This is a genomic window from Bacteroides sp. ET336 (assembly GCF_024733815.1).
Classification (GTDB): Bacteria; Bacteroidota; Bacteroidia; order Bacteroidales; family Bacteroidaceae; genus Phocaeicola; species Phocaeicola cellulolyticus.
Genome location: NZ_JANRHK010000004.1, coordinates 115,343 through 230,685, shown reverse-complemented (window position 1 = coordinate 230,685; position 115,343 = coordinate 115,343). Strand labels below are relative to the sequence as shown.

Here is a 115,343-nt window from a genome sequence, read left to right as displayed (position 1 = left end):
TCATTATCTAGTGTGATAATTAGATGATTGGGGCTGCCTGGGGAGTGATCTTCGGGCAGTCTTCTTTTTGTATGAGATGTATTGCAGAAAAAGCCAAATCGTTTTAAATCAAATGCCAAGGCGTTTTGCGAAGGCTTCTTAATGCCTGAATTCTAGTCCTTAAACTATGTTTTGCAACATATACCTTGCAAATGTGTTACACAAGTATAAATATTTCATTATTACGGATTTTTTTCTCTAATTATTAATTGCATTCAAATAAAATGTTGTATTTTTGTGTCGCCAAAAAGGAAATAAATATATCTAAAATAATAACCAATTTAATTCATTAGAACAATGGCAAATTTAGATCTTACCAAATACGGTATCCAGGGTACCGTAGAAATCTTGCACAATCCTTCATACGAAGTATTGTTTGCTGAAGAAACAAAAGCTGGTTTGGAAGGCTATGAAAAAGGTCAGGTAACTGAACTTGGTGCAGTGAACGTTATGACTGGTATCTACACTGGTCGTTCTCCTAAAGATAAATTCTTGGTAAAAGACGCTACAAGTGAAAACACTGTATGGTGGACTTCAGAAGAATATAAAAACGACAACAAGCCTGTAACTACAGAAGCTTGGAATGTATTGAAAGAACTTGCTGCTAAAGAATTGTCAAACAAGAAACTTTATGTTGTTGATGGTTTCTGCGGTGCTAACGAAGCTACTCGCTTGAAAGTTCGTTTCATCATGGAAGTTGCATGGCAGGCTCACTTCGTAACTAACATGTTCATCCGCCCAACAGCTGAAGAACTTGAATCATTCGAACCTGACTTCATCGTTTACAACGCTTCTAAGGCTAAAGTTGAAAACTACAAAGAACTTGGCTTGAACTCTGAAACAGCAGTTGTATTCAACCTTACTACTAAGGAACAGGTTATCCTTAACACTTGGTATGGTGGTGAAATGAAGAAAGGTATGTTCTCTATGATGAACTACTTCAACCCACTTCGTGGTATCGCTTCTATGCACTGTTCAGCTAACACAGATAAAGAAGGCAAGAGCTCAGCTATCTTCTTCGGTCTGTCTGGTACAGGTAAGACAACTTTGTCAACTGACCCTAAACGTCTGTTGATTGGTGATGACGAACACGGATGGGATAACGAAGGTGTATTCAACTACGAAGGTGGTTGCTACGCTAAGGTTATCAACCTTGATAAGGAATCAGAGCCAGATATCTACAATGCTATCAAACGTGACGCTTTGTTGGAAAACGTAACTGTTGACGCTAACGGTAAGATAGACTTCGCTGATAAGAGCGTAACTGAAAACACTCGTGTTTCTTACCCTATCTATCACATCAACAACATCGTTAAACCGGTTTCTAAAGGTCCTCACGCTAAACAAGTTATCTTCTTGTCAGCTGATGCGTTCGGTGTATTGCCTCCAGTATCAATCTTGAACGAGGAACAGGCTCAGTACTACTTCCTGTCAGGATTTACTGCTAAGTTGGCTGGTACAGAACGTGGTATCACTGAACCAACTCCTACATTCTCTGCTTGTTTCGGTGCTGCATTCTTGTCATTGCACCCAACAAAATATGCTGAAGAATTGGTTAAGAAGATGAAGATGACAGGTGCTAAGGCTTACTTGGTTAACACTGGCTGGAACGGAACTGGCAAACGTATCTCTATCCGTGATACTCGTGGTATCATCGATGCTATCCTTGACGGTTCTATCGAAAAAGCTCCAACTAAGACTATCCCTTACTTCAACTTTGTCGTTCCTACTGAATTGCCGGGTGTTGATCCTAAGATTCTTGACCCACGTGACACTTACGACTGCGCTTGCAAGTGGGAAGAAAAAGCTAAAGACTTGGCTGGACGTTTCATCAAGAACTTCGCTAAGTTCACAGGAAACGAAGCTGGTAAAGCTCTTGTTGCTGCTGGTCCAAAGTTGTAATTTAATACTACAACATATAACAAAAAGCTGTCTCAGAAATGGGGCAGCTTTTTTTGTTTTAAGCGGTATGTAATAAAAAATTTTCAGTTTGTCTTCTTCTGAAAAGTCTTATTCCGGAAAATATTCCTATATTAGCGTCTGGTTATTATATTTTGTAAAACTAGACTTATAACTTAATTTTTAAAGGTTTAACCTCAAAATTCAAAGTATTATGATTAAGAACATAGTGATTTGTGCAGGAGTATTTGCGACTGGTGTGTGTCAAGTTCAAGCCGCTAAAAAAACAGAGAGACCTAATATCATTTTCATCTTATGCGACGATATGGGATATGGCGATTTGGGATGCTATGGCCAGAAATATATCAATACACCTAATATTGACCGTATGGCGCAAGAAGGAATGCGCTTTACACAGGCCTATGCCGGTAGCCCAGTGAGTGCGCCGTCGCGTGCTACGATAATGACAGGACAGCATTCCGGACATACACACGTGCGTGGAAACAAGGAGTATTGGAAGAATGTCCCTATGATGAAGTATGGCGACAACGATGAATATACAGTCGTAGGTCAGGAACCTTATGATCCCGGTCATATAATTCTTCCGGAGATAATGAAAAACAACGGATATACCACGGGAATGTTCGGTAAGTGGGCAGGAGGATACGAAGGCTCGTGTTCTACTCCCGACAAGCGTGGTATAGATGAGTATTATGGATTTATCTGTCAATTCCAGGCACATCTTTATTATCCTAATTTCCTAAACCGTTATAGTAAATCTCTTGGAGATACAGCGACTGTTCGAGTCACTATGGATGAAAATATCAAATATCCTATGTATGGCGACGATTACAAGAAACGTCCACAGTATTCTGCAGATATGATTCATCGTGAGGCTCTTAAGTGGATTGATTCGCAAGACGGAAGTACTCCTTTCTATGGTTTCTTTACATACACATTACCTCATGCAGAGTTGGCTCAGCCAAATGATTCCATTTTGAAGTCATATAAGGAAAAGTTTTTCCACGATAAGACTTGGGGCGGTGAAGAAGGCAGCAGATACAATCCTGCAGTACATACTCATGCTGAGTTTGCCGGAATGATAACTCGTCTGGATGCATATGTGGGTGAGATATTGGCGAAGCTGAAAGAGAAAGGTTTTGATGAAAATACCATAGTAATATTCAGTAGCGATAACGGTCCTCATGAAGAGGGTGGTGCAGACCCGGAATTTTTCGGCCGTGACGGAAAATTGCGAGGCTTGAAACGCCAGTGTTATGAAGGTGGAATAAGAATTCCTTTTATTGTGCGTTGGCCTGGTAAAGTTGAGGCTGGAACAGTGAACGATCATCAGTTGGCTTTCTATGATATTACGCCTACTTTCTGCGAACTGGTTGGCGATAAGAAATTCCCTAAAAAGTATTTGAACAAGAAACTTGAAAGTGACTGTTTCGATGGTATATCGTTTGCTCCTACCTTGATGGGAAATGATGAAATGCAGAAGAAACATGACTATCTGTATTGGGAATTCCATGAAACAGACCAGATGGCAGTACGTATGGGCGACTGGAAGTTGGTCATAAAGAAAGGCAAACCTCATCTATATGATTTATCAACTGATATTCATGAGGATAATGATATTTCTGCAAATCATCCTGATATTGTACAGAAGATGATTGATATAATCAAGAAAGAGCATAAAGACAGTGAATACTTTAAGATAACGCTGCCGTTATAAAGCAATGACGCACTTACTGTTTATCCTATTTTGGCTTAAATATGTTCTTTTCATGATTTTCTTTTGTAATTTTGCATTTGTATTTTACAATATTATATGGAAGATCAGTTTGATATAAGAGATTATAAGCCTACGGGAAAGGAACGCGATTTTGAGAACGCCCTCCGTCCGCTACAATTTGAGGATTTCAGTGGACAGGACAAGGTTGTTGATAATCTGCGTATCTTCGTGAAGGCTGCAAGGCTCAGGGCTGAGGCTCTGGATCATGTGCTGCTTCACGGACCTCCTGGATTGGGAAAGACTACATTGAGTAATATCATAGCAAACGAGCTTGGAGTAGGTTTCAAGGTTACTTCAGGGCCTGTACTTGACAAACCGGGTGATTTGGCCGGAGTGCTGACCAGTCTGGAACCTAATGATGTGTTGTTTATCGACGAGATACACCGTCTGAGTCCGGTAGTAGAGGAGTTCCTGTACTCCGCTATGGAGGACTATCGTATAGACATAATGATAGACAAGGGACCATCGGCACGAAGTATACAGCTTGATTTGAATCCTTTTACTCTTGTGGGTGCTACTACACGCAGTGGATTGCTTACTGCACCGCTCAGAGCCAGATTCGGTATAAATCTTCATCTGGAGTATTACGATGAGAATGTTCTGTCGCGCATAGTTATGCGTTCGGCCGGTATTCTCGGGGTGACATGTGATGTTGAGGCTGCCGGTGAGATTGCGTCAAGAAGCCGTGGAACTCCACGTATAGCAAATGCCTTGCTCCGACGAGTGCGCGATTTTGCTCAGGTGAAAGGTGACGGGCATATTGATTTGAAAATAGCCAAATATGCTCTTGAAGCTCTGAACATCGACCGCTATGGACTCGATGAGATAGACAACAAGATTCTTTGTACTATTATCGACAAATTCAAGGGTGGTCCTGTTGGGCTTACTACCATTGCCACGGCTTTGGGAGAGGACCCGGGTACACTGGAGGAAGTATATGAGCCTTTCCTTATAAAGGAAGGTTTCCTGAAACGCACTCCTCGTGGTCGTGAAGTTACAGAATTGGCATATAAACATCTTGGAAGGAGCATCTGGCAGCAGGAGAAAACGCTTTTTGATTGAATACTAATTTAGTTGACAAGTTAACGAGTTGACGAGTTGACAAGGTTCTCCGTCCGGATGAATTGAAAATCGACGGAGTCAACCAAAGGTCAGCGAAGCCAAAGCCTGGTCAACTCGTAACTGAAGCCTGATCAACTCTTTCTAATTATTAATTATTAATTCTTAATTCCCAACGTGTCACTAGTTAAAGATACAGCAATTTACGGACTGAGCAGTATAGTAGGACGTTTCCTCAACTATCTGCTCGTTCCGCTATATACGGCAGTCCTTTCGGCAGAGTCGGGAGGCTACGGTGTAGTGTCGAATGTTTATGCTTATACGGCACTTATACTTGTGTTCCTTACTTTCGGTATGGAGACAGGCTTTTTTCGTTTTGCAAACAAGTCGGAAGAGGATCCTGTAAAGGTATTCTCCAATACATCCCTTTTCGTGGGAGGACTCTCGTTCCTTTTCGTCATTTTTGGCTTGATATTTCTTGATCCTATATCGCAATTCCTTGAATATCCCGACCATAAGGATTATGTAGGGATGATGATGGTGGTAGTGGCTCTCGATTCGTTTCTTTGTATTCCTTTTGCATGGCTCAGATATAAGAAACGGCCTATAAAGTTTGCATCAATCAAACTTTTCAATATCATTGGCAATATCGTTCTGAACTTATTCTTTCTTCTTCTTTGTCCATGGCTGAACGAACATGCACCGTCATTGGTTTCATGGTTCTATAATCCTGATTATCTTGTGGGCTACATATTCGTGTCGAATTTGATAATGTCGGCGGCACAGATGCTCTTCTTTATTCCGGAGCTGAGACAGCTGACTTTCAAACCTGACTTCGAACTTCAGAAACGTATGTTAAGCTATTCATTCCCGATACTTATATTTGGTGTAGTGGGAATATTGAACCAGACTGTTGACAAGATGATATATCCCTTCCTATATGACGATCGTCAGGAAGGACTTGTACAACTGGGTATATATAGTGCTACAAGTAAGGTCGCAATGATTATGGCTATGTTTACTCAGGCTTTCAGATATGCCTACGAGCCTTTCGTGTTTGGCAACAGTAATAAGAAGGATAGCACGTCATCCTATGCTGGAGCTATGAAGTATTTCTTTATCTTCTCTCTGCTGGCGTTTTTGGCTGTGATGTTTTATATGGACATTCTGAAATATATGGTAGCTCCGGACTATTGGGAAGGCCTTAGTGTGGTTGCCATAGTAATGGGAGCCGAGATACTGAAAGGAATCTATTTCAATCTTTCTTTCTGGTATAAGCTGATTGACGAGACACGCTGGGGAGCATATTTCTCTCTTATAGGATGTGCGGTGATACTTATACTCAATATCTGGCTGGTTCCTAAGTACGGATATCTGGCTTCGGCATGGGCATCGGTGGCAGGCTATGGACTTATCACTGTTCTGTCGTATTTCATAGGTCAGAAGAAATATCCTGTGGCTTATCCTATAAAGGATATGTTCGTCTATTTGGTGTTTGCGGCAGTGCTTTATGTAGCATCAATATACATTTATCCTGAAAATACAGTGTTGCGTATTGCTTTCCGTACATTATTACTTGTGCTGTTTGTTGCATATATCATAAAAAAAGACTTACCTTTGAGAAGTATCCCTGTTATTAACCGATTTATAAAGAAATAATTATGGAACTTAACAACAGAAAGAAGTACCTGATAAGAAAGTTTTACGATGATTATCTGGACTTGAACAAAAGTATGGAGGATGAGCAACTCACGGTAGAAAGCATCCGGAACGGTGTGGAATTCCGTGGAGCAAACCTGTGGATCCTTGTGTTTGCCACTTTTATTGCCTCTCTCGGACTGAATGTCAATTCTACTGCCGTAATCATCGGTGCCATGTTGATTTCTCCGCTTATGGGACCTATCATGGGTGTGGGACTTGCTATCGGTATCAACGATTTCGAACTTATGAAACGCTCTCTTAAGAGTTATTTCATAGCTACTGTTTTCAGTGTAACTACTGCTACAATATATTTTGCATTCACTCCGCTTGACGAAGTGCAATCGGAATTGCTGGCACGTACTTCGCCTACTATATACGACGTGTTCATAGCCCTTGTCGGTGGTCTGGCAGGTATAGTGGCTGTGGCTACAAAGGAGAAAGGTAATGTCATACCTGGTGTGGCTATCGCTACAGCATTGATGCCGCCACTCTGTACTGCCGGATTCGGATTGGCAACCGGCAATCTGCTTTATTTCTTGGGAGCTTTCTATCTCTATTTCATCAACTCCGTGTTCATAAGCCTTGCCACTTTCCTGGGAGTACGGTTTATGAAATTCAAGCACAAGGAGTTTGTGGATAAAAATCGTGAGAAACTGGTTCGTAAATATATTATAACCATAACTTTGGTGACAATGTGTCCTGCGATATATCTTACATACGGTATCGTTAAGGAAACATTCTATCACAGTGCTGCAAACAATTACATATCTGAGGAACTCCAGTTCCCTAATTCACAAATCCTCAGTAGGGAAATATCTTATTCCAAACGTGAGATTAAGGTGGTGATGGTCGGCAATGAGGTGTCCGAAAGCCAGATAGCCGCTGCCGAGCAGAAGCTTGAAAAGTATAACCTCGGAAAAACTAAGCTTGTAGTATTCCAAGGAGTGAATAATGGCGATATGGACATAAGTAATATTAAGTCGATGGTGATGGAGGACTTCTACAAGAAGAGTGAACAGAAGCTTGCTGCACAACAGCATGAAATAGATTCCCTGAAAACACAGTTGGAGCTCTATACCCGTAGCGGACAGGCTGACAGCAGATTGGCAGGAGAGATGAAAGCTTTGTTCGGTGGAGGTATCAAGTCCGTTGCACTGTCGCGCAGTATCCGTTTGGAACTTGACAGTCTCAAGCCTGACACTCTTACATTTGCTATATTGCAATGTGCCAAGAAACCATCTGCTGCTGATAAGAAACGTATGGCAGACTGGCTCAAGACACGTACCAATGCAAAGAAGCTTGAACTTATTGTAATGGAAAAATAAATAAAAAACGAAATGCGCAACTTTCAAGGCTGCGCATTTCGTTTTTTTACTAGTATGTGATTTATTTCTTCTTTTTCTTCTTTCCCATTCCGGCATCATCAAATCCCGGATTTGAAGAGTTATTGTCATGCACGAAGAACTGTTTCCAGTCATCCTTATGCTTTGGTCCGCGAGCTGAAGTATATCCGCGTTCCTCGCGGCTTGGCTTATCCTTCTTTGAAGCCTTCTTTTCTTTTGCAGGAGTTTCCTTTGTGGTTTTCTCTTTTGAAGAACCGGAATTGCGCTTCTTGCCGCTCTTATCACTTTTGCCGTTGTTCTCTCCGGCTATTTCCACTATAATTCTCTTACCTTTTAAAACAACTTTGTTAAGAGCTTTCATAACGATGTCAGCCTGCTGTTCTGCCACTTCGAAGAATGAGAAGTTCTGCATCAGGTCAATGCGTCCTATCTGTATGCGCTCTTTCTTTGTGTTGCGGTTAATCAGTTCTATGACCTGATTTGCATAGAAACCGTCAGTTTTACCCATGTTGAGGAATAGACGTGCATATCCCTTTTCTGCTTTGCGGGCTGTCTTTTCCTTGTCGCTTCCGCGATCCTTACGGGGCTTGTCCGACTTATCTTTCTCGTTTGCCTTAGGCTGTTCTATTTCAGGTGCATTGCGGTAGTATTCCAGGAAGCGGTTGAACTCCATTGATACTACGCGCTTGATAAGGTCTTCCTTGCTCAGCCATTCGAACTTGCGGTAGATGCCAGGGAGGAATGCTTCGATATCTTCCTCGTTTACCTTAACCTTTTCTATATCGTCTATAACCTTGATGAGCTGTTGTTCGCAAATCTCCTTTCCGGCTGGGAGTGTTCCTATCGTGAATTTCTTGTTGATGATACGTTCTATCTCACGCATCTTTCCCTTCTCGCGCATATTGATTATGGCGATAGAGATACCTGTCTTTCCTGCACGTCCTGTACGTCCGCTTCGGTGTGTATAGCTTTCTGTATCGTCAGGCAGGGCATAGTTGATAACGTGAGTAAGGTCGTTCACGTCAAGTCCGCGTGCTGCCACGTCAGTAGCTACAAGAAGCTGCAGATGACGCTGGCGGAATTTCTGCATCACGAGGTCACGTTGGGCCTGACTCAGTTCGCCGTGAAGAGAGTCGGCACTGTATCCGTCCTGTATCAGCTTGTCGGCTATCTCTTGAGTCTCTATTCGTGTACGGCAGAAGATGATACCGTATATCTGAGGATAGTAGTCCACGATACGTTTCAGCGCGAGATACTTGTCCTTTGCGTGTACGATATATGCTATATGGTTTACGTTCTTGCTGCCTTCGTTCTTTGTTCCTATGGTTATTTCTTTTGCGTTATGCAGGTAAGTCTTCGCAATGCGCGAGATTTCAGGACTCATTGTGGCAGAGAACATCAGAGTGTTACGGTCTTCAGGCACTTTTTCCAGTATGGCATTGATACTTTCGGTGAATCCCATGTTGAGCATCTCGTCGGCTTCGTCCATCACTACGTCTCTGATAGTTTCAAGGCGGGCCACTTTGCGCTCCATAAGGTCGATGAGTCGTCCCGGAGTAGCTACTATGATATGCACACCTTTTTTTAGGCTTCTGATTTGGCTTTCTATGGATGAACCTCCATAGACAGGTAATATCTTAAGATCTGAAATATATTTTGAATAGTCAGTAAGGTCACCTGCTATCTGCAGGCACAGTTCTCGTGTAGGGCAGAGCACCAGTGCTTGCGGTACACATTCATCAAGATTAATTTTCTGTATCAGCGGCAGACCAAATGCGGCTGTTTTTCCGGTTCCGGTTTGTGCTAGAGCCACTACGTCATTTCCGTTTCCTAATAAATACGGTATAACTTCTTCCTGTACGGGCATAGGATACTCATATCCCATTTCTTCTATCGCCCTGCGTATTTCTTCGGAAACGCCTAATTCTTCGAATGTCTTCATTTGTTGTTATTAAAATTATTCTATTTTTGATATTATCGTCTTGTCTTTTTCAAGTTGTTCTATCAACTCTTCCATTGAGGCAAACTTTATCTCCTGTCTTATTCTGCTGATAAACTCAATCATTAAAGGATGATGATATATATCACCGCTGAAGTCGATTATATGTACTTCGATGCTTACGTTACTGCCATTGTTCAGGGTAGGGCGGTTGCCTATGTTCAGCATCCCTTTGTAAACTGTATTGTCTATTGGTACTCGTACTGCATAAACTCCGTTCTCCGGTATTAGTTTTTCCGGACATGAAGGAATGATATTTGCAGTAGGGAAGCCGATTTTCCGTCCTATCTTGTGTCCGTCAGTCACTGTACCGTCAATATAGTAGTTATATCCCAGGAAGCGGTTTGCCGTAACCACATCGCCACATTTAAGTAGTTTTCTTATTGCAGACGAACTGATGAAAGTATCTGTGATGTCACATTTCAGAGGCTCGGCCTTTATTACAGACATGCCAAGTTCCTGTCCGTAGCGGCAATAATCCTCGAAAGTCTCTGTGCGGTTGTGTCCGAAACGGTGGTCATAGCCTATAACCAGTGCACGTACATTGTATCTGTTGTGCAGTAGCTCCATGAACTCGCGTGCCGTAAGTTGCGAAAGTTCTTTAGTGAAAGGGAGGACTATGCAGTAATCGGAATCAAGAGAACTGATAAGTGAAGTTTTTTGTGCAGGACACGATAAGAGTTCCGGCATATAGTCTGCCTGCATAACCTGGCGTGGATGTATAGGAAAGGTGATAAGGGCACTTTTCAGACCTTTTTCATCGGCTATGTCGCGAACCTGTTTTACCAGATAGCGGTGTCCGGTGTGTACTCCGTCGAAGCATCCTATTGTTGCCGCGCATGGCTTTATGTCAGTTTTATCGTATTCTTCTATAAACTTCATTTTTATTATTTGAAAATCAGTGAGAGATCATCTCCCGGAATGTAATGTACGGCATTTATACCTACCGATTGTGCTGCGTCGCAGTTCAGTTTTGAGTCGTCTATAAACATGGTTTCTTCTGCCTTGAGTCCTGCTTCTGACAGTGCTTTCAGATAAATTGCAGTGTCCGGTTTGGCAAGGTGCATTTCATGCGAGAGGAATACTTTCTTGAAGAAATCATTAATACCCAATCCTTTGTAGCTGAATACTTTCGGTGCTACATTATCCCAATGAATTGCATTAGTGTTGCTAAGTATATACAGATTGTATTTATCCTTCAGTCTGTAAAGCAGTTCAAGTTTCTCTTCCGGAATACTGTCTATCATGGTGTTCCATATACGGTCGATTTCCTCATCTGATATATCTTTGCCTGCTCTACGGCGCAACTCATTGCGCGCATCGTCATCAGATATATTGCCAAGTTCGTATTCAAGGAAGAATCCTGTCTTGTGAGTGCCGGTTATTTCTTTATCCTCGAAACAGATTCCGGCTGCTTTGCATTCGGCTAGAAATCTGTCCAAGGTGACGTCGATAAGAACGCCACCCCAGTCAAATATTATATTTTTGATTTTTGAATTCATATTTTAAAACCTTGTTAACTTGTCAACTTGTTAACTGAAACCTTCTCAGCTATCCTTTAGAGCTCATTCTCTTGATACCTCTCCAGATTTCGCCAATCCAAAGTACAATAGAAGTTCCGCCTATAATATAAACCCAATCCATCAGCGGAAGAGCCTCGGTACGGAACACTTTGCCACCGAAGGTAACGATAATGAACTGACCTACAAGAATTATCAGTGCCACACTAAGCATACCTAGTGCATGACCTGCATCCTTGAAGATAGAATGGTTTGTCCCGAATACACTGGCATTGAACAGATTCCAAAACTGAAGCATCACGAACACTGTGAAGAATATTGTCAGGTTATGGACATCCATACCAGTGGCAGAATTGTTCATGTATGCCATAAGTCCCATCAGTACGATAAGGAAGCAGATACCTGTACCGAAGATATTCTTCTGCATAGCTTTGCTGATGATGAAATCTGTACGCTTACGAGGCTTTTCGTTCATTACGTCCATACTTGGAGAAATTGAAGCCAAAGCCATGGCGGCGAAAGTATCCATAATCAGGTTCACCCAAAGCATCTGTGTAACGGTTAGCGGTAGGGCAGAACCGAAGAATGCTCCAAGGAGGACACTCAGCAATGCTACTACGTTGATAGTAAGCTGGAACACGATGAAACGCTGTATGTTCTTGTAGAGCGAACGTCCCCACATCACGGCTGTAGCTATACTGTGGAACGAATCGTCGAGCAGAGTGATGTCGCTGGCCTCTTTAGCTACGGATGTACCTGTACCCATTGACAGACCAACCTGGGCATGGTTGAGGGCAGGAGCATCATTTGTACCGTCGCCTGTAACTGCCACTACCGCACCTTTCTGCTGTAGCAACTGTACCAGGCGCTGTTTGTCCATAGGACGCGCACGGCTCATCACCTTTATGTCAAGAACTCTTTCAAGAGCTTCTTCATCGCTTAATGCGGCAAAATCTGTACCTGTGATACGATTACGTTCGGTGTCGTTTTCAGTCCACAAACCAATCTGACGGGCAATTTCGGTAGCTGTTCCCGGAGTATCACCGGTTACAATCTTAACACCGATACCTGCCGACTGGCATTTCTTGACAGCGTCAGGCACGTCAGGACGTATAGGGTCGCTTATTGCGAATATTCCGAGGAATGTCATGCCGCCTTCAGCCACAAGCTCAGCACAATCTTCCGATTTTCCTTCAGGGATGATTCTGTATGCAAGTCCCAGAGTACGCATAGCCTTGTTTTGGTATGCAAGGAGTTGCTCGTTGTATGCCTTGATTTTATCGTCGCTCAATGAACATTTCGACATTACAATTTCAGGAGCACCTTTTATATACAGAACACGTTTGTTCATTACAGGCGAATCAACGAGTGTGGCCATATATTTTCTCTCTGTAGAGAAAGTAAGCTGGTTTACTGTATGGGCATTTTCACGCAGTGAGATATAGTTGGCACCCTTTCCGTTGAGCCACAAGAGCAGGGCAACTTCTGTAGGATTACCCACACCCGACGGCTTTTCTCCTTCGGCCTTCTCTTCAAGGAAAGCGGTAGAGTTTACGGCAATGCTTTCTGCCACAAGTTCAGGATTTGACTCATCTACCTGAGCTTCGTGTACCTGCATCAGATTTTGAGTCAGAGTACCTGTCTTATCTGTACAAATCACAGTGATGGCACCCATAGTTTCGCATGCATGCATTTTGCGCACAAGGTTGTTGGTCTTCAGCATTCGGCGCATATTCAGCGCAAGGCTCAGTGTCACACTCATAGGAAGTCCTTCAGGCACAGCCACAACAATCAGCGTTACAGCCATCATGAAGTATTTCAGTACAATCTGAGCCACTTCAAGCCACTGCTCCCAAGTCTCTACTGTATTGGCTGTGAAATATGCATAAAGGTCCTTACCTGTGAAAATCACGAAAGTAAGTATGGCGATAGTGAAACCTACCTTACCAATCAGGTTGGCAAGTTTCTCCAGCTGTATGTTTAGAGGAGTCTTTTCGTCGCTCTGTTCTGTTGACTGACGAGCAACCTTACCGATTTCTGTAGCGTCACCCACGCGGTCAACCTTCATTGTTCCGTGTCCGTCTGTAACTGTAGTACCGCGCATTACGGCATTCGACGGATAGGTAGCCTCGTCATCAAAATGTTTAGGGTCGGTGGTCTTGTTCACCATAAGCTCACCTGTAAGGTTAGCCTCGTTCACTTGCAGTGAAACAGCTTCCACCAATGTTCCGTCGGCAGGAATCTCGTCACCTGTGTTCAGAATCACGATATCTCCGACTACGATTTCCTTTCTTGGAATCTCTTTTACCTTTCCGTTTCGAATAACGGTAACAGGAGTTTCCTCGCCTACGGCATTCAGAAGGTCGAACTTCTTGTTGGCGTCATATTCAAAATAAAATCCTATACCTGTAGCCAGAAAGATAGCGAAGAAGATGCCTATAGTTTCGGCATATTCATTCTCGATAATTGAAATAATAAGTGAAAAAACGGCAGCCACCAGCAGAACTCTGATGACAGGGTCTTGGAATTTTTCAAGATAAAGTTTCCAGATAGATGGACGTTTTGGAGGAGTAAGCAAGTTTTCCCCATATTTCTGACGGCTGGCAATAACCTCCTGGTCAGTAAGTCCGTTCAGATGATTTTCATTCATTTTCTGTGACATGTCTTTAATTTTTAATCGATTAATCGGTGCAAAAATACAATAATATCTCCGAAGTTACGGTGTCATGGGATGTAAAACTTCTTAATAGAGTATATATGAACTATTTTCATTTATATAAATTACGTATGCTTAGATGGAAATTATTGCTTTTCGCTTTTTTATGCCTTTTAAAAAACATGCACACGTTTAAAAATATTCATATCCTTGTGCCATATTACGCTGTTTTAAGATTATAAAATGACTGTCTAAAATAAAAAGTTCCATTTTTTTTCTTCAAATGTTTGCAGAATAAAAAATAAACACTACCTTTGCATCGCAATCGAAAATAAAACGATTATCGGACTTGTAGCTCAGTTGGTTAGAGCAACAGACTCATAATCTGGAGGTCCCAGGTTCAAGCCCTGGCTGGTCCACAAATAAAAGGCTCATTTCTAACGAAATAGAGCCTTTTTTCGTGTCCAACCTCCAGATTACAAGCTGTTGCTCCTATATATTTTATGGATCAACGTAAAAACCTGAGGAATTCTGAAATTAAGCATAAATTTTCAATAATCTAAACAGAAATCAATAGAATTACACTTCATTTGCAGCATTTGTTTACTATAAATATTATCGTAATATGGGTTTAGAAGTAGCCTATAGTATGCCTTTATTCTTCAAATGGATATGTTTCGTCATAGACTTCACTTAGAAGACGATCGTTGAAAAGCCAGTGTGGCGTCGGCTGTATATGTTTGACTTTGTAGCCTTTTAGCTTAGCAGAAAGTGCACTGATAGAAGTTTCTTCTCCTTGATAACACACTTTGCGCTCTGAAAGAATAGTGACAGAAATTGATGGGTCATCTTTCCAGATGAGAACATCGCCTTTCTGCAATCCCATCTCATAGAAATTGAGCGGTGGACGTTTTGCATGTGCTTTTGTGCTGGCAGCTTTGTCCTCATCTGTGAGGTCGTTCTGTATCTCGTCTGTCACTTCTTCCGTCACATCTTCATGGTGGAAAAGTTCGAGTATGGCTTGCGCTTGTTCCACGTTGATACGGAAGAATTCACGGTTCTGATTGATACGCTGAGGGTCAAAGGCTTTATGAAGGGCTTTTTCAATTTTGAGACAGTCACTTTTCTTAACTTTGCACGCAAATTTACACTCAAACGGTACGGGAACTCCTGTTGTATATAATTCCTTCATACGTTTGTCGATGTCTTCCTGTGTGGTCATACCTATTTTTACAAGTCCTGGCATCACAGGGTTTGTCAGAAGATAAACTATTCCGTATTCCATATCGTTGTGTTTTAGAAATTAGAGATTATTGTACGGTTTGTTGTTTGTAATGAAATTAAGAACTTTTTCAAATTTGTACATCAGTGTTACCGTTCTTGCTGGTGAATATATGTGAACTCATTTTTTACTTCTCCTATATTTTTGATTGCTTGCATTGGGATGCTCGGGATTGGTCATTTCGAGATAGCCAGCCTCGACAAGAGCCATGATGTATGTTTGGATATTCTTGCTATGATATGTCACACCAACCCTTTCAAGAATTTCTTTGCTGCTACGTGGCACACTGCAGAAGTTTACTATATCCCTCTGTTTGTTTGTTATTTTAGGACGTTTAGTGTCAGAGTCAGCATTGAAAGTGTCAGAGTCGGAATCTAAGCCAGTGTCAGAGTATCTATGTTTAGTGTCAGAGTCAGCATTGAAAGTGTCAGAGTTGATGCCTAAGTCGGTGTCAGAGTGTCCAAGTTTAGTATCTAAGTTACCATTGACTTGGCTACCCTCCGGTCTATTTATAGTAATTACAAACTCGTTAGTTCTGTCATTGTTGGTGAATGAAACTTTCATATCCTCAGATAAGGCACGAAGCATACCACTACCGGGAGCAAATGGATGGCATTTGTGAAGAGGAACATATTGCGTGGCATGGATGTACCTGCAACAATATCATCCACGCTAAGCCCATTAGGGAGAATTCCGGGGCTGTGTATCTCCACCCTGTCATCAAAGATGAATATACGGATAGGAGCAGTCGCATTCAGCGAGCGATGTACCAAAGCATTTACGGTGAACTCAACAAGGCTGATGTATGGAATCTCCAATACTCCTTGCGAGTTAAACTCTTTTCCAACTTGTATATGGCGCAAGTTCCGGGTGAAGAAATCCATAATAGTCTCAAACTGATGAAGCAGATTTCCTTCAATGTCGGCATCATTCACCTTATCGCGAAATTGTGTACCTCCAAGATTGTTGCCCACAAAACAAATGCACTTTGCTGTCATTGCAGGAAGCCAACGCTGAGTGTACTTGCCAAACAGCAACATTGCAGCCACTGTGATTTTTCCATCGGGTCGGATGAAACGTAGGTTACGCAGCAGTTTCTCCCCATCGTGCCCACTAGCGATAGCAGAACAGACTGTATCTAAAGAGGTTTCGCGGAATGCATCACCCACCAAACCTTTTCTCACCAATACTTTTTCAAACTTGTTGCTTAAAAAGGCTTTGATGGTATTCTCGTCCAAGTCCTTAATCGTAGCATCTCGAATCCCAGCTTCATCAGGCGAGAAACTGCCGCAGTCGGTCATCATCTCGGCAAGTTCGGCATTATCGAACACCTTGCGCTTGTCGGCACCGTTCTTAACCCACACAATGCCGCGATTGTCATGATAGGGTTTATTCAGTCCTTAATATGTGCCACAACAAGACTTCCACCCTCCACAAGAATTGTTTCCACATTAACAAGGATGGCAGGAACAACATTCTCTGAAGCGATATTGCTAAGTGTATTAGTGGTTTCCTGTACTTCCTGATACGACAAAGGATTGATGCTACCAGTTTTGTCTTTAACGCCAACAACTAGTATACCGCCACGTGCATTGCTGAACGCCACCAGTTCGCAACCAATATCATAGTTATCAAGAAGACGCTCTTTGAACTGCACTTTACTGACCTCTCCAAGTTTTATCTGTTGGATAATATCTATTTCCTTCATTGTTCAAATGTTTTTGGTTAAGCAAACCTGCATCAATATTCAACGCCTCTATTATACTTAGAAGGTTTCTTATATTTGGCTGCATGGTATTCGTCACATATTTGGAAACTGTACCTTTGTCTTTTCATAATTGTTCAGCCAACCGCTTATATGTTTTTGGCTCTTCGGCAAGTATATTCCTTAGCCTATTAATCATCTTTTTTCCCATAAAAAGACATCCCTTTCAATGTAAAAGTACAAATAATATATTAGAGCCACGATAGAATACATTAAAAAAGAGTGTTTTTATAATAAATAATTGATTATATCATCAACATATGACTTCATTTTATGATTTGTATGTAAAACTTTTTAAAGTAACAAAACTTTATTTTTGTCGCAAAACATAAATTATTTGCGACATATGACTTATGTAAAACAATGATCAGTATTTGATATCAACTTTTAGAATGATAATTTTACTATCACAGGATTATGGTCGGAAAGGTGTTTGTCACTTTTTGTACCCTCTTTAGGTATATAGCTGCTTTTAACCTTAATTTGTGGAGTGATGAAAATAAAGTCTATTTTATCTCTGGAGCCTGGATTTAAACGGCCGAAATCGTGGTATGTATAATTTACTCCACTTGTATTTTCAGCTTCTTTGTGTGTATCTTTTAGTACAAAACTGTTTGTTGTTAAAGTCTTGTATGCTTCAGAAAGCTCGTTTACATTGAAATCTCCGGTAAGAATTGCAGGTTTATCGCCTACTATTTCTTTTATTTTTTCAATAATAAGCAGCGCACCTTTGCGACGTGCTTCTGTTCCGACATGGTCAAAATGAGTGTTTACAGCCATGAAAATCTTTCCGTTTTTCTTGTCTTTGATTTTTGCCCATGTGGCTATACGTGTACATGCTCCATCCCATCCTATGAATCCTACACTGTCAGGATATTGTGACAGCCAGAATGTATTATTGTCCAGTATCTCAAATCTGTCTTTTTTGAAGAATATAGGGGCATATTCGCCTTTGGTCTTGCCATCTTCTCGTCCTACACCTACTTCTGCATATTCAGGCAGTCTTGCTTTTAAATCTTCCAATTGATTGTGTAATACTTCCTGCATACCTATAATATCCAAGTCCTGAGCATGTATAAAGCTTGCGACAGTGTCTTTGCGGTATTTCCAGTTGTTCAGACTGTCACCTGAATGGTCAAGTCTGATATTAAATGTAGCATAGGTTATTTCAGATGGATTGTCTTTTACAGACGAACATGAGAACATTGTCAGTGTGAAAAATGCTGCAAATGCATTTAGAACAAATTTTTTTGCTGTTTGTAGATGCCTTGTCATGGTATATTCTTTTTTAAGTTAACTTGTTTCTTATATTTATTTATCTTCCTTATTGGAGTTTATAGATAAAAAAAGGTGATCATTGTGATCACCTTTCTTTAGATTTATTTCTGTTGAGGTTTTCTATCGCGTTTCTTGTTGTTTTCTTCCAAACCTTCAGGCTTTGGTAATAAAACCTTGTGTGAAAGTTTGAATTTACCTGTCTTAGGATCAATTTCAAGAAGTTTTACTTCGATGTCGTCACCTTCTTTCAATCCTGATTCTTCGATAGTCTCAAGGCGTTTCCAGTCGATTTCTGAAATGTGGAGCAGACCGTCCTTTCCTGGAAGGAATTCTACGAATGCACCGTATGGCATTATAGAACGAACTTTACCCGTGTAAACTTCACCTACTTCAGGGATTGCTACTATGCCTTTTATCAGGCGGATAGCATCATCGATAGACTTCTTGTTTGTACCTGAGATTTCGATACGTCCTGCGTTGTCAACTTCTTCGATAGTGATAGTTGCACCTGTTTCTTCCTGCATTCCTTGGATAATCTTACCTCCAGGGCCGATTACAGCACCGATGAATTCTTTAGGAATTGTCATTGTCTCGATACGTGGAGCGTGTGGCTTCAATTCAGCGCGAGGTTCTGCGATACATTCTGTCAGTTTGCCAAGGATATATTCGCGACCTTGTTTTGCCTGAAGAAGCGCTTTCTCAAGGATGTCGTATGTAAGACCGTCACACTTGATATCCATCTGTGTAGCAGTGATACCCTTGCAAGTACCTGTAACCTTGAAGTCCATATCTCCCAAGTGGTCTTCGTCACCAAGAATATCTGAAAGAACAGCATATTTGTCTTCGCCGGCATTTTTGATCAATCCCATTGCAATACCTGATACCGGATTCTTGATAGGTACACCGGCATCCATAAGAGCCAATGTTCCGGCACATACTGTTGCCATTGAAGATGAACCGTTTGATTCAAGTATATCTGAAACTACACGTACGCAGTATGGATAATCTGCTGGTATCTGTCCCTTCAAAGCACGCCATGCCAAGTGGCCGTGACCGATTTCACGACGTCCTACACCGCGCTGTGCCTTAGCCTCACCTGTAGAGAATGGAGGGAAGTTATAATGAAGAAGGAAACGTTCCTTGTGCTGGTCAAGTACGTCGTCAACTACTTTTTCGTCAAGTTTTGTACCGAGAGTTACAGTACTCAAAGACTGAGTTTCACCACGTGTGAAGATTGATGAACCGTGAGGACCAGGCAGTGGGCTAACTTCGCACCAGATAGGACGGATTTCTGTAGTAGTACGTCCGTCAAGACGTTTGCCTTCGTCAAGGATGCAACGGCGCATAGCTTCTTTTTCTACGTCGTGATAGTAACGGTCTATCATTGCACCTTTTTCTTCAAGTTCTTCTTCTGTGAACTGTGCTTTGAATTCTTCACAAACAGCATCGAAAGCATCACCACGTTCGTGCTTGTTTCTGTTGCCTGAAGCTGCTATAGCGTAAGCTTTTTCGTAGCATGCGTCGTGAACTGCTTTACGGAGTTCCTCGTCGTTTTCTTCGTGGCAATATTCACGTTTAACTGTAGTGCCTACTTCTTCCATAAGCTCCATCTGAGCTTTACAGTGAACCTTGATAGCTTCGTGTGCGAATTTCATTGCTTCAAGAAGGTCTTGTTCTGAAACTTCTTCCATTTCACCTTCCACCATCATGATGTTCTCGTAAGTGGCTGCCACCATAAGATCCATATCTGCCTTTTCAAGGGCTTCGAATGTAGGATTGATAACGAATTTACCGTCAATACGTGCTACACGAACTTCTGAAATAGGACCGCCGAAAGGTATGTCTGAAACAGCAAGCGCTGCAGAAGCTGCAAGTCCTGCAAGTGCATCAGGCATGTCAACACCATCAGCTGAATAGAGAATAATGTTTACATATACCTCTGCATGAAAATTATCAGGGAAAAGAGGACGTAATGCGCGGTCAACAAGACGGCAAGTCAAAATTTCATAGTCAGATGCCTTGCCTTCGCGTTTAGTGAAACCGCCAGGGAAACGTCCGAATGCTGAATATTTTTCTTTGTACTCTACCTGTAAAGGCATAAAATCTGTTCCGGGAACTGCATCTTTTGCTGCACAAACAGTAGCTAGCAACATGGTGTTACCCATGCGTAGCATAACAGCACCATCTGCCTGTTTTGCTAGCTTTCCCGTTTCGAGTGTGATGGTTCTGCCATCTCCAAGCTCGATCGTCTTAACAATTGGATTGATCATAAAAATTGATTTAATATAGTTTTTCGTCAAAATATGCGCAAAGATATACATTTTATCGCAGTAAACAGGTGAAAGTGAGGTGAAACTTTCATAAAATACTATTTTTTTGTAGCCTAATACTAAGAAGAAGTAAAAAAACTTTGTCAAATCGTTTAAAACAGTAACTTTGCATCGCAAAAATAAAGATTAAACATTTTTTGAAATAAACAATATGAGCAAAAAAAGCTATATTGCTGCCGTCCTTATTTCTGCAGGATTTGCAGCATGTAATCGTGGTCCCGTTTTTAATGTTGAGGGTGAAATTTCTGGCGCAGAAGGTAAGATGTTGTATATTGAACATTCTTCGATAGAAGGCGTTGTAGGATTGGATTCTACAAAATTAAGCGGCGACGGCCGATACCATTTTTCAGAAGCCAGACCTGAAGCTCCGGATTTCTATCGTTTGAGAGTTGACGACAGAATTATAAATTTTGTTGTAGATTCAACAGAGACGGTAAACATCAGTTCGGACTATAATACTTTCTCTTCCGGATATTCCGTAACCGGTTCCGAAAGTAATGTAAAGATAAAGGAACTTTCATTGCTTCAGGCTGATCTTCAGGCTAAGGTAAATGAACTTAATAAATCCGGAATGCCTGCCGGACTTGCTCAGGACAGTCTGTTCCGTATGATTGAAAGCTACAAGAATGATGTAAAACGTAATTACATCTATAAGGAACCGGACAAGGCTTCGTCATATTTTGCTCTTTTCCAGCAGTTGAATGGATTTATGATATTCAATCCGTTATCAAATAAGGAAGATGTTAAGTGTTTTGCTGCTGTGGCTACAAGCCTGAACCATAACTATCCGCATGCGGACCGTTCCAGAAACCTTTATAATATGGTTATCAAGGGTATGAAAAATACTCGTACTCCTCAGACAAAAACTCTGGAAATATCTGAGGATATGATAAATGAGACATCAATAATAGATATTCCTTTGAAAGATATAAACGGCGAGACAAAACATCTTACAGACTATAAAGGTAAGGTCGTGCTTATAGATTTCACGGCATACGGCACTCCAAGTTCTGGAGCAAGAACTTTGGCGCTTAGAGAATTGTATAATAAATATTCTTCACAAGGTCTGGTGATATATCAGGTTTCGCTTGATACGGACGAGCATTTCTGGAAAACGGCATGCGACAACCTTCCATGGGTATGCGTGCGCGATCCGCAAGGACCTTATTCAACTTATGTCAACATATATGGCGTAACAGCATTGCCTACAGCATTCCTTGTAAATAAAAACAATGAACTGGTGCTTAGGCTGAATGAAAAATCGGATATTGAAGCCGAAATCAAGAAATTACTCTAACATGTTTAATAGCATGTAAAAATAGAATACTTATTTGCTTGACTTATAAGAAAAAAGCTTATCTTTGCACGCAGAATATAAGACAAAGGGTTCCGGCATAGTTGAACATGTCGGAATTCTTTTTTGTTTTATGTCAAATGAGATAATTATTAATAACGAAATATTTTAGGAGGAAAATTATTATGGCTTATATGTCAGAAGAAGGCTATCAGAAACTTTTGGCCGAACTAAAACATCTGGAGGCTGTTGAGCGTCCGAGAATTGTTGCAGCTATCGCTGAAGCACGTGATAAGGGTGACTTGTCGGAAAATGCAGAATATGATGCAGCCAAAGAAGCTCAGGGATTGTTGGAAATGAAAATCAACCAGCTTAAAGCGACTATCGGTGATGCCAAGATTATCGATACATCAAAGATGAAAGCTGATACAGTCCAGATTCTTACACGTGTTGAACTGAAGAATGTCAAGAACAACATGAAGATGGCCTATACAATTGTATCGGAGAGCGAAGCAAACCTTAAAGAAGGAAAGATTTCTGTTACTACACCTATTGCACAGGGTTTGTTGGGCAAGAAAGTTGGTGATATAGCGGAAATTACTATACCTCAGGGTAAAATCAGTCTTGAAATTTTAAGTATATCATTTTAATAGTTAAGGCAGGTCTGTTTTGTGCAGGCTTGCCTTATTTAATATCCAATAATATATGGCAACAATATTCAGTAAAATCATTGCAGGAGAGATTCCAAGTTACAAAGTAGCAGAGAATGAAAAATTTTATGCTTTTCTTGACATCAATCCGTTAGTCAAAGGACATACATTGGTTGTTCCTAAGAGAGAAGTTGATTATATATTCGACCTCGAAGACAGCGAATTGGCTGAAATGCATGTCTTTGCCAAGAAAGTGGCGTTGGCAATACAGAAGGCATTCCCATGCAAGAAGGTTGGAGAAGCAGTTATAGGTTTGGAAGTGCCGCATGCACACATTCACCTTATTCCTATACAAAAGGAATCGGATATGCTTTTCTCAAATCCTAAACTGTCGCTTACTCCAGAAGAGTTTGTGTCTATCGCAAATGCAATCAACAAGGCATGGACTGAAGCTCAGAAATAATTTTCCTAATATATAAGTATTAAAAGCCATCCGAATAGATGGCTTTTTTTGTTTGTTATCATTAGATTTGCAATCTGTTAATGTGAAAAACCTGTTTTTATGAATAAAAGAATCTTCAGTGGAATATTATTGCTGTTTATTGCAGTGGCTGTCATGGCCCAGAACTATCAGATAAAAGGAACGGTAATCAGCAAGACCACTCACGAACCATTGGAATTTGTAAATGTACTTGTAGTAGGTCTTAATATAGGTGCATCGACAGATGTCAACGGAAATTTTACCATTAATTCAGTTCCTCCTGGAATATATCAGCTCAGAGCTTCCACCATCGGTTATAAAACTGTATTTACCGAAGAATATAGAGTCAATCATATTACACCGCACATAAATATAGAGATGGAGGAGGAAAGTACTTCCATATCGGAAGTTACTGTTACGGCCTCACCTTTCAGAAGAGTGGCAGAAAGTCCTGTCAGCCTTAGGGTTATAGGTCTTCAGGAGATAGAAAAGGCTCCAGGAGCAAACCGTGATATATCGCGCGTGGTCCAGAACTATCCGGGAGTGGCATTCTCGCCTATAGGATATAGAAATGACCTCATAGTGCGTGGTGGAGGCCCTTCAGAAAATAGGTTTTATCTGGATGGGGTGGAAATACCTAACATAAACCATTTTAGTACTCAGGGCGCATCCGGCGGTCCTGTAGGACTGATTGATGCCGACCTGATACGTAATGTGAAATTTTATAGCGGCGCTTTCCCTGCACACAGAGGGAACGCGCTTAGTTCTGTGCTCGACTTCAGTCTTCGTGATGGAAGCATGGAGCGCAATTCATTGAAAGCCACTTTGGGAGCTTCTGAAGTTTCTCTCAGTTCGAACGGCCACATAGGCGATAAGACTTCTTATCTTGTATCCGTGCGACAGTCATATCTTCAGATGTTGTTCAAGGTTTTGGGTCTTCCTTTTCTTCCGGCATATACAGATGCTTCGTTCAAGATAAAGACAAGATTTAATGATAAGAACGAGCTTACCGTTCTTGGACTTGGAGGTCTTGACCGCATGAAGCTTAATATGGATATTGACGGCGACTATGCTGAATATCTGTTGAGCTATCTTCCTACCATAGAGCAGGAAACATTCACTCTTGGAGGTGTTTACCGTCATTATGCGGGAAATCATGTACAGTCGGTGACTTTGAGTCACAGCTATCTGCATAACCGTAATTACAAGTATCAGGACAATGATGACAGTAATCCCGATAATCTGAATCTGGATCTGGGCTCGGTGGAGCAGGAAACAAAACTTAGAGTGGAGAATACATCCGAATGGGATTCATGGAAAATGAATGCAGGTTTCGAACTGAATTATACACATTATACTAATGATACATATCAGAAGATCTTTACCGATGTACTGCGTGAGTTCAATTACGATACCCGTCTCAATATGTTGCGATGGGGAATATATGCATCAGCCGATTATTCCTCATTCGACGACAGGTTTACAGCTTCTTTAGGAGTGCGTACCGATGGAAATAACTATAGCGACAAGATGAAGGAACTCTGGAGACAGCTGTCGCCACGTCTTTCCGTATCTTATCGTCTTATAGACGGTCTTTACCTGAGCGGTCACATGGGACTCTATTATCAGCTGCCTGCATATACAGCCTTGGGATATAAGAATAATGAAGACGTATATGTGAATAAGGACCTGGACTATACATCTGTCACTCAGGAAAGTTTGGGATTGACATGGAATCCTACCGAAACAATGGAAGTCTCGGCAGAAGGTTTCTACAAAAAATATAACAACATGCCTCTTTCTGTTGCCGATAATATACCTTTGTCGTGCAAGGGAAACGATTACGGCGTTATCGGTAATGAACCACTTGTGTCTGATGCGGAAGGACGTTCTTATGGTGTCGAAATAATGTTCAAATGGTTGTTGGCAAAGAAACTTAATCTTTCTTCATCATTGACACTTTTCAGAAGTGAGTTCAAATCGGGTGCAGATGATAAATATGTAGCATCGGCATGGGACAACAGGTTTATCTTCAATATGAGCGGTACATACAATTTGCCTAAGAACTGGAGTGTAGGTATGCGTGTATGTGCCATAGGCGGTTCTCCGTTTACTCCATACGATAAGGAAAAATCTTCTCTTATAGAAGCATGGAATGTGCAGGGACGTGCTTACTATGACTACAGCCGTTATAACATGGAGCGTCTTCCGGCTTTCGGTCAGCTTGATGTCAGAGTTGACAAGACATTCTATCTGAAGAAATGTATGCTAGGCTTTTATCTCGACATACAGAACATCACTGCAAGCAAATTACGTCAGCCTGATGCTCTTATGAGTACGGGAGTAGAGGATCCGGAGCGTCCAGGACACTATATAATGAAAAATATCAAGATGGAAAGCGGAACTCTGCTTCCTACCATTGGTATCACGTTTGAATATTGATTTATCCTTCGATGAGGCAACATCAGAAAATGTCTTCCGAATTGACGGAATATTTGAGAAAACTTATGAACTGGTAAACAAAAGTCTATTAGCTTAATTCCGAACTTGGAATGACCGTTTATGTCAGTATTTAAGCATTTTTATTGTCCGAAAAAAATGTGCGCACATTTTACTTGAAACGTGCGCACGTTTTGAATCGAATGGACGCACGCTTTGAATCGAATGTGCGCACGCTTTAGACTGAACGTGTGCGTATCGATTTTCAGCATATTATTGACCTTTTTGAGCAAGTTGTTCGATAAAAACTGGTGAGGTTATTTTTTTGATGATGAAAGCGAGTTATCTGATTATTTGTTTAATATTAGCTACTATTGTCTCGTGCATATATTTCCGTTCTAGAAGAATGGTAAAGATTCTGAATACAATTTACTAGTAAAGATATTCTCTTCAAAGACATAATAGACATTTATTATTACTCAAGTAGTGGAAAAATTGTTCCATGATGTTCTCAAAATCATTTATAACCGGATAATAAGTCAATTTTTGAAACTCTTTAATCAATATTTCCCACATCATATATAAGTGTTAGTGCTACTTTTGCTTCAAACAAGTGGATGAAATGTTAACTTTTTCATTTGGTGATTAACGCAAAAGATGTTTTTACAGAAGAAATTTTATTTGAAGAAAAACATATACCTAACAATCTTAAAATTATGAGTAGTAATTTTTTTGAAAAGAAAGCAGGCTTGTTGTTGATAGCAGGCGCATGTAGCTTTCCTTCTTTCGCTCAAGAGAGTGCAGTTAATGGATCTGTCAGGGATGCATCGGGTGAACCATTAATAGGTGTAAGTGTACAAGTGAAGAATACAGGGCTTGGTACAATTACAGATATTGATGGTAATTTTAGTTTGCCTAATGTAAAAGCAGGTCAGACATTGATTTTTTCGTACGTCGGTTATAAAACAACTGAGGTGGAAGTTAAAGAAAATAATTCTTCTTTGATTGATGTTGTTTTGCATGAAGATACCGAAGTTCTGGATGAAGTCGTGGTAATCGGTTATGGTACTGTTAATAAAAGAGATTTGACCGGAGCTGTAGCTTCTGTAAGTTCAGAGAAGATAGCAGCAGTGCCAGTGTCAAGTGCGGCTGAGGCTTTGACTGGTAAATTGGCTGGTGTAAACATTACGACTACAGAAGGTTCACCTGATGCGGAAATGAAGATTCGTGTTCGTGGTGGAGGATCTTTGTCGCAGGATAACTCTCCGTTGTATATCGTTGACGGATTTCCTGTTTCAAGTATCAGTGATATTGCCCCTTCTGAAATTCAAAGTATTGACGTATTGAAGGATGCGTCATCTACTGCTATTTATGGTGCCAGAGGTGCTAATGGTGTAATAATTGTTACTACAAAAAGTGGAACAGAAGGAAAAACACAGGTAGATTTCAATGCTTCTTACGGTTTCAAGAAAGTTACAAAACTGGTAAAAGTATTAAGCCCGTATGATTATGTGGCTTATCAGCATGAACTCGGTTCTACAGATTATGGAAATTATTCGGATTTGGATATCTGGAGATCTGTAGAAGGTGATGATTTTCAGGATGAGATTTTTGGACGTACAGGTAATCAGACTCAGTATAATGTGAATGTCAGTGGAGGTAGCAAGCAGGTAAAATATAATGTAAGCTATGCTCATAATGACGAAAAGAGTATAATGTTGGGATCTGGTTATAATAAAGATAATATCAACGCTAAGATTAACGCTGAGTTAAGTGATTGGGTTACATTGGATTTCAATGCCCGTATGAGTTACACTATCATTAATGGTCTGAGCGGTGGTGCCGATACCAATGAATCTAATGCAGCCAATTCAATTGTTGCAAATTCGGCACGTTTCCGTCCTGTAGATCCATTGACAACAAATACTGATGACGAGGAAAATAATACAAGTACACAAAAGAATCCTTTGGAACGTTTGTTGGCTACATATAAGAAAAGATCTACACTTAATCAGAACTATAACGTTGGCTTGAACTGGAAACCATTTAAGAATATTACAGTGCGTTCCGAGTTCGGATATAGCTGGAAGTATGATAATACAGATCAGGTATGGACTGCTGATGCTGTTCAGAATTCAAAATTAGGTTATAACGGTCAGCCTCAGACTGTGTTTAACCGCGATGTGACAAGAAACTGGCGTAATGCAAATACTATCACTTATGATAATAAGAAACTGTTCAGTGGTCGTGACCATTTGAATGTTCTTGTGGGACATGAAGTAAGCAGCAGTCAGGAAACTACATTGGAAAACACATCAGTGGCATTCCCTGCATCAATGACTATAGAAGAAGTATTGGCTAATATGGGATCGGGTACAGCACTGCCTAATCAGACTTATATAGGTATTAAAGATAATATGGTTTCATTCTTCGGACGTGCCAATTATACTTTAATGGACAAGTATCTGATGACTGTTACAGTCCGTGCCGATGGTTCAAGTAAATTTGCCAAAGGAAACCAATGGGGTGTATTCCCTTCTGCTGCATTGGCTTGGCGTATTTCTGATGAGGATTTCATGAAAGAAAGCTCAGACTGGTTGTCTAATCTGAAACTTCGTTTAAGCTTTGGTACAGCCGGTAATAACCGTATCAGCTCAGGTTTGATGTATAGTACTTTCTCTTTGTCTGACAATACATCAAAAGCTCCTTTCTTCGATGAAAACAGAGTGTCAATGTTGGAACACGGAACTACCTTGTCTAATCCTGGATTGAAATGGGAGACAACTATTACCCGAAATCTTGGTGTGGACTTCGGCTTTTGGAATAATCGCTTGTCCGGTTCTGTTGATGTATATTGGAATACTACAAAAGACCTGTTGATGCAGACTGAAATACCTTCAAATACAGGTTATACATATCAATATCAGAATTTTGGCAAGACTTCAAATAAGGGTGTTGAATTGTCAATGAATGCGGTTATACTTGATAAAAAGAAAGCAAGCTTGAACTTCAACTTCAATATCTCTTATAATAAGAACCGTATTGATGAACTGAATTCTGATAATCCATGGCAGCAGGTTTATAAATGGGCTGGTAGTACACTTGCAAAATATGAAAACTTCTGTGTTGAAGAAGGTGGACGATTGGGAGAAATCTGGGGATATAAGACAAATGGTTTCTTTACAGCTTATGATCCTGTTTCAAATCCTAATGGAGAACTTGTGTTGAATGGTACTAGCTGGGCTTTGAGAGAAGGTATAACAGATAACAGCAAGTCTATTACTGGAGGTACATTGTATCCTGGAGCCTTGAAACTGGAGTGTGATGAAAATGGTGAACCTCTCAAGCAAAGACTAGGCAATACAATTGCTCCGGTAACAGGTGGTTTTGGTTTCGACGGAACAATCGGTAACTTTGACTTTAATCTGTTCTTTAACTATTCGGTAGGAAACAAGATTATCAATGGTACAAAATTGGCTCTTTCATTCTATTCGGGTTCTGCCAGAGGATATAATATAAATAATGACTTCTCGTTGGCAAACGGTAGATATACGTGGATTGATCCTGCTACAGGTATGAACCTTGGACGTCCTAGTGTAAATACTATCGAAGCTTATGGAGGTGCAGAAAATCTGGTTGCCAGACTTAATGAAATAAATGCAGGCGCAACAATCTATAATCCGGCTGCTGTAACTACATTACAACTTACTGATTATGCAGTAGAGGACGCATCGTTCTTGCGTGTAAATAACATAACTGTAGGTTATACTTTACCAAAATCTTGGGCTAAGAAAGTGTTTGCTCAGAGAATAAGAATTTATGCTACAGGATACAATCTGTACTGCTTGACAAATTATTCAGGAGCTGACCCTGAAGTGGATACAACCAGCAAAAAGAATCCTATGAATCCTGGAGTTGATTATGCTGCATACCCTAAGAGCCGTTCTTTTGTCGGAGGTATTAATGTTACATTCTAAAACCATTTAAAACAGGAAATTATCTTATGAAAAATATAGTAAAAATATTTGTTTTGGCTACTGGAGCGTTGACTGTTTCTGCTTGTTCTGATTTTTTGGAGCAGAACTCTCCTTCGGATTTGACCTCTGAAACTATATCCCAGTCTAGCTATTACACAGGTCTGACTGTAAATAAAATATATGGTGACCTTACAAATGACATAACATATTCACAGGCTATTCCTATAATATGGGGACTTAATTCTGACTGCGAACTTGTTGACGGATTGGGAGATGATGCTGTCAATCCAACCAGCGAGCGTGGTAATATGAATTTCAATGCCAATCCTGCATGGTCTAAACTGAGTGATATGTGGAGCAAAATGTATGGCGCCATCGAAAATGCCAATCTTACAATAGAAATGGTAGAGAGCAGCCCGCTGATTGCTGCAGATAATTCTGAAGCAAAGACTATGTTAAGATATAAGGGTGAGGCGTTGACATTGAGAGCTATGCTTTATTTTGACATGATTCGTTTCTTCGGTGATATACCAATGAAACTCGAACCTACACAGTCTGACTTGAGTAATGCATATCTTGCAAAGACTGACCGTGATGTAATTATGGATACTTTGATGGTTAACCTGAAAGAGGCTATAGAGTATTTGCCATGGGCTGGTGAAGTGTCAAACTATACAACAGAGCGTATAACAAAGGGTTATGCCCACTCATTGTTAGCACAGATTGCTTTGACAAGAGCTGGATGGGCTATACGTGAAAAGGCTAAAGACGGATATGAAACTGCCACATATACAGATCCTACATATCCTACCCAGCGTTGTGATGCAGATACTCGTAAAAAAATGTATGAGTTGGCTCTTGAACATTTGACTGCAGTGATATCTAACGGTACTCATAAATTGAATCCGTCTTTTGAAAATGAATGGTACTTGCTTAATCAGCGTACTCTTGATCAGACTTATAGAGAAAACATCTTTGAGATTCCTATGGGATTGGGTGTAAGCAGTGAATTAGGTTATACAGTTGGAGTGCGTATCAATGGTGCCAGTGCACAATATGGTGCAAAAGGAAACTCTTCCGGTAAGATGAAAGTAACTGCACCATTCTTCTGGTCGTATGACAAGAAAGACCTTCGCCGTGATATAACTTGTGCACAGGTTCAGTTGAAAGAAGAAGATGGCGTATTAAAAGAGAGCTTTGTAGGTAATGCTCCATTCGCAATATATGTTGGAAAATGGGATATCCGTAAGATGAACGAAGAATGGAGACAAGCCGCAATCGCAACAGGTAATGCTAAATGGATGACCGGAATTAATGTAGTCCGTATGCGTTATTCTCAGGTATTGTTGATGTATGCTGAAGTAATGAATGAGCTTGCAGGACCTGATGGAACTTATGCCGGTTATGCCGGTCTTACAGCACGTCAGGCTTTAAAGGAGGTTCATTGTCGTGCATTTGCTGATGCGGATAAGGCTGATGCAGAAGCTTATGTTAATAATATTGCCGCTACTCAGGATGCCATGTTTGATGCTATTGTAGATGAAAATGCCTGGGAACTTGCGGGTGAAGGTGTTCGTAAGTTCGACTTGATCCGTTGGAATATATTGGCTGAGAAAATCAATGAATTCAAAGATGAATATGTCAGCCAGATGCAGGACGAAACAAACGGTTATCCTGAAAAGATTTATTTTAACTATACTGATGAGTCGAAGACAAAAATTGATTTGTCAAGTGTTACTTGGTATGGACTTCCTGATGGAAAAACAGATAAAGATTATGATGATAGCAAAGATTTCTTTGGAAAGGAAAGAGTTGATGCTTCACAGAAGAATCTGTTGATTAATCTTCCGTCAATATCAAGCGGATTGGTCGGTGATAATGTAGAAGTGATAAATCGATATATCCTTCCTATAGGTTCTACTACAATATCTGCTGCTGGAGGTACATTGCATAACTCTTATGGATACTCAGATTGATTTTTTGTAACCTAATAATTAAATAGAAATGAAAGACTTAAAATATTTTGCAATAGCCGGATCGTTTGTGTCTATGCTTGCATTGGGAGTAACCTCGTGTACAGATGCCAATGATTGGGACGTAGATAGCTCATATGATAGAGTGTTTAGTGTACAACAAGATAAAATATCTGTGTCGGAAGAAGCAACTTCTGCCGAGGTTTCATGGACTAAGGTTAAAGGTGCGGAGAATTATATAATAGAGTTGAGTACTGACAGCCTGTATGATGAAATAGAAATTGGACAGAACGGGGCGATGGTTTTTGGATTGGAAGAACTGATTACAGAAAGCCCTTATGTAGTAAACGGACTTGTTCCTGATACAAAATATTTCCTTAGAATAAAAGCTGCTGCTGAAAGTAAAAACGATTCTAAATGGTCTTATCTTTCAGATTATAGTTTTACTACTAAAACTGAGCAGATTTTTGAATCTATTACAGGTAATGACTTGAAAGCAGAAAGTGTTACTCTACATTGGGAAGCAGGAGCTGATGTGGAACGTATAGATATAACTGATAATAATGCAACCTTGGTCGTTTCATATCCTTTGTCAGATAATGAAAAGGCAGAGGGTACAGCTACTATATCTGGTTTGACTCCATTGACATCTTATGTAGCTACTTTATATCTTGGCGAAACAAAACGCGGTGTCCTTGAATTTACAACTACAGCAAAGGTACCTGATGCAGATTTCACTTATAATCTGGCTTCCGGAGACTCTTTGAATAATGCTCTTCTGGTTGATCTTCAGGCACAGGGATATCAGACTGTAAATGTAACATTGGCTTCAGGTGCCGAATATTATAATGAAGGAACATTGACTATTCCTGATGGCTTGTCTGTAACATTCTTCGGTATGCCGGGAGATAATCAGGCTATAGTTGGTGTTAAGAACTTCGAAATTGGAGGTACTCATGCATTCGTAAACTTTGAGAACGTTGAATTGACTGGAGAATATGGTGATTATTTGGTAAATCAGAGTGATGAATCTACTGTTGGAGCATTGAAATTCAATAACTGCTTTATACATGATTTAAAGAACTCTCCTGTCAGACTGCAAGGCTCAAGTGCAAAAACAATTACAAACCTTTCATTTGAAAACTGTATAATATACGGTGCCACAAGCAGAACATATAGTTTGGTTCATGTAGATGCCGGCAGCGGTAAAGGAAAAGTAGAAAATATAAGCTTCAAGAAATCAACAGTTGTTTATACAGGTAAGAGTTTTGTTTACTGTAAAAACACTAACTTTACTTCATTGTTGATTGAGGATTGTACTTTGAGTAAGGTTATGGGAAGCGGTGATTATTTACTTGATTGCGGTAGTGACTCTTATGGCCCATCTGAGGGTGTTACAATAAATAATACTATTTTTGGAAGTACTTCTACTGAATCAACTAAGGGAGTACGTGCTTCAGGTGATGTGAAGGTAGATAATTCATATCAGACAAAAGACGTTTACTTTACAGGTAACAAATTCACTGGTTTGACTGATTATGAAGGAACAGAAACACAGTTGTTTAAAGATCCTGCAAACTTTGATTTCACAATAATTGATAACAGTTTTGCAGGTAAGGATAATTGTGGTGACCCACGTTGGTATATAAAATAATTTAGTTTTATAATTAGCGACAAGGGATATGTCGGTTGACATATCCCTTTTTACTTATAAATAGTTATAGTTATGGCAAAGTTGTCTATTATTATATTTTGTTTTATGTTTGTGGGATTATCTTGTTCTAGTAATAATCCTAAATTGGGTAATGATGGTATAGATATTCCTGCTGATGATAATAACTCAGATGATGGGACCTCTGATTTGCCTGATTATCAAGCTCCAGACAGAACCAAAATAAAATCATTCCCTGGTGCATACGGAGCCGGTGCTTATACGGTTGGTGGTGCCGGTGGAAAAGTGTTGATTGTGAATTCCTTGAAAGATGATGGTTCGCAGGGAACATTGCGCTGGGCTGTCAATCAATCAGGTAGCCGTACCATTGTATTTGCTGTAGGTGGTATTATCGAATTGGAAAGTGAGCTGGCAATCAGAAATGGAAATCTTACTATTGCAGGACAGACAGCCCCCGGTGACGGTATATGTTTAAAAGGACATCCGGTTTCTATAAAGACTGATAATGTGATAATAAGATTTATAAGATGTCGTATGGGGTCTGATAAACTGACAGCCGATGAGGCAGATGGAGCTGATGCAATGTGGGGCAAGGGGCATAGTAATATAATAATCGACCATTGCTCTATGAGCTGGAGTACAGATGAATGTTCGTCATTCTACGATAACTCTGACTTCACTATGCAGTGGTGTATAATAAGCGAAAGCCTTGCACGTTCCTTGCATGATAAAGGAGCTCATGGATATGGAGGCATATGGGGAGGAAATCACGCAACATTCCATCATAACCTGATTGCTCATCATAGCAGCCGTACTCCTAGATTGTGCGGAAGCCGTTTTACTGGAAATCCTGATGATGAAATGGTGGATATAAGGAATAATGTATTCTATAACTGGGGCCCTACTAATGGAGGATATGCAGGCGAAGGTGGCTATTATAATTTTATAAATAACTATTATAAACCGGGACCTTCAACATCAACAAAGAAAGGACTTGTCAACCGGATTTTTCAGCCTAACGGAGATGACGGCACACAGAAAAACAAGAAAGGAGTGTGGGGTAAGTTCTGTCTGAAAGGCAATTTATTTGATGATACATGTCCGTATATGACGGATGATATGAAATCGCTGATTGTTAAGGTAAACTCTGATAATTGGGAAGGATTGCATCCAAGGGTTACAGATGATGTTCCTTTACCTAATAATGATAAGTCTGAGATTCAGTCGGATAAAGAATTTGAAATATCTTCGGATGTTAGTGAAATAACACAATTGGCCAGTGATGCATATAATAGTGTGTTGTCATTGTCGGGGGCCTCTTTAAAACGTGATGCTGTTGATGAAAGAATTGTGGATAATGTTCTTAAAGGCAATTTTACAGCAAATGGCAGCAACGGGAGCACAAACGGTATAATAGATAGTGCGGAAGATGTTGGCGGATGGCCTGTCTATGATGGCGGAACTGCTTTGGAAGATTCTGACAAAGACGGGATGCCTGATTCATGGGAGGATGAACATGGACTTGATAAAAATAAGGACGATAGTTCAAAATATAACTTAAGTAAAGAATATACTAACCTTGAGGTTTATTATAATAGTATTGTTGAAGATTTATATTTAATACAAAAATAAAAAGTTATGATTTGGAAAGGCATTTTTAGAGGTCTGTTTGGTTTGCTTTGTCTTAATGTGATGACAATGTCTGTTTCTATGGCAAATTCTTATCCGACTCCTGACAGAACAAAGGTCCCGGCTTTTCCTGGTGCAGATGGTGCCGGTAAATATACAACAGGTGGTGCAGGTGGAACTGTTTATACTGTAACATCGCTGGATGACGATGGATCGGAAGGAACATTGCGCTGGGCGGTCAACAAGAAGGGGCCGCGTACTATCGTCTTTGCAGTGAGTGGTATAATTGAGTTGAAGAGCCCGCTGAAAATTTCAAACGGTGATGTGACTATAGCAGGCCAGACTGCCCCAGGTGATGGTATATGCTTGAAAAACTATACTTTCGGAATTCAGGCCGACAATGTGATAGTGAGATTTATACGTTCACGTATGGGAGCTGATATCGTTCAGAAAGGCGACGATGCCATGAATGGATTCAAGTATCACAAGAATATAATAATAGACCATTGTTCTGTAAGTTGGAGTACCGATGAGTGTGCTACGTTCTATAATAACAGCAATTTCACTTTGCAGTGGTGTATCATAAGTGAAAGTCTGGCAAACTCAATTCATGAAAAAGGCGCTCACGGCTATGGTGGAATCTGGGGAGGACAAGGAGCTTCTTTCCACCATAATCTTCTAGCCCATCATACTAACCGTACTCCTCGACTTTGCGGTAGCCGCTACACGGGAAAACCTGACGAGGAGAAAGTGGAACTGTTTAATAATGTGATTTATAATTATGGTAGTGACGGAGCGTATGCCGGCGAGGGAGGTTCGTATAATTTTATAAACAATTATTATAAACCGGGGCCATTCACAGCTACAAAACCATCATACAAACGTTTGTTTACGGCGTATGCCGATGATGGAAAGAATAATAATGTGAAAGGTGTTCATGGTGTATTCTTTTTCAAGGGTAATTACATTGACCCTACATGTCCTAAGTTATCCGATAAACAGCGTAAGGATATAAAGCTTGTAAATAAGGATAATTCTTTAGGACTGATAATCAAGAATGATTTTGCTCCTGCAGGTGAGGTATTGGCCATGAGTCCTTTCGTGATTGCAGAACATAGTTCTTTGCAGTCAGCCAGTGACGCTTTTGTTTCTGTCCTAAAATATGCCGGAGCATCTTTACGTCGTGACTCTCATGATGAACGTATAGTAAGGGAAGCTAAAGAGGGTACTTATACGTTTGAAGGTTCTCATGGCAGTACTAACGGAATGATTGACCAACCGTCAGATGTGGGAGGTTGGGGAGAATACAGGCAGACTACAGCTCCTGTAGATTCGGACGGAGACGGTATTCCAGACGAATGGGAGAAAAAGAACGGATTGAATCCTAATGATCCGAAAGATGGGGCTATATACAGTCTTGATTCTTCATATACTAATCTGGAATTATATATTAATGGATTGGTAGAACATTTATTTCCCAGATTATAACTAAAAGTACACATATATTATCAATTAATACACAAAAAAGTGTCGGTTATAGCCTAATTTTGCGATAAACTTAAACTAATTATCAGGAATGAAAACAACGCTTAAAAACCTTTTCGTGTTTGCTATGGCTTTATTGCCTGTCGCATGTGCACAAAAAAACGAAATGCAAAAATTGGAGAGTGTCATTGACGAAGGCGTTTACGAAGGTTTGCCTTTTGAGATGCAACAGGTGGAACAGCCGGTTTTCCCGGAATATTCTGTAAATATTACTGACTTTGGAGCTGTTGCCGATGGTAAGACACTGAATACAGAGGCGATAAACAATGCCATTAAGGACGTTAATTCTAAAGGTGGTGGTAAGGTTGTTATACCTGCCGGTTTATGGTTGACAGGGCCTATCGAGCTGAAGAGTAATGTAAATCTTTATACAGAACAAAATTCGTTGATATTGTTTACTGATGATTTCAATGCTTATCCTATACTTGAAACATCATTCGAAGGATTGGAAACACGTCGTTGTCAGTCGCCTATATCTGCATGGAATGCTGAGAATATAGCTATAACAGGATACGGGGTATTCGATGGCTCCGGCGACAGTTGGCGTCCTGTAAAGAAAGGCAAAATGACTGCATCACAATGGAAATCGTTGCTTGCATCAGGTGGAGTGGTTGAGAATGATGTCTGGTATCCTACTGCAGGTTCTTTGAAAGGTGCAAAGGCATGCAAGGAATTTAATAATCCTGAAGGTATTGAAACAGATGAAGAATGGAATGAAATTCGTCCTTGGCTGCGTCCTGTATTGCTTAACATAGTAAAAAGCAAGAAGGTCCTTCTTGAGGGTGTGACTTTCAAGAATTCTCCAAGCTGGTGTCTGCATCCGCTTTCATGCGAACATATCACTATAAAGGATGTCAAGGTGTTCAATCCGTGGTATTCTCAGAATGGTGATGCTCTCGATCTGGAATCATGTAATTATGCATTGATTATCAACAATGTTTTTGATGCCGGTGATGATGCGATATGTATAAAATCAGGAAAAGACGAGGATGGACGTAAACGTGGCGAACCATGTCAGAATGTTATTGTTAAGAATAATGTTGTTCTTCACGGACATGGTGGTTTCGTAGTGGGAAGTGAAATGTCTGGCGGAGTAAAGAATATATATGTTTCGGACTGTACTTTCCTTGGTACAGATGTCGGTTTACGCTTCAAGAGTACCAGAGGTCGTGGCGGTGTAGTGGAGAATATTCATATCCACAATATCAATATGATAGATATACCTCATGAAGCATTGCTGTTTGATCTGTTCTACGGTGGTAAAGGCGCTGGTGAGGAGACAGAAGAAGAATTGATAGCCCGCATGAAGACAGCAATACCTCCTGTGACAGAAGAAACTCCTGCTTTCCGCGATATCTACATTTCAGGTATAACAGCCAATGGAGTAGGACGTGCAATGTTCTTTAACGGACTTCCTGAAATGCCTATTAGAAATATCGACATAAAGGATGTGCAGATTACTAATGCCAAAGCCGGTATTGTAATCAGCCAGGCTGAGAATGTAACTATAGATAATGCAAACGTAGAGACAGAAGGCGAAGTGTTGAAGGTTAGATTTGCCAAGAATGTCAAGGTTAATGGTGAAGAGTTCCATAATTGAAAATTAATAAACTGTTGTTTGTGTTTTCGGGATATTTATAATAATGTGGTTTTATAATTTGCTCTTTGCGTTCTTATTGCTTAAATTCGGGTGCAAAGAGCAATATTTTTAAATGTCGTATTTATTATGAAAACAAAGTTATGTCTTTTCCTTATGGCATTTTGTAGTGCTTCTCTTATGGGACAATCTGTAAAAACTGTTTCCTTGGAGTTGAAAAACGGATTGGATAAGGATCTGAAGGATGTCCCTGTATGTGTGAAGATTGATGACTTACGTGCGGGTTTCACAGTCCGTTCAGCTAAGGTTATGGATAGTATGAAGGAGATTCCTTCGCAATTGGATGATATGGATACTGATTATGTTCCGGATGAACTGGCGTTTGTGGTAGATATGCCGGCAAACGGAACAAAACGTATAGAAATCGAACTGAATAGCGAAAGGATTGTCAGACAGTATCCTCAACGTGTATTCGCTACGATGCTTGCACGTGATACCAAGAAAGGGAAACATGCCGAAATACGTTCTGTGACAGTTCCGGGTGACGTTAATTTCTATAATATGATTCATGGTCATGGACCGATGTTCGAGTCTGAGCTTGTGGGATATCGTATTTATTTCAATGCGAAACAGACTGTCGATCCGTATGGAAAGTTTGAAAAGGGACTGGAACTTGAAGAAAGCAAGTTCTATCCTAATGATGAACAGCTGGCAAAGGGGTTTGGTGATGATGTCCTAATGGTAGGGAACAGCTGTGGAGTAGGAGCACTGAAAGGATGGAACGGAGAGAAGGCTATTCATATTGAGCCTGTTGCTTTTAGGACTGAGCGAATTCTTGCTAAAGGACCGGTTCGTGTCATTGCAGAAGTAAAAGTGGAAGGATGGGAGTATCAAGGCTCATTGCTGAATATGACAAACAGATATACTTTGTATGCCGGACACAGGGATCTGATAGTTGATACGTATTTCGACAGTCCTTTGCAGAAAGAAATATTTTGTACAGGAGTTCAGAATATAATGGGAACAGAAACAGTCTCTTATTCAGATCATAAAGGGCTGGTTGGCAGTTGGGGGCGACACTGGCCTGTGACTGATACGGTTAAATATGCAAAGGAAACAGTTGGTATTGCTACTTTTATTCCCAGAAAGTATGTAAAGCAGGAGGTGAGCGATAAGGATAACTTCCTTTATACTATATCAGCAGTAGGTGAAACATCTTTCAGATATTATACAATGTTTACTTCCAGAAAGGAAAAATTCGGCTTTGAAAATTCAGATTCATGGTTCGGATATATGAATGAATGGAAAAAGGAACTTGAGAATCCTGTAGAAGTGAAGATAATTTATTAACTTTTTGATATATAGATTTAATACCATGAGCATTTTAAAGACTGTTATCGGCATGGTTGCTTTGTCTGTCATGCCTGTTATTGCACAAAACACTGAATATGTTTCTCAGGTGTGGGTATCTGATTTAGGAAACGGAAAATACAAAAATCCGGTTTTGTATGCCGATTATTCCGATCCTGACGCTTGTAGAGTAGGCGATGATTATTATATGACATCTTCCAGCTTCAATTGTTTGCCTGGACTTCAAATTCTTCATTCCAAGGACCTGGTCAATTGGACTATAATAGGAGCGGCAGTGCCATACGAACTGGCTCCTGTACAGATGCCTGAAAGGCCGGAACATGGTAATCGTGTATGGGCTCCTAGCATACGTCATCATAATGGAGAATTTTATATCTTTTGGGGAGACCCTGATCAGGGAGCTTTTATGGTTAAGGCAAATGATCCGAAAGGACCATGGTCTGAACCTGTATTGGTTAAGGCTGGTAAAGGAATAATTGATACTTGTCCGTTGTGGGATGAAGATGGTAAGGTCTATATGGTGCATGCTTATGCCGGAAGTCGTGCCGGACTGAAAAGTGTGATTGCTGTGTGCGAACTCAACGCTGAGGCTGATAAGGCTATAACTCAGTCACGTATCATATTCGATGGTCATGAAGCACATGAAACTTGTGAGGGACCTAAGTTTTATAAGAAAAACGGATATTATTATATCTTCCATCCGGCAGGAGGAGTTCCAACTGGTTGGCAGGTGGTCCTGCGTTCGAAGAACGTATATGGACCATATGAATGGAGAACAGTGTTGGCTCAAGGAGATACAGAAGTGAACGGACCTCATCAGGGAGCGTGGGTTGATACGCAGACAGGTGAAGACTGGTTCCTTCATTTCCAGGATGTCGGTGCATACGGTCGTCTTGTTCATTTGCAGCCAATGACATGGAAGGATGGTTGGCCTGTTATAGGAACAGATAAGGATGGAGACGGATGTGGTGAGCCTGTTTCTACTTATAAGAAGCCGAATGTAGGAAAAACTTATCCGATATGTACTCCACAGGAAAGTGACGATTTTGACGGATTTACCCTTTCGCCACAATGGCAATGGCATGCGAATATAAACGAAAAGTGGGCTTATTATGCAGGCGACAAGAGTATTGTACGTTTGTATTCTTATCCTGTGGTAGATAATTATAAAAACCTGTGGGATGTAGCAAATCTGTTGCTTCAGAAAACTCCTGCAAAGAATTTTACAGCTACAATGAAAATGACGTTCATTCCTTCTGCTAAATATAAGGGAGAACGTACAGGTTTGGTTGTAATGGGATTTGATTATTCAGGTTTGATTATTGAAAATACTGAAAAAGGACTGGAACTTTCGCAGGTAGAATGTAAGAGAGCCGATAAGGGTACGCCTGAAACTAAAAACGCTACAGTTGCCCTGTCAGACAGTACGGTATATCTTCGTGTTAAATTCAGTTGCGATGATAAGAAGATTGCCAAGAGTGAAGGCGGGCATGATCTTGTCGTGATGTGTGATTTCAGTTATAGCCTGGACGGGAAAAAATATAAGAAACTGGGCAATAGTTTTCAGGCAAAGGAAGGTAAGTGGATAGGTGCCAAAGTCGGCATGTTCTGTACACGTCCTGCTATTGTCACAAATGATGGCGGATGGACTGATGTTGACTGGTTCAAAATTACAAAATAGAAAGGTTGAGTTCCATGTCTTACAGATGGGACTCTGATTAAGATTGGTTTATTTTATGGCAGAGGTGTATTTTTTATAGATACATCTCTGTTTTTTATATACATATATCAGCATTATGGCATATAGTGGCAGAAGAATATGAAAGTAACAAAAATTACATGAGAAATAACGATTATTACACATGATATTAGTGCTATATGGATAATTTTGCGGATATGAATAAACACTATAATAATACAATTTAATATCTTTACATTATGAAAGCATTAAATAAAGAGACAGCCGTCAAGGTTGTTCGTCCTGAACGCATCATTCAGTTTGGTGAAGGAAATTTCCTTAGATGTTTTGTTGATTGGATAATCTCCAATATGAATGAAAAGACAGATTTCAACAGCAGCGTAGTAGTTGTACAGCCTATCGATAAAGGAATGATAGATATGATCAATGCCCAGGATGGTCTTTACCATGTAAACCTCCAGGGACTTGAAAAAGGCGAGGTAATCAATTCATACAGACTCATTGATGTAATCAGCCGCTGCCTTAACCCTTATACAGAATACCAGTCATATCTTTCACTGGCAGAACAGCCGGAGATGAGATTTGTCATTTCCAATACAACAGAAGCCGGTATCGCATTCGATCCTGCATGCCGTCTTGAGGATACTCCTCCAAGCTCATATCCTGCAAAACTTACACAGCTCCTCTATCACCGTTACAAGTTCTTCAACGGTGCTATGGACAAAGGTCTGATAATCTTCCCATGCGAGCTTATATTCCTGAACGGACATAAGTTGAAGGAAACAATCTATCAGTATATCGAACTCTGGAATCTAGGCGAAGAATTCAAGACATGGTTCGAACAGGCTTGCGGCGTTTACGCTACACTTGTTGACCGTATCGTTCCGGGATTTCCAAGAAAGACCATCAACGAAATCAAGGAACACCTCGGTTATGATGACAACCTGGTTGTTCAGGGCGAGGCATTCCACCTTTGGGTAATCGAAGCACCTGAAAGCGTAGCAGCGGAATTCCCTGCAAACAAGGCAGGTCTGAACGTATTGTTCGTACCGTCAGAAAAACCATACCACGAACGTAAGGTGACATTACTTAACGGAACACATACAATCCTTTCTCCTATCACATATCTTTCAGGTATTGATATTGTGCGCGATGCATGCAAGGATGAGGTTATCGGCAAGTATATCCGCAAAGCTATGTATGAAGAGCTCATGCAGACACTAAACCTTCCGGAAGACGAACTCAAGGCATTTGCGGCAAGCGTACTTGAACGCTTCGAGAATCCTTTTGTTGACCACCAGGTTACATCAATCATGCTTAACGCATTCCCTAAGTTCACAGCACGCGATCTTCCTTCGGTTAAGGAATATCTAAGCCGCAAGGGTGAACTTCCATACGGAATCGTTCTCGGTCTTGCTGCGCTTATCGTATATTACAAGGGAGGAAAACGTGCCGACGGTGCTGAAATCGTTCCGAACGACGCTCCTGAAATCGTGGAATATGTCAAGAACGCATGGACTCTGTCCGACCTTCATGCAGTAGCAGAAAAGGTATTGGCGGCAGACTTTGTATGGGAAGAAAACCTTAACAATATCCCTGGCCTGACAGATATGGTAGCAGATATGCTTAAGGGAATTGAAGAGAAAGGCATGTATGAAATGGTGAAGGAATATGTAAAATAAATCCCTGATGGAAAATATACTTCATATAAACAGTAAGGACAACGTCGTAGTGGCGTTGTCCGATCTTGCTGCCGGTACAGAAATCGTTGTTGACGGACGTAGCATTATCCTGAAGGATGATGTTCCTGCCGGACACAAGATAGCGCTTCAGGATTTTCATACAGGAGATGTGGTGGTGAAATACGGTTTCCCTATCGGTTCGCTCAAGGAAGACAGAGCTGTAGGAAGCCTTATAAACGAGAAATATATCCGTACGCTTCTTGGCGAGATCAAGGACTATACATACAATCCCGCAGAGGTACACTCATGCAAGTCGGAAGGTATGGTCTATTTCAAAGGTTATGAAAGGAAGAACGGCGATGTCGGAATCCGTAACGAGATATGGATTGTCCCTACAGTAGGCTGTGTGAACGGGGTGGCAAACGAACTTGTCAAGCTGTTCAACGAAAAGACAGCAGGAGATAAAGCCGACAATTTTGACGGTATCCATGCCTATACACACAACTGGGGCTGCTCGCAGCTGTCGGAAGACCACGAGAATACACGCAAGATACTGCGCGATATGGTTCTTCATCCTAATGCGGGAGGCGTGTTGGTATTGGGACTCGGATGCGAGAACAATCAGGTCTCAGCTTTCAGGACAATGCTAGGCGAGTATGACAGTGAGCGTGTGAAATTCCTCGAATGTCAGAAAGTGGAGGATGAGATTGCTGCAGGTATGGAAATCCTTATGGGCCTCTATGAGAATGTAAAGAAAGACGTAAGAACAGAACAGCCAGTATCAAAGCTGAGAATAGGACTTAAATGTGGTGGCTCAGACGGCTTCTCAGGTATTACAGCCAACCCGTTGCTAGGTCTGTTCTCCGACCGTCTTGTTTCATACGGCGGTACATGCGTGCTGACAGAAGTGCCTGAGATGTTCGGTGCAGAGACAATCCTCATGGATCGCTGCAGGGACGAGGAAACTTTCCATAAGACAGTCAGTCTGATAAACAACTTCAAGAACTACTTCATAAAGAACGACCAGGTGATATATGAAAATCCGTCACCGGGCAACAAGGCTGGAGGTATCTCTACTCTTGAAGAGAAATCCCTAGGCTGTACACAGAAATCAGGCTCCAGTGCAGTGATTGACGTGCTGGAATACGGTGACCGTATCTCGGCTCACGGACTGAACCTTCTTAGCGCTCCGGGCAATGACCTCGTTGCAAGTACGGCACTTGCTTCCGCCGGCTGCCATATGGTACTTTTCACTACAGGCCGCGGAACGCCATTCGGAACATTCGTGCCTACGGCAAAGATTTCTACCAACTCAAACCTCTATAACCGCAAGACACGCTGGATGGACTTCAATGCAGGTGTTTTGGTGGAAGGCAAGAGCAAGGAAGAGGTGCTTGACGAGTTCTTCAACTTTGTCATATCGGCCTGCTCCGGTTCATATGTAAAGAACGAGATAAACAATTACCGTGAGATATCCATATTCAAGACCGGTGTAATACTTTAATATTGAGTTGTCAGTTTTTAGTTGACAAGTGGACAAGTTGACGAGTTGACAAGGTTGCCATTTGGATGCTAATCTAACAACTAATAACTGATAACCAATTCTTAATTCTTAATTTTTAATTCTTAATTGACATAAATGAACAATAATAAAATGACCAATTACCGCTGGTATGTATGTGCGATGCTGTTCTTTGCAACCACGGTAAACTATCTTGACCGTCAGGTCCTTTCTCTTACATGGAAAGACTTCATCTCTCCTGAATTCGGCTGGACTGACGTTCATTACGGTACCATCACCGGATGCTTCTCCTTTGTATATTCCATCGCGATGTTCTTTGCGGGAAGGACAGTCGATTATCTTGGAATCAAGAAAGGCTATTCATGGGCCATCGCCCTCTGGTCTCTCGGTGCCTGTCTTCATGCATTTTGCGGTATCGCTACTGCCGGAATAGTGCTTGACAGCTGGACTATGACATTTGCAGGAGCGCGTGAACATATAGAAATAGCCCGCAATGCCGGTACCGCGATGATGGGTATATCAACCGTGAGCATGTGGCTTTTCCTTATAGCAAGATGTATTCTTGCAGCCGGTGAGGCAGGAAACTTCCCTTGTGCCAACAAGACCATTTCCGCCTATTTCCCTCAGAAAGACCGTGCCTTTGCCACCAGCCTTTTCAATTCAGGCTCACAGATAGGAGCTATGCTCGCTCCGTTCACAATTCCTGTGATAGCCCGTTTCTGGGGATGGGAAATGTCATTCCTCATTATCGGTCTCCTCGGTTTCGTATGGCTGGGTATATGGCTCAAGACATACGAGGCACCGGACAACAATAAGCGTATGAACAAGCTTGAGCTTGACTATATACGTCAGGATGAGAATAAGGCGGAGAATGAGACAAAACCGACAGAAGAGCCGAAGGAAAAGGTAAATATCTTCAAGTATTTCACCTATCGTCATACATGGGCTATATTTGCTTCACGTTTCCTTCCTGAAGGCGTATGGTGGTTCTTCCTGTTCTGGGCACCTGCGTATGTGAAAGATATCTATGGCTACAGCTCAGACTCTTTCATGGGTATGATGCTGATATTCACATTGTATCTCATCACCATGCTCTCAATCGTCGGAGGATATCTCCCAACATTCCTTGTGAACAAGAAAGGACTTACTCCGTTCGGCGGCCGTATATCATCAATGTTCGTTTATTCGCTATTCCCTCTGTTGGGTATAGTTGCACCATTCCTTGGAGTACATTCATGCTGGTATCCTATAATCATCATCGGTATCATCGGTGCCGCACACCAGAGCTGGAGCGCAAACGCATATTCTCTTGTAAGCGACCTCTTCCCTAAATCGGTAGTTGCCACACTTACAGGCCTTGCCGGTATGGTCGGTGGTCTTGGAAGCTTCCTTTTCAACCAGAGTTCAGGTATCCTGTTCACATATTCACGCGAGAGCAATATGTCTTTCCTCGGTTTCGAAGGAATCCAGGCAGGCTATATGATAGTATTCCTTGTAGCATCAGTAGCTTATATATTAAGCTGGTTTGCAGTCAAGAGTTTGACATCAGACGTTAAGAAATAACCAAAAACATACTAATTATGAGAAATTTTATGGATGAAGACTTCCTGTTGTATTCGGACACAGCGAAGTATCTGTATCACAATTTTGCAAAACATAATCCGATAATCGACTATCACTGCCATCTTGAACCAAAGAAGATAGCGGATGACTATAAATTCTCTTCAATCACGGAAATCTGGCTTGGCGGCGACCACTACAAGTGGAGAGCCATGAGAACAAACGGAGTGGATGAGGAATATATCACAGGAAAGTCAACTTCAGACTGGGAGAAGTTCGAAAAATGGGCTGAGACAATCCCTTACACAATGAGAAACCCTCTTTACCACTGGAGTCATCTTGAACTGAAGACAGCCTTCGGTATCGACAAGCTTCTTTCTCCGAAGACAGCACGTGAGATATTCGACGAATGTAACGCAAAACTTGCAACTCCTGACTATACAGCCCGCAAGTTCATGGAACGCTACAATGTAGAGACGGTATGTACTACAGACGATCCTGTCGATACATTGGAATATCACAAGACAATAGCTGAAAGCGGCTTTAAGGTAAAGGTTCTTCCTACATGGCGTCCGGACAAGGCTATGGCAGTTGAGAATGCGGCAAACTTCCGCAGCTATGTTGAGAAGCTTTCTACAGTCTCTTCAGTATCAATCAGCACATTCAATGACCTTGTTGACGCATTGAAGAACCGTCACGATTTCTTTGCAAGCATGGGCTGCCGTCTGTCTGACCACGGTATCGAAGAATTCTATGCCGAAGACTATACAGATGCCGAAATCAACGCAATCTTCAACAAGGTATATTCAGGCAAGGAACTTACAAACGAGGAAATCCTCAAGTTCAAGTCTGCAATGCTCGTAGTCTTTGCCGAAATGGACAATGAAAAAGGCTGGACACAGCAGTTCCACTACGGAGCTATCCGTAATAACAACACACGTATGTTCGAGAAACTAGGCCCTGATACAGGTTTCGATTCAATCGGTGTGTTCAATACCTCAAAGGCAATGGCCAAGTTCCTTGACCGTCTGAATTCAGCAGACAAGCTGACAAAGACCATCCTTTACAACCTCAATCCGGCAGACAATGAAGTTATAGGTACAATGATCGGTAACTTCCAGCAAGGTCCTGTAGCCGGCAAGATCCAGTTCGGTTCAGGCTGGTGGTTCCTCGACCAGAAGGACGGAATGCAGAAACAGATGAACTGTCTTTCGGTACTTGGATTGCTTAGCCGTTTCGTAGGTATGCTTACAGACTCACGCAGCTTCCTTTCTTATCCACGTCATGAATACTTCCGCCGTATTTTATGTAACCTGATAGGAGAGGATGTAGAAAAGGGTGAATTGCCTGCATCAGAAATCGAATTCCTCGGTCAGATGGTCAACGATATTTCTTATAACAATGCAAAGAGATATTTGAATCTTTAATAATATCTCTATATAGAAAATCATAGATAGAATTACATTAATTAACAATCAGCCAGTAAGTTATGACTTATTCATACTTGCCGGCTGATTATTTTTTACATATAAAAAGAACAGATATTCTACATCATAAAACTATTATTCCACATAAAAAAATATGCTTACCATTACCTTTGTGACATAATCGCTAGCCTTTATAAAATTAATAACTATTAAAAAGACATTTATGAACTTTAAAAATCTAACTAGAAGAACATTTGCTATTCTTATAATGAATATGCTATGTTTGGTCGTTTTTGCACAGGAACGACAGATTACGGGTATTGTGGTTGATGGTTATGATGTTCCTATTATTGGTGCGAACGTCGTTGAAGTAGGAACCACTAACGGTGTTATTACAGACTTGGAAGGACGTTTCAGCTTGAATGTGCAGTCAGGTTCCAAGATTCAGGTATCTTTTATAGGTTATGTTACACAGACAATAACTGTAAATTCACAGGATGATATTAAGGTAATATTGAATGAAGATTCACAGTCGCTTGACGAAGTCGTGGTTGTGGGTTATGGTGTACAGAAAAAATCAGATTTGACAGGTTCAATAGGTAGTGTTGACAATAAAGCACTTGCTGGTAAGGGTGCATCCACAGTAATGGAGTCATTGCAAGGACAAGTGGCAGGTGTTGATATAAGTCAGTCATCAAGCCGTGTTGGTGAGAGTTTTAATATTGCAATCCGTGGTAAGAGTACTTTGGGTAGCAGTACCAGTCCGTTGTTTGTTGTAGATGGAGTAATTTGTGATGATATTAATTTCTTAAATCCTTCTGATATTGAGAAAATCGATATCCTTAAAGATGCGTCTTCTACAGCAATTTATGGTTCAAGAGCAACAAATGGTGTTGTAATTGTAACTACTAAACAAGCTAAGGTAGGTGATGATATGCGTACTACAGTAACTTATGATGGTTATGCCGGATATAAGACAGTAGCTCGTATGCCGGATTTTATGGACGGTACAGAATGGGCAGCATATCGCTATATGAAGTATGCAACACCTGTAAAGACAGACGGTTCAATATCTATAATTGACGGTAGATTGCCTTTGGAAATTACTCCTGGTAATATGTTGTCAATATGGAATGATAAAGGGGATGCAATCTCTGTAAAAAGACGTGAACAATTCCTGACTGAGGATTATACCGACTGGAGTGATCTGATGTTGCAGGACGGTACACAACAAAATCACTTCATTCAGGTCTCAGGTGGAGGTAAAAAGGTCTCTTATCGTGCTGGATTGGGATATCAGCAGGAAGATGGTGTTATGGGCGATGAGATGCAGCGCTATAATCTTAAACTGGCTGTAGATGGAAAGATAAACAGTAAGGTTTCAATGGGTATGACTACAAATATAGCTGTTTATAATTATGACTACGGCTCTAAGCGTGCAGTTCAGGAATCTTTCCGTGCCAATCCATATTGGCTTCCTTATAACTCTGCAACAGGCGAATTGAACTATCAGCCTGGTAACGACCTTGTTCCTGGACAGACATATAGTGATGCTTTCCCGGCAGGATTCTCAGGCTCGGTATCTCCAATTATGGATGCCATGAATTCAAGTGACAAGACTAAAGGCTACAGACTGCTTGCAACAATGTATGCACAGTATCAGCCAATAAATGATGTAATAATAAAAACATCATTCTCTCCTACATTCTCTACACGTAGAAGAGGTGAATATTATGGTGGATTGTCTTCTGAACAGTCAAGTACATACGATAAAAATACAGGCCTTGGAAAGGCAAAAGCTACTGTTACAAACAACCAGTCATTCGGCTATACATGGGATACTCAGGTAAACTATGTAAAAACATTCAATGAAGACCATAATTTGAATGCTATGGCTCTTTTCAGTGTATATGGAACTGAATCGGAAAAATATGCTATAACCGGTGAAGATGTAAATGCTGAAACACTCTGGTATAATCTTGGTTCGGCAGCCAGCTATAATAATGTCTCCAGTGACTATGGAAAGGCTACTATGTTATCATATGCTCTCCGTGTAAATTATGGATATAAGGGAAAATATCTAGCCACAGTATCAACCCGTTGGGATGGATCTTCAAAATTCCTTGACGGACATCGTTGGGGAGTATTCCCTTCTGCAGCTCTTGCATGGAGAATCAGTGAAGAAGATTTTATAAAAGACAATGCTTCATGGATAACAAATTTGAAACTCCGTGCCAGCTATGGTGTTACCGGTAATAATGCTTCTGTAGGTAATTATGAAACAATGTTCCTTGCTAACCAACTCTATTATTCAGGATTTGGTAAAGGTTTCGGCCCGTCTGTAGTAAATGAGTTGCTCTCTTGGGAAAAGACAAATGAATTCAATATAGGTCTTGACTTCGCATTCTTGAATGGAAGAATTTCCGGTACATTTGACTGGTATAATAGGGATTCTAGAGATTTGCTTATGGATATGAAGCTTCTTCTGGAACAGGGAACTCCAAGTGGTCAGATGACTGCTAATGTCGGAAAAGTACGCAATCGTGGTGTGGAAGCAATGCTCAAGGGAATACTGTTGCAGACAAAAGATTTCTATTGGGATGTTACAGCTACTTTTGCAATGAATCATAATGAAATTCTTGAACTTCAGGGTAAGAAAGAAGATATGCGTGCTCAAAGATGGTTCATCGGTCAGCCTATTGATGTTGCTTACGATCTGAAGCAGACAGGTATATGTACTCAGGCTATGGCAAACGAAAAGCTGACAATTGACGGAGTAACAAAAACAAAGAGTGAATGGTATGGCTATTTTGAAGGCTGTATGACATACGAAGATCTGAATATGGACGGTAAGATAAATGATGATGACCGTCAGATAATAGGTCAGGGTATGCCTAAGTGGACTGGTACTATTTCTACATCATTGACATACAAAAACTGGGATTTCTCAATGACAGTAAATACAAAACAAGGACATACAGTATTAAGTCCGTTCATGCAGGAATTTACAGATTATTCAGACCGTGGACGTAATAAGCTGGCTATGGACTTCTATATTCCTGAAGGAGCGCCGGTATTTAACTACACTTGGGACGGAAGCGATTATGCTTCTTTGACTTCAGATGCATCCAAGGTTGCAGAGAGTACAATTGTTGGTTCATATCCATATCCTTTCAATGATGTGAACTATAATCATGGTGGTGGTACAGGATGGTACACTGGAAAAAATAAGGAGTTTGAATCAAACTGCTATGTAGATGCATCTTATTGGAAAATCAAGAATATAACTCTTGGTTATACTTTCCCTAAGAATCTCATCAATAAGATTGGAATACAGAATCTGAGAATATATGCCAATGTATTGAATCCTTTCACATTTACCAAGTATAAAGGATTTGATCCGGAATGGGCAGATGCTGCTATTTCTGATGGTACCGGTGGACCAAGTTCAATAAGCTATCAGATAGGTCTTAATGTTAAATTCTAATATTATAAAAACGTAAGATTATGAAAAAGATATACACTTTGGCTGCAGTTTTATCATTCGCAGCCCTTACCGGTTGTTCTAGTTTCCTGGATCAGGACTTGAAATCGAATGTTCCGGGACCTGAGTTTTATGGAACGGCACAAGGATACGAAAGTCTCAGAAACGCCGCTTACAGTTCTTTACGTAGCATATATGGTGGCGATCCTTGGCTGTTTGAAGGAGGTACAGATCTTTTTGCAACAGGAAGAACCAGCGTTAATGTCTGCAACTTATACAGTAACGCATATACAAGTGCCAATGATGCTGTAACTACTTTCTATACAGAACATTATAAAGCTATTTCACTTGCCAATGAATTGATTTACTGGGGAAATGATGATGCTACAAGAAAAAATGTCGTAGCACAGGCAAGAGGTCTTAGAGCATTGTATTATTTAAATCTTGTACAACAGTTTGGAGGAGTACCGTTGATTAAAGAACGAGTCAGTGGTATTCTGGAAAGTGTGGAACGTGCTTCTACTCTTGATACTTATAATTACATTATCTCTGAACTGGAAAGTATAGCAGGTGGCGATGATCTTGTTGCTGAGGCTACAGACGGTACATTCAACAAGCGTGCTGCCAATCATTATCTCGCGAAAGCATATCTTTCAAGAGGATATATCTCGAATGACAAGCAGGATTTTGTAAAAGCAATATCTGCTGCCGAAGCTGCCGGTGCAGGACAACCGCTTACTACAGAATATAGCACTTTATTCAGTAATGCAGGTGAGGGTAATAGCGAAGTTCTTTTCTCTGTTGTTTATGATTTGACTACAGTTGAAGATAAGGAAAGTGGCAATAAGCAGCAGGCTCATTTTGGCTCGTATTTGAATAATGCCAGCGACGGACACAAATATACATCTTCCACTCTCACGCCTACTTTGTGGATGCATGAAGTGTTCAATACCGATACCGATAATCCTTCACAGGATAAACGTTATGAGGCAACATTCATGACAGAGCTTCGTCAGAGTTATTGGGATTTTTATGATGAATCAAAAAAAGATGTAAGTCCTGTAAAGTATTATTATTGTCCGTCATGGGAATTGGATAATGTCGATTCTTGGCGTGCAGCTCTTCCTAGTCGTGCGGATGCAGTAGTGATAGAACTGCTTCCTGAAGGGAAAAACTATAATGGGATAGTCACTTCCTATGAATCAAAGATGGAAGAAGATATTTTCGGTCTTCCTTGTTTCCGTAAGTTTGATGATATAGAGAATGGTAAGGATGTTTTCTCAACTACATCTTCTATGCGAGATATTTACCTTGCACGTCTGGCAGAGACTAATCTTATAGCAGCAGAAGCATGTATCAAGTCTGACAATCTTTCAGGAGCTTTGAAATATGTGAATATAGTCAGAAGCAGAGCAAATGCAACTTTGGCTCAAGAAAGCGAAATGAATATTGATTATATATTGAATGAGCGTGCGCGTGAGTTGGCTGGCGAGAATCACAGATGGGCTGACTTGGCTAGAACAGGAAAGCTTGCAGAGTACGTAGAAAAATATAACCCTGACATATCAACAGGTCAGATAACAGAAAAATTCTATTTACGTCCTATACCTCTTTCAGCTATTGAGTTGAATCCGGCGCTTAAAGGTCACCAGAATGAGGGATGGTAATTAGATGATTTGTATAATTATTTAAGTGAAATATATGTACCCAGGTTTACTATTTACGTATTCCTGGGTATATTTTAGTAAAAAGAGAATGTCTTGACTTTAATTGTATAGTATAATTACTCCGAAAAAAATATTGTACTTATGAAAAAAATAGTTTCTATAATTTGTTTTATTGTATTTTCTGTTTCTTCAATTCTTGCTGCACAACAATATAAAGACAGTATAGTTGTGGCAAGGGACGGGACAGGAGACTACCGTACAATTAATGAAGCTCTGGAAGGGATAAGGGCTTTTATGGATTACAAGGTAAAAGTCTTTATAAAGAAAGGTATATATAAGGAGAAAATTGTTGTTCCGGCGTGGCTACAGAATGTTGAGTTTATAGGTGAGGATGTCTGTAATACTGTTATAACATATGATGATCATGCTAATATCAATAAAATGGGGACATTCAGAACTTATACACTTAAAGTGGAAGGTACAATGTTGACTTTCAGAAATCTTACTATAGAGAATAATGCTGCACAGTTGGGCCAGGCTGTTGCCTTGCATACGGAGGGAGATAGATTGAGATTCTTCAATTGCCGGTTCCTGGGAAATCAGGATACGGTCTATACCGGTCGTGCGAACTCACGTCTGTATTTCAAGGATTGCTATATTGAGGGTACGACAGATTTTATTTTCGGCCCGTCAACAGCCTTGTTTTTGGATTGTATAATTCATAGTAAGAGAAATTCCTATATAACAGCAGCTTCAACTCCTAAGGATGTAAAGGTTGGATATGTCTTTAAAAATTGCAGATTGACAGCTGACGCTAATGTGACTAAAGTATATTTGGGACGTCCATGGCGTCCGTTTGCTGCAACGGTGTTTATCGGTTGCGAAATGGGGAAACATATCCGTCCGGCAGGATGGGACAACTGGAGAAATCCGGATAATGAAAAGACCGCCAGGTATGCCGAATTTGGTAATACCGGTGACGGCTCTTCTACTGAAGGGCGTGTAAAATGGTCCGGTAAGCTGAAAAAGGATGAGGCCGGATTGTATGATGATTTTTCATATCTGTATTCTGTTTCAGATTCATGGAATCCTTCTGAAAACTAAAAGAATAGTCCACAGACAGTTTTGTAATTCGCCGTCTGTGGACTGTTTTTTATTTGTTCTGCCCTTTCTGGTCTCTATATTCTGATGGGGTCATTCCCATTTTCTGTTTGAAGCATTTGCTGAAATATCTTGGATCGTTTATTCCAACCATGTATGCTATTTGTGTGATGGAGTATTCTCCAGACTCTATCAGCTTGATTGCTTTGTTTATTCTTACTTCTTTAATGAATTCTACAGGAGCAAGGCCGGTAAGTGTCTTCAGCTTCTTGAAGAAAACGGATCGGCTTACCGCCATCTCTTTTACAAGATCGTCCACGACCAATTCGCTGTTGTCTATTCTGCTTTCCATCAGTTCCAGCAGCTTGTCCATGAATTTTCTGTCGCTTGGGGACATGTCAGGAACTTGCGACTCATTATCTTCTGTCTTGTTGTCCGTGTTCAGACTTTGATCCAATAATCTTTCTCTGTATGCTTGCTGGATCTTCAGTTTCCTTTGCAGGATGTTTTTAACCCTCGCTTTAAGGTAAGTGGCGCTGAAAGGTTTTGTTATATAGTCGTCTGCTCCGTATTCCAACCCTTCAAGCTTGCTTTCAATAGCGGTTTTTGCTGTCAGTAGGATTAGAGGTATATGGCTGGTCGTTATTTCGCCTCTTAGTTCCTGCATCATTTGGAATCCGTCCTTTACAGGCATCATTACATCGCTTATGATGATGTCAGGTACATATTTTAATGCTTTTTCCTTTCCTTCTTCACCATTTGCGGCTTCTATAACATGGTAGTCTGCAGTAAATATGTTATGTAGAAATTGTCTCAACTCGGAGTTGTCTTCTACGATAAGCATAATGTCTTTGTTCGTATCGATTTCTTCATCTTCCTTTGTAACTTCATTATTACATTCTGCAACGGTGTATTCTGTGCCTGATGCATAATCCATGTCATTCTGCAAGAATTCTACTTTGTTGTCGTAATGTTCTTTGCCTTTCTTGAAATCGATTTTGAAGCAGCTTCCTTCGTTTGGCTTGCTTGTTACTGTGATTTCTGCTTTATGCATATCTACAAAGTCTTTAACCAGTGAAAGGCCTATTCCGGTACTCAATTGTGATGTTCCTTTTGTCTCAACATGGTTTTCAAAACGTACAAACAGTTTCTTTTTCTTATTTTCGGTTATTCCTACTCCTTTGTCTATAACAGAAATAGCTACAGTATCTTCGTTTTCGTGTATAGTTATTTTTATAGATTTTCCGTCTGGAGTATATTTGAATGCGTTTGAAAGAAGGTTATATATTATCTTCTCATATTTGTCGGCATCAACCCATAAATAGATTGAGCTCTTGTTTGTTTCAATGTCGTATGATATGTTGCGTTCTTTTGCTACTGCCTCGAAGTATTCCATCACTTTGTGGGTGAAAGAGACTACTTCAAGTAATTGTACCTGCATCTTCATTTTCTTGTTTTGTATTTTCCTGAAATCAAGAATCTGGTTTACAAGTCTGAGCATACGGTTTGCATTACGTTCCACCACGGAAAGTTGTTCACGAATTCCGCCTGGAAGATCTTTTTCTTCAAGGATATTCTCAAGTGGAGCAGTGATGAGTGTCAACGGAGTTCTGAGCTCATGGGATATGTCTGTAAAGAATCTCAGCTTCAGGTCTGTAAGCTGGTGTTCCATCACTACTTTATGTTTCAGTCGGTATATGGTTGATAGAATATATACAGCAGTGAACACTATCAACAGTAGTACAAATACGTATATGAGATATGCCAATGGTGTCTCCCAAAATGATGGCAGAATCCTTATATTAAGATTTCGTGTATTGTCAATCCATACGCCATCGGAGTTCGTTGAGCGTACTTTGAATACATAATCGCCTTTCGGCAAATTAGTGTATGTGGCCATTCTCTGTTTGCCTACATAGTTCCAGTTCTTTTCAAATCCGTCTAATATGTATGCATATTGAATGTCCGAAGGGGTAGTGTAGTCCAATGCTGCAAATTGTATAGTGAATATGTTTTCTTTGTGTGAGAGTGTAAGACGTTCTATATCATCTATTGTACATTCTTTTAACGGAGCTGTTCCCGGAACTACTGTGTTGTTGGCAAGCAGTAATTGTGTGAATATAACCGGTGGCTCATATATACTTTTCTTTATAGAGTCAGGATTGAAATAGAAGATACCTTGATTTGTTCCAAATACCATGTCTCCATTTGACAAGTATTCGGATGATGCTTCGCTGAAACGGATTTTGAAGTTCCTATGTCTGTCCTGGAAATTTTCAAAACGTTCGTCCTCCGGATTGAACTTTGTAAGTCCGTTTTCTGTACTTATCCATAACAGCCCGTTCTTGTCTTCCTGGATAGACAGTAGTATGTCTGATGGAAGTCCATCTTTAACCGTATATGTCTTGAAACTTACTTTGCCATCTTGACTTATACTGTTCAGTCTGTTAAGGCCTCCTCCGAATGTGGCAATATATAATTCTCCGTTATGTGTAGGAGTTATCCAGTGTACATCATTATTGCTTAATGTAGTAGGATCGTCCGGTGAACGCATATAATGATGGAACACGGCTTCTGATGGATTTTCGAAGTCGAGTTCTGTCATAACCAATCCTCCTGTGGTGGCTATCCATAGCCTGTTTTTTTCATCGGCAGTTATGTATCTTACTTTATTGCATTCTTTTATAGGAAATCCTTTAAGTATGTTTCGGTGATTGATAAATACAGTTTCACCTTTGTCGTTCTTGGTGATATAGTTTATGCCATTTGAGAATGTTGCAATCCATATTCTTCCCGAATTATCTTCGTATATGCAATAAACATTATTGTCTGACAGACTGTAAATGTCATCAGGATTATATTGGTAGCGTGTAAGACGGAATTGCATTGCATCTGCGGTCGGTTCTGCCTTTATCAGACCTGCACCTTTAGTAGCCAGCCACATTATTCCTTTGCTGTCGCGCATCATGTAATAGACATTTCCTAATAATGGAGCTCCTGATTTGGATATTCGGCCTGTTTCTGTCATGTATCCTATTTCGCTGTACTTATTGTCATAAACCTTCAGCATTCCATCTTTGAGTCCCACCCAAAGGTTACCGTTATACTCCTGATATGCCCTTACTTCATTGCTTAATGTTTCATAGTGGGATTCTACCGGACGTTTAATTCTGAAATGTTCGGTTCTGAATGTTACTTTTTCAAGTCCCTTGGAGTGTGTACACATCCATAAGTTACCCTGCCGGTCAGAAAAAGCGCTGTGTATTTTATTTGAAAAGTGCCATTTCCCGCCATTCATGCTGTTATAGAATGGTACCAGACTATTTTTCTCTCTGTCAAAATATGAGAATCCTCCACCGTATGGATGTACCCATAGAGACCCGAATATATCTTCGTGTATATGGAATGCCGGTCTGGATCTGTCTGTATTTGTAGGTTCAGCATATACCTTTTCTATTTTGATTTTATTGGTATATGGATTATAGTGTGCAACTTCTCCGGTCACATTTTGCTCAAACCATACTTCGTCAGCAGTATCTTTATATATATCGTCAATGCTTGCATCGGGAAGCATGTTTGGCTTGAAATGTTCGTAAGTATCGTTTTTTATGTCATATACGAAAAAGCCGTCTTTCTTGGAGGCTATAATAAGTTTATCATTTTTCTCTATGTATTTTATACCTGTTATATTTGATTGTATAGGGAGTTTAAGTGGAGTGAAAATATTATTACCTTTATTCAGAATCCAAACGTATCCGTTGTTTGCACCGAAAAACAGCTTGTCTTTGTTCTCTTCAAGTGTGAAGAACTTATGTTTTCTTACTATGCCGTCTTTGCCTGAACTGTTAAGTTCGAAAAAAACTTCAGGATTATTACCCGGTTTATTGAAACATGCGAGTCCGTTGTCCGACAGTACCCATTCATCGTCTCCTATCTGATAGACGTTAAAGACAGATGATACAGGAAAAACTTCGGAACCGGAAGAATAATATTCTGTAGTGATCTTTTTGCTTATAGAGTCTGTTATAATTCTTATTGCTCCTCTATTTTGTGATAGTAACCAGACGTTACCGTTTGGAAGTGTTTTTATTCTTGTTATCGGTATGTGTATTTCTGTATTGTCATAGTCTGGTACACTTTCAAATATTTCAGTACGCGGATCAAAGCGAAAAGCGCGCTCATCGTATGTAAGCATCCAAATGTATCCGTATTTGTCAAGCTCCATACAGTCAACGCGATTATTTGTCAGTGCTATTTCATTGTCCAGAAATCCTTTGTAAGTATGGAATGTGTACCCGTCGAACTTGTTTATGCCATTCCATGTTGAGAACCACATATTTCCTTTCTTGTCCTGCAATATATCCATAACCGTGTTTTCGGACAGACCGTCTTCTGAAGAATAATGCGTTATTACGCAGTCTGTTTGCGAATAAACGTTTACTATCTGTAGCAATAAAAGGATAAAAATCGAAAAGTTCTTCATGATGCTGTTTTTGCTTATTTTTATAAACATATTGATATTTTTATATCATTGCAAATATAATGAAAAAATGATTTTTTGGAGTATATTTGCAATGATAACTGGTGATAAAATATGAATATAGTTACTTTATTTTTAGTGTTTTTATTTGTGCTAGGGCATACTAAAGCTCAAAGTACTTCCGATAGGTTTGAGATAAATAAAAATCTGCCGGTTTATTATGATCGGATGAAAAGTCTGTTGACATATCCCATGTCGTGGCAATCGCAGAAAAATAAGGATTTTGATGTTTGGAAGAAACAGGCTCGTGAGATTCTTTTTGAATGTATGGATATTGTTCAGCCTGCTCCTGACGATTATGATATGAAAGTTATAGATAGCGAACAACGGGAGGGCTACAGAGCGTTGAAGATTGAATTCAATATATCCAAGTGGTCAAGAGTTCCTGCTTATCTGCTTGTTCCTGACGGTGAAGGTGTATTCCCTTCTGTGGTTATGCTACATGATCATGGAGCGCATTTCCTTATAGGAAAGGAGAAAATGATACGACCTTTTAATGTGGACCGGGAAATCGTGTCTGATGCAGATTTATGGGCTTTGAAATGTTATGATGGCAGATATGTTGGTGACTATTTTGCTATGAACGGATATGTGGTATTGTCGGTGGATGCCTTGTTTTGGGGAGATAGAGGTTGTAAGGAAGGTATTGACTATGACCGTCAGCAGGCATTGGCCTCGAATTTCATGCAGATGGGTGCTTCATGGGGGGCTTATATAAATATGGATGATATGAGGAGTGTTGAATTTCTGGCATCTTTGCCTTTCGTTGATAGTGACAGGATAGGATGTCTGGGCTTTTCAATGGGAGCCTACCGTTCTTGGATGCTTAGTTCAATGACTGATATGGTTAAAGTCTCCGCTTCAGTATGTTGGATGAATACCACTGATTGTCTTATGACTGTTGATAATAATCAGAATAAAGGTGGATCGGCTTATTCAATGCTTCTTCCACGTATAAGGAAGTATCTTGATTATCCTCATGTTGCAAGTATTGCATGTCCGAAACCTTCGCTTTTCTTCAATGGCAGTCAAGACAAACTTTTCCCTGTAGAGGGAGTGACGGATGCTTATCGTCAGATGAAAGAGGTTTGGGATAGTGTTGGAGCATCCGATAAGTTGGTCACTAAAATGTGGGATGAGAAACATTTCTTTAATAAGAAAATGCAGGAGGAAGTCTTGGATTTCTTTAATAAATGGTTAAAGCCCTAATGACTTTCGTCTTCGGGCTTTAACTGTTAATGTATTCTCTATTGGGATACCTTTTATTTCAGGTGTTTTTTTATCCATTCCAGATGTCCGCGCTCTGTCTCTTCTGATGTCCAATGTTCATTAATTGGAGTTATAAGCGCTTCTTTATTGCATTCAAGGGTGTTGTAAACTGCATAACTTGTAGTCGGTGGACAGGTGTTGTCGTTGAATCCCCATGTCATGAAAGTGTCAGCCTTTATCAGTCGTGCAAAATTTACCACATCATAATATGACATAGTTTCCAGTTTTTCTTTAGTGTCCATTCCTCTTGTACGGAAGAAATGCGGATATCCTCCTGCACGTCCTGCCATATATCCTGCCATATCGCTTAGTGCAGGATGATTTACTACACATGCTGTCACTCTTTTGTCAAGCCCGGCAGTAATCATGGCAAGTGCTCCGCCTTGGCTGCCACCTTGTACTATGACATTCTTACCGTCCCATTCCGGTAGTGATGTGAGCAGGTCGATACAACGCAGACATGACAGATATACACGTTTCATGTAATAATTGTCTTTATTGTCCAGTCCGTTTGTTAGGTATCCGTTTTCTTTACCGTTGAAAGCATTGCTTATCTCCTTAAATTGCTCTTCGCTCATGGTAGGATTAAGTCCATGTATTTCGAATTCCAGACGGATAAATCCTTCTTCGGCATAATATTTGTGTCTGAGAGGCTCCTTTATTGTTTTGATTCCTGCTCCTGGAGGAGACAATACAACCGGACAGCTTTCTGGTTTTGCATTTTTGGGATAAAAGAGATAGCCGTAAACTGCTTGTCCTCTGTTGTTGAGCTGCAGCTTTATAAGATAGCAGTCTATCTTCTCAGTACAATATTCTTCTGCCTTTTCTTTGGTGTATTTCAGTGGAAATTCTGATGCTTCTTTGATGTTGTTCTTCCAAAAATCCATGAAACCATCGGGCATTTCAGTATAAGGCTTTATTTTATCCGGAGAAAATCCGACTTTTACGTGATGACTGTATTTTTTCCCGTTTATCATTACACTGAATATACAGTCGCGGAATCCCGGTTTATCCAATGTGCCTATATTTATTTCAGCCTTACCGTTCTTCAATGTTATGCTTCCCGTTTTGTCGGATGGCATAAGTTCGCTTCCCGTCTCATAGTTTACAGTTATTCCATCCTGTGGAATTCCATATTTGAAAAGGCTGATTTTTATTTTTGCCTTTTCGCCTGTACGGTATATCCAGTCCGGATGATCAGGTTCTGTAACCCATAGCAGATCACTTCTGTAAGGATAATTTTCTGCCATGGACAGAATGGTCATTATACAAACTGTTATTGTAAGTAATATTCTGTTTCTCATTTAATTATCTTTTGATGTTTAATAATGCATTACCATTCTTTGAAGGATTCCAACCATCGTTTCCGGATAAAACTTCTTCAATGCTGAAGCCCTCAGTATTTTTCAACTGTTTTGAATAAGCGACACGTTTTCCAGGGTTGGCTCCTTCTCCTTTGCTCTTGTATTCAGCATAAAAAACAGTTTTTTCGTTATTCTTGTTTCTCCAGTTGTCCCATCCTTCAGGAAGGATATGCTTGCCCATATTGCATTGTATAAATACTGCTTGTGCATATGGTCGCCAAGGACGTGATAAATATACTTTGTCCACATCAGAGTTGGCTGTTATCTCACAATTATAGAACACATATCCGTATTTCTGTCCTTTGTCAGTTGACGGAGCAGTGATGTATCCGTTTCCTATGCTGTGTATATGACAACGGTTGAATACTGCGGTTGACCATCCGAATATGAAGTCAACAGTTCCTTCGATATAACATTCGTCATAGTACTGTCTGCATCCTTTTCCATAGGTATACAATGTGTCTTGAAAACCTAGAAATCTGCATTTCTTGAAATATGCCCTGTCTGCACTTACGAAACATGCTACAGCCTGTCCTACAGGTCCTGACGTGTTTTCGAATGTAATGTTTTCAGCATAAAAGTCAGGTGCGTATATATAGCAGGATGATGATCCTGAAGTGCCTTTGTTTTCTCCGAATATGTTAGGCTTGCTTGCATAGTCATCATAAGTTATTTTTACTTCGCCTTGACCTATAAGAGATACAGCATTCTTACTTGCCGGTATTATGACTTTCTCTTTGTATGAGCCTTCTTTTATCAGAATTGTTGTTCTTGCGTTCTTTCTGTAGTCAGGTACAGCATTAATAGCTTCCTGCACAGTGAAAAAGTCGCCGGAACCGTCTTTGGCTACTACTAAATCATAGTGGCGTACGTACTGTTGTAGTTCGGGTATTGCTTCGGCTACAGCTTTTACAGCCATTTCTGCTATAACAGAAGCTCCATGTACATTCAAATGTGTATTGTCTTCTCTACCATTGGGTAAGGCAGGCACTGTTTTAGGCTTAACCCACAGATACAGTTCCTTTGATTTTTGGGGTCCCATACCTTCTACCAATTTGTGAGTAAGGCTGTTTAAATCAATGAAAGTAACATTAAGTTCTTTTGCGACATTCTTAGGCGAAATCAGATAAGCTCCGTGTGTATCTATAAGTGTCGCTCCTTCTTCAATGCTGTCTTTGGGTGCTTTGGGATCAATTCCGTTGCGTATATCATCCTGCTTTATAGCATTGGCTACAGCATTTCCATCAGCTTTACCGAAGTTACGGCGCACAATTGAGTTGAAAAGAACAGGAATACCTCCCTTTGCTCTTGTATCTTCTACAAATTTTTTGAGATTTGCGTCAAATGTTGTTCCAGGATCGGTATGACGGTTCGGATCGTCTTTTTCATCATTATGACCGAACTGAATGAATACATAATCGCCTTTTTGTATTTTTGAGAGAACAGCATCCCATCTGCCTTCATCGATAAAACTCTTTGAGCTTCTTCCGTTTACGGCATGATTGTCTATGGTAATATCATCTGTAAAATATCTTGAAAGCATTTGTCCCCAACCTCTTTCAGGATTTTCTCCTTCAAGTTTTTTGTTAGCCATTGTTGAGTCACCTATGGTGAATATTGTAATGTTTCGTTTGGCAGGTGTAAATGCTGTTAGGACAAACAGAAGTCCTAACAGAAGTGTAATCTTGTTTTTCATATTATTTCCCGATTAATTATTTTACGATTTTTCTTACTTCCTGCAAACGTTCCCATTCAAGGCTTGCCATGATGAACGGACCTACAGCCTTAGGGTCATTGTCTCTGATCTGTTCGTTTATATAGTAGTCATAATCCCCCATGCGGTAATTTTTGCCTCCCAATCCTGCTACGGCACATGCTTTGGTAATGCTTATCATTCCTTTATCGTCGGTAGTGATAAAGTGTTCCAAAACGCCTTTATATCCTTTTTCCGCTACAGACAGATAAGATGGATCAACATATCCTTTGCGTACAGCTTTGAACAGTGTATATACGAACATAACCGAACATGATGATTCCAGATAGTTTCCTTCATCTCCGCTTCTGTCAAGAACCTGATACCACAATCCGGTTTTTTCGTCCTGGAGTCTTTTTATCTGTTGTGCTACTTTATTAAGAGTTATTATCATGGAATCTCTTCCAGCCTCGTGCTGAGGAATAAATTCCAGTGCATCAACGAATGCCATTGCATACCATCCAAGTGCTCGTCCCCAGCTGTGTTGTGACTGTCCTGTCACAGGGTCTGCCCATTTCTCTTTTCTGCTTACATCGCAAGCATGCTTATATAAATCGGTTTTAGGATCGTATGTGTGGCGGGCAGCCATCAGGAACTGGTTGATGATATCCTGATAAGCCCCGACTTCATTGTTTCTGAACGCATATTCGGCATAGAAAGGAGCTCCCATGTAAATACCATCCAACCATACTTGATTAGGATAGATCTTTTTGTGCCAGAAACCGCCGTCTTCGTTTCTCGGATGGTCTTCAAACTGGCTTCTCATAAGGGCTAGTGCCTTTTTATATTTCTCGTCTTTGGTCTGTTCGTATATGCGGAAAAGGAATTTGCCTGAGTTTACACGGTCAAGGCTGAATTCCTCGCGTTTGTACATTTTGATTGTACCGTCGGCATTAACCATCGTGTCGGCGTATGCAAGTGCATACTCATATATTTTGTCATCACCGTATCGGTCATAAACATCAAGCATAGCCTGCAATTCAAGTCCGTGACAATAGTCCCATTTCAGTTTGGGCTGGAAGTCAAGTTGCCACGATTCCGGACATCTTGCCATCTCCGATTCTACCATTCTTACAGACCATGGCTTATCCGGTGTTTCGTTTGGTTGTTGTACTTGTGATTGTGTGTTTTGTGAACAAGCTGTACTGATTAATGCAATTCCTACAAATGCCAATGTGTTTATTAGTTTATTTTTCATGGAACAAATTAATTTTAAAGTTTATATTGGCAAAAGTAGGAACATCTGCATAAATCAATGTGTAGTTTTCATCATAAAAGGTATATTTTTTGGTTTTTATATGGATTTATTTTGCCCAAAACAATTTTGTGTAGTATGTATCTTCGTTTTGCACATCCTTGTAATAAGGGTTGTAATCCATTTCTGTTGTAGGATATTTCCATCTGTCAGGAACATTTGGTATTGTACCTGCCACTTCCGGGAATACAAGTCCTGAAGGATATCCTGTACGTCTAAGGTCGCTCCATGCTTCTCTGCTGGCAGTAATTGCGAAATGTAACCACTTCTGCGTGATGATGGCATCCTGCTTGTTTTCGTATTTTGTATATGACCATCTTGACTCTGCAAAAGAGTTTATTTCTTCTTCTGTCGGTGCGTCATATTGTCTGGAATTCTCACCAGTGCTGATTGAGTCGTAATAATAATAGAGGCTTATTGACTGGCTGACGGCTTTGATGAATTCTTCTTTTGCCTTGTTTTCGTCTGCCGGTACACCATATCCCATAAGATAAGCTTCTGCTTTCAAGAAATGGATTTCCGGAGATGTCATAATGAGCATATCGAATTTATCGTTTTCCCAAAAGAATCCTTTCTGTGTAATTTGTGAGAAACCGGTATTGCCATAGGCGTCGGTGGCCTGCGAGTTGTAATATTCGGTAGCTTCGTCTGCTACAGTAAGATCCGTACCTAAGTATCTGCCTTCATCTTTGGCTCCCGTATATTTATTTGTTATGCTGATTGGATTATAATACAGAAGAATTCTAGGATCGTCAGTTCCTTTTACATATACACCGGTATTAGGATTTTCCTTGTTGTCCATATTATAGTTGCCGTTGCTGAGCATTCTGTTTATTACCGCTCCTGAAGCCTGTCTGTTTGTTACCCAGTCGCCCAGTCCTTGCCCTGCTGTAAAATTCAACTGGCCGGATTTCTGGTTTACTATGAATATATTATTACTCTGTTCGTCTATCAATGGATATGTTTCAGGATTTTCCAGTATTTCTTTCACTGCTGCTTTACCTGTTTCTGCCAGTTCGCCCTGTGAGGATACTCTCACTGCCAGACGCAATCGGAGACTGTTGGCGTATCTTTCCCATTTGTCAATATCTCCATTGTTGATGAAATCCTGTGTAGTGAAATTTCTTGGGATAGTGACAGTACGGAATTTTGGTGCTATCTCTTTCAGCTCATCCAAGATCGTTTTGTATATATCTTCAGCCTTGTCGTATGGTGCATACGATTTTTCCACATCATTGGTAAGCGGGAGAGTACATGCCTTGCTGAACGGCATATCTCCGAAAATATCAACCGTAGCGGAAAAATAGTCGTATAACTGTACTTTTGCAGCTAGCATGAATGCTTCATCCTGTAACTTCTGTGTTTCATTCTCGGCATTGTAGAGTTCTTCCATTTTCCTGTATTGTGTAAGTGCCGAATACAGATTGTCCCACTGGCTGTCGATATATGGTATATAGCCAGGAGTGTACATGCTGCTTGAGTAAGTGTATCCGAATGTCTGGGCATACTTGCCTACAAACTGAGAGTCGAAGCCGAAATATCTGTTGTAAGTATGTGTGTCGTAATCCTTGGCTTTCTGGAATACTCCTACCATGAGATTACTTATGCTTACTGTGGTAACTTTCGATGGGTCCTGATATTTACTGTCAAAATCTTCCTCAGTGCATCCTGTTGAAGCTAAAGCCAGTGTAAGAGATGTGATATATAATATTTTTTTCATGTGTGTAAATCTATAATGTTAAAAACTTGCTCTTATTGCAAAACCGAAACTGCGTGTGGCTGCAGTAGATGTTCCTACAATAGCCTGACTTGACCATGATGTACCTACTGATGATTCAGCATCGTAATTTTTTAAAGCCTTGTAGAAGTAGAACAGGTTCCTGCCGAATACTGAAACTGTAAGATTGGTCATACCTATCTTCTGAATAGCTTTTGAAGGAATACGATAACTGAGGTTCAATTCGCGAAGTTTTACATACGTATTGTCAAATACAGAGTTGGCATATGTCAATTGTTCAGAATTAGTACCCCAGTTATAAGTCATGTTGTAATAATATCCGGCCGGGATAATTCTGTTATTAGGTTCTCCTGTTGAAGCCACTACGCCAGGAAGAATTAATCCGTCGTGATAAATGTACTCTCCGTTTGGTCCGGCTGTAGTCGTAGGGTCAACCTGTACCGGTACTCCACCACTATTATTGTTGTTAGGATAATAGTATGAAAGTCCTCCATGTTCGGTGTCACGATATTTTAGTGATTCAGGTGTCAAACCAAGACCTGTGGCATACTGGTTCATTTCGTTTATTACGTCACCTCCAATTCTGAAATCGATACTGAAATCAAGTGAGAAATTCTTGTATGAGAATGAGTTGTATAATCCTCCAACTCCGTCCGGATTAATGTTTCCTACCTTTTTCAGCTCTGTCTGATTCAGATATAATCCATTGTCAGATACCAGGAACTCGCCGTTCTCGTTTACTTGTGGCACCTGAGTATAAATATCACCCATAGGTTGTCCTGCTACAGCCTGTATTTTTGCACCGCTTCCACCCAGGTTTGATATTTCCAGATATGGAACACCGTCTGCAAGTTTTATTACTTTATTTCTATAAACTCCGTATGTAGCAGTAAGATCCCATCTGAAATCTTTTGTAAGTACAGGTGTGGCAGACAATGCAATGTCCCATCCGTTGTTTGCCACTTCACCTACATTCATCAGTACATATTTAGCTCCTGAACTTGAAGGTTGTGGTGTAGAGAGGATCTGATCTTTTACTATGTTGTTATAGTATGATACGTCTATTCCGAGACGGTTGTTTAAGAACTTGCTTTCAAATCCAATTTCGTATTCATATTTTTTCTCTGGTCTGATATTCTCATTACCTATAGATGTAGGAATGGTATTCCAGGTAAATCCGTTGTCAGAACCTTGTTCATAAACAATGTTTGCCGCGTATGTTTCCGGTGAGTTACCGACGATACCATATGGTGCAGGCTTCACCGGAGTTCCGACTTGACACCGAATCATTGAACAGTATCTATGTCCGTAATGATTCTGGCGAGATGAGTCCTATTAGCCAATATCTGAAACTGACACGTGTATATGGTTCTGAAGTACTGACACGTTTTAACCTGTTCTCTGCCATACAGGTAAATGGTGCCGCTGCATCTGGATATAGCTCTGGTCAGGCAATCAAGGCTGTTCAGGAGGTTGCTGCACAGACATTGCCTACAGGATACGGATTTGAGTTTGGTGGAATGTCGCGTGAAGAGTCAAATACAGGAAACACCACTACTTTGGTATTTGTCATTTGTGTTGTTTTCATCTATCTCATTCTTTGTGCATTGTATGAAAGTCTGTTTGTTCCTCTTGCGGTCATACTCTCTGTGCCGTTCGGACTGGCGGGCAGCTTCCTGTTTGCAAAGATGTACGGACTTGAAAACAATATATACTTGCAGACAGGTCTGATTATGCTTATCGGTCTTCTTTCAAAAACAGCGATATTGCTTACAGAGTATGCTTCCGAGCGCCGTCGTCATGGTATGACTATAATGCAGGCTGCGGTTTCTGCGGCACAGGTACGTTTGCGCCCAATTCTGATGACTTCGCTTATTATGATATTCGGTATGCTCCCGCTTATGTTCGCTACGGGTGTAGGTGCCAATGGAAATATATCTATTGGTGTAGGAACGGTAGGAGGTATGTTGATCGGTACGATTGCATTGCTGTTTATTGTGCCCCCATTGTTTATGGTGTTCCAGTATCTGCAGGAAAAGTTTATGCCTGAACGCCAGTTACCAAAGATTGAGAAAAAATAACATCAAAGAATAAAGTGTATGATAAGAAATATAATAATCGTTTCAGCAGTTTCCATTGCGATGAGCGGATGCCATATATATCGTGCATACGAGCGTCCGGATGTTACGTCGGTAGTCGATAGCATTTACCGTCAGCCTGTAGCTGTCGATGATACCGTTTCGTTGGCTTCTTTGTCTTGGGAACAGCTTTTTACGGACGCTAATCTGCAAGAGTTAATAAGGTACGGTCTTGATAATAATACTGATTTAAGTGTTGCCAGGCTGAAAGTGGAAGAAGCAGAAGCACTTCTTATGACTTCAAGGCTGTCATATCTGCCTTCAATAACATTGTCGCCTGAGGGTACAATAACAAGCGTTGGCGGTGGAGAAGCTTCAAAGAAATATAATATTGCGGCATCTGCAGATTGGGAGATAGACCTCTTTGGCAAATTGCTCAATGCCAAACGTGGTGCACAGGCCGCTTTGGAGCAAAGCGATGCTTATCGTCAGGCTGTACAGACCCAACTGGTGGCTACCATAGCCAACAGCTATTACACGCTGCTTGTTCTTGACGAACAATTAAAGATAACTCAGGAAACAGCAGAGACATGGACTGAGAGTTTGCGTACGATGAAGGCATTAAAACGTGCCGGACAGGCAACGGAGATGGCTGTTGCACAGACGGAGGCAGCAAAACTGTCTGTAGATGCTTCTGTATTGTCGATACAGCGTCAGATATCGGAAATGGAAAATTCTCTGTCAGCCCTGTTGGGAAAAGCTCCACAGGCTATAGTACGTGGAACATTAAGCGAGCAGATATTTCCTGATTCACTGTCAACGGGTGTTCCTTTGCAATTGTTAAGCCGTCGTCCTGACGTGCTTCAAAGCGAAGCACAGTTGGCTGTGGCATATTACGCTACGAATTCTGCACGTTCGGCATTTTATCCGAGTATAACATTGGGAGGTTCGGCAGGATGGACAAACTCCGCCGGTGCGGTTGTAGCCAATCCGGGTCAATGGCTGTTGACAGCTGTCGGTTCATTGGTGCAACCCATATTCAATAAAGGCAAGAACATTGCGAACCTGAAAATAGCAAAGGCACAGCAGGAAGAGGCATTATTGATGTTCAGACAAAGCTTGCTCGATGCGGGAACAGAAGTCAATGACGCTTTAGTACAATGGCAGACAGCAAAAGAACGGATTATATTGGATGAACAGCAGGCTGCGTCACTGAAATCTGCTTTAAAGAGTTCCGAGCTGTTAATGAAATACAGCTCTCAGAATTATCTGGAAGTTATAACAGCCAGACAGTCACTTCTGCAGGCTGAACTGAATACGGTTGCAGACCGTTTTGATGAGATTCAGGGAGTAATAAATCTCTATCATGCCTTGGGCGGTGGATACTGATTATAAACAATAAGAGCCGGATTGTTACTGTCCGGCTCTTATTGCTTATAATGCTTTTTGTTATACATATTCATCTCCGAATTTCATTTCCACATCATTCACAAATTTTCGTATTGAGTTCTGGTCGTCTTTCTTGCATATCAAAAGAACATTGTCATGTTCCGCAATCAGATATCCTTCCAGACCTTCGGCTACTACCAGTTTGCCTTTTGGCATCAGGACGATGTTTTCATTGCAATCGTATAAGAGTGAATTGCTGTTTAAAATGACATTGTGGTTAATGTCTTTAGGTGATGCGTCGTATAATGATTGCCATGTACCTATATCAGCCCATCCGAAATCACACATTTGTACATAAACATTATCTGCTTTTTCCATGATACTGTAATCTATAGAAATATTCGGACATGCAGAGAAATCGGGAGTTTCACATTCTAGTCGTGGACACACCTCTGTCATGTTCTCATGGAAAGCCTTCATAATTGTTGTAACATGCCAGATAAATATTCCGGAGTTCCAATAAAACTCATTGTCTTCCACAAATACTTTTGCAAACTCCAATGCTGGTTTCTCAATGAATGTCTTTACCTTACAGAAATCTCCGTCTCTTTCTTCTTCCTCAATCTGTATGTAGCCATAACCGGTTTCCGGCCTTGTCGGTTTAATACCTATATTAATCAGTCTGCCTGATGTAGCTGCATAATCCAACCCTTTTAAAATTGATGACCGGAAACTGTCAATATTCAGTATAAGTTGGTCGGAAGGCATGACTACTATAGTAGCGTCGGGATTTATTTTCTGTATTAGATATGAAGCGTATGCCAGCGAAGGTGCTGTGTTTCTTCTTTCTTCTTCTATTATAATCTGTTCGTCTTTTATTTCAGGAAGAATCTTTTTTACAATATCTTTATAATCAATGAATGTGGAAATATAGATATTCTGTGGTGATATTAATCCTTTGCATCTGTCGAATGTGATACGTAACAAGGTTTCACCTGTGCCGAAGAAATCAAGAAACTGTTTTGGCAATTGTTTCCTGCTGTATGGCCAGAATCTTCTCCCCATTCCACCTGCCATTATTATGCAATAGTAGTTATTGTTCATGGTAATATAGTTTGTGTTATTAACTATGCTAAGATACTGATTATTTTAGAAAATCGGACTTTAATAGTTTCTAAATAGTGTTAGACATAAAAAATATTACATTTTCTAGCCGAAAAGTATTGCAGATATGAAAATTATGTTTACCTTTGCAACGCAAAATAAAAATAAGCCCAGATGGCGGAATCGGTAGACGCGCTGGTCTCAAACACCAGTGGAGTAACATCCATCCCGGTTCGACCCCGGGTCTGGGTACAAAATGGTAGAGTTAAACCCTTGTAAGTCAGTGGCTTATGAGGGTTTTCTTTTTATCTACTGTAACATAGCTGAAACATTTTCGATTTTTCGTTTCAAAACTTATACTGTATATAGCCATTACAGCACCCTATAATTGTTGCTTCTTGTTAAACTTTCCTAATGAGGAGTGTTTGCAATGTATAGTAAGCAATATGTTGTTTTTTGCTCTCTGTATTTACTGTATATTCCCTGATTTATGAGTTATGTATAATTCATGTCTATTGTGTACAGTGTGTCGTTAGGTTGTATATAAGGACATGTAATTTGGTTGTCAGTCTGTGTTTGCGGAGTGTGGCTTCAAGGGTATAAATACATACCCTTTTTGCCCCACTATAAAAAGGCATACATGGTTGAAGCATGTTCATGGATAATAGGAAATATCTATATTTACACAAGCACCACTCCACCAACAAGTTATCCCCCCTGCTAATTCTTAATTTAAATTTTATCCAATATACTTTGTCATTTCAAAATGCGTTTCAATATGGTATGTAATTATGTTTTTTGTTCAGTCTTGATTTATAGGAGTTTTTTAAAGTAACCAGATATAAGATGCAAGCATAAAGAATACCCTAAAATGTGCAAATACGAGTAAAATATATACTTTACATTGCCAAACATTATAAATTTTATTACATTTGCAATGTTCCTCAAAATGAGGGATAGACATATTAAACGAAAGAGCGTTTTAGATATTATCCTATCATGGAATCTGGACAATTCTGTAACACAAGGATAATAAACAAAACGCTCACGCTGTAGCTATATATATACTTCATAGTAATGGAGTGTACTATATATCATTTAGCGTGGGCTATTGTTTTATTACTTGTGTTATGGCAGTCCAGAGCCACATGATGGTAATATTAAACAGTTCCCACGCTTTTTCTTTATGCCTAAAATTAACTATTAAAAGCTTCTATGGGAACTTAAGCATACAATTATACTTATGAATTATGATGTAAATTTACTTAATGAATGGGTTAATGGTTTACGTACAATGAATGGAACTCTTCATTTTGAAAAGTTGAGATATGTTGGAATAGATGCCAATGGTAATAGTACTCCTATTTCATCATCTCCTATGGTGTTTAGAGAAGCAAAATATGGAGTACTATTTGCGAATTACAGATACTTGAAAATTTCGCAAGATGCTTTCAGCTTCTTTACTTTATTTATATCTGACAATAATTATAATGACTATTTGGAGGAAAATGGTTGGATAATGAGTCTAGATGAACCTATTACTACAACATATAATACTAATAATAGAATTTGCATTATTAAGAATTTAACTAGTAATCATAACCTAAAACTTCTATTTAGAGGATTGAGCATTCAAGAAAATATGGGAAAGTGTTTTAAATATTTTAAGGCTGCTCAATTATGTACAACACAGCAAGAATTGGATTTCTTATCGGAATTATATAGAAATGAAGAATCCTGTAATTTTGACCAACAAGCTTTTAAAGAAAAGGTAACTCTTTATTATAAAGGAAAAGGAGTTGAAAATTATAGAGAATTTCTTGATAGAGTAGAGATATTAATAAGTAATAAATAGTTATATACAATAGTTTTTCATCAATTTAATGTACATCATAATAAGTTGTTATGAAAGTATAATATTTCTAACATTCATTTTTTTATTAACGTGAAAACTCTGATGTAAAGCCTATATTAGAAACTTATAAAAAAATAATATTTAAGATGCTATGAATATTCTAAAAGTTATAAAAAGAATGGCAGTTGTTTTTATTGTAATTTCAAATTCAACAGCATGTAAAAATGAGGATTCGTATATTCCAGAAATTTCAACTTCTATTGAAACTATTGATTTAAAAGGAACTGATGAAACAATCACAGTTACTATAAATAGTGATTGTGATTGGTATATTTGGTCATCCGCAAAATGGATAACCGTATCACCTATTTCTGGAACTAAAGGTACTAGCGATATTAATATTACCGCGTTAGCTAATAATTTAAGTTCTGTAAGGAGCGACCACATTGAAATATGTCGTAAACGAGATTCATGTGGTATAGCTCGTATAACAATTAATCAAAGTTCAACACCTCAATGGCAAGATTATCCAGTTAATACAAATGATGATGTTATTGATTGGGCTAATAGGGAAAAAATAATTTTAACAGGCGATGTTAATGGCTCTCATATTAGGGAAATACGTAATTTATGTGGTGCAACATCAAATGACGAGAGTTGGATAAATAATACAGAACCAACGTTAAAGGTGTTGGATTTAAAAGATGCAAGTATAGTATCAGGTGGAGATTACTATCTTTGTTGTACTCATAATAGATTAAATTATAAAGCTCCAACATATTTTACAAGTACAGATGAAGTATATATTGATGAAATATCAGGTCGTGATGTTCTTTATAATAGTTTTGTGGTTTTTATACAATGTATAGATTATTATAGACCTGGTATTAATGAGTATATGTTTAAGGATTGTAATTCTTTAGAGAGTATAACATTGCCCAAAAACGTAAAAAGCGTATGGTCTAATGCTTTTCACTATTGTGAATCATTAAAGGAAATTCATATTCCAAGCAGTACTCCTCCTAAATTAGAGGAATCAAAGTATGATGATAGTTATAATATATTTATTAAATATACTTTGTATGTACCTAAAGGTTCATTGAACGCTTATAGAAAAGCAGATGGATGGAATAAATTTCAAAATATAATAGAAGAATAAATATTTAAATAAGCCAAATCCATATAGTATAATTTATATTCGATATAGTTATAAGCCTTGAAGTGTGAGCAATCGCATTTCAAGGCTTTTCTGTTTTTATTAATCTCAATCAATAACAATTTAAACATTTACCATTATGAAAAATTTGATTATCATGCCACAGGTACAGAACAGAAACAGATTTGGTTTTAACGCTTATGTTGAAGACGCAACAATTATTGAAGAACCAATAAACACCGTAAGACCGAAACGTTTCATTGAAGCAAATACGGAAGAAGTGACATTGCAACATCTGATGAACGATTGCATTACTCCTGTCTTTTCAAAGGATAATGAACTTACGATAAACCACGCACAGTTTATTGAAACGATACAGGATGCAGTACAATCATTCTTTAACGGTGAGCAAGTGGAACAGGCAGACATAAGGGTTTCACACATGATAAAGGGAAGAATTCCAGAAGCCATACATAAGCCAGCCAACCAATTACTTGAATCCGACAAGACCATATACTATGAAAGATGTGCTTTCTGCATAGACATACCAACCATATATGAAACGGTCGGAGGGAACAGGCTTAACCTGTCTATAGTAGGAGTAAGAGCATACAATCAGATGAATCTGTACAGCAAGAAAAGTCCTGAACTGTTCAGACTTGCAATAGGTTTCAAGAATCAGGTCTGCTGCAATATGTGTGTCTTTACTGACGGCTACAAAGATGATTTGAGAGTAAGCAATACAAGCGAACTCTACCGTTCAGCACTTGAACTGTTCAACGGCTACAATGCAGCCAAACATATACATCTTATGCAATCTTTGGGAGATACATACATGAGCGAACATCAGTTCTGCCAGATTATAGGAAGAATGAGACTTTATCAATGTTTGCCAACAGGTTATCAAAAAGCATTGCCGAGAATGTTACTTACAGACACACAGATAAACAGTGTAGCAAAGGCATATATCAATGATGATAATTTCGGCAGTTTCGGTAATGAACTTGATATGTGGAAATTTTACAATCTTCTTACAGGTGCAAACAAGAGCAGTTATATTGATTCATTCCTTGACAGAAGTTTGAACGCAACAGAACTTGCAACAGGAATATGTTCCGCACTTCACGGTGACGGCAAATATAAATGGTTCATTGATTGAATACGCTTATTGATTGAAAGATGAAAGGACAGCCGTTTTGTGGTTGTCCTTTTTAATGTTCACTTCTATGATTAGTGAATATTGCACGATTTATCAATAAGTTATATTCCGAATAAAAAAACAGACATTCACTTTTGTACGTTTAATTATAAAACAGAATATCATGTCACTTAAATATTCAACGACAACTGCCGATTATCTTATATGGTCTGATGCAATGAATCTTATCCGTAAACTTGCAAACGACAACAATCATGTAATATCCCTGCTTGTTGCGATTGGTTGTTTTACAGGATTGCGAATATCTGACATTCTTTCATTACGTTGGTTTGAGATTCTTGATAAAGACGAGATTTGTATCACTGAAAAGAAAACAGGAAAACAACGTATGATACGTTTTAATTCGCAACTCAAATTACACATCAATGAATGTTATATACACATGAAACCGATTGGATGTAAATCTCCTGTTTTCATAAGCAGAAAAGGAACGGTGTTCAGCATTCAGCGAATAAACGTAATTCTTAAGCAGTTGAAAATAAAATACCATTTACGGATTGGGAATATAAGTTGCCATACATTACGCAAAACGTTCGGTCGTCAGGTTTACATGATGAACGGTGATAACTCCGAACTCGCACTTGTCAAACTTATGGAATTGTTCAATCACAGTTCTGTTTCAATAACCAAACGGTATTTGGGATTGCGTCAGGAAGAACTGTTGAATACATACGACTGTCTCAGTTTCTGACAAAACACAAGAATATAATAAAGGTCTGGTTCAGGTAGATTGCTACTTGTTCCAGACCTTATTTTTACGGATTATAATATTAATGTTTCGTAAAATCGTTTTTATTTAATGCTTGTATGATTTTTTCAGTCAAATCATAGGATTCATACCTCATTTTTTTATATATGTTACGAAATTGTGCCTGTCTTGATTTTCTGTCGTTTATATTTAAGACATCATATTCTCTTAGTTCCTCATAAAATTCAAATTTAATACTGTTAAGACTTTTACCATTTGCCAACCCTGTTTTGTAAACCATTCTAATAGCCCAACTGGTAGTTGTTGCTTCCTTTTTATTTGTTGGTGGAGATAAGTTAGTAACACCGATAAGCCTGCCATATTGTAATAGTAAATCCTCTTTTAGCCTGTCAATCCATGAAGGCAATAATAAATAAGAGAGTTTTATATCTCTTCCATTGTTTAGTGCAATGTGTGGCTTATTATAATGAATCTCAACTTTTAAATAATTTGATTCAGGATTGATGCCGGTAATATTTTTGATATTTATTTTTGACTTTTTTTTCAGATTACTTGCAGCATCATACATTTTTATAACAATCTTACTTTTGCTGTCTGTCCACCATTTAAATTTCCCTTTGTCCCTTTGTTTTGAATCTTCTTCCAGTATTTCCCCTTTTCTGGAAGAGTGGTTCATTATATATGTTTTTGGACTTCTTTCTACTTCCAATATTACACCAAATTCCAATTCAATTACAGAAGAATCCCAGATGTCTAAATGAAGTTTCTCACCAATATTATTTACAGCTTCAATGAATTTATCCATACTGAATGTGATGTTATGTCCTTGAATGTAGTATGGTAAACTCCCTGAAATTTCTATAACTGCATTATCAGCATTATAGATTAATAACATGCGAGTAAAATTTTCAATATAATAATATTTCCCACGAAAATCATATTTTTCAATATCTATAAGATTATCTAAACAAAGAATCTCTCCATCTTGCAGCTCTTTCCTTAATCTTATGAAGTCAATCATATTTCCCTCCTTTCTGAAATACGATGTTCACATATATACCTTTCCAAATCCTCTTTCCTGACATAAATCTTACGACCAATCTGAGAGAACGGAATTATACCCTTATTCCTGTAATTCTGCCATGTCTTATCAGATATACCCAATATCCTTACAACCTCTTTTGAGGTAAGCAGTTCATCACATTTAGCATTCTTATCACTACTATTAATAGATTCTTCTATTTTCGTTATTCTGTCTATTAATTCATACCATTGTTTGTTTGATATAATCATAATTTGTTCGTTCATATCAATTCAGTATAGGCTGTTACAAGTCTAAACGTTTAGACTTTTGCCGTTTACAATGGTAAAGTATGCATACCTGTATGGAGGGTCATTAGACCTTTTATACTTATTATTTTATTATTATAGACTGATTTGAATAACTTTTTCTTTCTATTATGTTGTAAATCACCGTGTTATACCTATTTACGGCTAATTACTTTATTTTTCTGTTATTATGTTTACAATTTGTTTGATGTTGATTTTACTGTAATAACAGTACGTTTATATCCTTTAAATCAGTATGTTAGATATGTTGCAATAACTTGATTTTTCAGTCTGTTCTTAATTATCAAACAGTTTTTCCATTGTCTTGTCACATTCAGAGTTGTCAATCTCACCCATATAACGTTTGGTGGTTTCTTCTTTAGAATGTCCTAATATATTCTGTATGACATCAGTACTTATTCCTTTTTCTTTTGCAACCTTTGCAAATGAATGACGTGCAATATGAAAAGATATATTCTTGTTAATACCAGCGCATACTGCAATCTTTTTTAGATACTTGTTTATTATAGCAGTCTTGGATGATATTTGATTAAACAATAGATTCTTTATTTCACTGGGCAATACATCTATCTCGGATTGTGTTATAGCTTTTGCATATATTGCATTATTGTCTAATAAAGGGAATATGTAATCTGTTGGTCTGCTATCGTCTTTTCTGTATAGTTCTAAAATATCCAGAGCTTGTTTGGGTAACTTGATATCCCTTGTTTTATGATTCTTCCCCATTTGGTAGCTTATCCTATTGTCTGTTGATATATTACACCATCTTAGTTGAATAAAATCGCCTGCTCTTATTCCGGCACAATAATAACTGAAAAGAAAATAGTTCCTACAATGCCATATCGGTGTGTTCTCTTCCAAACTTAGTCCTATTATTAAATCAATCTCTTCACTGTTCAGTTTTTCCTTTTCAGTCTTTACTCCTTTATATTTAAATGCAAGAAAAGGGTTTCTATCCATTTTCATCAGTTTGTCTATTTCAATAGCTTTTTTTATGAGAGTACGGAATATGTTGAGATTGGTTTGTACTGTGTTAGGATGTAGAACTTGGTCTGGATTCCTTTCGTTTCTGAGATTCATAAGGAAATTGTAAAAGTCCTCAACTAATGATGGTGTAATTTCCCCAAAAGACAAGTCTCTAACTTTACCATTTCCATTGGTTAGGAATAATTCAAGTTTGTTGCAGAACGTCTTATACTTCTTGGCATTCCTTATATTGCCACATTCTATAAGTTCCTGTGTACGTTGTTGCGCATATTTCAGAAATGAAACAGGACGCTCTGATGCTATCAGTTCATCCTTTAATTTGTCAGGTGTTACAATGCCGTAATCTTTAAGTTCCAAATATTGCATTTGGGCTTTTTCCATTTCCTTTTTTAGCATATCATTCCAAATCTTATAATTAGGTTCGGATTGTCTTACTTCTTTTCTGATTTTATTCCAATCGGATTTCCTGTTTAAAGAAATGGATGTCTTTATGCGTTTGTGCTTTCTGTTTTGAGTAATGCGTAGAAGAACTCTGTATCTGCCATCCCTACTTGGTTTGTTATCCAATTCAAAGTTAAACGAAGTTGCCATGATTAGTTATTGATTTGTTAATGTTCAAAAATAGGCTATTTTACCCAATTACTGAAACATTTACTGAAACATTTTATACCGTTTGTTACCCTATAATACTTTTAAAGTAAATAATATATACATATAATGCGTTGATATATTGAGATTTAAAAGGAAGTTAAAGGAAATACGATGAATATATTAGAGTTCGGGTCTGGGTACGAGGTAAAAAGGATAAGTAGTTAGTAATAAACAACTTATCCTTTTATTCTTTTAAGAATGTTCCCGTTTTGTTCCCATAGAGGACTTGATGGCAGACACCTTAAATTGGATTGGACATGATTAAATACGGTTCATAATGGGCAATAAGTTAAAGGACATATATACGTATGTTTTTGAGAAGATAATCAAGAAGCATACGGTAACTAATACAAACCCCATATTTGTATTGTGCGGAATCACTCCTTACATATACATGGAGAAGTTCAACGACCATGTCACAGACAAAGACACATTCGATAAAGAAGGGTATCTTGATTTGTTTTCTGCAGCATGGTTTGGGACTATATTCCCTAAGCTCATGTCTGCAACCTCTTTTCAGATATTGTCACACCAGCAATATGCAAGCATCAACGAATACTTGAATGAAGATTTTTTCAAAGATAGGATTGTTGTAGTATATGACAATCTGCGCACTCTATACCCAATAGCAAAGGAAAACTACATAGAAAAAGCCGATAGCACCGGAACTGAAAAGCGTCCAGACAAGATGCCCGTTTATCAAGCTGAACAAATGAAAGTGGGCAATCATTACTTCTATTCTATAAAGCACTTCAATGACAATTTGAAGAAAGAGCCCTTTTTTAGTATGAAGAAAGAACTTTCTTATACTCAAATGACTACCAATAGTGACATATGCTTCCTTGATGTTATTTCAGATCCATATGGAATAGATGTACTGGTAAATGAATGTCTTGAAGAAGACAATTTTCAAAAACAAGTGTTCGTTAAGATTTCGGACAAGAATATTTTAAACAAAGCTACCTCGAAAATTCTTCAAGAATTTAATCACTTACTGTCGCGCTTTGCAGGAGGCATTTACATTCAAAGAGACGAGGCTGTACCGAAAACTTATATGCCTACAAACGAATCTGTCGCCTTGTTGAAGAAATATTGGGGAAAGGCTGCTGAATTTAGGAATATTTTGGTTTACGAAAATCCAGAACTAAGTAATGACATCATACCTGTATCACAAGGTTTACTGGTAGATACAATCATCAAAGAATACAAAAATGGCTGTGAGGGTATCCAACCACGCGACATATTCATTACTGCTCCAACTGGTGCAGGCAAATCGCTGATTTTCCAGTTACCAGCTTTCTACGCAGCATCGAAAGGGGATGTAACAATAGTTGTTTCACCATTGAAAGCACTAATGACAGATCAAGTTGAAGCGTTGCGTTCGGAACGGCAATATAACAGGGTGGAGTTTATCAATAGCGATTTGACATTGATAGATAGGGACAAGATTATTGATGGATGTAAGCGAGGGGATGTTGATATCTTGTATCTCTCGCCCGAATTGCTTCTATCTTACGATATACATTATTTTATTGGTGAAAGAAAGTTAGGGTTACTTATTGTTGACGAAGCCCATCTAATCACTACATGGGGACGTGATTTCCGTGTAGATTACTGGTTTTTGGGTAATCATATCAATAAAGTACGCAAATTCAATAACTATATGTTTCCACTTGTCGCATTAACAGCAACAGCAGTATATGGCGGAGTGAATGACATGGTATTCGACAGTATCAACAGTCTAAATATGCACGATCCTCATAAATTTATTGGTAATGTGCGTCGTGAAAATATTGAATTTGTCATTGACACTCATGAAGAATATTCTACTGGAGGCTATGATCAAAACAAAGAAACAGAAACCGTAAACTTTGTAAAAGGTATTCATGAATTAGGCATGAAAGGAATTGTATATGCACCATATACAAGACACATTAACAGATTAAAGGAAAAATGTGATCAAATTGATCCAGAAATGACTGTTGCCTTTCATGGCGGCATGTTAGCAGATCAACAAAAATTTGCTTACCAATCATTTAAAAGTAATCGTTGTAAAATAATGATTGCAACGAAAGCCTTTGGTATGGGCGTGGATATTCCCGACATACAGGTGGTATACCATCATGCTCCATCAGGCTTGCTCCCCGATTATATTCAAGAAATCGGTCGTGCTGCTCGAAAGAAAGAAATCCAAGGATTTGCTGCACTTACATTTTCTAAGTCTGATTTGCGTTATAGTAAACAACTTTTTGGCATATCTTCTTTAAAAACGTTCCAACTAAAAGAGGTATTAAGTAAAATTATCCGTTGTTTTAATGCTAATGGTAAAAAGAGGAATTTACTTGTAGCAGCCAATGATTTTGCTTACATATTTGATTTTGCAGATGAAGTTGACCAAAAAGTGGCGACAGCTCTAATGATGATAGAAAAGGACTATCTGATAAAAACACGATTCAATGTCCTCATAGCCCGTCCGAAGAAATTGTTTACTAAAGTATATGCACGGACTAATCAAATTGGTTTGGATAGATTGACAGAGAAATACGGAAAGTGTTTCAAGGAAATACTATATTTATCAGGCACATACCATACTTTAGAATTGAATCTTGACCAAATTTGGTCTAAACATTTCTCCGACCGTAGTTTCCCACAAATAAAGAGTGAGTTTTATCGACAGAAATTCTTGGCAGAAGAAGGCATTGAGCTAACACCTCAGATAAAGGTCACTATCAAAATCGACAAGACTTATAGAGAAGTTTTGCCAGAGGTGAAAGGGGTTTTAAATGCCATCAATACATCATTCGCTCTACTCAGATTAAGAGGTACATTCTTTACTTATAAAGACTTTGTAGAGGTATTGGCTAAACATCTGAATACAAAATATAATATTGAAAAAATAGTGTCCTTTATTTTAGGTGCTTATTCGGGGTATTTACAGAACAACCATGTGCTTGAAGGAGATTCTTTCTTACAGCAGCGGCATCAAGGTACAACAATGCAGTATCAAGTGTTCAGTACTAATTATGAAGCTAAAATTACGCAGTTATTGAGAATCCTTTCTCACCTTTTTGACGGCAAAGAGTATCAATCAGCGGACAGATATTTGTCAATTAATGACATTCCCTTGAAGAACCATATCAGATTGGGGTCTTTATTGGAAATCATGGAACTTGGTGCTTTTGAAACAACAGGAGGAGATGATCCAAAAATCTTCTTACGCCTCAATGATCCTCGAAGAATAGAGAAAGATTCTACGAGCGATAAATATAGTAACTTTATCCTTGAATCTGTTAAAAATAGACATAAAGTAAGTTGCACATTATTTGAACATTTCTTTACTAATTATTTCAGTAATGAAAATCGTTGGAATATGATAGAAGATTTCTTCTTGGGCATGTCGAACGATGAGTTGTTTGAAAAATATCCGGGTAGAATGGTGAATCATATTGATATTCTAAGATATTTGAAAGATAACCAATCTGTTGTGCCAGAATTTGCAGAATCAGTACACTCGGGAAACGGACACCACGAAACATTATTCCTACCGCGAAAGCAGGAGTTTTATAATAGGGATAATATGCTCACAATAGGTCATCAAACAAAGCAAGTAAAAAGATGGCTTGTTGATGATCCGGTTGCATTACATAGGACTATTGTGGAATATGAGATAACCATAGAGAAGGATGACTACAAAGTCCTTACAAATAAGTTGAGGCTACAACACTTTGCATATTATAGAGATTTTATGAGACTTAAGGTTTTGATAGAATTTCCTGGTTATCCCAATCTCGTACAGGCTTCAGTCCCATATAGCGATGTACCTGTCAAATTTTACAAGTGGTGGCGAAAACACACAAATCAAATCAGCATGAGTTTGGCAGAAAAGATCAAACTATTTCTTGCTGTTGAAAAGGAATCTCCTAAGACATTAATAAAAGCTCATAAAGCGATTATACAGAAATAAGATATTCCTTTTGATAAAATAATAGGCCGATAGATTACCCATTCATCTTTCATCTAAGGCCTATCATTTTTTACCAATTTATCATCGGTCATTCTTATGCCAATGCACATACACATCCCGTATCGAAATCTCATGACTTAGATATGCCCGACTGATTTCAGTCGGAAGTATATAAGCCGGATAGTCGGCAACCTTGAAATGCCAGTAGATGCCTCGGTTGTCGGGATAAATACGGCAGTTATGCCGCTCGCAGAAAAGGCGTTCACCCTCGGCGGTATAAAGATAATAGTTAGTCGCCACTTTCTGTAATTCCATATTCTTCTCTTGAAGCTCACGTACTTTTGCAACAAGTTGTTCTCGCTGTTTCTGTTCGGTTTCATAGGCCGACAAATCCATTTCATGCCATGTGCCAGTCTTGAAATAGTCGTTGGTACGGTTGATGTATTCACGGATGACATCCTTTACAAAAGGTAGGCCGTGTATGTTAGCCAACCTTGCAATCTGATTGAGGTTGACTTGCATCCTATCGTTTTCGCTATTGTAATTAAAATCTATTATTTTTTTCTCTCAAGTTTCTTATAAAAAACTTATAATATTATTATTTGGTTACACTTATTTGCTTATTTTTGTAACCCAAATAAGGTAATCTTCAAAATATAAGTTTATGAACAGTATTATAAATTCCGTAAATCTGATTTATTATTCACCAACCGGAACGTCAAGAAAAATAGCTCGTGCCGTAGGTGATGGATTGAAGGTGAACAATCTGACCGAATCGGATATTACGTTGGATAATAATAATATAAAAAGTTTCCCGAATGATTCTCTTACGGTTTTCGTGTCACCCGTTTACGGAGGTCGTATCCCTTCAATATTTTTTGAGCGTTTAGGTACATTGAATGGGAACGGAGCTATGTGTGTAGTAGTGGTGGTGTATGGAAACAGACATTATGATGATGCGTTGCTTGAGCTGAAAAACGAGATGACCAATAGAGGATTCCGTGTATCGGCTGCTGCTTCATTCATAGGCGAACATAGTTTCAGTAGAGAGAATATGCCTGTTGCAGCCGGAAGACCTGATTTCTATGATTTGGGTATGGCCGAGCATTTTGGAAAAGAGGTTATGGATAAAATAACAACAGTTCCTGATTTTGGGGATTTGTTTGTGCCGGGAAATTATCCATATAAGGAAGTAAAACCTAAACAGCCTGCCGCTCCAATAAGTACGGAAGATTGTTGCTCGTGTGGATTGTGTGTTTCTTCTTGTCCGACTCATGCTATATCTTTGGACGCATCGGGAAATGTATGTACAGATATTTATAAATGTACATTATGCTGTGCGTGTGTTAAAGTGTGTCCTCAAGGAGCAAGAATATTTGATACACCGTTTACCAAATTCTTGTATGATAACTTCAGGGAAAGGAAAAATCCTGAGTTCTATTTTTGAATCTAATAGTGTAAGTGATATTGTGGAAAAGAACGTGGTCGCAATAGGTTCCACGTTCTTTTTTTTGTCTTAATAGTTCCTTTCTTTTATCCGTTTTTTAGGTCCTAAAATGTAATTTTCAAAGCGTGCGCACATTCAACTTTAAACGTGCGTCCATTCAACTTTAAATGTGCGTCCATTTTACCTAAAACGTGCGCATGTTTTTTACGATTTGTTTTACTTGTATTCTTGTAAATTTTTCTTACCTACTAAATAGGAGAGGTCATTGTTTTGAGCCAGGTATTTTCTTCATTTGTGAGGTATGGCGAAAGTTTTTCGTAAACCGTTGCATGGTAATTGTTCAGCCATAAGATTTCCTCGTGTGACAACATTTCTTTTATTATCGGATCTTTGGATATAGGGCACAGTGTAAGTTGTTCGAACTTATAGAATGTTCCGAATTCTGTCTCTTTCCCCGGTACTATAAGCATTGTGTTTTCTGTGCGTATTCCATATTGTCCGCTTCTGTATATTCCCGGTTCATTTGTAATTGTCATTCCCGGTTTTAATATGGTTGGTACATTGTTCATTCTTATCTGATGCGGTCCTTCATGGACGTTCAGGAAATGTCCCACTCCGTGTCCTGTTCCATGGCCGTAGTTAACTCCTTCTTTCCACATTGCAATTCTTGCCAGTACGTCAAGCTGAGTTCCGCATGTTCCGTCAGGAAATTCTGCCATTGCAAGCTGAATAAATCCTTTTAGGACTAAAGTATAGTCTTTCTTCTGGGCGTCTGATATAGCTCCTAGCGGTATGGTACGTGTTATGTCGGTAGTACCGTCCAGATATTGTGCGCCGCTGTCAAGGAGTAGAAGGCCTTCCGGTTTGAGAGTTGAAGCGGATTCTTCAGTAGCCTCGTAATGTACTATTGCTCCATGTTCCTGATAGCCGGCAATTGTGTCAAAACTGATTCCCTGGAAGTGTTCCATTTCAGAACGGTATTTGTATAGCTGCTTGTCTATGCTTGTTTCTGTCTGGTCGCCGTTTTTTACGGATTTGTCCAGCCACATTAGGAACCTTAACATAGCTATACCGTCGCGTATCATTGCATTGTGGAAGCCGGATATTTCAGTCTTGTTTTTTATCGATTTGAATTCGCATACAGGCGAATTGGTAAGGTTTACAGTGTTTTGTCTTATTGCTGCATTATATATTGCAAAATTTATTGTTGGCGACATCCATATGTTATAGTTATGGCATGACATTATATCGCTTTCTATCTCTTCATAGGCTTTGATGGTTATATTGTACGATGTTAAGTAAGCTTCGACATCCTCCGACAGTTTCTCCTTATTTATATATAATACGGCATAATCTTTTAATATGAGCAGATATGACACAAAAAGAGGGTTGCAATGTATGTCATTGCCACGCATATTTAGTGTCCATGCAATCTCGTCAAGCGAAGATAAGAGTACAGCTTCATTTTCTTTTAATGAAAGCTTGCTCCTGATTCTTGAAAGTTTGACGTCTGTGTTTTCGCCGGAAAACTTTTCGTCTAGAATGAACGGTTTGTGTGTTGGTATTTCAGGCCTGTTGTTCCATATCAGTTTATACGGGTCTTCTGTCATGACCAGTCTTATCCCTTGGGTTGCTAGATTTTCTTCCAAATCTTTTATAACGCTTACTGATGTCGTATAACCGTCAAAACCGACTTTATCTCCCTCTTTCAGAACACTGCATAACCATTCGCTTATTGACGGAGTACCGGCTATACGTTCCTTGAACAATTTAAGTCCGCTTCCGGCAAGCTGTTCTTCAGCCTGTAGAAAATATCTTGAATCAGTCCATAAGCCTCCGCCGTCTTTTGTTATAACTGCTGTTCCCGCGGAACCGGTGAATCCTGTTATCCATTTTCGAGACTCCCAGTGTGCAGGCACGTATTCGCCTGAATGTGGGTCTGTACTGAATGTTATATATGCTGATAAGTCATTTCTTTTCATGAATTGCCTTAATGAGGCTATCCTTCCGATAATTATATCTTTCATTAGTATATTGGTTTTAGTAATTATTTGATTTACAAAGATAGTGCTATTTATGTGTTTTGTGGAAAAAAAGCGTGGAAAGTTTTGTATATTAAGAAAGTATGTGTAATTTTGCACCGCAATTTTGACTGCGGAAAAATATTTAACAACAACATAATTAATTTTTTAAAAACATGATCGTAGTTCCAGTAAAAGAAGGCGAAAACATTGAAAAAGCGCTGAAAAAATTTAAGAGAAAATTTGAAAAAACAGGTGTTGTAAAAGAACTTAGAAGCAGACAGCAGTTTGATAAACCGTCTGTTTTGAAAAGATTGAAAATGGAACGTGCTATTTACGTTCAGAAATTACATCAGGTAGAAGAATAATAATTTCGCAAAGTTCTTTGAATTATTGAATTCTTTTTCATATATTCGTTGCTGAATTAATAATGCAATGTTTCTATGACAGTAGAGTCTTTTCTTCATTACCTAAGGTATGAACGCAACTATTCTGAGAAGACAATTGTTTCTTATGGAATAGACTTGAAGGAATTTCAAGGGTATTTGAATGGATTAGACAGCGAGTTGAAACTTGAAAACGTTGATTCTGACATAGTACGAGGATGGGTTGTGAAACTCATGGAAAGCGGGATGTCCGGGGCTTCGGTAAATCGTAAGCTTAGTGCGTTGAGAACTTTCTATAAGTATCTTTTGAAGAAAAAGATGATAACAGTCGATCCGATGTCTATAGTGAAAGGTCCTAAAAGAAAGAAACCTTTGCCAACCTTTGTAAGGGAGGAAGATATGGATAAACTTTTGGATGGTGATCTTTTTGATGATTCGTTTGAAGGTGTTCGTGATAAGCTTATAATGACCATGTTTTATGAAACTGGTATGCGACTTTCCGAATTGATTTCGCTTGATGATGCTGACATAGATTTGTTTTCCAATGTTATCAAAGTAACAGGAAAACGAAATAAACAGAGGCTGATACCTTTTGGAGAGAATCTGAAATGTGAAATACAGTCTTATTTGGGATGTAGAAATATTGCTGTAGGCTGCTCTTGTGAAGCTTTTTTCGTGAGAAAAAATGGAAAGAGGCTTTATCAGATGTTGGTCTATAAATTGGTGAAGCAAAACCTGTCGAAAGTCGTTGCGTTGAAAAAAAGAAGTCCGCATGTGCTCAGACATTCATTTGCAACAGCGATGCTTAATAATGATGCAGAGTTGGAAGCAGTAAAAGAGTTGTTGGGGCATGAAAGTGTTACGACTACTGAAATATATACTCATACGACTTTTGAAGAATTAAAAAAAGTATATAAACAAGCTCATCCAAGAGCGTAAAGAAAAGGAGGTTTTTATGGAAGTAAGAATTCAATCAATTCATTTCGATGCATCAGAAAAATTGGAGGCTTTTATTCAGAAAAAAGCTGAAAAGCTCGAGAAGTTTTGCGACGATATAAAGAAAGTTGAGGTGTCTCTAAAAGTAGTAAAACCGGAAACAGCAATGAATAAGGAAGCCGGAGTTAGAATCTTGGCTCTAAATTCCGAGTTTTACGCAGAAAAAGTATGCGATACATTCGAAGAAGCTATAGATACATGTATGGATGCTTTGTCGAAACAATTGCAGAAAACAAAAGAAAAACAGCAAATTAAATAAAAAAATAAGAGTATTTATTTTGTGATTTAAAAATTATATCTAACTTTGCAGCCGCAAACTACCGCTTTGCGGTTGCAAAGTTCTTTTAATAAGCCTCTTTAGCTCAGTTGGCCAGAGCACGTGATTTGTAATCTCGGGGTCGTTGGTTCGAATCCGACAAGAGGCTCAAACAAAGGGCAAATACCAGAGTGGCCAAATGGGGCAGACTGTAAATCTGCTGGCTTACGCCTTCGGTGGTTCGAATCCATCTTTGCCCACAAAAGAAGATGCGGAAGTAGCTCAGTTGATAGAGCATTAGCCTTCCAAGCTGAGGGTCGCGGGTTTGAGCCCCGTCTTCCGCTCTCTTTAAATGATAAAATCCATCGCTGTTATAGCTCAGCGGTAGAGCACTTCCTTGGTAAGGAAGAGGTCCCGGGTTCAAGTCCCGGTAACAGCTCATTGAGATAGAAAAGCTGATTATTAATCAAAATAAATAACAAGTAAAGCTATGGCTAAAGAGAAATTTGAACGTTCGAAACCGCATGTAAACATCGGTACAATTGGTCACGTTGACCACGGTAAAACTACTTTGACTGCTGCTATCACAACAGTATTGGCAAAGAAAGGTCTTTCAGAAATGCGTTCATTCGATTCTATCGATAACGCTCCAGAAGAAAAGGAAAGAGGTATCACTATCAACACTTCTCACGTAGAATATCAGACTGCTAACCGTCACTATGCTCACGTTGACTGTCCGGGACACGCCGACTACGTTAAGAACATGGTAACTGGTGCTGCTCAGATGGATGGTGCTATCATCGTAGTTGCTGCTACTGATGGTCCTATGCCTCAGACTCGTGAACACATTCTTTTGGCTCGTCAGGTAAACGTTCCACGTCTTGTTGTATTCTTGAACAAGTGTGATATGGTTGACGATGAAGAAATGTTGGAACTTGTAGAAATGGAAATGCGTGAATTGCTTTCATTCTATGATTTCGATGGTGACAACACTCCTATTATCCGTGGTTCTGCACTTGGTGCATTGAACGGTGTTCCACAGTGGGAAGAAAAGATTATGGAACTTATGGATGCAGTTGATACATGGATTCCACTTCCTCCACGTGATATCGATAAACCATTCTTGATGCCTGTTGAAGACGTATTCTCAATCACTGGTCGTGGTACAGTTGCTACAGGTCGTATCGAAGCTGGTGTTATCAAGGTAGGTGACGAAGTTGAAATCCTTGGTCTTGGTGAAGACAAGAAATCAGTTGTAACTGGTGTTGAAATGTTCCGTAAATTGTTGGATCAGGGAGAAGCTGGTGATAACGTAGGTTTGTTGCTTCGTGGTATCGACAAGAATGAAATCAAACGTGGTATGATCCTTTGCCACCCAGGACAGGTTAAAGCTCACTCTAAATTCAAAGCTGAGGTTTATATCTTGAAGAAAGAAGAAGGTGGTCGTCACACTCCATTCCACAACAAATACCGTCCTCAGTTCTACTTGCGTACTATGGACTGTACTGGTGAAATCACATTGCCAGAAGGAGTTGAAATGGTAATGCCAGGTGATAACGTTACAATCAACGTTGAACTTATCTACCCAGTAGCATTGAACGTAGGTCTTCGTTTCGCTATCCGTGAAGGTGGACGTACAGTAGGTGCTGGTCAGATTACTGAACTTCTTGACTAATACAAGTCAATAATATAACAATATTTAGTTCCCGAGATTTATTTTCGGGAACTATTTTTACGGGAATAGCTCAGTTGGTAGAGCATCGGTCTCCAAAACCGAGTGTCGGGAGTTCGAGCCTCTCTTCCCGTGCTAAAATTGATAGGATATGTTTAAAAAGATAGCTAATAATTTTAAGGAATCATACAACGAACTAGTCCATAAAGTTACATGGCCTACGAGTAAAGAGCTTTCTAGCAGTGCAGTGGTTGTTTTAACTGCTTCCCTACTCATTGCACTGGTTGTTTTTCTTATGGATTCTGCTTTCCAGTTTTTAATGGAAGATATTATCTATCCGCACTAAAAATAAGAAAAGATGTCTGAGATTATTAAAAAATGGTACGTACTTCGTGCTGTAAGCGGAAAAGAAGCTAAGGTTAAAGAATATCTTGATGCTGATTTGAGGCACAACGGACTTAGCGAATTCGTTTCTCAGGTGTTGATTCCTACCGAAAAATATGTTCAGGTTCGCAATGGAAAGAAAATTGTGAAAGAAAGAAGTTATCTTCCTGGATATGTTTTGGTTGAAGCTGCGTTAGTAGGTGAGGTCGCTCATTATTTGAGAAACATCCCTAATGTAATCGGCTTCCTTGGTGGACAGGAAAATCCGGTGCCACTAAGACAATCGGAGGTAAATCGTATTTTAGGTACGGTGGATGAATTGCAGGAAGTGGAACAGGATTTGAGTATCCCGTACACAGTAGGAGAAACAGTGAAAGTTTGTGTTGGACCGTTTACTGGTTTCAGTGGTCTCATTGAAGAAGTAAATTCGGAAAAACGTAAGTTGAAAGTAATGGTCAAAATCTTCGGACGTAAAACTCCGCTGGAATTAGGCTTTACGGATGTGGAAAAGGAATAACTCATTCTGTTACGTGATGTTGTTCTATTCGTTATTCAATTATATTAAATCTAAAAAAAATGGCTAAAGAAGTTGCTGGACTAATCAAATTACAGATTAAAGGAGGCGCTGCAAATCCATCACCTCCCGTTGGACCTGCTTTGGGTTCTAAGGGTATTAATATCATGGAATTTTGCAAGCAATTCAACGCCAGAACCCAGGACAAGGCAGGTAAAGTATTGCCTGTTATCATTACCTACTACACAGACAAGTCTTTTGATTTCGTAATCAAAACTCCTCCTGTAGCAATACAGTTGTTGGAAATGACTAAATTGAAGAGCGGTTCTGCTGAACCTAACCGTAAGAAAGTTGCTGAACTGACTTGGGATCAGATTCGTACTATCGCTCAGGACAAGATGGTTGACTTGAACTGCTTTACTATTGAAGCTGCTATGAGAATGGTAGCTGGAACAGCTAGAAGTATGGGTATCGCTGTAAAAGGTGACTTCCCGGGTAATAACTAATTAACTTCAATTGAGAATGGGTAAACTGACAAAAAATCAAAAGTTAGCTGCAGAAAAAATTGAAGCAGGGAAAGCATACTCACTAAAGGAAGCTTCTCAGTTGGTAAAGGAAATTACTTTTACAAAATTTGATGCTTCATTAGATATTGACGTACGTTTAGGTGTTGACCCTCGTAAGGCTAACCAGATGGTAAGAGGTGTTGTTTCTCTTCCTCATGGTACAGGTAAGCAGGTTAGAGTGCTTGTTCTGTGTACACCTGATGCTGAAGCTGCTGCAAAAGAAGCTGGTGCTGACTATGTTGGTCTTGATGAATATATTGAAAAGATCAAAGGTGGATGGACTGATATTGATGTGATAATCACTATGCCGTCTATCATGGGTAAGATCGGTGCTCTGGGTCGTGTGCTCGGTCCTCGTGGATTGATGCCAAACCCTAAGAGTGGTACTGTAACTATGGATGTAGCTAAGGCTGTTAAGGAAGTTAAGCAAGGTAAAATTGATTTCAAGGTTGATAAGAGCGGTATCGTTCATACTTCAATCGGTAAAGTATCATTTACTGCTGACCAGATCCGTGAAAATGCGAAAGAATTTATCGCTACAATCATAAAACTGAAACCTACTACAGCTAAAGGTACTTATATAAAGAGTATTTATCTTTCAAGTACAATGAGTAAGGGTATTAAGGTTGACCCTAAATCAGTGGACGAAATTTAAAATAAGGAGTAATCATGAGAAAGGAAGATAAAGGCGCAATTATAAGTCAGTTGGCTGATACAGTTAAGCAATACGGACATTTCTACTTGGTTGATACAACTGCAATGGATGCAGCTTCTACAAGTGAACTTCGTAGAAAATGTTTTAATGCTGGTATTAAGCTGATGGTTGTGAAGAATTCTTTGCTTCACAAAGCATTGATGAGTTTAGATGTTGATTTCTCTCCATTGTATGACTCTTTGAAGGGTACAACTTCAGTAATGTTTACAGAAACTGCAAACGTTCCTGCAAAATTACTTAAGGAATACAAAGAGGGAGTTCCTGCATTGAAAGCTGCATATGCAGAAGAAGGTTTCTATGTAGGTGCTGATCAACTCGATGCACTCGCTACAATCAAGAGCAAGAACGAAGTTATCGCAGATATCATTGCATTGTTGCAATCTCCTGCGAAGAATGTTGTTTCAGCTCTTCAGTCTGGTGGTAACACCATTCACGGAGTTCTTAAAACTTTGGGCGAACGTGCTGAATAATGCGGCGGTTCAACCATTAAGAACAAAAAATAATTATTTATATTCAATTTAGTAACAAACAATTAAATTCATACAAAAATGGCAGATTTGAAAGCTTTTGCAGAACAATTAGTTAACTTGACAGTAAAAGAAGTTAATGAACTTGCAACTATCCTTAAAGAAGAATATGGTATTGAACCTGCTGCTGCAGCTGTAGCTGTTGCTGCTGGTCCTGCTGCTGCTGGTGCAGCTGCTGCTGAAGAAAAAACATCTTTCGATGTAGTTTTGAAGAGCGCAGGTGCTGCTAAGTTGCAGGTAGTTAAGGCCGTTAAAGAAGCTTGTGGTCTTGGCTTGAAAGAAGCAAAAGACATGGTTGACGGTGCTCCTAGCGTAGTTAAAGAAGGTTTGGCTAAAGACGAAGCTGAATCTTTGAAGAAAGTATTGGAAGAAGCTGGAGCTGAAGTTGAGCTTAAATAAGATTATCCTGTAAATCAGGTAGTTCGGTTAAGAGTCCTCGTCATTGAGGATTCTTAACCTTTTTGCGTCTCACAGCGTATCGTTGTCTTAACAACAGAAAAATATAATTATTTTTAATTCATAATTGAATTACAGATGTCTTTAAACACTCAAAATCAAAGAATTAATTTTGCTTCTATTAAGAATCCGATGCAGTATCCGGATTTCCTGGAAGTACAATTGAAGTCGTTTCATGACTTCCTGCAACTGGACACACCGCCTGAATTGCGTAAGAAGGATGGACTCTACAAGGTATTCTCTGAGAATTTCCCTATTGCAGATACACGCAACAACTTCGTGCTCGAGTTCCTCGATTACTATATAGACCCGCCACAATATTCTATCGATGAATGTCTGGAAAGAGGTCTTACATATAGTGTCCCTTTGAAAGCTAAAATGAAGCTTTATTGTACAGACCCCGATCACGAGGATTTTGATACAGTAATTCAGGATGTATTCTTAGGCCCGATCCCATATATGACACCAAAGGGTACATTTGTTATAAATGGTGCAGAACGAGTTGTCGTTTCTCAGTTACATCGTTCTCCTGGTGTATTCTTCGGACAGAGCATACATGCTAATGGTACAAAACTGTACTCAGCACGTATTATCCCGTTCAAGGGCTCATGGATTGAGTTCGCTACTGATATCAACAATGTCATGTATGCATACATCGACCGTAAGAAAAAGTTGCCTGTAACAACATTGCTACGTGCCGTTGGTTTTGAAAACGATAAAGACATTCTTGAAATCTTCAATCTGGCAGAAGAAATTAAGGTTAATAAGCAGAACCTTAAGAAAATCGTAGGCAGAAAGCTTGCTGCACGTGTTCTTAAAACCTGGACAGAAGATTTCGTTGATGAAGATACTGGTGAAGTTGTATCTATAGAACGTAATGAAGTAGTTATCGACCGTGAAACAGTTATCGAACCGGAGCATATTGATACTATACTTGAATCCGGAGTACAGAACATTCTTGTACATAATGATAACGCTAACACTTCTGACTACTCAATTATATATAATACACTGCAGAAAGACCCGTCTAACTCTGAGAAGGAAGCTGTATTGTACATCTACAGACAGTTGAGAAATGCTGACCCTGCTGATGATGCCAGCGCAAGAGAGGTTATCAATAACCTGTTCTTCTCTGAAAAACGTTATGACTTGGGTGATGTAGGTCGTTACAGAATTAACAAGAAGTTGTCACTTGATACATCAATGGATGTTAGAGTGTTGACTAAACAAGATATTATCGAAATCATCAAATACCTTATCGAGCTTATTAACTCTAAGGCTGACGTTGATGATATCGACCACTTGAGTAACCGTCGTGTACGTACCGTGGGAGAACAGCTTTCAAACCAGTTCTCTATCGCTTTGGCACGTATGAGCCGTACTATTCGTGAACGTATGAATGTACGTGACAATGAAGTGTTTACTCCGATAGACTTGATCAACGCCAAGACTATTTCGTCTGTTATCAATTCATTCTTCGGTACAAATGCTTTGTCACAGTTCATGGACCAGACAAACCCATTGGCTGAGATTACACACAAGCGTCGTCTCTCTGCTCTTGGTCCTGGTGGTCTTTCACGTGACCGTGCCGGATTCGAAGTACGTGACGTTCACTATACTCACTACGGACGTTTGTGTCCTATTGAAACTCCTGAAGGTCCGAACATCGGTTTGATTTCTTCTTTGTGTGTATATGCAAAGATCAACGACCTTGGATTTATCGTAACTCCTTACCGTAAAGTTAAGGATGGCGTAGTTGACTTGTCACCAGAAGGTATCGAATACCTTTCAGCTGAAGAGGAAGAAGATGTAGTAATTGCACAGGGTAATGCTCCACTTAATGACGATGGTACATTTATCCGTGAAAAAGTTAAGGCTCGTCGTGACGCTGACTATCCAGTAGTAACACCGGATCAGGTACAGTTGATGGACGTTTCTCCTCAGCAGATTGCATCTATAGCAGCTTCTTTGATTCCGTTCCTTGAACATGATGACGCTAACCGTGCGTTGATGGGATCAAACATGATGCGCCAGGCTGTTCCATTGTTGCGTACTGAAGCACCTATTGTAGGTACTGGTATTGAAAAACAGCTTTGCGAAGATTCAAGAACTCAGATTGCTGCTGAAGGTGATGGTGTTATTGACTTTGTTGATGCTACTACAATACGTATATTGTACGACCGTACAGAGGATGAAGAGTTTGTAAGCTTCGATTCTGCTTTGGTTGAATATAAAATACCTAAGTTCCGCAAAACTAACCAGAGCATGACTATCGACTTGCGTCCTATCTGCTCAAAAGGTCAGCGCGTGAAGAAGGGTGATATCCTGACAGAAGGTTATTCAACAGCAAACGGAGAGTTGGCTTTGGGTAAGAACCTGCTTGTAGCATACATGCCATGGAAGGGATATAACTATGAGGATGCTATCGTATTGAACGAACGTGTAGTAAGAGAAGATATCCTTACTTCTGTACACGTTGATGAATACATCCTTGAAGTGCGTGAAACAAAACGTGGTATGGAAGAGCTTACTGCAGATATTCCTAACGTAAGCGAAGAAGCAACTAAAGACCTTGATGAGACAGGTATCGTACGTATAGGTGCACGTATCGAACCGGGAGATATACTTATCGGTAAGATTACTCCAAAGGGTGAATCTGATCCTTCTCCTGAAGAAAAACTGTTGCGTGCAATCTTCGGTGATAAGGCCGGTGACGTTAAGGATGCTTCTCTGAAGGCTTCACCATCATTGAGAGGTGTGGTAATAGATAAGAAACTGTATTCACGTGTAGTCAAGACTCGCAGTGAAAAGAATGCAGATAAACTTATCTTGCCTAAACTGAATGAGGAGTTTGAAGAAAAAGTAGCAAAACTTAAAGATATACTTGTTGAAAAATTGATGGTTCTTACTAATAACCTCGTTTCTCAGGGTGTAAAAGATTATCTGGGAACAGAAGTTATTGCTAAGGGTGCTAAATTCAACAAACGTGATCTTGAAATTCTTGATTATACTGTTATCCAGCTCAGCTCATGGACTTCTGATGAACATAAGAATGGCATGATACGCTCATTGATTATGAACTTCATCAAGAAGTATAAGGAATATGATGCTGAATTGAAGCGTAAGAAATTCGCTCTTACTATTGGTGATGAGTTGCCATCAGGTATTATGCAAATGGCTAAAGTTTACATTGCCAAGAAGCGTAAGATCGGTGTCGGTGATAAGATGGCCGGTCGTCACGGTAACAAGGGTATTGTATCAAGAGTTGTTAGACAGGAAGATATGCCATTCTTGGCTGACGGTACTCCGGTAGATATAGTATTGAACCCATTGGGTGTGCCTTCACGTATGAACATCGGACAGATATTCGAAGCTGTGTTAGGACGTGCGGGTAAAGAACTTGGACTCAAATTTGCAACACCAATCTTCGATGGTGCAACACTTGAGGATCTTGATAAATGGACAGACAAGGCAGGTTTGCCACGTTATTGCAAGACTTATTTGTATGATGGTGGTACTGGTGAACAGTTTGACCAGCCGGCAACAGTTGGTGTAACTTACATGCTTAAACTTGGTCACATGGTTGAAGACAAGATGCATGCTCGTTCAATCGGTCCATATTCGTTGATTACGCAGCAGCCACTTGGTGGTAAAGCTCAGTTCGGTGGTCAGCGTTTCGGAGAAATGGAGGTTTGGGCTATCGAGGCATTCGGTGCAGCTCACATTCTTCAGGAAATTCTGACAATCAAGTCAGACGACGTTGTAGGACGTTCTAAGGCTTATGAAGCTATTGTCAAGGGTGAACCAATGCCTACACCGGGCATACCAGAGTCACTGAACGTATTGCTTCATGAATTGAGAGGTCTGTGCTTGAGCATAACAATGGAATAAACAAAAAAACAAATTTAAGTATGGCTTTTAGAAAAGATACTAAAATAAAAAGTAATTTCTCTAAGATTACTATTGGTTTGGCTTCACCAGAAGAGATTCTTGAAAACTCTTACGGTGAGGTTCTGAAACCAGAAACCATTAACTACCGTACCTATAAGCCTGAACGTGATGGCTTGTTCTGCGAGCGTATATTCGGTCCGGTAAAGGATTACGAATGTCACTGTGGTAAATACAAACGTATTAGATATAAAGGTATTGTCTGCGACCGTTGTGGTGTTGAAGTAACAGAAAAGAAAGTACGCCGTGAACGTAGTGGACATATACAGCTTGTTGTACCGGTTGCTCATATCTGGTACTTCCGTTCATTGCCTAATAAAATCGGTTATCTGCTCGGCTTGCCTACAAAGAAGCTTGATGCAATCATTTATTATGAACGCTATGTCGTTATACAACCGGGTATTAAGGCTGAAGACGGATTGAGCAAGTATGATTTGCTTGAAGAAGGCGAATATCTTGATATCATGGAATCACTTCCTAAGGAAAACCAGTTCCTTGACGATAGTGACCCTAACAAGTTCATCGCTAAGATGGGTGCTGAAGCAATCTACGATCTTCTTGCAGGATTGGATCTTGACGCTCTTTCATACGAGCTTCGTCATAAGGCTAACAATGATTCATCTCAGCAGCGTAAAAATGAGGCTTTGAAACGTTTGCAGGTTGTTGAATCGTTCCGTGCTTCTAAGGGAAGAAACAAACCGGAATGGATGATCATCAAGAACGTACCTGTTATTCCGCCAGAATTGCGTCCGCTTGTTCCATTGGACGGTGGTCGTTTCGCGACTTCTGACTTGAATGATTTGTATCGTCGTGTAATCATACGTAACAACCGTCTGAAGAGACTTATTGAAATCAAGGCTCCGGACGTAATCTTGCGTAATGAAAAGCGTATGCTTCAGGAAGCTGTTGACTCATTGTTCGATAACTCTCGTAAAGCTAGCGCGGTTAAGACAGACGCTAACCGTCCTTTGAAATCTCTTTCTGACAGCTTGAAAGGTAAGCAGGGACGTTTCCGTCAGAACTTGTTGGGTAAGCGTGTTGACTACTCTGCACGTTCGGTAATCGTCGTTGGTCCTGAATTGAAGATGGGTGAGTGCGGTATTCCTAAGTTGATGGCTGCCGAACTTTACAAACCATTTATCATCAGAAAACTTATTGAAAGAGGTATCGTCAAGACTGTAAAATCAGCGAAGAAGATAGTTGACCGCAAGGAAGCTGTTATTTGGGATATCCTTGAACATGTAATGAAAGGACATCCGGTATTGCTGAACCGTGCGCCGACACTTCACCGTTTGGGTATCCAGGCATTCCAGCCTAAGATGATCGAAGGTAAGGCTATCCAGTTGCATCCATTGGCATGTACTGCGTTCAACGCCGACTTCGACGGTGACCAGATGGCCGTTCACTTGCCTTTGAGCAATGAAGCTATTCTGGAAGCTCAGATGTTGATGTTGCAGTCACACAACATCCTTAACCCTGCAAACGGTGCGCCTATCACTGTGCCTGCACAGGATATGGTTCTTGGTCTTTACTATATTACTAAGTTGCGTAAGGGTGCAAAAGGTGAAGGACTTATATTCTACGGACCTGAAGAAGCTCTTATCGCATACAATGAAGGTAAAGTAGATATTCATGCAATAGTTAGCGTTGTAGCTAATGACTTGGATGAAAACGGAAATATAGTCAAGAAGATGATTAAGGAAACTTCTGTAGGACGTGTAATCGTAAATGAAATCGTTCCTGACGAATGTGGTTACCTTAATACAATCATATCTAAGAAGTCATTGCGTGACATCATCAGCGATGTAATCAAGGCTGTGGGTGTTGCACGTGCTTGTGAATTCCTTGACGGTATCAAGAACCTTGGTTATAAGATGGCATTCGAAGGTGGTCTGTCGTTCAACCTTGGTGATATCATTATACCGAAGGAAAAAGAAGAACTGGTAAGACGTGGTAACGAAGAAATTGAACAGATTATGATGAACTATAACATGGGATTCATTACTGACAATGAACGTTACAACCAGGTAATTGATACTTGGACACACGTTAACAGTGACTTGTCTGATATTCTGTACAAGACTATCAAGAACGACGACCAGGGATTCAACTCAGTATTTATGATGCTTGATTCAGGTGCCCGTGGTTCTAAGGAACAGATCCGTCAGTTGTCTGGTATGCGTGGTTTGATGGCTAAACCTCAGAAAGCAGGTGCCGAAGGTGCTCAGATCATTGAAAACCCTATCCTTTCTAACTTTAAGGAAGGTCTTTCCGTGTTGGAGTACTTTATTTCAACTCACGGTGCTCGTAAGGGTCTTGCCGATACTGCGTTGAAGACTGCCGATGCCGGATACTTGACTCGTCGTCTTGTTGACGTATCACACGATGTGATTATCAACGAAGAAGACTGTGGTACATTGCGCGGACTTGTTTGTACAGCATTGAAGAATAACGATGAAGTTATTGCTACACTTTATGAACGTATTTTGGGACGTGTTTCTGTACACGACATTATACATCCTACAACTGGTGAGCTTATTGTTGCTGCCGGTGAGGAAATAACAGAAGCAATAGCTGAAGAAATAGAAAAATCACCTATCGAAAGCGTAGAAATCCGTTCTGTGCTTACTTGTGAGTCTAAGAAGGGCGTTTGTGCTAAATGTTACGGACGTAACCTTGCTTCAAGTAAGATGGTTCAGAAAGGTGAGGCTGTGGGTGTCATCGCTGCACAGTCAATCGGTGAACCGGGTACACAGCTTACTCTTCGTACATTCCACGCCGGAGGTATCGCCGGTAACATGGCTGCTAATGCATCTATCGTTGCCAAGAACCCTGCTCGTCTGGAATTTGAAGAATTGCGTACTGTTGATGCTGTTGAAGAAACAGGCGAACCAGTTAAGATTGTTGTAGGACGTTTGGCTGAAGTTCGTTTCGTTGATATCAATACTGGTATCATATTGTCAACTCACAACGTACCTTACGGTTCTAAACTTTATGCAGCAGACGGTGAAATTGTTGAACAGGGTAAACTTATTGCAAAATGGGACCCATTCAACGCTGTAATCGTAACTGAAGTTGGTGGTAAGATAGACTTTGAATCAGTAATCGAGAACGTAACTTATAAGGTTGAATCTGATGAAGCAACCGGTTTGCGTGAAATCATCATTACTGAGTCTAAGGATAAGAACAAGATCCCATCATTGCATATACTTGACGAAAACGGTGGTATCCTGCGTACATACAACTTGCCTGTAGGTGGTCACGTAGTAGTAGAGGATAAGGAAAACGTTAAGGCCGGTGACATTCTTGTTAAGATTCCACGTGCGGTAGGTAAGGCTGGTGATATCACCGGTGGTCTTCCACGTGTAACAGAGTTGTTTGAGGCTCGTAACCCATCTAACCCTGCTGTGGTATCAGAAATTGACGGTGAAATCACAATGGGTAAGATCAAACGTGGTAACCGTGAAATCATCGTGACATCCAAGACAGGTGAAGTACGTAAGTATCTGGTAGCATTGTCTAAGCAGATTCTTGTACAGGAAAACGACTATGTACGTGCCGGTACTCCATTGTCTGATGGTGCTATTACTCCAGCTGATATCCTTGCTATTAAGGGTCCTACAGCTGTACAGGAATATATCGTTAACGAAATCCAGGATGTTTACCGTCTGCAGGGTGTGAAGATCAACGATAAGCACTTCGAAATTATCGTACGTCAGATGATGCGTAAGGTACAGATTGACGAACCGGGTGATACAAGATTCCTTGAACTTCAGGTGGTTGACCGCCAAGAGTTTAACGAAGAAAATGATAGAATCTGGGGTAAGAAAGTTGTAGTGAGTGCGGGAGATTCTCAGAACCTTAAACCGGGTCAGATAGTAACAGCTCGTAAGTTGAGAGATGAAAACAGCTTGTTGAAACGTCGTGACCTCAAACTGGTTGAAGTTCGTGATGCTATTCCTGCTACATCAACTCAGATACTTCAGGGTATCACTAGAGCAGCTCTTCAGACTTCAAGCTTTATGTCGGCTGCTTCCTTCCAGGAAACTACTAAGGTGCTTAATGAAGCTGCAATAAACGGTAAGGTTGACCGTCTGGAAGGTATGAAGGAAAATGTGATCTGTGGTCATTTGATTCCTGCAGGTACCGGACAGCGTGAATTCGAAAAGATTGTGGTAGGTTCTAAAGACGAATACGATAGAATCCTTGCTAATAAAAAGAATATATTGGACTATAATGATGTAGAATAATCTATTCTTAATATATAAAAAGAGAGCAGTAACTTAATTGAATAATATTGAGTTACTGCTCTTCTTTTTTTGTTATATCTGATATTTTATCCGAAACAAATTCCCATTCTTCTGCCTTGTTCCACCAGTTCATGATTTTCTGTTACCAAACGTAGTTTCCCTGCAGTTTCGTAAAGAGGTATGGATGATATCTTGCTGCCTTGCAATGCCACCATTCTGCCGTATTGCTTATTTGAGATTAATTCTACAGCATGACCTCCCATCAGTGTTGCAAGGTTTCTGTCGAATGCCGTAGGGCTTCCACCACGTTGGATATATCCAAGAACAGTTTCCCTGGTTTCGAAACCTGTTTCGTATTCTATTTCCTCGGCTATATATTGCGCGGCTTTTTTACCTTCAGGGGTGTTTATTCCTTCTGCTACTACTACTATTGAGTAAGGTTTACCTTTTTTTAATCTGTTGATTATGGTATCACCTATCCTGTGAATGTCAAATGGAATTTCAGGCATTAATATAATATCTCCGCCACCTGCCATACCTGAATACAGGGCCAACCATCCGGCTTTATGTCCCATGACCTCTATAACCATTACCCTTTGATGTGAACTGGCTGTAGAATGTAGCCTGTCTATCGCGTCGGCGGCAATTGAAACTGCTGAATCAAAGCCAAATGATATGTCTGTACCCCATACATCATTATCAATGGTTTTAGGGATGCTTACTACATTTATACCTACTTCCATTAATTTGGCAGCAGTTTTTTGTGTACCGTTCCCGCCAATACAGACAAGACAGTCTATGCCATAATCCTTGATGGTATTTATGATCATTGATGGCTTGTCATTGTTGATCGAGGCTGAGGCTTTTTTGAATGGTTTCTCACGTGATGTTCCGAGTATGGTACCACCTAATGTGAGTAAACCTGATATTGAATCTTCTGTAAGACGGTTTACATGTCCGTCCATTAGCCCACGGAACCCGTTGTGAATGCCGTAAACTTCCATTCCATAATGATTTAGTGCACTTTTGCATACACCGCGTATCGTTGCATTTATACCAGGACAATCGCCTCCTGATGTCAGTATTCCTATTTTCATATGGCAAACAATTAATTTATGATGTAAAGTTATTAAAAAAACAAGATTTACTCGATTTTAATAAAAAATAATCCTGCCAAACATATATATAATAATAAAAAACATACCTTTGCAATAATATCAAAAACAGAAAATTGTAATCAATATGAATCCAACCAAATTGATTGACAGAATATTTGAACCACGTAGAAAGCAGATTGAAAAGTATTCGGAACATGCCGAAGAAATACAGGAAAAGGTTTTGAACAGACTAGTAACTTCTGCTTCGTGTACAGAGTGGGGAAAACGTTATAATTACAAGAATATAAAAGATTATTCCGGATTTAATAAACTTCCAATTCAGACTTATGAGGATGTAAAAGAGTATATTGACCGCATGCGCCATGGCGAAAAAGATATATTGTGGCCTGGGCAGGTTAAATGGTATGCGAAATCGTCCGGTACAACTAATGATAAAAGCAAGTTTATTCCTGTCTCAAAAGACGGACTTAAAAACATTCATTACAAAGGAGGCAAAGATGCCGTTGCCTTATATCTCGGTGAGAATCCTGACAGCCATTTCTTCGAAGGTAAGGGACTGATACTAGGTGGAAGTCATGCGCCTAATTATAATCTGAAGGATAGTCTGGTTGGCGATTTGTCTGCTATACTTATACAGAATGTGAGTCCTTTGGTAAATCTTATACGTGTACCAAGCAAGGAGATAGCATTGCTGAGTGAGTTCGAGGAGAAAGTTGAAAGAATTGCTTCTTCTACTGTTAATGAGAATATTACTAATATTTCCGGCGTTCCTTCGTGGATGCTTGCTGTCATAAAAAGAATATTGGAAAAGACAGGAGCAAAAACTTTGGATGAAGTATGGCCAGGATTGGAAGTATTCTTCCATGGTGGAGTATGTTTTACTCCTTATAGGGAACAGTATAAGGGTCTTATAAAATCAGACAAGATGCATTATATGGAGACTTATAATGCAAGCGAAGGCTTTTTCGGACTTCAGAGTTCTTTGTCGGATCCTTCTATGCTTCTGATGATTGATTATGACGTCTTTTATGAATTTATTCCTTTAGATGAGTTCGAGAATGAAAATCCTACCGTAGTTCCGTTATGGGGAGTAGAAGTGGGCAAAAACTATGCAATGCTTATAAGTACCTCTTGTGGATTGTGGAGATATGTCATAGGTGATACTGTGAAATTTACTCAGAAAAATCCATATAAGTTTGTCATAACAGGACGTACCAAACATTTTATAAATGCTTTTGGAGAGGAATTGATGGTTGATAATGCAGAAAAAGGACTGCAGATAGCTTGTCGTGAAACAGGTGCACAGGTCTTGGAATATTCGGCAGCACCGGTATTTATGGATGCTGAGGCTAAATGCCGTCATCAATGGCTGATTGAATTCAGCTGTATGCCTGATTCTGTTGAACATTTCCGTCATGTGCTTGATAAGGCCCTTCAGAGTATAAATTCTGATTATGAAGCCAAAAGGCATAAAGACATTACATTGCAGGAATTGGAGATTATTGTAGCTCGTCCGGGATTGTTTCATGATTGGCTCAAACAGAAAGGGAAATTAGGCGGTCAGCACAAGATTCCACGTTTAAGTAATAATCGAGAATATATTGAGAGTATGTTAACTCTTAATATGTAAGCAATGTTTGTTTGAATTAATATCATTTACACCATAGTAAAGTTTTACGATGAAATTATCTACACTACATATTTTGCCAATTGCAGTAATAATATTGATGATATATGCATGTGCAAGTACGGGTACTCCGGATGGAGGACCATATGATGAGACTCCTCCAAAATTTGTACGTTCTACTCCCGAACCTAATGCTATAAACAATAAACGGAAGAAAGTATCATTAGAGTTTGATGAGTTCATCAAAATTGAAAATGCTGCAGAAAAGGTAATAATCTCGCCACCACAGGCAGAAATGCCGGAAGTAAAGGCTAGCGGAAAAAGAGTTTTAGTAGAGTTTTTTGACTCTTTAAAAGCAAATACTACCTATACAATAGATTTTGGCGATGCTATTGTAGATAATAATGAGGGAAATCCTATGGGAAATTTCTCTTATGCTTTTTCAACAGGAGAGACAATAGACACAATGGAAGTCTCGGGTACTGTTCTTAACGCTCAGGATTTGGAACCTATAAAAGGTATCCAGGTTGGATTGCACAAAAATCTGGACGACTCGGCTTTCGTGAAAATACCTTTCGACAGAATTTCGCGTACTGATAGTAGAGGACGATTCTCAATTAAGGGAATAGCTCCTGGAAAGTATAGAATATTTGCATTGAAAGATGGAAACCAGAATTATCTGTTCGATTCGAAAACAGAAATAATTGCATACAATGATTCTGTTATAGTTCCTTCTATGGAAGCTGCTGTAAAGAATGATACTGTATGGAACTCTATTGATACCTTAAAAATTGATACTGTTCTGACGGTGCATTATACTCATTTTATGCCTGATGATATTGTCCTAAGGGCTTTCAAAGAAGTAAATACAATGCAATATCTTGCTAAAAGCGAGAGAGAACAGCTAAACAGATTTTCACTCTATTTCAGCGCCAAGGCAGATACTCTGCCTACAATTACAGGAATTGATTTCGATGCGAAAGATGCCTTTATAATTGAATCTTCTGTTAACAACGATACAATAAGATATTGGATAAAAGATACTGTGCTTTGTGAAAGAGATACATTGACTCTTCAAGTAGATTATCTTTATACTGATACCTTGGGTAAACTTGTGCCGAAATGCGATACATTGATCATGATGAACAAGGTGAACAAGGCTAAACGTATGGCTATGGCAAAAGAAGAAATGGAGAAGAAAGAGAAAGAATTGAAGAAAAAAAGGAAAAAAGGAGATACTATAAATGTGGTTGAAACAAAATTCTTCAACATGAATGTTGATGCTCCTTCTTCAATGGATATAAACAGAAATTTATGCTTGAAATTCGATGAACCGGTGTTGAGTATTGATACTTCTGCAATTCATGTTGACGTGAAAGTTGATACCTTATGGGAAAATGAACGTTTCATATTGATGGCAGACAGTGTAGTGCCACGTCAATATTATATACTGAGCGATTGGAAGCCTGGAAACGAATACAGACTCAGAATAGACTCTACTGCAATAAAGAGTATTTATGGACTTCATACCAACAAGGTGGAAAATACTGTCAAGGTGAAAACTCTTGAGGAGTATGGAACTCTTTATTTGAATATAAGCGGAATAGAAGGTAATGATGCTTATGTGCAGTTGTTGAATTCAAGTGATGCTGTAGTAAGAGAACAGAAAATAAAGAAAAACAATACATGTGACTTTTATTTCCTTCAGCCAAATACGAAATATTACATAAGAATGTATATTGACAAGAATGGCAACGGAAAATGGGATACAGGCGAGTATGATAAAAAAATACAGCCTGAGGAAGTTTATTATTTCCCTAAAGTATGGGAAATGAAAGCAAACTTTGAGTTTGAAGAAAATTGGGATGTTAAGGCTGTACCTTTGGAAAAACAGAAACTTGATGAGATAAAGAAGCAGAAGCCTGAGGAAGCCAAGAAAATAAAAGATAGAAATAAGGAACGTGCAAAAAAATTAGGACTGACATCATGATAAAACGTATATATATATGCATATTATTGTTCCTGTTTACTGGAATATGTGCTAAAGCACAATGTGGCGCTGTAAATGACGCAATCAAGCCCGGTGAAGAACTCTCATATGAACTGAAATTCAACTGGAAGTTTATATGGATAAATGCCGGCTGGGCTAAAATGACGGTTGACACTACCACATATAATGGAATGAAATGTCTTAGGACAGATTTGGAGTCGTTTACAAACAAGAGGATTGATATGTTTTTCAGAATGCGTGATACTCTTACTTGTATTACTTCAGATGAACTTGTGCCGTTATATTTCCGTAAAGGAGCAGCAGAAGGCAAAAGATATAGTGTGGATGATGTAAAGTTCAGTTATAGGAATGGAAAGTGTATAGTAGATCAGTATAGGATAGTAAATGGAAACTTGAGAAAGAACTATCAGGAATCATCCGTTTGCGTTTATGATATGCTCAGCATACTTCTGCAGGCACGTTCTTATGATGCCACAAATTATAATATCGGTGATAAAATCCTGTTCTCTATGGCTACAGGAAAAGATGTAGATAAACAGACTCTTATCTACAGAGGAAAGGATGTTTATAAGGCAGAAGACGGATGTAAATATCGTTGCCTTGTATTTTCGCTTGTGGAATATGTAAAAGGAGAAGAAAAGGAAGTTATTACATTCTATGTGACAGATGACCGGAATCATTTGCCTGTGCGTCTGGATATGTATCTTAACTTCGGATCTGCCAAGGCATTCCTGACAAAGATAAAGGGTAATAAGTATCCGTTGGATTCTTTGGTGGAATGATGGTTTTGGCATGATTGGTTTCAATAACCTAATAATTAAAATCCATATATTATGATTAACAAATTGAAGAAAGAGCTTTCAGGAATATACAAAGTATTGATTTTGGTATGTGTATTGCCTTTTCTTGTAAGTGCATACTGTATTGGCTCTGATAATAGAGAAGGGCAAACTGAGGATGATAGATATACATGTGTTGATGTTCCGAGATATACTGTATTTTGTGGAGATACAATAGATTTGACAAGATATGACAGGCATGAACGTATGGATAGGGAATTGTTGGCATTCTCGTTTATGCATAGCACATCTATCCAGACTATTAAAAGAGCGAACAGATATTTCCCTGTGATTGTTCCTATCCTTAAAGAAAAGGGAATACCTGAAGATTTCAAGTATCTTATGGCAATAGAAAGTGCTTGCAACCCGCTGGCACGTTCAGGTGCAGGTGCTGCCGGATTATGGCAGTTTATGCCTACAACAGGAAAGGAATATGGGCTTGAGGTCAATTCTCATGTGGATGAAAGATATAATGTAGAGAAAGCCACTTATGCAGCATGTAAATATTTAAAGGATGCATATAATAAATTTGGCGATTGGGTAAGTGTTGCAGCTTCTTATAATGCAGGACAAGAAAGAATTTCACAGCAACAGGAGAAGCAATATACAGATGAAACCTTGGATCTTTATCTCGTGGAAGAAACCGCAAGATATATATATAGGATTTTTGCAGTTAAAATGTTGTTTGAAAATCCTACCGATTTCGGTTTTTACTTGAAATCATCTGATTTATATCCGCAAATTCATTATAGAACTGTAAAAGTGTCTGAAACTATAACAGATTTGGCGCGTTTTGCAAAAAGTCAGGGAACGACTTATGCGCTTTTGAAAAATCTGAACCCTTGGCTCAGAAGTACATCTCTCCCATGCAAGAACGGAAAAGAGTATGAAATAAAGCTTCCGGACAAAAACAATATGAATTATAATCCGGATTTTACAATGCCATACAGCAGGAATTGGGTGATTGATAAATAAGTCACTGTATGGAAATTATCTAATATTTGAAAACATAATATCATAAATAAAATAACCATGAGAAACTTTTTATTATTAGGCACAATGTGTGTATGTGCATTATCTGTGTCTGCCCAGTCATTTAAGGAGTGGCAGGATCCGGAGGTAAATGCCATTAATCGTGCTCCTATGCATACAAGCTTTTTTGCTTATGAGAACCTTGAAACAGCAAATAAAGGAGTAAAAGAAGAATCGGATAATTTTATGACGCTTAACGGAAAGTGGAAATTTCTGTGGGTTGAAAGTGCGGATAAAAGACCTGATGACTTTTTCCGTGTAGGATATGATGATAACGGATGGGATGATTTCCGTATTCCGGCAGTATGGGAGCTTAACGGATATGGTGATCCTATTTATGTCAATATAGGTTATGCTTGGCGAAACCAGTATAAAAATAATCCTCCTTACGTTCCTGTTGAAAAGAATCATGTGGGTTCCTATCGTAAGGAAATTGTTGTTCCTGCCAATTGGAAAGGAAAAGACATAATAGCTCATTTCGGCTCTGTTACTTCAAATATGTATTTATGGGTGAATGGTAAGTTCGTGGGATACAGTGAAGACAGTAAACTGGAAGCCGAATTCGATATCACTAAATACCTTGTTCCCGGCAAAAAAAACCTTATAGCATTCCAAGTGTTCAGATGGTGTGACGGTACTTACCTGGAGGATCAGGATTTCTTCAGATATAGCGGTGTGTCACGTGACTGCTATTTATACACACGCAATCGTAATCGTATAGACGATATTCGTGTTACTCCGTCATTGGACGATGAATATAAGAATGGAATTCTTGATGTGGAATTAAGCCTTAAAGGTAACAATAACGTTAGTCTGGAACTTCTTGACGCTGACAACAATGTTGTACAGGCGAAGGAAGTAAAGGGCTCTGGAACAGTTAAAGCAGAGTTTAATGTTGAAAATCCTAGTAAATGGACAGCAGAAACTCCATATTTATATACACTTCGTGCGAGCCTGGTTAATGGAGGTAAAATTACAGAAATTGTTCCGTTGAAAGTTGGTTTCAGAAGAATCGAGATAAAGAATGCCCAGGTTCTTGTAAACGGACAGCCTGTTTTATTCAAAGGCGCCAATCGTCATGAAATGGATCCTGACGGTGGATACGTGGTATCACGCGAACGTATGTTGCAGGATATTCAGATAATGAAAAAGTTCAATATAAATGCAGTTAGAACATGCCATTATCCGGATGATCCATATTGGTATGAGCTTTGCGACAAGTATGGTATTTATATGGTTGCTGAGGCTAATATTGAATCACATGGAATGGGGTATGGAGAAACTACGTTGGCGAAAGTTGATTTCTATAAAAAAGCACATATGGAGAGAAACATGCGCAATGTACAACGTAATTTTAATCACCCTAGTATCATATTCTGGTCTTTAGGAAACGAAGCCGGATATGGATCTAATTTTGAGGCTGCATATCATTGGGTGAAGAATGAAGATAATAGCCGCCCGGTACAATATGAACGTGCCGGATATTCCGGATTGACCGATATCTTCTGTCCAATGTATTATGGTTACGACGCTTGCGAGAAATATTCTGAGGATGACAGCAAAAACAAACCTCTTATTCAGTGTGAGTATGCTCATGCTATGGGTAATTCAGAAGGAGGTTTCAAGGAATATTGGGATCTGATACGTAAATATCCGAAATATCAGGGAGGCTTTATTTGGGATTTTGTAGATCAGTCATGCCGTTGGACCGGTAAGAATGGAGAAATGATATATGCTTACGGTGGTGATTTCAACCGTTTTGATGCCAGTGACAATAATTTCTGTGATAATGGATTGATTAGTCCTGATCGTATTCCTAATCCGCACATGTATGAAGTAGGATATTTCTATCAGAACATATGGACAACCCCTGGTGATATTGCTAACGGAGAAATAAAGATATACAATGAGAATTTCTTCAGAGACCTTTCCGCTTACCGCATGCAATGGGAGGTAATAAACAATGGTAAATCTGTTCGTACCGGAATCGTTGAAAATCTTGATGTAGCACCACGTCAGACGGTATCATATAAAATAGATTTTGGTAAGCTTGATGAATCGGGTGAGTGGCTTCTGAACGTGAAATATATACAGAAGACAAGTGAAAATCTTGTTCCTGCAGGACATGTAGTTGCAAAGAATCAGATAGTATTGAAAGGTTATGATGCTTCGGATATGAAATTTGAGAATATAGCAGAGAAGAATATTCCTGTTATAGCGCCTGTAGCTAATGATGAAAATGTTAATTGTCTTGAAGTCAGTGGCGAAACATTCAATATCCAGTTCAATAAGCAAAACGGATTTATGGACAGTTATTGTGTCAATGGTACACAAATGATAAACGAAGGTGCTCTGTTAACTCCGAATTTCTGGCGTGCTCCTACTGACAATGATTATGGTGCAGGTTTGCAGAATAAGTATGCGGTATGGAAAAATCCTGAGATTAAACTTGTTTCTATGAAACACGAATCGAAGAATGATATGATTGTAGTATCTGCAGAATACGATATCGTAAGTGTTTCAGCCAAGTTATACCTCACTTATACCATAAACAATCAAGGTGCTGTGAAAGTAACACAGAAGATGGTTGCTGACAAATCTGCAAAAGTATCTGATATGTTCCGTTTCGGAATGCAGATGCCAATGCCCGAATCGTTTGAGAATATTATATATTATGGTCGTGGCCCTGTAGAGAATTATATAGATAGAAATCACAGTACAGATATAGGTATTTATTCTCAGACAGTCACTGAGCAGTTCTATCCATATATCCGTCCTCAGGAAAATGGAAATAAGACAGATATACGTTGGTGGAAGCTGTTTAATGAAGAGGGTAAGGGATTGATGTTTGTTGCCGAGAAACCATTCTCTGCGTCTGCTTTACATTATACAATGGAGTCTCTTGATGATGGCAGTGAAAAGAATCAACGCCATTCTAATGAGGTCGTTCCGTCGAAGCTCACAAACTTGTTGATTGATAAAGTACAGCAAGGTTTGGCTTGTGTTGACAGTTGGGGAGCAATTCCACGTCCTGAATACAGAATCCCATATGATGATTATGAATTTACATTTATAATGACTCCTATATCCAGTATGGTGATTATGAAATAATGGTTAAAGCTGTCTCAAAATCCGGTTGATGATTTTGGGACAGTTTTTTTATATTATCGTATGTTTATATATACCTTACTATAGGATTATTATAGATTTTGGGTATTATGCATTGAAAAAACGAAAGAAGTTTTGAAATAAGCAACTAATAAACTATATTTGATGTCGGTTTATATTAATCATTTAAATTTAACAAAATAAAATATAAGGATGGTTGCTATTACAAAGTAACATAAATGGTGTACCATGTTAATCACAATAAATTAATATATGTTTTTACTTTAATGCAGACTTAAAAGAATATTTGGCTTTTCATGAATTTGTATTTGAGTTTAAACATTGGACTTATAAACTGATATATAAAATATTTAATTCATTCACATATGTATAAATTTGATTATTTGATAGTTGGAAGTGGCTTGTTCGGTGCTACTTTTGCTTACAGAGCAAAGCAAGCAAACAAGAAATGTTTGGTTATAGATAAACGTAATCATATTGGTGGTAATATATATTGTGAGAATAAACATGGAATAAATGTTCATAAATATGGTGCACATATATTTCATACATCAAATAAAAAAGTATGGGATTTTGTAAACAGCATTGTTGAATTTAACAGATATACTAATTCACCGGTAGCAAATTATAAAGGAAAGTTGTTCAATTTGCCTTTTAATATGAATACTTTCTATCAAATGTGGGGAGTAATTACGCCAGCCGAAGCTCTTGATAAAATAAACAGCCAGAGACAGGAAATGTTGGAGAAGATTTCATTATCTGAAACAAAAGAACCTGCAAATCTGGAAGAACAGGCAATATCTCTGATAGGTGTTGATATTTACGAGAAACTTATTAAAGGCTATACAGAAAAACAATGGGGAAGAAAATGTACTGAACTTCCATCTTTTATTATCAAGAGACTTCCGGTTAGATTCGTTTATGACAATAATTATTTTAGTGATAAATATCAGGGTATTCCAATCGGCGGATATAATAAACTGATAGAAGGCTTGCTGAAAGATATTGAAGTCATAACTGATACCGATTTCTTTGAGAACAGAGAATACTGGGAACAAATGGCTGAAAAGATAGTATTCACAGGTAAAATAGATGAATTCTACGATTATAAGTTTGGAAAGCTTGAATATAGAACAGTCTATTTTGAAGAGGAAGAGTTGGATTGCTCAAATTATCAGGGAAATGCTGTTGTCAATTACACTGATATAGACGTTCCTTATACAAGAGTAATAGAACATAAACATTTTGAGATGTTTGGAGATGAGGTTGATAAGTGTAAAAAAACGGTTATCTCTAAAGAATACTCTATTGAATGGAATGAAAATCTTGAACCATATTATCCTATAAACAATCCTAAGAATAACGAATTATATCAGCAGTATAAATTGCTGGCAGATAAAGAAACAAGGGTAATTTTTGGCGGAAGATTGGCTGAATATAAATATTACGATATGGCTCCAATCATAGAAAAAGTTCTTAATATGGATATATTTTGAAAATTATAAGGGTGGGTAAATATTAGTTGTGCCCGTAAAGCAGTAAATATAAATTATCTGCATTTTATATATTGATATTTTGTAACATTTTAATATGATTTAAATATATGAAGTTATTATCATTAGTTGTTCCAACGTATAATATGGAGAAATATATAGCAAGATGTCTGGATACAGTAACAGATGCTATAGTTCCATCTACTTTGGAGGTAATCGTTGTCAATGACGGAAGCAAGGACAAATCGCTTGAAATCATCCGTAGTTATGAAAAGAAGCGTCCGGATATAATTACGGTAATTGATAAGGCAAATGGTCATTACGGCTCTTGCATAAATGCTGCACTTGCAATAGCTAAAGGTAAATATTTCAGAATGCTTGACGCCGATGACTGGTTCGATACAAAAGCTCTTGTAGAACTGTTAAGAAGATTGGAAACATGTGATACCGATTTGTTTGTTACATTAAGAACAGAGTACAGAGTAAAGAAGAATGGCAGTGTAGATATAAAGAAATTTCCTTTCAACACGGTTGAATATAATAAAGTCTATCAAATGCAGGAATTCGAAATAGAGCCTCATGTAGTTGGTAGAGAATTCAATATGCATAGTATGGCATACAAAACCGAAATCTTGAGAAAGGTTGGATTAAAGCATATAGAAGGTATATGTTATACTGATATCCAGTACTGTTTTCTTCCTATAGACAGGATAAAGGACTTTATTGTATTTGATTTGTATTTGTACTATTATTTTATTGGACGTGATGATCAGTCAACAAGCGCTGTTTCTTTGTTAAGAAACTATCAACATGTAGTTAAGGTAATAAGCTTTGTACTTGACTATATGGATAAGTCATATAGTAATAATAGTGAGATTACAGTATCAAATCAGAGATATTTTCTATCGGAGATTTATAATATGTTCATTAATAGTCTTAGGTGGCATAAACCGCTTACTGATGATGAATATTCTGTAGTTGAAAATATTATAGTCAGGGCAGAGAAGTATAAGGCGGAAAGTAAAATCATGAGTAAGTTCTATTTTAAACTATATAAAATAGTTAAAAGTAGAATAGTCTTGAATATGATTATCTTTTTATATCAAAACGTTCATTACCAAAAGAAAAGACGTTTTAAAGTTTAATATTTCTTTAGAATATTATTATCTCTATAGTTGTTAATTGATGGTTTCTGGAAGTAATTCAGATTGTTAAAAAGTTTAGAAACGTTATAAAGGACATTTTATGGTATATTCTCTGTTGTTTTTTTTAGTGAGACTTTTGTCTTATATCCCTTTCAAAGTTTTATATATAATATCAGATTGTCTTTTTTACATAGTATATTATATAGTTAGATACAGAAGGAGGATAGTACGTAAGAATATGATAGAATCATTCCCTGAGAAAAATAAACAAGAGATAATAGCTTTAGAGAAAAAATTCTATCGTTTCTTTACGGATAATATTCTTGAAAGTTGCAAAATGGCCACAATCTCAAAGCAGGAAATAGGTAATCGCATGAAATTTAAAAACTTTGAGGACCTGAACGCTATACTTAGGGATGGCAAATCCGTATCACTTTATTTGGGACATTATGGAAATTGGGAATGGGTATCATCTATACCTTTGTACATTGAAAAAAAAGGAATAGTAGCTGCTCAGATATATCATAAATTACGGAATAAGTATATGGATAAGTTGATTCTTCAGAATCGCGGTCGAATGGGTGCTATAAATGTAGAGATGCATAAGACAGCACGATATATAAATGAGTTAGCTATGGGAAATAAAGTATCTGTAATAGGGTTTATAGCTGATCAGTCACCAAGAAAGATAGAATCGCGCTATTTTATACCATTTTTAAATCATAACGTGCCTGTATTGACTGGAACGGAAAAAATAACCAAACACTATGGCTTTGAAGCTGTATTCATTAAAATGAAACGTGTAAAGAGAGGTTATTATGAAGTTGAATTTGTAAGAATGCATGATAATCCGAAATCACTTCCAGATTTTGAACTAACTACTATATATTTCAACATGTTGGAAAAAATGATTAAAGAAAGTCCGGAACTTTATTTGTGGACGCATAATCGTTTTAAACATGCTAAATAGTCATAGAAGAAATATTGATTAAGAACCAAATGAAAAACCATATAAAAATGGATATAGATTTTGTAGTCACATGGGTTGATATGGATGACCCAAAATGGCAAGCTGAATTTGCTAAATATTCTGGTAATAAGGAAAACACAAAGAATGGAGTATCTAAAGCTAGATTCCGAGACTATGGCTTTCTTAAATATTGGTTTCGTGGGGTTGAGAAATTTACCCCTTGGGTTCGTAAAATACATTTTATCACTAGTGGACAGAAACCTAATTGGCTAGATGCCAATAATCCCAAGATAAATTTGGTAAATCATAAAGATTATATACCTGAACAGTTTTTGCCTACATATAATTCGGTTGTTATAGAAAGGTATATACACAGGATACCTGATTTGGCTGAACATTTCGTATATTTTAATGACGATTTTTATATAATAAGTCCAACTGGAGAGGAACGTTTTTTTCGTAATGGTTTACCATGTGATATTGCCACCTTTCTATACAATCCTTCATGGTCGCAATGGTATATAAGAATTAAAAATAATATGAGGATTATAAACCGTTATTTTGATAAGAAAGAAGTGATGGCTCGTGATCATGATAAGTGGTTTAACTCAAGTTATGGGTCACGTGCCTGTTGGAATTATATACTTAAGCCATACGGGAAATTTATCACCTTGCGTACACCGCATAATGCACAGCCATATTTAAAAAGTACATTTAATGACGTATGGGCTGTGGCTGAGAAAGAACTTACAGAAACCTCAGTCAATAGGTTTCGTTCATTAAATGATTATACGCCGGAGTTGTTTAGAACTTGGCAGATATGTAGCGGGAACTTTGAGCCATATAACACATATAGTGATACAAAAATGTTTCCTTTGATGGTAAAGCCTAAGCAGGCTGTCAGAGCGATATATAATCAGTCATATAAATTAATATGTCTTAATGATAATGTGCATATTCGTAATTATGAACAGGTCATGAAGAATATAAAGAATGCTTTTGAGTCAATTCTTCCAGAAAAGTCAAGTTTTGAGCTTTAATATTAAAAAGTAAACATATTTACGATGAATAAAGTATTGGCAGAAATTATAGCAGGAGTGATTCCTAATAAGATGGAGCGCAATAGATGGCGTGGAATCCTTCGCTATGGGCTTTTCAATGCAATAAGATTAAAATATAGGATGATGCATGATAAAACTGTTCCTAAGTATTATCTGACAGTTTGTGCAATAGCTAAAAATGAGGGGCCTTATTTCAAGGAATGGATAGAATGGCATAGTAAGCAAGGCGTAGAGAAGTTTTATATCTATGATAATGAAAGTGATGATTGTACAAAAGAAGTGCTTGCTCCTTTTATTGAATCTGGTTTGGTTGAGTATAATTATTGGCCAGGTCATAAGCAACAACTTGCTGCCTATGATAATTGTTTTGAGAAGCATCGCACGGAGGCACGGTGGATTGCAGTTATAGATTTGGATGAATTTATAGTCCCTGTAAAAGATAAAAATATTCGGGAATTTCTTCAGCGTCTGGAGAGTTTTTCATCTGTTGAGATAAATTGGTTAGTGTATGGTAGTGGTGGAGCTAAGAAACATGAGCCTGGAGGTGTTATGGAGAGGTTTAGAAAGCATTCAGTTCCAAACCATAAGCTTAATACTCATGTGAAAAGTATAGTTGATCCGAGACGTGTCTGTACAATGGTGGGCTGTCATGAAGCTGCACGAATATCCGGACGCGCTGCTGATTCACATGGAGTGTCATTGAAGAAAGGATTTCGTGATCGTGAGCCTCAACAAGATGTTATTCGTATTAATCATTATGCTGTAAAATCTTATGAGGAATTCTTGGCTAAACGTGCTCGTGGACGTGCCCGTATTAATACTTTGCGTGATTTTGGCTACTTTGATTTATACGATTTAAATGATATTGAGGAATAGAGTCATGACTGTTTATGATCGTTTTTCTAATAAGATAAGATTGAAAAGTAGTTTAATTTTTATAATGCAAGCTCTAAAAATATA

73 protein-coding genes, 7 tRNA genes and 3 pseudogenes are annotated in these 115,343 nt (G+C 39.0%); 62 read left to right on the top strand and 21 right to left on the bottom strand.

All coding sequences use genetic code 11. The features are described 5' to 3' along the window. The first annotated feature begins 336 nt into the window (after positions 1 to 336). The 5 genes from pckA to NW213_RS06555 all read left to right on the top strand — a co-directional run bounded on the left by pckA (position 337) and on the right by NW213_RS06555 (position 7,821). Positions 337 to 1,941 (top strand): phosphoenolpyruvate carboxykinase (ATP), encoded by a 1,605-nt coding sequence (gene pckA / locus NW213_RS06575; RefSeq protein ID WP_204390972.1) that lies wholly within the window; start codon positions 337 to 339, stop codon positions 1,939 to 1,941. A 211-nt stretch (positions 1,942 to 2,152) separates the two neighbouring features. Further along, positions 2,153 to 3,676: an arylsulfatase gene (locus NW213_RS06570; protein WP_258322218.1), complete on the top strand. Its 1,524-nt coding sequence runs from the start codon at positions 2,153 to 2,155 to the stop codon at positions 3,674 to 3,676. Between the two features lie 96 nt (positions 3,677 to 3,772). Then, on the top strand, positions 3,773 to 4,798 hold the full coding sequence (gene ruvB, locus NW213_RS06565; RefSeq protein ID WP_204390968.1) for a Holliday junction branch migration DNA helicase RuvB: 1,026 nt from the start codon (positions 3,773 to 3,775) through the stop codon (positions 4,796 to 4,798). Positions 4,799 to 4,972: 174 nt separating this feature from the next. Further along, positions 4,973 to 6,454 carry an oligosaccharide flippase family protein gene (locus NW213_RS06560; protein ID WP_258322217.1) on the top strand — a complete coding sequence of 494 codons (1,482 nt, stop codon included), beginning with the start codon at positions 4,973 to 4,975 and terminating at the stop codon, positions 6,452 to 6,454. A gap of 2 nt (positions 6,455 to 6,456) precedes the next feature. After that, a complete protein-coding gene (locus NW213_RS06555; protein ID WP_204390961.1) occupies positions 6,457 to 7,821 on the top strand; it encodes a TIGR00341 family protein in 1,365 nt (454 codons plus the stop codon). Between the two features lie 61 nt (positions 7,822 to 7,882). Here the strand turns inward: NW213_RS06555 and NW213_RS06550 are convergent, their stop codons facing one another. From NW213_RS06550 to NW213_RS06535, 4 genes are read right to left on the bottom strand one after another with little or no spacing between them, the layout of a single operon-like run. Beyond that, positions 7,883 to 9,781, bottom strand: coding sequence for a DEAD/DEAH box helicase (locus NW213_RS06550; RefSeq protein ID WP_154044830.1), 1,899 nt, complete (start codon positions 9,779 to 9,781; stop codon positions 7,883 to 7,885). Between the two features lie 15 nt (positions 9,782 to 9,796). After that, positions 9,797 to 10,720, bottom strand: coding sequence for a bifunctional riboflavin kinase/FAD synthetase (locus NW213_RS06545; RefSeq protein ID WP_204447279.1), 924 nt, complete (start codon positions 10,718 to 10,720; stop codon positions 9,797 to 9,799). A 5-nt stretch (positions 10,721 to 10,725) separates the two neighbouring features. Further along, complete coding sequence (locus tag NW213_RS06540) at positions 10,726 to 11,340, bottom strand: HAD family phosphatase (protein ID WP_204447280.1); 615 nt, start codon at positions 11,338 to 11,340, stop codon at positions 10,726 to 10,728. 49 nt (positions 11,341 to 11,389) lie between these two features. Beyond that, positions 11,390 to 14,020: a calcium-translocating P-type ATPase, PMCA-type gene (locus NW213_RS06535; RefSeq protein ID WP_258322216.1), complete on the bottom strand. Its 2,631-nt coding sequence runs from the start codon at positions 14,018 to 14,020 to the stop codon at positions 11,390 to 11,392. A 339-nt stretch (positions 14,021 to 14,359) separates the two neighbouring features. On the opposite strand from NW213_RS06535, the gene NW213_RS06530 reads away from it, so the two are divergent. Further along, a tRNA-Ile gene (locus NW213_RS06530) sits at positions 14,360 to 14,433 on the top strand. A 236-nt stretch (positions 14,434 to 14,669) separates the two neighbouring features. Here the strand turns inward: NW213_RS06530 and NW213_RS06525 are convergent. The 4 genes and pseudogenes from NW213_RS06525 to pnp form a co-directional block, all read right to left on the bottom strand. Continuing rightward, complete coding sequence (locus NW213_RS06525) at positions 14,670 to 15,299, bottom strand: GIY-YIG nuclease family protein (protein ID WP_072529596.1); 630 nt, start codon at positions 15,297 to 15,299, stop codon at positions 14,670 to 14,672. 117 nt (positions 15,300 to 15,416) lie between these two features. Next, a pseudogene (locus tag NW213_RS06520) lies at positions 15,417 to 17,004 on the bottom strand (RNA-binding domain-containing protein). Between the two features lie 444 nt (positions 17,005 to 17,448). Continuing rightward, positions 17,449 to 18,267, bottom strand: a complete 819-nt coding sequence (locus NW213_RS06510) for an endonuclease/exonuclease/phosphatase family protein (protein ID WP_258322244.1) — start codon at positions 18,265 to 18,267, stop codon at positions 17,449 to 17,451. Positions 18,268 to 18,440: 173 nt separating this feature from the next. Next, entirely contained in the window at positions 18,441 to 20,609 is a 2,169-nt protein-coding gene (gene pnp / locus NW213_RS06505; RefSeq protein WP_258322215.1) for a polyribonucleotide nucleotidyltransferase, read from the bottom strand. A gap of 211 nt (positions 20,610 to 20,820) precedes the next feature. On the opposite strand from pnp, the gene NW213_RS06500 reads away from it, so the two are divergent. The 19 genes from NW213_RS06500 (at position 20,821) to NW213_RS06410 (ending at position 53,442) form a co-directional block, all read left to right on the top strand. After that, the gene (locus tag NW213_RS06500) at positions 20,821 to 21,966 is read left to right on the top strand and encodes a TlpA disulfide reductase family protein (RefSeq protein ID WP_235339399.1); all 1,146 of its coding nucleotides are present in this window, start codon (positions 20,821 to 20,823) and stop codon (positions 21,964 to 21,966) included. A gap of 182 nt (positions 21,967 to 22,148) precedes the next feature. Continuing rightward, positions 22,149 to 22,613 carry a transcription elongation factor GreA gene (greA, locus tag NW213_RS06495; RefSeq protein WP_154044821.1) on the top strand — a complete coding sequence of 155 codons (465 nt, stop codon included), beginning with the start codon at positions 22,149 to 22,151 and terminating at the stop codon, positions 22,611 to 22,613. A 55-nt stretch (positions 22,614 to 22,668) separates the two neighbouring features. Further along, complete coding sequence (locus NW213_RS06490) at positions 22,669 to 23,076, top strand: HIT family protein (RefSeq protein WP_204390949.1); 408 nt, start codon at positions 22,669 to 22,671, stop codon at positions 23,074 to 23,076. 99 nt (positions 23,077 to 23,175) lie between these two features. Next, positions 23,176 to 25,536: a carboxypeptidase-like regulatory domain-containing protein gene (locus tag NW213_RS06485; RefSeq protein WP_375338116.1), complete on the top strand. Its 2,361-nt coding sequence runs from the start codon at positions 23,176 to 23,178 to the stop codon at positions 25,534 to 25,536. A 713-nt stretch (positions 25,537 to 26,249) separates the two neighbouring features. Further along, positions 26,250 to 29,510 carry a TonB-dependent receptor gene (locus tag NW213_RS06480; protein ID WP_258322214.1) on the top strand — a complete coding sequence of 1,087 codons (3,261 nt, stop codon included), beginning with the start codon at positions 26,250 to 26,252 and terminating at the stop codon, positions 29,508 to 29,510. A 26-nt stretch (positions 29,511 to 29,536) separates the two neighbouring features. Next, positions 29,537 to 31,486 (top strand): RagB/SusD family nutrient uptake outer membrane protein, encoded by a 1,950-nt coding sequence (locus NW213_RS06475; RefSeq protein ID WP_258322213.1) that lies wholly within the window; start codon positions 29,537 to 29,539, stop codon positions 31,484 to 31,486. Between the two features lie 28 nt (positions 31,487 to 31,514). After that, on the top strand, positions 31,515 to 33,137 hold the full coding sequence (locus tag NW213_RS06470) for a fibronectin type III domain-containing protein (protein ID WP_258322212.1): 1,623 nt from the start codon (positions 31,515 to 31,517) through the stop codon (positions 33,135 to 33,137). 72 nt (positions 33,138 to 33,209) lie between these two features. Further along, positions 33,210 to 34,787, top strand: a complete 1,578-nt coding sequence (locus NW213_RS06465) for a polysaccharide lyase family 1 protein (RefSeq protein ID WP_258322211.1) — start codon at positions 33,210 to 33,212, stop codon at positions 34,785 to 34,787. Positions 34,788 to 34,847: 60 nt separating this feature from the next. Beyond that, on the top strand, positions 34,848 to 36,272 hold the full coding sequence (locus tag NW213_RS06460; RefSeq protein WP_258322242.1) for a pectate lyase: 1,425 nt from the start codon (positions 34,848 to 34,850) through the stop codon (positions 36,270 to 36,272). 88 nt (positions 36,273 to 36,360) lie between these two features. Continuing rightward, entirely contained in the window at positions 36,361 to 37,929 is a 1,569-nt protein-coding gene (locus NW213_RS06455; RefSeq protein ID WP_154043722.1) for a glycoside hydrolase family 28 protein, read from the top strand. Positions 37,930 to 38,055: 126 nt separating this feature from the next. After that, entirely contained in the window at positions 38,056 to 39,276 is a 1,221-nt protein-coding gene (locus NW213_RS06450) for a DUF4861 domain-containing protein (RefSeq protein ID WP_258322210.1), read from the top strand. A 25-nt stretch (positions 39,277 to 39,301) separates the two neighbouring features. Then, complete coding sequence (locus NW213_RS06445; RefSeq protein WP_375338115.1) at positions 39,302 to 40,978, top strand: glycoside hydrolase 43 family protein; 1,677 nt, start codon at positions 39,302 to 39,304, stop codon at positions 40,976 to 40,978. Between the two features lie 257 nt (positions 40,979 to 41,235). Continuing rightward, positions 41,236 to 42,678 (top strand): tagaturonate reductase, encoded by a 1,443-nt coding sequence (locus NW213_RS06440; RefSeq protein ID WP_204390606.1) that lies wholly within the window; start codon positions 41,236 to 41,238, stop codon positions 42,676 to 42,678. Between the two features lie 4 nt (positions 42,679 to 42,682). Then, entirely contained in the window at positions 42,683 to 44,182 is a 1,500-nt protein-coding gene (locus NW213_RS06435) for a UxaA family hydrolase (protein WP_375338119.1), read from the top strand. A 135-nt stretch (positions 44,183 to 44,317) separates the two neighbouring features. Further along, positions 44,318 to 45,763, top strand: coding sequence for an MFS transporter (locus tag NW213_RS06430; protein ID WP_258322208.1), 1,446 nt, complete (start codon positions 44,318 to 44,320; stop codon positions 45,761 to 45,763). Between the two features lie 17 nt (positions 45,764 to 45,780). Then, complete coding sequence (gene uxaC / locus NW213_RS06425; RefSeq protein ID WP_154043727.1) at positions 45,781 to 47,187, top strand: glucuronate isomerase; 1,407 nt, start codon at positions 45,781 to 45,783, stop codon at positions 47,185 to 47,187. 223 nt (positions 47,188 to 47,410) lie between these two features. After that, positions 47,411 to 50,674, top strand: a complete 3,264-nt coding sequence (locus tag NW213_RS06420) for a TonB-dependent receptor (RefSeq protein WP_258322207.1) — start codon at positions 47,411 to 47,413, stop codon at positions 50,672 to 50,674. A gap of 20 nt (positions 50,675 to 50,694) precedes the next feature. Continuing rightward, positions 50,695 to 52,338, top strand: coding sequence for a RagB/SusD family nutrient uptake outer membrane protein (locus tag NW213_RS06415; protein WP_258322206.1), 1,644 nt, complete (start codon positions 50,695 to 50,697; stop codon positions 52,336 to 52,338). Positions 52,339 to 52,479: 141 nt separating this feature from the next. Further along, a complete protein-coding gene (locus NW213_RS06410; protein ID WP_258322205.1) occupies positions 52,480 to 53,442 on the top strand; it encodes a pectinesterase family protein in 963 nt (320 codons plus the stop codon). Positions 53,443 to 53,491: 49 nt separating this feature from the next. Here the strand turns inward: NW213_RS06410 and NW213_RS06405 are convergent, their stop codons facing one another. Then, positions 53,492 to 57,922: a two-component regulator propeller domain-containing protein gene (locus NW213_RS06405; RefSeq protein ID WP_258322204.1), complete on the bottom strand. Its 4,431-nt coding sequence runs from the start codon at positions 57,920 to 57,922 to the stop codon at positions 53,492 to 53,494. 111 nt (positions 57,923 to 58,033) lie between these two features. Here NW213_RS06405 and NW213_RS06400 point away from each other — a divergent pair, with 111 nt between their 5' ends. Further along, complete coding sequence (locus NW213_RS06400; RefSeq protein ID WP_154043729.1) at positions 58,034 to 59,188, top strand: dienelactone hydrolase family protein; 1,155 nt, start codon at positions 58,034 to 58,036, stop codon at positions 59,186 to 59,188. Positions 59,189 to 59,241: 53 nt separating this feature from the next. Here the strand turns inward: NW213_RS06400 and NW213_RS06395 are convergent, their stop codons facing one another. The 5 genes and pseudogenes from NW213_RS06395 to NW213_RS06375 all read right to left on the bottom strand — a co-directional run. After that, a complete protein-coding gene (locus NW213_RS06395; RefSeq protein ID WP_258322203.1) occupies positions 59,242 to 60,552 on the bottom strand; it encodes an acetylxylan esterase in 1,311 nt (436 codons plus the stop codon). 4 nt (positions 60,553 to 60,556) lie between these two features. Beyond that, on the bottom strand, positions 60,557 to 62,308 hold the full coding sequence (locus NW213_RS06390) for a pectinesterase family protein (protein ID WP_258322202.1): 1,752 nt from the start codon (positions 62,306 to 62,308) through the stop codon (positions 60,557 to 60,559). A gap of 16 nt (positions 62,309 to 62,324) precedes the next feature. After that, positions 62,325 to 63,434, bottom strand: a complete 1,110-nt coding sequence (locus NW213_RS06385) for a glycoside hydrolase family 105 protein (protein WP_258322240.1) — start codon at positions 63,432 to 63,434, stop codon at positions 62,325 to 62,327. 235 nt (positions 63,435 to 63,669) lie between these two features. Beyond that, a complete protein-coding gene (locus NW213_RS06380) occupies positions 63,670 to 65,340 on the bottom strand; it encodes a SusD/RagB family nutrient-binding outer membrane lipoprotein (protein WP_258322201.1) in 1,671 nt (556 codons plus the stop codon). 18 nt (positions 65,341 to 65,358) lie between these two features. Beyond that, positions 65,359 to 66,606: pseudogene (locus NW213_RS06375) on the bottom strand (SusC/RagA family TonB-linked outer membrane protein); the annotation flags it as partial. Between NW213_RS06375 and NW213_RS06370 the strand changes: the two are divergent. Together NW213_RS06370 and NW213_RS06365 are read left to right on the top strand one after the other, a co-directional pair. Then, positions 66,606 to 67,439: pseudogene (locus NW213_RS06370) on the top strand (efflux RND transporter permease subunit); the annotation flags it as partial. The pseudogenes NW213_RS06375 and NW213_RS06370 overlap by 1 nt on opposite strands. A gap of 18 nt (positions 67,440 to 67,457) precedes the next feature. After that, positions 67,458 to 68,825, top strand: a complete 1,368-nt coding sequence (locus NW213_RS06365) for an efflux transporter outer membrane subunit (RefSeq protein ID WP_258322200.1) — start codon at positions 67,458 to 67,460, stop codon at positions 68,823 to 68,825. A gap of 60 nt (positions 68,826 to 68,885) precedes the next feature. Here NW213_RS06365 and NW213_RS06360 read toward each other — a convergent pair whose 3' ends face one another. Further along, the gene (locus tag NW213_RS06360; protein WP_258322199.1) at positions 68,886 to 69,929 is read right to left on the bottom strand and encodes a mannose-1-phosphate guanylyltransferase; all 1,044 of its coding nucleotides are present in this window, start codon (positions 69,927 to 69,929) and stop codon (positions 68,886 to 68,888) included. 168 nt (positions 69,930 to 70,097) lie between these two features. On the opposite strand from NW213_RS06360, the gene NW213_RS06355 reads away from it, so the two are divergent. The 5 genes from NW213_RS06355 to NW213_RS06335 all read left to right on the top strand — a co-directional run bounded on the left by NW213_RS06355 (position 70,098) and on the right by NW213_RS06335 (position 74,850). Next, positions 70,098 to 70,181: transfer RNA gene (locus NW213_RS06355), tRNA-Leu, on the top strand. 991 nt (positions 70,182 to 71,172) lie between these two features. Then, positions 71,173 to 71,784 carry a hypothetical protein gene (locus NW213_RS06350; RefSeq protein WP_258322198.1) on the top strand — a complete coding sequence of 204 codons (612 nt, stop codon included), beginning with the start codon at positions 71,173 to 71,175 and terminating at the stop codon, positions 71,782 to 71,784. A 151-nt stretch (positions 71,785 to 71,935) separates the two neighbouring features. Beyond that, on the top strand, positions 71,936 to 72,943 hold the full coding sequence (locus tag NW213_RS06345; protein ID WP_258322197.1) for a leucine-rich repeat protein: 1,008 nt from the start codon (positions 71,936 to 71,938) through the stop codon (positions 72,941 to 72,943). A 136-nt stretch (positions 72,944 to 73,079) separates the two neighbouring features. Continuing rightward, entirely contained in the window at positions 73,080 to 74,099 is a 1,020-nt protein-coding gene (locus tag NW213_RS06340; protein ID WP_258322196.1) for a DUF3871 family protein, read from the top strand. A gap of 163 nt (positions 74,100 to 74,262) precedes the next feature. Beyond that, complete coding sequence (locus NW213_RS06335; protein ID WP_258322195.1) at positions 74,263 to 74,850, top strand: tyrosine-type recombinase/integrase; 588 nt, start codon at positions 74,263 to 74,265, stop codon at positions 74,848 to 74,850. A gap of 79 nt (positions 74,851 to 74,929) precedes the next feature. On the opposite strand, the gene NW213_RS06330 is transcribed toward NW213_RS06335, so the two are convergent. From NW213_RS06330 to NW213_RS06320, 3 genes are all read right to left on the bottom strand, one after another. Then, positions 74,930 to 75,889 carry a hypothetical protein gene (locus tag NW213_RS06330; RefSeq protein ID WP_258322194.1) on the bottom strand — a complete coding sequence of 320 codons (960 nt, stop codon included), beginning with the start codon at positions 75,887 to 75,889 and terminating at the stop codon, positions 74,930 to 74,932. Beyond that, positions 75,886 to 76,176 (bottom strand): helix-turn-helix domain-containing protein, encoded by a 291-nt coding sequence (locus tag NW213_RS06325; protein ID WP_258322193.1) that lies wholly within the window; start codon positions 76,174 to 76,176, stop codon positions 75,886 to 75,888. The genes NW213_RS06330 and NW213_RS06325 overlap by 4 nt, the downstream gene beginning before the upstream one ends. A gap of 318 nt (positions 76,177 to 76,494) precedes the next feature. Beyond that, a complete protein-coding gene (locus NW213_RS06320) occupies positions 76,495 to 77,796 on the bottom strand; it encodes a site-specific integrase (RefSeq protein WP_258322192.1) in 1,302 nt (433 codons plus the stop codon). A gap of 454 nt (positions 77,797 to 78,250) precedes the next feature. Here NW213_RS06320 and NW213_RS06315 point away from each other — a divergent pair, with 454 nt between their 5' ends. Further along, the gene (locus NW213_RS06315; RefSeq protein ID WP_258322191.1) at positions 78,251 to 81,820 is read left to right on the top strand and encodes a DEAD/DEAH box helicase; all 3,570 of its coding nucleotides are present in this window, start codon (positions 78,251 to 78,253) and stop codon (positions 81,818 to 81,820) included. A gap of 81 nt (positions 81,821 to 81,901) precedes the next feature. Here NW213_RS06315 and NW213_RS06310 read toward each other — a convergent pair whose 3' ends face one another. Continuing rightward, positions 81,902 to 82,342: a MobC family plasmid mobilization relaxosome protein gene (locus NW213_RS06310; RefSeq protein ID WP_258322190.1), complete on the bottom strand. Its 441-nt coding sequence runs from the start codon at positions 82,340 to 82,342 to the stop codon at positions 81,902 to 81,904. A 142-nt stretch (positions 82,343 to 82,484) separates the two neighbouring features. On the opposite strand from NW213_RS06310, the gene NW213_RS06305 reads away from it, so the two are divergent. Next, positions 82,485 to 83,267 (top strand): 4Fe-4S binding protein, encoded by a 783-nt coding sequence (locus NW213_RS06305; RefSeq protein ID WP_258322189.1) that lies wholly within the window; start codon positions 82,485 to 82,487, stop codon positions 83,265 to 83,267. A gap of 248 nt (positions 83,268 to 83,515) precedes the next feature. Here NW213_RS06305 and NW213_RS06300 read toward each other — a convergent pair whose 3' ends face one another. Further along, a complete protein-coding gene (locus NW213_RS06300) occupies positions 83,516 to 85,294 on the bottom strand; it encodes an aminopeptidase P family protein (RefSeq protein WP_258322188.1) in 1,779 nt (592 codons plus the stop codon). A 170-nt stretch (positions 85,295 to 85,464) separates the two neighbouring features. Here NW213_RS06300 and rpsU point away from each other — a divergent pair, with 170 nt between their 5' ends. The 17 genes from rpsU (at position 85,465) to rpoC (ending at position 99,958) form a co-directional block, all read left to right on the top strand. After that, positions 85,465 to 85,656, top strand: a complete 192-nt coding sequence (gene rpsU / locus NW213_RS06295; protein ID WP_154043738.1) for a 30S ribosomal protein S21 — start codon at positions 85,465 to 85,467, stop codon at positions 85,654 to 85,656. Between the two features lie 75 nt (positions 85,657 to 85,731). Continuing rightward, a complete protein-coding gene (locus tag NW213_RS06290; protein WP_258322187.1) occupies positions 85,732 to 86,613 on the top strand; it encodes a tyrosine-type recombinase/integrase in 882 nt (293 codons plus the stop codon). Between the two features lie 16 nt (positions 86,614 to 86,629). Then, positions 86,630 to 86,929, top strand: a complete 300-nt coding sequence (gene hpf / locus NW213_RS06285; protein WP_154043740.1) for a ribosome hibernation-promoting factor, HPF/YfiA family — start codon at positions 86,630 to 86,632, stop codon at positions 86,927 to 86,929. Between the two features lie 92 nt (positions 86,930 to 87,021). Beyond that, a tRNA-Thr gene (locus NW213_RS06280) sits at positions 87,022 to 87,095 on the top strand. 8 nt (positions 87,096 to 87,103) lie between these two features. Further along, positions 87,104 to 87,186: transfer RNA gene (locus tag NW213_RS06275), tRNA-Tyr, on the top strand. An 11-nt stretch (positions 87,187 to 87,197) separates the two neighbouring features. Beyond that, positions 87,198 to 87,270 (top strand) — tRNA-Gly (locus tag NW213_RS06270). 23 nt (positions 87,271 to 87,293) lie between these two features. Next, a tRNA-Thr gene (locus NW213_RS06265) sits at positions 87,294 to 87,365 on the top strand. 51 nt (positions 87,366 to 87,416) lie between these two features. Beyond that, the gene (tuf, locus tag NW213_RS06260) at positions 87,417 to 88,601 is read left to right on the top strand and encodes an elongation factor Tu (protein WP_154043741.1); all 1,185 of its coding nucleotides are present in this window, start codon (positions 87,417 to 87,419) and stop codon (positions 88,599 to 88,601) included. Between the two features lie 59 nt (positions 88,602 to 88,660). Then, positions 88,661 to 88,733, top strand: a tRNA-Trp gene (locus NW213_RS06255). A 16-nt stretch (positions 88,734 to 88,749) separates the two neighbouring features. Next, on the top strand, positions 88,750 to 88,944 hold the full coding sequence (gene secE, locus NW213_RS06250; RefSeq protein WP_204390628.1) for a preprotein translocase subunit SecE: 195 nt from the start codon (positions 88,750 to 88,752) through the stop codon (positions 88,942 to 88,944). Positions 88,945 to 88,956: 12 nt separating this feature from the next. After that, complete coding sequence (nusG, locus tag NW213_RS06245; protein ID WP_235340432.1) at positions 88,957 to 89,499, top strand: transcription termination/antitermination protein NusG; 543 nt, start codon at positions 88,957 to 88,959, stop codon at positions 89,497 to 89,499. Positions 89,500 to 89,558: 59 nt separating this feature from the next. Further along, positions 89,559 to 90,002: a 50S ribosomal protein L11 gene (gene rplK, locus NW213_RS06240; RefSeq protein ID WP_154043744.1), complete on the top strand. Its 444-nt coding sequence runs from the start codon at positions 89,559 to 89,561 to the stop codon at positions 90,000 to 90,002. A 16-nt stretch (positions 90,003 to 90,018) separates the two neighbouring features. Then, positions 90,019 to 90,717 (top strand): 50S ribosomal protein L1, encoded by a 699-nt coding sequence (gene rplA, locus NW213_RS06235; protein ID WP_204390630.1) that lies wholly within the window; start codon positions 90,019 to 90,021, stop codon positions 90,715 to 90,717. Between the two features lie 14 nt (positions 90,718 to 90,731). Continuing rightward, the gene (gene rplJ / locus NW213_RS06230; RefSeq protein WP_154043746.1) at positions 90,732 to 91,247 is read left to right on the top strand and encodes a 50S ribosomal protein L10; all 516 of its coding nucleotides are present in this window, start codon (positions 90,732 to 90,734) and stop codon (positions 91,245 to 91,247) included. Between the two features lie 78 nt (positions 91,248 to 91,325). Then, positions 91,326 to 91,703: a 50S ribosomal protein L7/L12 gene (rplL, locus tag NW213_RS06225; RefSeq protein WP_007567329.1), complete on the top strand. Its 378-nt coding sequence runs from the start codon at positions 91,326 to 91,328 to the stop codon at positions 91,701 to 91,703. Positions 91,704 to 91,838: 135 nt separating this feature from the next. Then, on the top strand, positions 91,839 to 95,651 hold the full coding sequence (gene rpoB, locus NW213_RS06220) for a DNA-directed RNA polymerase subunit beta (RefSeq protein WP_258322186.1): 3,813 nt from the start codon (positions 91,839 to 91,841) through the stop codon (positions 95,649 to 95,651). Between the two features lie 20 nt (positions 95,652 to 95,671). Next, complete coding sequence (rpoC, locus tag NW213_RS06215) at positions 95,672 to 99,958, top strand: DNA-directed RNA polymerase subunit beta' (RefSeq protein WP_204390635.1); 4,287 nt, start codon at positions 95,672 to 95,674, stop codon at positions 99,956 to 99,958. Between the two features lie 86 nt (positions 99,959 to 100,044). Here rpoC and NW213_RS06210 read toward each other — a convergent pair whose 3' ends face one another. After that, positions 100,045 to 101,055: an ATP-dependent 6-phosphofructokinase gene (locus NW213_RS06210; RefSeq protein WP_154043749.1), complete on the bottom strand. Its 1,011-nt coding sequence runs from the start codon at positions 101,053 to 101,055 to the stop codon at positions 100,045 to 100,047. Between the two features lie 145 nt (positions 101,056 to 101,200). Here NW213_RS06210 and NW213_RS06205 point away from each other — a divergent pair, with 145 nt between their 5' ends. The 10 genes from NW213_RS06205 to NW213_RS06160 all read left to right on the top strand — a co-directional run bounded on the left by NW213_RS06205 (position 101,201) and on the right by NW213_RS06160 (position 115,259). Further along, positions 101,201 to 102,706 (top strand): GH3 auxin-responsive promoter family protein, encoded by a 1,506-nt coding sequence (locus NW213_RS06205; RefSeq protein WP_204390637.1) that lies wholly within the window; start codon positions 101,201 to 101,203, stop codon positions 102,704 to 102,706. Positions 102,707 to 102,755: 49 nt separating this feature from the next. After that, a complete protein-coding gene (locus tag NW213_RS06200; protein WP_258322185.1) occupies positions 102,756 to 104,693 on the top strand; it encodes an Ig-like domain-containing domain in 1,938 nt (645 codons plus the stop codon). After that, positions 104,690 to 105,496, top strand: a complete 807-nt coding sequence (locus tag NW213_RS06195) for a DUF3108 domain-containing protein (RefSeq protein WP_154043752.1) — start codon at positions 104,690 to 104,692, stop codon at positions 105,494 to 105,496. Before NW213_RS06200 ends, NW213_RS06195 begins: the two co-directional genes overlap by 4 nt. 51 nt (positions 105,497 to 105,547) lie before the next feature. After that, a complete protein-coding gene (locus NW213_RS06190) occupies positions 105,548 to 106,528 on the top strand; it encodes a lytic transglycosylase domain-containing protein (RefSeq protein WP_258322184.1) in 981 nt (326 codons plus the stop codon). A gap of 57 nt (positions 106,529 to 106,585) precedes the next feature. Continuing rightward, positions 106,586 to 109,696, top strand: coding sequence for a glycoside hydrolase family 2 TIM barrel-domain containing protein (locus tag NW213_RS06185; RefSeq protein ID WP_258322183.1), 3,111 nt, complete (start codon positions 106,586 to 106,588; stop codon positions 109,694 to 109,696). A gap of 383 nt (positions 109,697 to 110,079) precedes the next feature. After that, entirely contained in the window at positions 110,080 to 111,210 is a 1,131-nt protein-coding gene (glf, locus tag NW213_RS06180; RefSeq protein WP_204390648.1) for a UDP-galactopyranose mutase, read from the top strand. A gap of 107 nt (positions 111,211 to 111,317) precedes the next feature. Continuing rightward, positions 111,318 to 112,352 (top strand): glycosyltransferase family 2 protein, encoded by a 1,035-nt coding sequence (locus tag NW213_RS06175; RefSeq protein ID WP_204390650.1) that lies wholly within the window; start codon positions 111,318 to 111,320, stop codon positions 112,350 to 112,352. Positions 112,353 to 112,452: 100 nt separating this feature from the next. Continuing rightward, positions 112,453 to 113,322: a lysophospholipid acyltransferase family protein gene (locus NW213_RS06170; protein ID WP_258322182.1), complete on the top strand. Its 870-nt coding sequence runs from the start codon at positions 112,453 to 112,455 to the stop codon at positions 113,320 to 113,322. Between the two features lie 29 nt (positions 113,323 to 113,351). After that, positions 113,352 to 114,362: a stealth family protein gene (locus NW213_RS06165; RefSeq protein WP_258322181.1), complete on the top strand. Its 1,011-nt coding sequence runs from the start codon at positions 113,352 to 113,354 to the stop codon at positions 114,360 to 114,362. 24 nt (positions 114,363 to 114,386) lie between these two features. Beyond that, the gene (locus NW213_RS06160; protein ID WP_154043759.1) at positions 114,387 to 115,259 is read left to right on the top strand and encodes a glycosyltransferase family 92 protein; all 873 of its coding nucleotides are present in this window, start codon (positions 114,387 to 114,389) and stop codon (positions 115,257 to 115,259) included. Positions 115,260 to 115,343 lie beyond the last annotated feature (84 nt).

Excerpts from the sequence above, each read along its gene's own strand:
- pckA (WP_204390972.1), top strand. The coding sequence starts at position 337 with ATGGCAAATTTAGATCTTACCAAATACGGTATCCAGGGTACCGTAGAA.
- NW213_RS06570 (WP_258322218.1), top strand. The coding sequence starts at position 2,153 with ATGATTAAGAACATAGTGATTTGTGCAGGAGTATTTGCGACTGGTGTG.
- ruvB (WP_204390968.1), top strand. The coding sequence starts at position 3,773 with ATGGAAGATCAGTTTGATATAAGAGATTATAAGCCTACGGGAAAGGAA.
- NW213_RS06555 (WP_204390961.1), top strand. The coding sequence starts at position 6,457 with ATGGAACTTAACAACAGAAAGAAGTACCTGATAAGAAAGTTTTACGAT.
- NW213_RS06550 (WP_154044830.1), bottom strand. The coding sequence starts at position 9,781 with ATGAAGACATTCGAAGAATTAGGCGTTTCCGAAGAAATACGCAGGGCG.
- NW213_RS06545 (WP_204447279.1), bottom strand. The coding sequence starts at position 10,720 with ATGAAGTTTATAGAAGAATACGATAAAACTGACATAAAGCCATGCGCG.
- NW213_RS06540 (WP_204447280.1), bottom strand. The coding sequence starts at position 11,340 with ATGAATTCAAAAATCAAAAATATAATATTTGACTGGGGTGGCGTTCTT.
- NW213_RS06535 (WP_258322216.1), bottom strand. The coding sequence starts at position 14,020 with ATGTCACAGAAAATGAATGAAAATCATCTGAACGGACTTACTGACCAG.
- NW213_RS06525 (WP_072529596.1), bottom strand. The coding sequence starts at position 15,299 with ATGGAATACGGAATAGTTTATCTTCTGACAAACCCTGTGATGCCAGGA.
- NW213_RS06510 (WP_258322244.1), bottom strand. The coding sequence starts at position 18,267 with ATGTTCTCATGTTCGTCTGTAAAAGACAATCCATCTGAAATAACCTAT.
- pnp (WP_258322215.1), bottom strand. The coding sequence starts at position 20,609 with ATGATCAATCCAATTGTTAAGACGATCGAGCTTGGAGATGGCAGAACC.
- NW213_RS06500 (WP_235339399.1), top strand. The coding sequence starts at position 20,821 with ATGAGCAAAAAAAGCTATATTGCTGCCGTCCTTATTTCTGCAGGATTT.
- greA (WP_154044821.1), top strand. The coding sequence starts at position 22,149 with ATGGCTTATATGTCAGAAGAAGGCTATCAGAAACTTTTGGCCGAACTA.
- NW213_RS06490 (WP_204390949.1), top strand. The coding sequence starts at position 22,669 with ATGGCAACAATATTCAGTAAAATCATTGCAGGAGAGATTCCAAGTTAC.
- NW213_RS06485 (WP_375338116.1), top strand. The coding sequence starts at position 23,176 with ATGAATAAAAGAATCTTCAGTGGAATATTATTGCTGTTTATTGCAGTG.
- NW213_RS06480 (WP_258322214.1), top strand. The coding sequence starts at position 26,250 with ATGAGTAGTAATTTTTTTGAAAAGAAAGCAGGCTTGTTGTTGATAGCA.
- NW213_RS06475 (WP_258322213.1), top strand. The coding sequence starts at position 29,537 with ATGAAAAATATAGTAAAAATATTTGTTTTGGCTACTGGAGCGTTGACT.
- NW213_RS06470 (WP_258322212.1), top strand. The coding sequence starts at position 31,515 with ATGAAAGACTTAAAATATTTTGCAATAGCCGGATCGTTTGTGTCTATG.
- NW213_RS06465 (WP_258322211.1), top strand. The coding sequence starts at position 33,210 with ATGGCAAAGTTGTCTATTATTATATTTTGTTTTATGTTTGTGGGATTA.
- NW213_RS06460 (WP_258322242.1), top strand. The coding sequence starts at position 34,848 with ATGACAATGTCTGTTTCTATGGCAAATTCTTATCCGACTCCTGACAGA.
- NW213_RS06455 (WP_154043722.1), top strand. The coding sequence starts at position 36,361 with ATGAAAACAACGCTTAAAAACCTTTTCGTGTTTGCTATGGCTTTATTG.
- NW213_RS06450 (WP_258322210.1), top strand. The coding sequence starts at position 38,056 with ATGAAAACAAAGTTATGTCTTTTCCTTATGGCATTTTGTAGTGCTTCT.
- NW213_RS06445 (WP_375338115.1), top strand. The coding sequence starts at position 39,302 with ATGAGCATTTTAAAGACTGTTATCGGCATGGTTGCTTTGTCTGTCATG.
- NW213_RS06440 (WP_204390606.1), top strand. The coding sequence starts at position 41,236 with ATGAAAGCATTAAATAAAGAGACAGCCGTCAAGGTTGTTCGTCCTGAA.
- NW213_RS06430 (WP_258322208.1), top strand. The coding sequence starts at position 44,318 with ATGAACAATAATAAAATGACCAATTACCGCTGGTATGTATGTGCGATG.
- uxaC (WP_154043727.1), top strand. The coding sequence starts at position 45,781 with ATGAGAAATTTTATGGATGAAGACTTCCTGTTGTATTCGGACACAGCG.
- NW213_RS06420 (WP_258322207.1), top strand. The coding sequence starts at position 47,411 with ATGAACTTTAAAAATCTAACTAGAAGAACATTTGCTATTCTTATAATG.
- NW213_RS06415 (WP_258322206.1), top strand. The coding sequence starts at position 50,695 with ATGAAAAAGATATACACTTTGGCTGCAGTTTTATCATTCGCAGCCCTT.
- NW213_RS06410 (WP_258322205.1), top strand. The coding sequence starts at position 52,480 with ATGAAAAAAATAGTTTCTATAATTTGTTTTATTGTATTTTCTGTTTCT.
- NW213_RS06405 (WP_258322204.1), bottom strand. The coding sequence starts at position 57,922 with ATGAAGAACTTTTCGATTTTTATCCTTTTATTGCTACAGATAGTAAAC.
- NW213_RS06400 (WP_154043729.1), top strand. The coding sequence starts at position 58,034 with ATGAATATAGTTACTTTATTTTTAGTGTTTTTATTTGTGCTAGGGCAT.
- NW213_RS06395 (WP_258322203.1), bottom strand. The coding sequence starts at position 60,552 with ATGAGAAACAGAATATTACTTACAATAACAGTTTGTATAATGACCATT.
- NW213_RS06390 (WP_258322202.1), bottom strand. The coding sequence starts at position 62,308 with ATGAAAAACAAGATTACACTTCTGTTAGGACTTCTGTTTGTCCTAACA.
- NW213_RS06385 (WP_258322240.1), bottom strand. The coding sequence starts at position 63,434 with ATGGTAGAATCGGAGATGGCAAGATGTCCGGAATCGTGGCAACTTGAC.
- NW213_RS06380 (WP_258322201.1), bottom strand. The coding sequence starts at position 65,340 with ATGAAAAAAATATTATATATCACATCTCTTACACTGGCTTTAGCTTCA.
- NW213_RS06365 (WP_258322200.1), top strand. The coding sequence starts at position 67,458 with ATGATAAGAAATATAATAATCGTTTCAGCAGTTTCCATTGCGATGAGC.
- NW213_RS06360 (WP_258322199.1), bottom strand. The coding sequence starts at position 69,929 with ATGAACAATAACTACTATTGCATAATAATGGCAGGTGGAATGGGGAGA.
- NW213_RS06350 (WP_258322198.1), top strand. The coding sequence starts at position 71,173 with ATGAATTATGATGTAAATTTACTTAATGAATGGGTTAATGGTTTACGT.
- NW213_RS06345 (WP_258322197.1), top strand. The coding sequence starts at position 71,936 with ATGAATATTCTAAAAGTTATAAAAAGAATGGCAGTTGTTTTTATTGTA.
- NW213_RS06340 (WP_258322196.1), top strand. The coding sequence starts at position 73,080 with ATGAAAAATTTGATTATCATGCCACAGGTACAGAACAGAAACAGATTT.
- NW213_RS06335 (WP_258322195.1), top strand. The coding sequence starts at position 74,263 with ATGTCACTTAAATATTCAACGACAACTGCCGATTATCTTATATGGTCT.
- NW213_RS06330 (WP_258322194.1), bottom strand. The coding sequence starts at position 75,889 with ATGATTGACTTCATAAGATTAAGGAAAGAGCTGCAAGATGGAGAGATT.
- NW213_RS06325 (WP_258322193.1), bottom strand. The coding sequence starts at position 76,176 with ATGAACGAACAAATTATGATTATATCAAACAAACAATGGTATGAATTA.
- NW213_RS06320 (WP_258322192.1), bottom strand. The coding sequence starts at position 77,796 with ATGGCAACTTCGTTTAACTTTGAATTGGATAACAAACCAAGTAGGGAT.
- NW213_RS06315 (WP_258322191.1), top strand. The coding sequence starts at position 78,251 with ATGGAGAAGTTCAACGACCATGTCACAGACAAAGACACATTCGATAAA.
- NW213_RS06310 (WP_258322190.1), bottom strand. The coding sequence starts at position 82,342 with ATGCAAGTCAACCTCAATCAGATTGCAAGGTTGGCTAACATACACGGC.
- NW213_RS06305 (WP_258322189.1), top strand. The coding sequence starts at position 82,485 with ATGAACAGTATTATAAATTCCGTAAATCTGATTTATTATTCACCAACC.
- NW213_RS06300 (WP_258322188.1), bottom strand. The coding sequence starts at position 85,294 with ATGAAAGATATAATTATCGGAAGGATAGCCTCATTAAGGCAATTCATG.
- rpsU (WP_154043738.1), top strand. The coding sequence starts at position 85,465 with ATGATCGTAGTTCCAGTAAAAGAAGGCGAAAACATTGAAAAAGCGCTG.
- NW213_RS06290 (WP_258322187.1), top strand. The coding sequence starts at position 85,732 with ATGACAGTAGAGTCTTTTCTTCATTACCTAAGGTATGAACGCAACTAT.
- hpf (WP_154043740.1), top strand. The coding sequence starts at position 86,630 with ATGGAAGTAAGAATTCAATCAATTCATTTCGATGCATCAGAAAAATTG.
- tuf (WP_154043741.1), top strand. The coding sequence starts at position 87,417 with ATGGCTAAAGAGAAATTTGAACGTTCGAAACCGCATGTAAACATCGGT.
- secE (WP_204390628.1), top strand. The coding sequence starts at position 88,750 with ATGTTTAAAAAGATAGCTAATAATTTTAAGGAATCATACAACGAACTA.
- nusG (WP_235340432.1), top strand. The coding sequence starts at position 88,957 with ATGTCTGAGATTATTAAAAAATGGTACGTACTTCGTGCTGTAAGCGGA.
- rplK (WP_154043744.1), top strand. The coding sequence starts at position 89,559 with ATGGCTAAAGAAGTTGCTGGACTAATCAAATTACAGATTAAAGGAGGC.
- rplA (WP_204390630.1), top strand. The coding sequence starts at position 90,019 with ATGGGTAAACTGACAAAAAATCAAAAGTTAGCTGCAGAAAAAATTGAA.
- rplJ (WP_154043746.1), top strand. The coding sequence starts at position 90,732 with ATGAGAAAGGAAGATAAAGGCGCAATTATAAGTCAGTTGGCTGATACA.
- rplL (WP_007567329.1), top strand. The coding sequence starts at position 91,326 with ATGGCAGATTTGAAAGCTTTTGCAGAACAATTAGTTAACTTGACAGTA.
- rpoB (WP_258322186.1), top strand. The coding sequence starts at position 91,839 with ATGTCTTTAAACACTCAAAATCAAAGAATTAATTTTGCTTCTATTAAG.
- rpoC (WP_204390635.1), top strand. The coding sequence starts at position 95,672 with ATGGCTTTTAGAAAAGATACTAAAATAAAAAGTAATTTCTCTAAGATT.
- NW213_RS06210 (WP_154043749.1), bottom strand. The coding sequence starts at position 101,055 with ATGAAAATAGGAATACTGACATCAGGAGGCGATTGTCCTGGTATAAAT.
- NW213_RS06205 (WP_204390637.1), top strand. The coding sequence starts at position 101,201 with ATGAATCCAACCAAATTGATTGACAGAATATTTGAACCACGTAGAAAG.
- NW213_RS06200 (WP_258322185.1), top strand. The coding sequence starts at position 102,756 with ATGAAATTATCTACACTACATATTTTGCCAATTGCAGTAATAATATTG.
- NW213_RS06195 (WP_154043752.1), top strand. The coding sequence starts at position 104,690 with ATGATAAAACGTATATATATATGCATATTATTGTTCCTGTTTACTGGA.
- NW213_RS06190 (WP_258322184.1), top strand. The coding sequence starts at position 105,548 with ATGATTAACAAATTGAAGAAAGAGCTTTCAGGAATATACAAAGTATTG.
- NW213_RS06185 (WP_258322183.1), top strand. The coding sequence starts at position 106,586 with ATGAGAAACTTTTTATTATTAGGCACAATGTGTGTATGTGCATTATCT.
- glf (WP_204390648.1), top strand. The coding sequence starts at position 110,080 with ATGTATAAATTTGATTATTTGATAGTTGGAAGTGGCTTGTTCGGTGCT.
- NW213_RS06175 (WP_204390650.1), top strand. The coding sequence starts at position 111,318 with ATGAAGTTATTATCATTAGTTGTTCCAACGTATAATATGGAGAAATAT.
- NW213_RS06170 (WP_258322182.1), top strand. The coding sequence starts at position 112,453 with ATGGTATATTCTCTGTTGTTTTTTTTAGTGAGACTTTTGTCTTATATC.
- NW213_RS06165 (WP_258322181.1), top strand. The coding sequence starts at position 113,352 with ATGAAAAACCATATAAAAATGGATATAGATTTTGTAGTCACATGGGTT.
- NW213_RS06160 (WP_154043759.1), top strand. The coding sequence starts at position 114,387 with ATGAATAAAGTATTGGCAGAAATTATAGCAGGAGTGATTCCTAATAAG.